This window comes from Mesorhizobium sp. dw_380 (genome assembly GCF_018588885.1).
Lineage (GTDB): Bacteria > Pseudomonadota > Alphaproteobacteria > Rhizobiales > Rhizobiaceae > Mesorhizobium.
In genome coordinates this window covers 56,670-170,203 of record NZ_JAFFIW010000010.1, presented here as the reverse complement: position 1 = coordinate 170,203, position 113,534 = coordinate 56,670, and the positions used below count along the sequence as shown (strand labels likewise).

General features: G+C 63.6%; 104 protein-coding genes, 1 tRNA gene and 2 pseudogenes (1 of these 107 only partly in view). 46 read left to right on the top strand and 61 right to left on the bottom strand.

The annotated features are described in order from the left end of the window. The 8 genes from JT360_RS13270 to JT360_RS13235 form a co-directional block, all read right to left on the bottom strand. Nucleotides 1–612, bottom strand: the 5' portion of a protein-coding gene (locus JT360_RS13270; protein ID WP_214472063.1) for an MFS transporter. 825 nt of this gene lie to the left of the window's left edge; only the first 612 of its 1,437 coding nucleotides appear in the window; it begins with the start codon at nucleotides 610–612; its stop codon lies off the left edge, out of view. A 203-nt stretch (nucleotides 613–815) separates the two neighbouring features. Further along, the gene (locus tag JT360_RS13265) at nucleotides 816–1,298 is read right to left on the bottom strand and encodes a DUF992 domain-containing protein (protein ID WP_214472062.1); all 483 of its coding nucleotides are present in this window, start codon (nucleotides 1,296–1,298) and stop codon (nucleotides 816–818) included. 94 nt (nucleotides 1,299–1,392) lie between these two features. Further along, nucleotides 1,393–1,866: a DUF992 domain-containing protein gene (locus JT360_RS13260; RefSeq protein WP_214472061.1), complete on the bottom strand. Its 474-nt coding sequence runs from the start codon at nucleotides 1,864–1,866 to the stop codon at nucleotides 1,393–1,395. Between the two features lie 207 nt (nucleotides 1,867–2,073). Further along, entirely contained in the window at nucleotides 2,074–2,916 is an 843-nt protein-coding gene (locus JT360_RS13255; RefSeq protein ID WP_214472060.1) for a tetratricopeptide repeat protein, read from the bottom strand. Between the two features lie 141 nt (nucleotides 2,917–3,057). Then, complete coding sequence (rpsU, locus tag JT360_RS13250) at nucleotides 3,058–3,324, bottom strand: 30S ribosomal protein S21 (RefSeq protein ID WP_010911429.1); 267 nt, start codon at nucleotides 3,322–3,324, stop codon at nucleotides 3,058–3,060. A 175-nt stretch (nucleotides 3,325–3,499) separates the two neighbouring features. After that, complete coding sequence (locus JT360_RS13245) at nucleotides 3,500–3,886, bottom strand: SET domain-containing protein (protein ID WP_214472059.1); 387 nt, start codon at nucleotides 3,884–3,886, stop codon at nucleotides 3,500–3,502. A gap of 129 nt (nucleotides 3,887–4,015) precedes the next feature. Then, entirely contained in the window at nucleotides 4,016–4,774 is a 759-nt protein-coding gene (locus tag JT360_RS13240) for an SDR family oxidoreductase (protein WP_214472090.1), read from the bottom strand. A gap of 109 nt (nucleotides 4,775–4,883) precedes the next feature. Beyond that, nucleotides 4,884–5,252, bottom strand: coding sequence for a DUF2568 domain-containing protein (locus tag JT360_RS13235; RefSeq protein WP_214472058.1), 369 nt, complete (start codon nucleotides 5,250–5,252; stop codon nucleotides 4,884–4,886). Between the two features lie 203 nt (nucleotides 5,253–5,455). Between JT360_RS13235 and JT360_RS13230 the strand changes: the two genes are divergently transcribed. The 8 genes and pseudogenes from JT360_RS13230 to JT360_RS34065 all read left to right on the top strand — a co-directional run bounded on the left by JT360_RS13230 (nucleotide 5,456) and on the right by JT360_RS34065 (nucleotide 13,246). Beyond that, nucleotides 5,456–6,709 carry a sarcosine oxidase subunit beta gene (locus JT360_RS13230; protein ID WP_023778582.1) on the top strand — a complete coding sequence of 418 codons (1,254 nt, stop codon included), beginning with the start codon at nucleotides 5,456–5,458 and terminating at the stop codon, nucleotides 6,707–6,709. Then, nucleotides 6,709–7,134: a hypothetical protein gene (locus JT360_RS13225; RefSeq protein ID WP_214472057.1), complete on the top strand. Its 426-nt coding sequence runs from the start codon at nucleotides 6,709–6,711 to the stop codon at nucleotides 7,132–7,134. The genes JT360_RS13230 and JT360_RS13225 overlap by 1 nt, the downstream gene beginning before the upstream one ends. Before the next feature lie 11 nt (nucleotides 7,135–7,145). Continuing rightward, on the top strand, nucleotides 7,146–7,457 hold the full coding sequence (locus JT360_RS13220; RefSeq protein WP_214472056.1) for a sarcosine oxidase subunit delta: 312 nt from the start codon (nucleotides 7,146–7,148) through the stop codon (nucleotides 7,455–7,457). Then, the gene (locus tag JT360_RS13215; protein ID WP_214472055.1) at nucleotides 7,454–10,447 is read left to right on the top strand and encodes a sarcosine oxidase subunit alpha; all 2,994 of its coding nucleotides are present in this window, start codon (nucleotides 7,454–7,456) and stop codon (nucleotides 10,445–10,447) included. Before JT360_RS13220 ends, JT360_RS13215 begins: the two co-directional genes overlap by 4 nt. Then, the gene (locus JT360_RS13210) at nucleotides 10,440–11,024 is read left to right on the top strand and encodes a sarcosine oxidase subunit gamma (RefSeq protein ID WP_214472054.1); all 585 of its coding nucleotides are present in this window, start codon (nucleotides 10,440–10,442) and stop codon (nucleotides 11,022–11,024) included. The genes JT360_RS13215 and JT360_RS13210 overlap by 8 nt, the downstream gene beginning before the upstream one ends. A 58-nt stretch (nucleotides 11,025–11,082) precedes the next feature. Then, nucleotides 11,083–11,319, top strand: coding sequence for a hypothetical protein (locus JT360_RS13205; protein WP_214472053.1), 237 nt, complete (start codon nucleotides 11,083–11,085; stop codon nucleotides 11,317–11,319). 77 nt (nucleotides 11,320–11,396) lie between these two features. Then, complete coding sequence (locus JT360_RS13200) at nucleotides 11,397–12,182, top strand: ThuA domain-containing protein (protein WP_214472052.1); 786 nt, start codon at nucleotides 11,397–11,399, stop codon at nucleotides 12,180–12,182. A 16-nt stretch (nucleotides 12,183–12,198) separates the two neighbouring features. Continuing rightward, nucleotides 12,199–13,246, top strand: a pseudogene (locus JT360_RS34065) (Gfo/Idh/MocA family protein). Nucleotides 13,247–13,290: 44 nt separating this feature from the next. Here JT360_RS34065 and JT360_RS13190 read toward each other — a convergent pair. From JT360_RS13190 to JT360_RS13170, 5 genes are all read right to left on the bottom strand, one after another. Then, complete coding sequence (locus tag JT360_RS13190; protein WP_214472051.1) at nucleotides 13,291–13,542, bottom strand: DUF680 domain-containing protein; 252 nt, start codon at nucleotides 13,540–13,542, stop codon at nucleotides 13,291–13,293. Between the two features lie 181 nt (nucleotides 13,543–13,723). Further along, on the bottom strand, nucleotides 13,724–14,368 hold the full coding sequence (locus JT360_RS13185; RefSeq protein ID WP_214472050.1) for a TetR/AcrR family transcriptional regulator: 645 nt from the start codon (nucleotides 14,366–14,368) through the stop codon (nucleotides 13,724–13,726). Between the two features lie 140 nt (nucleotides 14,369–14,508). Then, on the bottom strand, nucleotides 14,509–15,543 hold the full coding sequence (locus tag JT360_RS13180; protein WP_214472049.1) for a phosphotransferase family protein: 1,035 nt from the start codon (nucleotides 15,541–15,543) through the stop codon (nucleotides 14,509–14,511). Further along, a complete protein-coding gene (locus JT360_RS13175) occupies nucleotides 15,540–16,025 on the bottom strand; it encodes a MaoC family dehydratase (protein WP_250888778.1) in 486 nt (161 codons plus the stop codon). Before JT360_RS13175 ends, JT360_RS13180 begins: the two co-directional genes overlap by 4 nt. Nucleotides 16,026–16,064: 39 nt before the next feature. Then, nucleotides 16,065–16,880 carry an SDR family oxidoreductase gene (locus JT360_RS13170; protein WP_214472048.1) on the bottom strand — a complete coding sequence of 272 codons (816 nt, stop codon included), beginning with the start codon at nucleotides 16,878–16,880 and terminating at the stop codon, nucleotides 16,065–16,067. Between the two features lie 120 nt (nucleotides 16,881–17,000). Here JT360_RS13170 and JT360_RS13165 point away from each other — a divergent pair, with 120 nt between their 5' ends. The 6 genes from JT360_RS13165 to JT360_RS13140 all read left to right on the top strand — a co-directional run bounded on the left by JT360_RS13165 (nucleotide 17,001) and on the right by JT360_RS13140 (nucleotide 22,949). Next, nucleotides 17,001–18,242 carry an acyl-CoA dehydrogenase family protein gene (locus JT360_RS13165; protein ID WP_214472047.1) on the top strand — a complete coding sequence of 414 codons (1,242 nt, stop codon included), beginning with the start codon at nucleotides 17,001–17,003 and terminating at the stop codon, nucleotides 18,240–18,242. A 53-nt stretch (nucleotides 18,243–18,295) separates the two neighbouring features. Further along, nucleotides 18,296–19,333 (top strand): zinc-binding dehydrogenase, encoded by a 1,038-nt coding sequence (locus JT360_RS13160; RefSeq protein WP_214472046.1) that lies wholly within the window; start codon nucleotides 18,296–18,298, stop codon nucleotides 19,331–19,333. A 218-nt stretch (nucleotides 19,334–19,551) separates the two neighbouring features. Then, nucleotides 19,552–20,748 carry a glycosyltransferase family 87 protein gene (locus JT360_RS13155; RefSeq protein ID WP_214472045.1) on the top strand — a complete coding sequence of 399 codons (1,197 nt, stop codon included), beginning with the start codon at nucleotides 19,552–19,554 and terminating at the stop codon, nucleotides 20,746–20,748. Beyond that, nucleotides 20,741–21,727, top strand: a complete 987-nt coding sequence (locus JT360_RS13150; protein WP_214472044.1) for a glycosyltransferase family 2 protein — start codon at nucleotides 20,741–20,743, stop codon at nucleotides 21,725–21,727. The genes JT360_RS13155 and JT360_RS13150 overlap by 8 nt, the downstream gene beginning before the upstream one ends. Continuing rightward, a complete protein-coding gene (locus JT360_RS13145) occupies nucleotides 21,724–22,542 on the top strand; it encodes a ChbG/HpnK family deacetylase (RefSeq protein ID WP_214472043.1) in 819 nt (272 codons plus the stop codon). Before JT360_RS13150 ends, JT360_RS13145 begins: the two co-directional genes overlap by 4 nt. Then, nucleotides 22,539–22,949 carry a GtrA family protein gene (locus tag JT360_RS13140; protein ID WP_214472042.1) on the top strand — a complete coding sequence of 137 codons (411 nt, stop codon included), beginning with the start codon at nucleotides 22,539–22,541 and terminating at the stop codon, nucleotides 22,947–22,949. Before JT360_RS13145 ends, JT360_RS13140 begins: the two co-directional genes overlap by 4 nt. A 70-nt stretch (nucleotides 22,950–23,019) precedes the next feature. Here the strand turns inward: JT360_RS13140 and JT360_RS13135 are convergent, their stop codons facing one another. Continuing rightward, a complete protein-coding gene (locus JT360_RS13135; RefSeq protein ID WP_214472041.1) occupies nucleotides 23,020–23,847 on the bottom strand; it encodes a MurR/RpiR family transcriptional regulator in 828 nt (275 codons plus the stop codon). 136 nt (nucleotides 23,848–23,983) lie between these two features. Here JT360_RS13135 and JT360_RS13130 point away from each other — a divergent pair, with 136 nt between their 5' ends. The 12 genes from JT360_RS13130 to JT360_RS13075 all read left to right on the top strand — a co-directional run bounded on the left by JT360_RS13130 (nucleotide 23,984) and on the right by JT360_RS13075 (nucleotide 38,375). Further along, complete coding sequence (locus JT360_RS13130) at nucleotides 23,984–24,802, top strand: N-formylglutamate amidohydrolase (protein ID WP_214472040.1); 819 nt, start codon at nucleotides 23,984–23,986, stop codon at nucleotides 24,800–24,802. 21 nt (nucleotides 24,803–24,823) lie between these two features. Continuing rightward, nucleotides 24,824–26,365: an amino acid permease gene (locus JT360_RS13125; protein WP_214472039.1), complete on the top strand. Its 1,542-nt coding sequence runs from the start codon at nucleotides 24,824–24,826 to the stop codon at nucleotides 26,363–26,365. 97 nt (nucleotides 26,366–26,462) lie between these two features. Beyond that, complete coding sequence (locus JT360_RS13120; RefSeq protein ID WP_214472038.1) at nucleotides 26,463–27,833, top strand: glutamine synthetase family protein; 1,371 nt, start codon at nucleotides 26,463–26,465, stop codon at nucleotides 27,831–27,833. 183 nt (nucleotides 27,834–28,016) lie between these two features. Then, nucleotides 28,017–29,405, top strand: a complete 1,389-nt coding sequence (locus JT360_RS13115) for an aldehyde dehydrogenase family protein (protein ID WP_214472037.1) — start codon at nucleotides 28,017–28,019, stop codon at nucleotides 29,403–29,405. 18 nt (nucleotides 29,406–29,423) lie between these two features. Beyond that, entirely contained in the window at nucleotides 29,424–30,596 is a 1,173-nt protein-coding gene (locus tag JT360_RS13110) for an iron-containing alcohol dehydrogenase (protein ID WP_214472036.1), read from the top strand. A 242-nt stretch (nucleotides 30,597–30,838) separates the two neighbouring features. Continuing rightward, nucleotides 30,839–31,945: an ABC transporter substrate-binding protein gene (locus tag JT360_RS13105; protein WP_214472035.1), complete on the top strand. Its 1,107-nt coding sequence runs from the start codon at nucleotides 30,839–30,841 to the stop codon at nucleotides 31,943–31,945. Between the two features lie 66 nt (nucleotides 31,946–32,011). Then, on the top strand, nucleotides 32,012–32,926 hold the full coding sequence (locus JT360_RS13100; protein WP_214472034.1) for an ABC transporter permease: 915 nt from the start codon (nucleotides 32,012–32,014) through the stop codon (nucleotides 32,924–32,926). Further along, on the top strand, nucleotides 32,923–33,714 hold the full coding sequence (locus tag JT360_RS13095) for an ABC transporter permease (RefSeq protein WP_214472033.1): 792 nt from the start codon (nucleotides 32,923–32,925) through the stop codon (nucleotides 33,712–33,714). The genes JT360_RS13100 and JT360_RS13095 overlap by 4 nt, the downstream gene beginning before the upstream one ends. A gap of 30 nt (nucleotides 33,715–33,744) precedes the next feature. Next, a complete protein-coding gene (locus tag JT360_RS13090; protein ID WP_214472032.1) occupies nucleotides 33,745–34,809 on the top strand; it encodes an ABC transporter ATP-binding protein in 1,065 nt (354 codons plus the stop codon). A gap of 81 nt (nucleotides 34,810–34,890) precedes the next feature. Beyond that, nucleotides 34,891–36,441: a cation:proton antiporter gene (locus tag JT360_RS13085; RefSeq protein ID WP_214472031.1), complete on the top strand. Its 1,551-nt coding sequence runs from the start codon at nucleotides 34,891–34,893 to the stop codon at nucleotides 36,439–36,441. 172 nt (nucleotides 36,442–36,613) lie between these two features. Beyond that, nucleotides 36,614–37,522 carry an endonuclease/exonuclease/phosphatase family protein gene (locus JT360_RS13080; RefSeq protein WP_214472030.1) on the top strand — a complete coding sequence of 303 codons (909 nt, stop codon included), beginning with the start codon at nucleotides 36,614–36,616 and terminating at the stop codon, nucleotides 37,520–37,522. 7 nt (nucleotides 37,523–37,529) lie between these two features. Further along, on the top strand, nucleotides 37,530–38,375 hold the full coding sequence (locus JT360_RS13075; protein WP_214472029.1) for an EamA family transporter: 846 nt from the start codon (nucleotides 37,530–37,532) through the stop codon (nucleotides 38,373–38,375). A 4-nt stretch (nucleotides 38,376–38,379) separates the two neighbouring features. Here the strand turns inward: JT360_RS13075 and JT360_RS13070 are convergent, their stop codons facing one another. The 14 genes from JT360_RS13070 to JT360_RS13005 all read right to left on the bottom strand — a co-directional run bounded on the left by JT360_RS13070 (nucleotide 38,380) and on the right by JT360_RS13005 (nucleotide 54,574). Continuing rightward, a complete protein-coding gene (locus JT360_RS13070) occupies nucleotides 38,380–39,597 on the bottom strand; it encodes an MFS transporter (RefSeq protein ID WP_214472028.1) in 1,218 nt (405 codons plus the stop codon). Nucleotides 39,598–39,687: 90 nt separating this feature from the next. Next, nucleotides 39,688–40,005: a Dabb family protein gene (locus JT360_RS13065; RefSeq protein WP_214472027.1), complete on the bottom strand. Its 318-nt coding sequence runs from the start codon at nucleotides 40,003–40,005 to the stop codon at nucleotides 39,688–39,690. Between the two features lie 13 nt (nucleotides 40,006–40,018). After that, nucleotides 40,019–41,647, bottom strand: a complete 1,629-nt coding sequence (locus JT360_RS13060; protein ID WP_214472026.1) for a GMC family oxidoreductase — start codon at nucleotides 41,645–41,647, stop codon at nucleotides 40,019–40,021. 12 nt (nucleotides 41,648–41,659) lie between these two features. Beyond that, nucleotides 41,660–42,421 (bottom strand): 3-ketoacyl-ACP reductase, encoded by a 762-nt coding sequence (locus JT360_RS13055; protein ID WP_214472025.1) that lies wholly within the window; start codon nucleotides 42,419–42,421, stop codon nucleotides 41,660–41,662. 208 nt (nucleotides 42,422–42,629) lie between these two features. After that, nucleotides 42,630–44,132 (bottom strand): GMC oxidoreductase, encoded by a 1,503-nt coding sequence (locus JT360_RS13050; protein WP_214472024.1) that lies wholly within the window; start codon nucleotides 44,130–44,132, stop codon nucleotides 42,630–42,632. 5 nt (nucleotides 44,133–44,137) lie between these two features. Beyond that, nucleotides 44,138–45,253: an ABC transporter ATP-binding protein gene (locus JT360_RS13045; protein WP_214472023.1), complete on the bottom strand. Its 1,116-nt coding sequence runs from the start codon at nucleotides 45,251–45,253 to the stop codon at nucleotides 44,138–44,140. A gap of 4 nt (nucleotides 45,254–45,257) precedes the next feature. Further along, nucleotides 45,258–46,202 (bottom strand): carbohydrate ABC transporter permease, encoded by a 945-nt coding sequence (locus JT360_RS13040; protein ID WP_214472022.1) that lies wholly within the window; start codon nucleotides 46,200–46,202, stop codon nucleotides 45,258–45,260. Continuing rightward, entirely contained in the window at nucleotides 46,199–47,155 is a 957-nt protein-coding gene (locus tag JT360_RS13035; RefSeq protein WP_214472021.1) for a carbohydrate ABC transporter permease, read from the bottom strand. Before JT360_RS13035 ends, JT360_RS13040 begins: the two co-directional genes overlap by 4 nt. Before the next feature lie 148 nt (nucleotides 47,156–47,303). Then, complete coding sequence (locus tag JT360_RS13030) at nucleotides 47,304–48,557, bottom strand: ABC transporter substrate-binding protein (RefSeq protein ID WP_214472020.1); 1,254 nt, start codon at nucleotides 48,555–48,557, stop codon at nucleotides 47,304–47,306. Nucleotides 48,558–48,615: 58 nt separating this feature from the next. After that, entirely contained in the window at nucleotides 48,616–50,127 is a 1,512-nt protein-coding gene (locus tag JT360_RS13025; protein WP_214472019.1) for an aldehyde dehydrogenase family protein, read from the bottom strand. 14 nt (nucleotides 50,128–50,141) lie between these two features. After that, nucleotides 50,142–50,918, bottom strand: coding sequence for an enoyl-CoA hydratase/isomerase family protein (locus JT360_RS13020; RefSeq protein ID WP_214472018.1), 777 nt, complete (start codon nucleotides 50,916–50,918; stop codon nucleotides 50,142–50,144). Next, entirely contained in the window at nucleotides 50,911–52,512 is a 1,602-nt protein-coding gene (locus tag JT360_RS13015) for an acyl CoA:acetate/3-ketoacid CoA transferase (RefSeq protein WP_214472017.1), read from the bottom strand. Before JT360_RS13015 ends, JT360_RS13020 begins: the two co-directional genes overlap by 8 nt. Continuing rightward, the gene (locus tag JT360_RS13010; protein ID WP_214472016.1) at nucleotides 52,509–53,525 is read right to left on the bottom strand and encodes a Gfo/Idh/MocA family protein; all 1,017 of its coding nucleotides are present in this window, start codon (nucleotides 53,523–53,525) and stop codon (nucleotides 52,509–52,511) included. Before JT360_RS13010 ends, JT360_RS13015 begins: the two co-directional genes overlap by 4 nt. Next, nucleotides 53,522–54,574: a LacI family DNA-binding transcriptional regulator gene (locus tag JT360_RS13005; RefSeq protein ID WP_214472015.1), complete on the bottom strand. Its 1,053-nt coding sequence runs from the start codon at nucleotides 54,572–54,574 to the stop codon at nucleotides 53,522–53,524. Before JT360_RS13005 ends, JT360_RS13010 begins: the two co-directional genes overlap by 4 nt. A 238-nt stretch (nucleotides 54,575–54,812) precedes the next feature. On the opposite strand from JT360_RS13005, the gene JT360_RS13000 reads away from it, so the two are divergent. Together JT360_RS13000 and JT360_RS12995 are read left to right on the top strand one after the other, a co-directional pair. After that, the gene (locus tag JT360_RS13000) at nucleotides 54,813–55,967 is read left to right on the top strand and encodes a dihydrodipicolinate synthase family protein (RefSeq protein ID WP_214472014.1); all 1,155 of its coding nucleotides are present in this window, start codon (nucleotides 54,813–54,815) and stop codon (nucleotides 55,965–55,967) included. A gap of 197 nt (nucleotides 55,968–56,164) precedes the next feature. Beyond that, nucleotides 56,165–56,386, top strand: a complete 222-nt coding sequence (locus JT360_RS12995) for a hypothetical protein (RefSeq protein ID WP_214472013.1) — start codon at nucleotides 56,165–56,167, stop codon at nucleotides 56,384–56,386. A gap of 339 nt (nucleotides 56,387–56,725) precedes the next feature. Here JT360_RS12995 and JT360_RS12990 read toward each other — a convergent pair. Both JT360_RS12990 and cpdR read right to left on the bottom strand, forming a co-directional pair. Then, a tRNA-Val gene (locus JT360_RS12990) sits at nucleotides 56,726–56,800 on the bottom strand. A gap of 106 nt (nucleotides 56,801–56,906) precedes the next feature. Further along, on the bottom strand, nucleotides 56,907–57,269 hold the full coding sequence (gene cpdR, locus JT360_RS12985) for a cell cycle two-component system response regulator CpdR (protein WP_006199474.1): 363 nt from the start codon (nucleotides 57,267–57,269) through the stop codon (nucleotides 56,907–56,909). A 163-nt stretch (nucleotides 57,270–57,432) separates the two neighbouring features. Between cpdR and JT360_RS12980 the strand changes: the two genes are divergently transcribed. Beyond that, nucleotides 57,433–58,374 (top strand): N-formylglutamate amidohydrolase, encoded by a 942-nt coding sequence (locus JT360_RS12980; RefSeq protein WP_214472012.1) that lies wholly within the window; start codon nucleotides 57,433–57,435, stop codon nucleotides 58,372–58,374. A 313-nt stretch (nucleotides 58,375–58,687) separates the two neighbouring features. After that, nucleotides 58,688–59,461, top strand: a complete 774-nt coding sequence (gene hisN, locus JT360_RS12975) for a histidinol-phosphatase (RefSeq protein WP_214472011.1) — start codon at nucleotides 58,688–58,690, stop codon at nucleotides 59,459–59,461. Between the two features lie 10 nt (nucleotides 59,462–59,471). Here hisN and JT360_RS12970 read toward each other — a convergent pair whose 3' ends face one another. Together JT360_RS12970 and JT360_RS12965 are read right to left on the bottom strand one after the other, a co-directional pair. Next, a complete protein-coding gene (locus tag JT360_RS12970; protein ID WP_214472010.1) occupies nucleotides 59,472–59,930 on the bottom strand; it encodes a styrene oxide isomerase in 459 nt (152 codons plus the stop codon). 232 nt (nucleotides 59,931–60,162) lie between these two features. Then, the gene (locus tag JT360_RS12965; protein WP_214472009.1) at nucleotides 60,163–61,137 is read right to left on the bottom strand and encodes an alpha/beta fold hydrolase; all 975 of its coding nucleotides are present in this window, start codon (nucleotides 61,135–61,137) and stop codon (nucleotides 60,163–60,165) included. 482 nt (nucleotides 61,138–61,619) lie between these two features. Between JT360_RS12965 and JT360_RS12960 the strand changes: the two genes are divergently transcribed. Continuing rightward, nucleotides 61,620–62,087, top strand: a complete 468-nt coding sequence (locus tag JT360_RS12960) for an Hsp20 family protein (protein WP_214472008.1) — start codon at nucleotides 61,620–61,622, stop codon at nucleotides 62,085–62,087. A gap of 64 nt (nucleotides 62,088–62,151) precedes the next feature. On the opposite strand, the gene JT360_RS12955 is transcribed toward JT360_RS12960, so the two are convergent. Next, complete coding sequence (locus JT360_RS12955; protein WP_214472007.1) at nucleotides 62,152–63,204, bottom strand: threonine aldolase family protein; 1,053 nt, start codon at nucleotides 63,202–63,204, stop codon at nucleotides 62,152–62,154. Between the two features lie 475 nt (nucleotides 63,205–63,679). On the opposite strand from JT360_RS12955, the gene gltB reads away from it, so the two are divergent. Beyond that, nucleotides 63,680–68,416, top strand: coding sequence for a glutamate synthase large subunit (gltB, locus tag JT360_RS12950; protein WP_214472006.1), 4,737 nt, complete (start codon nucleotides 63,680–63,682; stop codon nucleotides 68,414–68,416). A 141-nt stretch (nucleotides 68,417–68,557) separates the two neighbouring features. Beyond that, on the top strand, nucleotides 68,558–70,012 hold the full coding sequence (locus tag JT360_RS12945) for a glutamate synthase subunit beta (protein WP_214472005.1): 1,455 nt from the start codon (nucleotides 68,558–68,560) through the stop codon (nucleotides 70,010–70,012). Here the strand turns inward: JT360_RS12945 and JT360_RS12940 are convergent. After that, entirely contained in the window at nucleotides 70,009–71,238 is a 1,230-nt protein-coding gene (locus JT360_RS12940; protein ID WP_214472004.1) for an SGNH/GDSL hydrolase family protein, read from the bottom strand. The two genes, JT360_RS12945 and JT360_RS12940, sit on opposite strands and share 4 nt — an antisense overlap. A gap of 124 nt (nucleotides 71,239–71,362) precedes the next feature. Then, on the bottom strand, nucleotides 71,363–72,586 hold the full coding sequence (locus tag JT360_RS12935; RefSeq protein ID WP_214472003.1) for a lytic murein transglycosylase: 1,224 nt from the start codon (nucleotides 72,584–72,586) through the stop codon (nucleotides 71,363–71,365). Between the two features lie 209 nt (nucleotides 72,587–72,795). Between JT360_RS12935 and galU the strand changes: the two genes are divergently transcribed. Continuing rightward, nucleotides 72,796–73,701 carry a UTP--glucose-1-phosphate uridylyltransferase GalU gene (gene galU, locus JT360_RS12930; RefSeq protein ID WP_250888777.1) on the top strand — a complete coding sequence of 302 codons (906 nt, stop codon included), beginning with the start codon at nucleotides 72,796–72,798 and terminating at the stop codon, nucleotides 73,699–73,701. Between the two features lie 162 nt (nucleotides 73,702–73,863). On the opposite strand, the gene JT360_RS12925 is transcribed toward galU, so the two are convergent. Continuing rightward, nucleotides 73,864–75,645 (bottom strand): outer membrane beta-barrel protein, encoded by a 1,782-nt coding sequence (locus JT360_RS12925; RefSeq protein ID WP_214472002.1) that lies wholly within the window; start codon nucleotides 75,643–75,645, stop codon nucleotides 73,864–73,866. 248 nt (nucleotides 75,646–75,893) lie between these two features. Between JT360_RS12925 and JT360_RS12920 the strand changes: the two genes are divergently transcribed. Next, nucleotides 75,894–76,895, top strand: a complete 1,002-nt coding sequence (locus tag JT360_RS12920) for a KpsF/GutQ family sugar-phosphate isomerase (RefSeq protein ID WP_214472001.1) — start codon at nucleotides 75,894–75,896, stop codon at nucleotides 76,893–76,895. 226 nt (nucleotides 76,896–77,121) lie between these two features. On the opposite strand, the gene JT360_RS12915 is transcribed toward JT360_RS12920, so the two are convergent. From JT360_RS12915 to JT360_RS12855, 13 genes and pseudogenes are all read right to left on the bottom strand, one after another. Continuing rightward, on the bottom strand, nucleotides 77,122–77,586 hold the full coding sequence (locus tag JT360_RS12915; protein WP_214472000.1) for an NfeD family protein: 465 nt from the start codon (nucleotides 77,584–77,586) through the stop codon (nucleotides 77,122–77,124). A gap of 76 nt (nucleotides 77,587–77,662) precedes the next feature. Next, nucleotides 77,663–78,613, bottom strand: a complete 951-nt coding sequence (locus JT360_RS12910) for an SPFH domain-containing protein (RefSeq protein WP_214471999.1) — start codon at nucleotides 78,611–78,613, stop codon at nucleotides 77,663–77,665. A gap of 88 nt (nucleotides 78,614–78,701) precedes the next feature. Further along, nucleotides 78,702–79,028, bottom strand: a pseudogene (locus JT360_RS12905) (FAD-dependent oxidoreductase); the annotation flags it as partial. A gap of 110 nt (nucleotides 79,029–79,138) precedes the next feature. After that, nucleotides 79,139–80,203: a ferrochelatase gene (gene hemH, locus JT360_RS12900; RefSeq protein ID WP_214471998.1), complete on the bottom strand. Its 1,065-nt coding sequence runs from the start codon at nucleotides 80,201–80,203 to the stop codon at nucleotides 79,139–79,141. A 134-nt stretch (nucleotides 80,204–80,337) separates the two neighbouring features. After that, complete coding sequence (locus JT360_RS12895) at nucleotides 80,338–82,404, bottom strand: bifunctional metallophosphatase/5'-nucleotidase (protein ID WP_214471997.1); 2,067 nt, start codon at nucleotides 82,402–82,404, stop codon at nucleotides 80,338–80,340. A gap of 210 nt (nucleotides 82,405–82,614) precedes the next feature. After that, a complete protein-coding gene (gene omp10, locus JT360_RS12890) occupies nucleotides 82,615–82,992 on the bottom strand; it encodes an outer membrane lipoprotein Omp10 (protein ID WP_214471996.1) in 378 nt (125 codons plus the stop codon). 184 nt (nucleotides 82,993–83,176) lie between these two features. After that, the gene (locus tag JT360_RS12885; protein WP_214471995.1) at nucleotides 83,177–84,622 is read right to left on the bottom strand and encodes a homospermidine synthase; all 1,446 of its coding nucleotides are present in this window, start codon (nucleotides 84,620–84,622) and stop codon (nucleotides 83,177–83,179) included. Between the two features lie 127 nt (nucleotides 84,623–84,749). Next, entirely contained in the window at nucleotides 84,750–85,688 is a 939-nt protein-coding gene (locus JT360_RS12880; protein WP_214471994.1) for a heme-dependent oxidative N-demethylase family protein, read from the bottom strand. Continuing rightward, the gene (locus JT360_RS12875) at nucleotides 85,685–85,972 is read right to left on the bottom strand and encodes a YciI family protein (RefSeq protein ID WP_214471993.1); all 288 of its coding nucleotides are present in this window, start codon (nucleotides 85,970–85,972) and stop codon (nucleotides 85,685–85,687) included. Before JT360_RS12875 ends, JT360_RS12880 begins: the two co-directional genes overlap by 4 nt. A gap of 22 nt (nucleotides 85,973–85,994) precedes the next feature. Then, complete coding sequence (locus JT360_RS12870) at nucleotides 85,995–86,657, bottom strand: aminotransferase class IV family protein (RefSeq protein ID WP_214471992.1); 663 nt, start codon at nucleotides 86,655–86,657, stop codon at nucleotides 85,995–85,997. Next, nucleotides 86,606–87,751 carry an aminodeoxychorismate synthase component I gene (locus JT360_RS12865; RefSeq protein WP_214471991.1) on the bottom strand — a complete coding sequence of 382 codons (1,146 nt, stop codon included), beginning with the start codon at nucleotides 87,749–87,751 and terminating at the stop codon, nucleotides 86,606–86,608. The genes JT360_RS12870 and JT360_RS12865 overlap by 52 nt, the downstream gene beginning before the upstream one ends. A 179-nt stretch (nucleotides 87,752–87,930) precedes the next feature. Continuing rightward, nucleotides 87,931–88,674 carry a helix-hairpin-helix domain-containing protein gene (locus JT360_RS12860; protein WP_214471990.1) on the bottom strand — a complete coding sequence of 248 codons (744 nt, stop codon included), beginning with the start codon at nucleotides 88,672–88,674 and terminating at the stop codon, nucleotides 87,931–87,933. Nucleotides 88,675–89,035: 361 nt separating this feature from the next. Next, nucleotides 89,036–90,874 (bottom strand): M3 family oligoendopeptidase, encoded by a 1,839-nt coding sequence (locus JT360_RS12855; protein WP_214471989.1) that lies wholly within the window; start codon nucleotides 90,872–90,874, stop codon nucleotides 89,036–89,038. A 174-nt stretch (nucleotides 90,875–91,048) separates the two neighbouring features. Here JT360_RS12855 and JT360_RS12850 point away from each other — a divergent pair, with 174 nt between their 5' ends. Beyond that, nucleotides 91,049–92,593, top strand: coding sequence for a sigma-54-dependent transcriptional regulator (locus JT360_RS12850; protein WP_214471988.1), 1,545 nt, complete (start codon nucleotides 91,049–91,051; stop codon nucleotides 92,591–92,593). A 456-nt stretch (nucleotides 92,594–93,049) separates the two neighbouring features. Beyond that, nucleotides 93,050–94,882: a peptidoglycan L,D-endopeptidase MepK gene (locus JT360_RS12845; RefSeq protein WP_352127272.1), complete on the top strand. Its 1,833-nt coding sequence runs from the start codon at nucleotides 93,050–93,052 to the stop codon at nucleotides 94,880–94,882. Nucleotides 94,883–95,065: 183 nt separating this feature from the next. Here the strand turns inward: JT360_RS12845 and JT360_RS12840 are convergent, their stop codons facing one another. Beyond that, nucleotides 95,066–95,704 carry a 2-dehydro-3-deoxy-phosphogluconate aldolase gene (locus JT360_RS12840; protein WP_214471986.1) on the bottom strand — a complete coding sequence of 213 codons (639 nt, stop codon included), beginning with the start codon at nucleotides 95,702–95,704 and terminating at the stop codon, nucleotides 95,066–95,068. A 210-nt stretch (nucleotides 95,705–95,914) separates the two neighbouring features. Here JT360_RS12840 and trhO point away from each other — a divergent pair, with 210 nt between their 5' ends. The 3 genes from trhO (at nucleotide 95,915) to JT360_RS12825 (ending at nucleotide 98,756) form a co-directional block, all read left to right on the top strand. Then, nucleotides 95,915–96,844, top strand: a complete 930-nt coding sequence (trhO, locus tag JT360_RS12835; protein ID WP_214471985.1) for an oxygen-dependent tRNA uridine(34) hydroxylase TrhO — start codon at nucleotides 95,915–95,917, stop codon at nucleotides 96,842–96,844. A gap of 117 nt (nucleotides 96,845–96,961) precedes the next feature. Continuing rightward, nucleotides 96,962–97,702, top strand: a complete 741-nt coding sequence (locus tag JT360_RS12830) for a tellurite resistance TerB family protein (protein WP_214471984.1) — start codon at nucleotides 96,962–96,964, stop codon at nucleotides 97,700–97,702. Nucleotides 97,703–98,003: 301 nt separating this feature from the next. Next, complete coding sequence (locus JT360_RS12825; protein WP_214471983.1) at nucleotides 98,004–98,756, top strand: SDR family oxidoreductase; 753 nt, start codon at nucleotides 98,004–98,006, stop codon at nucleotides 98,754–98,756. Here JT360_RS12825 and JT360_RS12820 read toward each other — a convergent pair whose 3' ends face one another. Together JT360_RS12820 and JT360_RS12815 are read right to left on the bottom strand one after the other, a co-directional pair. Then, the gene (locus JT360_RS12820) at nucleotides 98,757–99,131 is read right to left on the bottom strand and encodes a YciI family protein (protein WP_214471982.1); all 375 of its coding nucleotides are present in this window, start codon (nucleotides 99,129–99,131) and stop codon (nucleotides 98,757–98,759) included. Between the two features lie 121 nt (nucleotides 99,132–99,252). After that, nucleotides 99,253–100,437 (bottom strand): pyridoxal phosphate-dependent aminotransferase, encoded by a 1,185-nt coding sequence (locus tag JT360_RS12815; protein WP_214471981.1) that lies wholly within the window; start codon nucleotides 100,435–100,437, stop codon nucleotides 99,253–99,255. An 83-nt stretch (nucleotides 100,438–100,520) separates the two neighbouring features. Between JT360_RS12815 and JT360_RS12810 the strand changes: the two genes are divergently transcribed. The 4 genes from JT360_RS12810 (at nucleotide 100,521) to denD (ending at nucleotide 103,595) form a co-directional block, all read left to right on the top strand. After that, complete coding sequence (locus JT360_RS12810) at nucleotides 100,521–101,207, top strand: GNAT family N-acetyltransferase (protein WP_214471980.1); 687 nt, start codon at nucleotides 100,521–100,523, stop codon at nucleotides 101,205–101,207. Nucleotides 101,208–101,293: 86 nt separating this feature from the next. Then, entirely contained in the window at nucleotides 101,294–102,310 is a 1,017-nt protein-coding gene (locus JT360_RS12805; RefSeq protein ID WP_214471979.1) for a cation diffusion facilitator family transporter, read from the top strand. Nucleotides 102,311–102,392: 82 nt separating this feature from the next. After that, a complete protein-coding gene (locus JT360_RS12800) occupies nucleotides 102,393–102,605 on the top strand; it encodes a hypothetical protein (RefSeq protein ID WP_214472088.1) in 213 nt (70 codons plus the stop codon). A gap of 12 nt (nucleotides 102,606–102,617) precedes the next feature. After that, nucleotides 102,618–103,595, top strand: coding sequence for a D-erythronate dehydrogenase (gene denD / locus JT360_RS12795; protein WP_214471978.1), 978 nt, complete (start codon nucleotides 102,618–102,620; stop codon nucleotides 103,593–103,595). A 14-nt stretch (nucleotides 103,596–103,609) separates the two neighbouring features. Here denD and JT360_RS12790 read toward each other — a convergent pair whose 3' ends face one another. From JT360_RS12790 to JT360_RS12775, 4 genes are all read right to left on the bottom strand, one after another. Then, nucleotides 103,610–104,827: a nickel/cobalt transporter gene (locus tag JT360_RS12790; RefSeq protein WP_214471977.1), complete on the bottom strand. Its 1,218-nt coding sequence runs from the start codon at nucleotides 104,825–104,827 to the stop codon at nucleotides 103,610–103,612. After that, complete coding sequence (locus tag JT360_RS12785; RefSeq protein ID WP_214471976.1) at nucleotides 104,824–105,492, bottom strand: DUF1007 family protein; 669 nt, start codon at nucleotides 105,490–105,492, stop codon at nucleotides 104,824–104,826. Before JT360_RS12785 ends, JT360_RS12790 begins: the two co-directional genes overlap by 4 nt. Before the next feature lie 87 nt (nucleotides 105,493–105,579). Continuing rightward, the gene (locus tag JT360_RS12780) at nucleotides 105,580–106,479 is read right to left on the bottom strand and encodes a LysR family transcriptional regulator (protein WP_214471975.1); all 900 of its coding nucleotides are present in this window, start codon (nucleotides 106,477–106,479) and stop codon (nucleotides 105,580–105,582) included. A 3-nt stretch (nucleotides 106,480–106,482) separates the two neighbouring features. After that, nucleotides 106,483–107,679 (bottom strand): amidase, encoded by a 1,197-nt coding sequence (locus tag JT360_RS12775; protein ID WP_214471974.1) that lies wholly within the window; start codon nucleotides 107,677–107,679, stop codon nucleotides 106,483–106,485. Between the two features lie 540 nt (nucleotides 107,680–108,219). Between JT360_RS12775 and odc2 the strand changes: the two genes are divergently transcribed. Both odc2 and JT360_RS12765 read left to right on the top strand, forming a co-directional pair. Then, nucleotides 108,220–109,353, top strand: a complete 1,134-nt coding sequence (gene odc2, locus JT360_RS12770; RefSeq protein ID WP_214471973.1) for an ornithine/lysine decarboxylase — start codon at nucleotides 108,220–108,222, stop codon at nucleotides 109,351–109,353. 213 nt (nucleotides 109,354–109,566) lie between these two features. After that, nucleotides 109,567–110,241: a GNAT family N-acetyltransferase gene (locus tag JT360_RS12765; protein ID WP_214471972.1), complete on the top strand. Its 675-nt coding sequence runs from the start codon at nucleotides 109,567–109,569 to the stop codon at nucleotides 110,239–110,241. Here JT360_RS12765 and JT360_RS12760 read toward each other — a convergent pair. The 5 genes from JT360_RS12760 to JT360_RS12740 form a co-directional block, all read right to left on the bottom strand. Then, on the bottom strand, nucleotides 110,209–111,012 hold the full coding sequence (locus tag JT360_RS12760) for a hypothetical protein (protein WP_250888773.1): 804 nt from the start codon (nucleotides 111,010–111,012) through the stop codon (nucleotides 110,209–110,211). The genes JT360_RS12765 and JT360_RS12760 overlap by 33 nt on opposite strands. A 295-nt stretch (nucleotides 111,013–111,307) precedes the next feature. Continuing rightward, the gene (locus tag JT360_RS12755; RefSeq protein ID WP_250888772.1) at nucleotides 111,308–111,616 is read right to left on the bottom strand and encodes an SCP2 sterol-binding domain-containing protein; all 309 of its coding nucleotides are present in this window, start codon (nucleotides 111,614–111,616) and stop codon (nucleotides 111,308–111,310) included. 195 nt (nucleotides 111,617–111,811) lie between these two features. Then, a complete protein-coding gene (locus JT360_RS12750) occupies nucleotides 111,812–112,333 on the bottom strand; it encodes a hypothetical protein (RefSeq protein ID WP_214471970.1) in 522 nt (173 codons plus the stop codon). 130 nt (nucleotides 112,334–112,463) lie between these two features. Next, complete coding sequence (locus JT360_RS12745) at nucleotides 112,464–112,889, bottom strand: hypothetical protein (protein WP_214471969.1); 426 nt, start codon at nucleotides 112,887–112,889, stop codon at nucleotides 112,464–112,466. Nucleotides 112,890–112,902: 13 nt separating this feature from the next. After that, nucleotides 112,903–113,511 (bottom strand): rod-binding protein, encoded by a 609-nt coding sequence (locus tag JT360_RS12740; RefSeq protein ID WP_214471968.1) that lies wholly within the window; start codon nucleotides 113,509–113,511, stop codon nucleotides 112,903–112,905. Between the last annotated feature and the right edge of the window lie 23 nt (nucleotides 113,512–113,534).

Sequence of the window (113,534 nt, the reverse complement as noted above, 5' to 3'; positions counted from 1 at the left end):
ACTGGGACGCGTCGCTTCTGGGGTGTCGAGCACGACGAAGCTTGCCAATGCCATGGCGGTGCCGCCGAGGGTGAAGGCGCCAAAGGCCCAGCGCCATGACAAAAGCTCGGTCATGATCGCGCCGAGCAGCGGGCCGCTGAAGGCGGCGACGCCCCAGATCGCCGACATGATGCCGAAAAGCTGCGGCCAGATGGCGCGCGAAAACAGCCGCTCGACCGAGACGAAGGCGAGCGACACCAGCGCGCCGCCGCCCAGCCCTTCGATCAGGCGGCCGGCCAAGAACAATTGCATGGAAGGCGAGGTGGCGCAGATCAGCGCCCCTGCCGCGTAGAGCAGGGCCGCGACCACCATAGTGGTGCGCAGCGCCACATAGCTCACCAGCCGGCCGGCCGCAGCGCCGGCGACGATGGCGCCGAGTTCATAGATCGCCAGCGACCAGCCGACGAGCTGCACGCCGGCCAGCTCGCCGACCATGGCCGGCATCACGGTTGCCACCATCGTCTCATTGGTGGCGTGCAGCAGGATGCCGAGGCTGATGAAGCAGAAGCGCGCCAAGTCGCCGCTCGCCCACAAAGCGCGCCAGTCGACCCTGTTTGTGCTGATCCTTGCCATTTCCACCCCTGCCTTTGCATATCTCGGTGCCGGCTATGGCGCCAGAAGCCAGCACGGGCTTCCGGCGGGGCCATGCGCACCGGAATCGAGGCGCCGCTCCAGTGGGTCAGGCTTGTAGGACCTCAACCACGCTTGAGCTCAAGCGGTTTTTTGGAGCGCGTTCGCGCGGCGGTCTGCTGCGATTTGGCGGCCTACGCGGCGCGTCAGTTCTCGGTGCTGCGCAGCTGGAACTGGCTGACGCCGATGGCGAGATTGATGCCGGTCTGGGTCTGCAGGCTGAGGGGCTGGAGGGTGAAGGCTTGCGAGGAACCGCCGACCAGCAGGTTGGCGCCGGCGCCGACGGCCGCCGTCACTTCGGCGCTGGCGCCGAAATAATCGCCCGCCAGCGCACCGGGCGCGTAGATGTTCTTCAGCGGCGTCAGCACCAGCCATCGCATCACCGCCTGTTTTGTCGTGCCGATGTCGAGGCCGTATTTGTTGACGGCGCCAAAATAGGCTTCCGGCGCGAAGGTGCTGTCGGCCGGGATGAAGGTGCAGCTCAGATCCTTCGCCGACCCGAAGATGAAGCCGGTGCCGCCTGATATGGCGCATTCAAGCGCGCCGAGTTCAATGCCTTGATCCTGCGCCTGCGCCGCACCGGCAAGAACGGTTGCAATCACGGCAGCGGCAATGGCTGTCTTCGGCATGGCTATCCCCGTCAAAAATTTAGCGGCGCGGAACCATCCTATCCGGTTCCGCGCCGCTGGGTGAGGGGTCGTGGGAGCCCATGGCTCCATGCATTCACTTCAGCGAATGGATCAGCTCGAGCGAGGTCACGGCGACGGCGAGATTGAGGCCGGTCTGTGCCTGGACGCTGAGCGGCTCCAGCATGAAAGCGCTGTCGAAGCCGCCAACCAGCAGATTGGCGCCGCCGCCGGTCACGACGCTGGCTTCGGCGTTGACGCCATAATAGCTGCCGGCAAGGTCGCCCGCATCGCGCTCGCGGGTCGCGGCAAGAACCGCCCAGACCAGTTGGCCCTGATGCGTCTGGCCGAGGTCGACGCCGAGCTTGGAGATGACGCCGGTGTAGATCTCCGACGGTCCGTGATGGGAGGGACGGAACACGCAGGACACGCCCTTGTTGGACGTCACGATATAGGCGGTGCCGCCATCGATGGTGCAGTCGAGCGTGCCGAGCTGCAGCCTGCCGGCGCCGGCCGGGGCGGTTGCGAACACCGTGGTGGCGAGGGCGGCGCAGGCGAGTTTCTTGATCATGGGAGGGTCCTTTCGCAAATCGCTTCGAAGTAACGGCTGGGTGGCACGACCGTTCCGCCGAAACCTTGGCGCGAACAAGGCAAGGGTCAAAGGCTTGCTGCAGCGGTTAACACGTGGTTGCCTTGAAGGCGGCGATCTGCGGCGCCGCGTGTCTTTTTGGACACGCGAAATGACCCCGCAACGTTTATCCGGGGGGCTGAAGGGATCTCAGCTGACGCGGGCGAGGCCGTCCTTGGCCGGCTGATAGCCGGGGTTGAGGCGCACGGCTTCGCGGTAGGCTTTCGCCGCCTTCGCCTTGTCGCCGCGCCGCTCATAGATCAGCGCCTGGTTGGCCCAGGCCTCGGCGTTCTGGCCATCGAGCTTGATGGCCATGTTGAAATCGGAGAAGGCATTGTCCTCGTCGCCCGTCGCCAGATAGGAGAGGCCACGGCCGTTGTAGGGCTCGGCCGCATCCGGCGCCAGCGAGATGGCGGTCGAGAAATCCTCGATGGCGAATTTGTGCTGACCCTGGCTCTGATAGATCAGACCGCGGTTGTGGTAGGCGCGGGCATCCGTCGTGTCGAGCTGGATCGCCTTCTGGAAGTCGCTGAAGGCGTCCTGGGTGCGGCCAGCCTTCCGGTAGAGATTGCCGCGGCCGATATAGGCGGCATCATAATTGCCGTTGATCTGGATCGAGCGGTTGTAGTCCGCAAGAGCGGCTTCCTGGTTGCCGAGGAAGCGCTGGATCAGCGCGCGGTTGGAATAGGCCTGGTAGAAATTCGGGTTGAGCTGGATGGCCTGGTTGAAATCCTTGAGTGCCGCCTGGTACTGGCCGCCACGACCATAGGCCGAGCCGCGTACATTGTAGCCTTCCGGATCCTGGGGATTGCGCTGGATCACCGCCGATAACGAGGAGATGTTCTCACTCGACCCTTGCGCCTTGTCGATGTTGTTGAACTCGCCGGTCGGGCCTGATGTCTGGCAGCCGGCAAGCGCCAATCCGGAAAGCAGGGCCGCCGTCAGGGCGAAACCACGCAATGCGGTCCCGCGCTCCACGCTTGTTGCGTTCATGTCTGCCCTGTCCTCACTTACGCCGCGTCATTCAGGTCCGGATCCCCCCTCCGGGCCGGTCACATCAAAATAAAAAGGTGGCGGCGATTCCGCATCGCGCCACCCTGGTATCCTTCGAAAAGGACGAAATATTGGCGTTAATCAGCGCGGCGGACGCGCTGCCCCGGCAGCACCGCCGGCAGCCACTGGACGCGGCGTCATCGGCAGCAGGCCTTCGCGCTGGGCGCGCTTGCGTGCCAGCTTGCGGGCGCGGCGTACGGCTTCCGCCTTTTCGCGGGCGCGCTTCTCGGACGGCTTCTCGTAGTGACCGCGCATCTTCATTTCGCGGAAAATGCCTTCGCGCTGCATCTTCTTCTTGAGCGCGCGAAGCGCCTGATCAACGTTATTGTCGCGGACGAGTACCTGCACGGGCAATCCTGTCTTTCGGGTTTGATATCAAAAGGCAAGTAGCCATAGCCACTAGCCACCGCGGCGGTCGGCACCACGAATTGTGGCGGCTGATAGCAGAATCAGGCCTCGCTGTCCACAGTCGAAATGAAGGACAACGGCCAAATCGCCACGGGTTGCGTGGAGATAGGGCAAACTACGCCGTGGCCAGGTGCAGCCGCTCGAAATCCTCGAAGAACTCACCATAGTCGCAGGTGATCTCCTCGCCAACAGCGATGTCGCGGGTCGCGGTCGCGCCGCCGTACTGCGAGAAATCGGTGTTCGGCGTCGCCGAATGGTTCATGAAACGGCCATTGTCGACTTCATAGACCATGAAACCTGGCCGATCCGGACTCGGATAAGCGTAGCGATCGAGCAATTCCTTCAGCGGCGGCGATGCCGCCTCATATTTGTCCACCGGGATCAGCCGGTCGAAATCAGGATCGAGGCGCCAGATCCAGGCGCCCTTCCTGATCGGCTCGGCGGCGAACATGCCGACGCCCTCGATCGCGCTCGCGGCCACGTAGGTTCTGATCAGCATCATGGTTCCAGGACCTGTTTTGGCAAAAGACCCGTTTCGACAGGAAACGGAATCGCCAAATCGCGCCGAAAAAGCAAGACCGGCGGCCTGCGTCACTTGGACGAACACGCAAAGTTCGCCTGGAAAAAGCCTTCACGTCCGGTTGATCGACACGCCGCCATCGGCAAACAGCGCGGTCCCGGTGGTGAAGCTCGATGCGTCGGAGGCGAGGTAGAGCGCCGAGCGGGCAATCTCCTGCGGCTGTGCCATGCGCTTCAAGGCGTGGATGCCTTCGACGAAGGCGCGGGCTTGCGGCGTGGTCGTCGTCGCGCCGGGCGTGTCGGTGCCGCCGGGCAGCAGTGCATTGACGCGCAGGCCTTTCGGACCATATTCGGCGGCCAGCACCTGGGTCAGGCCGATCAGGCCTGCCTTGGCTGCGGCGTAGGCGGCCATGCCCGGCATACCGGCGGTGTAGCCGACAAAGCTGGAGGTGAAGATCAGCGAGCCGCCACCGCGCTCCAGCATGGCCGGTATCTGGTACTTCGCGCCGAGAAAGGCGCTGGTCAGGTTGGTATCCATCGTCTCGTGCCACGCCGCCGGCATCATGTCGGGCAGCGGCGCCATCAGGCCGACGGCGCCGGCATTGTTGAAGGCGATGTCGAGGCCGCCGAAGCTTTCGACCGCCAGATCGACAAGGGCTTTCGCATAGGCTTCGTCCCTGACGTCGCCGGCAAGGGCGACAGCCGTGCCATCGGCGTCCGCGATTTCGGCGACAAACGCATCAAGCTCGGCCTGGCGGCGGGCGGAGACGACGAGCTTCGCGCCTTCCTCGGCGAAGAGTTTTGCGGTGGCGCGGCCGATGCCGGAGCTGGCGCCGGTGACGATGGCGATCTTGTCGGCAAGTGCGAGCATCTTTTGCATCCTTGTTCTTCGTGCCGGTCCCGCCGGCAATCGGATGCTTGGTCGCAAATAGGGCAGGTCGGAGCCACCCGATACCTGCGAAGGCCCCTGTCGCTTCGAACTATTGCTTCAGCAGCCAGCTGAGGCGGTCGAGCGAAAAGGCGTAGCTGATGGCGATGAGCAGGGCGACGATGATGCCGGAGGTGGTGTAACCGGCGGCATGGAAACCAGCGGCACCGCCGAACAGAATGATCAGTTCGAGCACCAGCCGCACCGCACCCGGCACCGGTACCGGTGCGCGGCCTGACCGACTTGGATCGTCGAGCACGGCGAAAGTACCCCACAAGGCGGCCGCAATGAGCGGCAGGGCCAGGGCGAAGACCCAGCGCCACCATCCGCTGGAGAAGCTCCAGCCCGCCATGCCCAGGCCGAGCAAGGCCGCAAGCTCCAGCAGGAAACGCAACGTCAAGTTCCACCAGGCATTGCCCACGGTCGCCCTCCGGAGTTTCGCGACCGGCAATGTGACTGAAAGCCCTCGTGGCAGCCAGAGAGCATGCGTCTTTTTCGTCGCGGCGCAAAACGGCAAGCGCCGTCGCAAACAGCGCAAGGGTGGAAGCGCTGTTTCGCTAGTGATACACCTCGCGCGCCGGGGCCGAGTGAACGCCCCGCCGCCATTTGCGAGGCTAGAACGCGTTGAAAAAATATTCGGTATTCGCCATCGCCCGCGAGGCCATGCGCGGCCACAAGGGCTGGGAGGAACAGTGGTCCTCGCCCGAGCCGAAGAAGGAATACGACGTCATCATCGTCGGCGCCGGCGGCCATGGCCTGGCCACCGCCTATTATCTCGCCACCGTGCACGGCATCACCAATGTCGCGGTTCTGGAAAAAGGCTGGCTCGGCGGCGGCAATACCGGCCGCAACACCACCATCATCCGCTCCAACTATCTCTATGACGAGAGCGCCGGGATCTACGACCATGCGCTGAAGCTGTGGGACGGGCTCTCCCAGGAGCTCAACTACAACGTCATGTATTCGGCACGCGGCGTCATGATGCTGGCGCATAATGTGCACGATATCCAGGTGCTGAAGCGCCATGTCCATGCCAACCGGCTGAACGGCATCGACAATGAATGGCTGTCGCCGGAGCAGGCCAAGGAATTCTGCCCGCCGCTCAACATCTCCAGGGATGCGCGCTACCCGGTGGTCGGTGCCGCGCTGCAGCGGCGCGGCGGCACGGCGCGCCACGACGCAGTGGCATGGGGCTATGCGCGCGGCGCCTCGGCGCGCGGCGTTCACATCATACAGAATTGCGAGGTCACCGGCGTCAAGCGGGCCGCCAATGGCGCGGTCATGGGCGTCGACACGACGCGCGGCTTCATCGGCGCCAAGAAGGTCGGCGTCGTCGCCGCCGGCCATTCCTCGGTGATCATGAACATGGCCGGCGTGCGCATGCCGCTGGAGAGCTACCCGCTGCAGGCGCTGGTGTCGGAGCCGGTCAAGCCGGTGGTGCCTTGCGTGGTCATGTCGAACACGGTGCACGCCTATATCTCGCAGTCCGACAAGGGCGAGCTGGTGATCGGCGCCGGCACCGACCAGTATGTCTCCTATTCGCAGACCGGCGGCCTGCATATATTGCAGCATACGCTGGACGCCATCTGCGAGATGTTCCCGATCTTCACGCGCATGAAGATGCTGCGCTCGTGGGGCGGCATCGTCGACGTCACGCCGGACCGTTCGCCGATCCTGGCCAAGACGCCGGTGCCTGGCCTCTACGTCAATTGCGGCTGGGGCACGGGCGGCTTCAAGGCGACGCCCGGTTCGGGCCATGTCTTTGCCCACACCATCGCCAAGGACGATCCGCATCCGATCAACGCGCCCTTCACCATCGAGCGCTTCCGCACCGGCCGCCTCATCGATGAGGCGGCGGCGGCGGCGGTGGCACACTGATGACGATGGCTGAGATCGCTGTCGCAATGCCGCTGATGCTGGCGGGGGAACGGGGCATATTCCATTTGCCTACGCCGTACGAAGTACGCACGCAGCCGATCAGCCGTGCCGGAAACGAGGCCAACTGGCCGTTTTCGGTCGACGACGGCATACTGGCCTGTGTGTGGAGCGGTGGCCAGAAGGTGGTCATGTTCGTGGAGAACAGGCCTTCCGATCTCGACGAGGACGACACATTCGAGCCGCGTCGCGTCATCGTTACAACCGATCCGATGCAACTCACCATCGGCAACATGGCGTATCGCGACCTGTTTCGCCCGGCCGCAAGCGTGGAGGAGCGCATCCGGCTCGTCGCGCCTTTCGCAGCCATGGGCCAGAGGCTTTGCGACCAACCGGCCGGCGCCCGCGTCGGCCACGGCGAATTGTAGGAACGAAGACGATGCTTCTCATCCGCTGCCCCTATTGTGAGGAAGAGCGCCCGGAGCTCGAATTCCGCAACGCCGGCGAGGCGCATATCGCGCGCTCGGCAAACATGGCTGGCGAGAGCGACGACGATTTCGAGAAATTCTTCTTCATCCGCTCGAACCCCAAGGGCATCATCTATGAGCGCTGGCGGCACATGCATGGCTGCGCGCGCTTCTTCAACGCGGTGCGCGACACCGTCACCGACAAGTTCATCATGACCTACAAGGCCGGCGAACCGAAGCCTTCCAAGCTGCCGAAAAACTCCAACGAAGTGGTTGCCAAATGAGCAGCGCGTTCCGCATTCCGAGCGCCGGTCGTCTCAGCCAGGTCAGGACCGCGCGGTTCAGCTTCGACGGCCAGTCCTATACCGGCATCGAGGGCGATACGCTCGCCTCGGCGCTGCTTGCCAATGGCGTGCATCTGGTCGGCCGCTCGTTCAAGTACCATCGGCCGCGCGGCGTGCTCTCCGCCGGCGCGGAAGAGCCCAACGCGCTGGTGCAGATCGTGCGTGACGACGCGCGCAAGACGCCGAACGTGCGGGCGACCGTGCAGGAGCTCTATGACGGGCTCGCCGCCAACTCGCAGAACCGCTGGCCCTCGCTGTCCTTCGACGTGGGTGCTGTGAACGACCTGGCATCGCCGCTGTTTTCGGCCGGCTTCTACTACAAGACCTTCATGTGGCCCAAGGCGGCCTGGAAGAGCCTTTACGAGCCCAAGATCCGCGAAGCCGCCGGCCTTGGCGTTTCCCCGGACAAGCCCGATCCCGACCATTACTCGTCGCGCTACGCGCATTGCGACGTGCTGGTGCTGGGCGGCGGCGCGGCCGGCATCGCGGCGGCGTTGGCGGCGGCCGAGACCGGCGTGCGTGTCATCCTCGCCGACGAGCAGGCCGAGTTCGGCGGCAGCCTGCGTTTCGAGAGCGGTGCGAAAATCGACGGCCAGGGCGGCTTTGCCTGGGCGCAGGCAGCGATCGCCAAGCTGAGCGCCATGGACAATGTCCGGGTGCTCTCGCGCACCACGGCTTTCGGTTACTACGCGCAGAATTTCGTCGGCCTGGTGGAGCGTGTCAGCGATCATTTGAAGGCCCCCGGCCACGATTTGCCGCGGGAGCGGCTGTGGCAGGTGCGCGCCAAGTGCGTCGTGCTCGCCTCCGGCGCCATCGAACGGCACATGGTGTTCGCCAACAATGACCGGCCCGGCATCATGCTGGCGGGTGCTGCGCGCACCTTCCTCAATCACTATGGCGTGGCGGTCGGCAGGAATGTCGGCGTCTACACCGCCAACGATTCGGCTTACGCGGCGGCGATCGACCTGAAGAAGGCCGGCGTCAATGTGGCGGCGATCGTCGATCTGCGCGACAACCCGACCGGGCCGGTGATCGACGAGGCGAGGGCGCTCGGCATCGAGATCAATTTCGGCCGCGCCGTGATCCGCGCCGGCGGCAAGCTTCGGGTGTCGTCGATGACCGTGCAGCCGAAGAATGGCGGCGGCGAGCGCACCATTCCGGTCGATGCGATCCTGATGTCGGCTGGTTGGACGCCGTCGGTGCATCTGTTTTCGCAGTCGCGCGGCAAGGTTGCCTTCAACGACGAGACCAAGCGCTTCGTGCCGGGCACCTATGCGCAGGATTGCGTTTCGGTCGGTGCCTGCAACGGCACCGACGGCCTGTCGGCGACTGTGGACGAGGCCTATGCGGCTGGCGCCAAGGCGGCCAGGGATGCCGGCGGCAAAACCGCCAAGGGCACCAAGCCGAAGGTCGATGGCTCGGAGAACTGGTCGCGCGGCATGCTGGGCGCGGCGCCCGGCGCCGGGCCTGACACGACGGTGAAGGCCTTCGTCGATTTCCAGAACGACGTCACCGCCAAGGATATTCGCCAGGCGGTGCATGAAGGCATGCGCTCGATCGAGCACGTCAAGCGCTTCACCACCAACGGCATGGCGACGGACCAGGGCAAGACCTCCAACATGCACGGCCTGGCGATCGCGGCGGAAACGCTCGGCAAGCCGATCCCGGAGGTCGGGCTGACCACGTTCCGCGCGCCCTATACGCCGGTGACGTTCGGCGCGATCGTCAGCCATGCGCGCGGCCCTCTGTTCGACCCGACGCGAAAGACAGCGATCCATCCCTGGGCCGAAGCGCAAGGCGCTGTGTTCGAGGATGTCGGCCAGTGGAAGCGCGCCTGGTATTTCCCCAAGGCCGGCGAAGACATGCATGCGGCGGTCGACCGCGAATGTGTCGCGGTTCGTACCAATGCCGGACTGTTCGATGCCTCGACACTGGGCAAGATCGAGGTGGTCGGCCCCGATGCCGCCAAGTTCATGGAGCTGCTCTACACCAATCCGTGGGAGAAGCTGGAGCCCGGCCGCTGCCGCTATGGCATCATGCTGCGCGAGGACGGCTTCATCTATGATGACGGCGTTGTTGGACGACTTGCGCCCGACCGTTTCCATGTGACGACGACGACGGGCGGCGCGCCGCGCGTCATGAACCACATGGAGGACTATCTCCAGACCGAGTTCCCGCATCTCAATGTCTGGCTGACCTCGATCACCGAGCAATGGGCGGTCATCGCCGTACAGGGGCCGAAGTCTCGCGACATCATCGCGCCGCTGGTCGAGGGCATCGACATGTCGGATGAGGCGCTGCCGCATATGTCGGTGCGCGAGGGCAAGATCTGCGGCGTGCCGACCCGGCTGTTCCGCATGTCGTTCACCGGCGAGCGCGGCTTCGAGGTCAATGTTCCGGCCGATTACGGCCAGGCCGTCTGGGAGGCGCTTTGGGCCGAGGGCCAGAAGCACGGCGCCACCGCTTACGGCACCGAGGCGATGCACGTTCTGCGCGCCGAAAAGGGTTATATCATCGTCGGCCAGGACACCGACGGCACGGTGACGCCGAACGATGCCGGTCTCGACTGGGCGGTCGGCAAGAAGAAGGCCGACTTCGTCGGTATCAGGGGCCTGACACGGCCGGACCTGGTCGCCAAGGGCCGCAAGCAGCTGGTCGGGCTCAAGACCAAGGACCCAAAGGTGGTGCTGGAGGAAGGCGCGCAGATCGTCGAGGATCCCAAACAAGCGATCCCGATGAAGATGATCGGCCATGTCACCTCGAGCTATTGGTCACAGAATTGCGGCCGCTCGATCGCGCTGGCGCTGGTCGCCGGCGGCCGCGACCGGATGGGCGACACGCTCTACGTGCCGATGCCGAACGGAGTGATCGAAGTGGAGGTTACCGGCATGGTGTTCTTCGACGAGACGGGAGGGCGCCTCAATGGCTAAGGCTGCTGTGAAGAAAGCGGCTCCGGCCGCATCGCCTTCGGTCGAGCGTCGTCCGGCGCTGGCCGGCCGCAACGTGTCGGCAACGGGTGTCAAGGTCGAAGAGCTGCCGCCGGCCGAGCGCATGTCGCTGCGCGCGCCGGAGCCCTCGGTCGCTGCCTTGTCGAAGGCGCTTGGCCTGACCTTGCCGAAGAAGCCGAAGACGTCCGTGTCGAAGGCGGGCCGCACCGCTCTGTGGCTTGGCCCCGACGAATGGCTTGTCATAGACGAGGCCGGCAACGATCCGCTCGCCGATTGCGCAAAAGTTGCCGCGCTGCATTCGGCGGTTTGCATCTCGCACCGCAATATCGCGATATCAGTCATGGGTCCGGCGGCCGAAGCCGCGATCAATTCGGGCTGCCCGCAGGATCTGTCGCTCGACGCCTTCCCGGTGGGCGCTGCCTCACGCACCATTCTCGGCAAGGCCGAGATCGTGCTGCTGCGTACCGCCGCCGATGCCTTCCGGGTCGAATGCTGGCGTTCCTTCTCGGACTATGTCTTTACTTTCCTCTCCGAGGGCGCACGCGACGCGGCTGGCTGACCCGGAACGTTTGCCGCCCGCGTCCGTTGTGCGGCAATAGGTCGAGGGAGAACTGCCGATGCCGTCAAAGTCCGCGCCGAAGTCGCCGCAGCCCAAAGCCAAAACCGCGGCGGTCCGCTCGCTTGAACATGAGCGGCATCGCGAGGCCAACGCCGAAGAAGAACTCGAGGAGGGCCTCGAGGATACGTTCCCGGCCAGCGATCCGGTATCCATCACCAGTCCGGCGATCCCCGGAGCGCCCGCCAAGCCCGGCAAGGCCAAGACCGTGGCCAAGCGGAAAAGCCGCAAGCCCTGATTTCCCCAATTTTGGTCGAAAGGCATCTTCCCAAGCTCTCAGGAGATGCGATATTCAAAGCGCTTTGGAGAGGAAAAATGCCGACAAAAGCTGTTGTCTGGGGCGAGAACGTCCATGAGCAGACCAATGCCGCCGTGCGCGACCTCTATCCCCTGGGCATGCACGGCACGATTGCCGCGGCCCTCAACCAGGATAAGGGCATCGAAGCGACCACCGCCACCTTGCAGGAACCCGAACACGGGCTGAGCGAGAAGCGTCTCGCCGCCACCGACGTGCTTTTGTGGTGGGGCCACGCCGCCCATGGCGAGGTCAAGGACGAAATCGTCGAGCGCGTCCAGAAGCGGGTCTGGGAAGGCATGGGGCTGATCGTTCTCCATTCCGGCCACTATTCGAAGATCTTCAAGCGGCTGATGGGCACGCCCTGTTCGCTGAAATGGCGCGAGGCGGGCGAGCGCGAGCGGGTCTGGGCGATCAACCGCGGCCACCCGATCGCGCAAGGCATCGGCGAGTGCCTGGAGATCGGCGAGACCGAAATGTATGGCGAGCCGTTCGCGGTGCCGGAGCCGCTGGAGACGGTGTTCATCTCCTGGTATGAGGGTGGCGAGGTGTTCCGGTCGGGGCTGACCTACCAGCGCGGCGCCGGCAGGATCTTCTATTTCTCACCCGGCCACGAGACCTATCCGATCTATCACAATGAGGGCGTGCAGCAGGTGCTCCGCAATGCCGTGCACTGGGCGCACAATCCCGCACCTGCATGGTCCGGCATCACCAACGCGCCGAACGTACCGACGGACAAGGCCAAGGAGAAGATCGTCCAGAAGGGCCTGCGCCTGCATGCCGATGGCGATAAGGGGCTGAGCTGATCCGGACCCTGAACTGATGCATCGACTTCTCCTGCTCGGGCACCGGCGGCATTGCCGGGCATCACGTCCAAGAATTCGCCGGGATTCCCGGCTGCAGCATCGTCGCCTGCGTCGACCAGGTGCCGGGCCGCGCGGCGGCGTTCGCTACGGCCAACAGGATCGGTGATTTCTTCGAGAGCCTTGAGGCGGCGATCGCCTGGGGCCAGTTCGACGCCGCCATCAATGCGACGCCGGACGGCGTGCACAAGGCAACGACGCTGGCGCTGCTTGCCGCGGGCAAACACGTTTTCTGCGAAAAGCCGCTGGCGCCGAACCATGCCGATGCGCTCGACATGACGGAAGCGGCCGAAGCGGCTGGTGTCGTCAACATGGTCAACCTGACCTATCGAAACTCGCCGGCGATCCATGAGGCGAGGCGCATGGTTCAGGCCGGCGAGATCGGCGAATTGCGCCATGTCGAGGCGAGCTACCGCCAGAGCTGGCTGGTCAGCAAGTCCTGGGGCGACTGGCGGGTCGAGGACAAATGGCTGTGGCGCCTGTCAAGCCGGCACGGTTCGACCGGTGTTCTGGGTGATGTCGGCATTCATATACTCGACTTCGCCACCTATGGCGCCGCCCAGGACATCGTCAGCCTGCATGCCGATCTGGTGACATTTCCGAAGGCTGAGGGCGAGCGGATCGGCGACTATGTGCTCGACGCCAATGACAGCGTGGCGATGACGGCGCGGCTGACATCGGGTGCGCTCGCCACGATCGTGGCGAGCCGCTACACGACAGGTCACGCCAATGATTTGTCGCTGGCGCTGCACGGCACCAAGGGAGCCATCAAGGTCGAGACCGACGGCAAGGCATCGAGCCTGTCCGCCTGCCTTGGCGCGGATGTCGACCTGCAGCGCTGGCGAACGCTGGCCCCGCCTGAAGTCAAGCGCAACGCCCGGCGTTTTGCCGATGCGCTGGATACGGGGCAGAACGGCGATCCGTCGTTCCGGCGCGCTGCCGACATGCAGAAGCTGATCGACGCGGCCTTCGAGAGTTCAGCGGCCAAGATGCCAATTACCGTCTGACATACTGACCGGCCTGTGCCGGCCAGAAGCGTTTGGCGCAAATGTTAGAAAGCGCTCGGCACGATCCAGGGATTGATGCTGATGCCGAGGCGCGGGCCCTTGCCTTCAGCGGTGTTTTCCGAGGTGCCCTTCTTCTCGACCGAGCCGGTCGAAGCGCAATCGAGCTTCACATTGGTCTTGGTGTCGACGCAGGTCGCGGCCGGCACGTGCTTGACCGGCTGGGTCGCGCTGGCGGCGGCGAAGGCCGAGCCCGAAAGGGCCAGAATGGCGGCGAGGGTGAGGACGGTCTTTTTCATTGTCGGTCTCCGTTTTCGACGGGTAAGTTTCTTCGTACATGTACGTTATGCCGTACAAATACGCCCGCCGCTCGCGAAGTTCAAGGCAAATCGTACGTGTACGGAAATTTTTTGTTAACCAAGAAATTCGCTGCTGGTTTGGCCGGTGGCGAGGACTGCTGGAAACGAAAGGAGATGTCGTTCAGCAGTTGACCGGTGTCTCGGTCAGCGGAGGCACATCTTGCGCGCGGAGTGTCGCAAGTGTGAAATCGCACATCCGCTTCACGAAGGCCTGCGGGTCGCCGAAGGGATAGAACGGAAAGGTGATCAGAAGCGAAATCGTGCCATGGCCGACCGCCCACAGCATGGTGGCGATAGCGCGGGGATCGCCCTGCAACTCGCCTGCCGCGACGCAGGCCTCGACCCGGCTGATCAGCGCCTTCATCGCCGGGTTGGCTTCCTCCATGTCCTCATAGCTCCTGCCTTCCGGCAGCTTGGTCTTTTCGGTCATGAAGACCGTGCGGTACTCATTGGGATTGCCGAGCCCGAAGGCGGCATATTCGGTCATCACCGCCCGCAAGGCTTCGATCGGATCGTCGGACGGATGCTCCTCGATGCGGCGGGCAAGGGTTTCGAAGGCATCTTCGGCCAGCGCGAACAGGATGTCCTGCTTGTCGGCGAAATAGGAATAGACCGACATCGGCGCATAGCCGACCCGTTTTGCCAGCTTGCGGATGGTCAGGCCCTCATAGCCTTCCTCCTGGACGAGCTTGTGCGCGGCCTCGAGCAGCTCGGAGCGCAGTTCGGCCTTTTGTTTTTCGCGGCGTTTCTGGACGCTCAGCGGCAAGTCTGGTGCCTTTCGATGGTAACTGGGGTTGGTGGTGCGTGGTTAAATTATATACGCTGTACGGAAACGGACAAGGGCGCCTCAAGTTCCCAAACGGCAGGTATCAGATCGCGCCGACGCCGCCGTCTCTCCCCGTCACATCACATCTCTTTGTCGATCAGTTCGACTGCAAGCTGCGAAAGCAGCTTCACCGCCACGCCATAGGTTCTGGCCTTTTCGGGATTGGAGGCGTTGCCGCCCAGCGCGCGCTTGTAGACGCCTTGGCAGATGGCAGCCAGCCGGAAGAAGGAGAAGGCGAGGAAGAACGTCCAGTTGCCGATGCCGGTGAGCCCGCGCCGACGGCAATAGGCAGCGACATAGTCCTCTTCGGAGGGCAGGCCGAGCGCTGCGCGGTCGATACCGCCGAGGCCCCGGAAGCCCGAGGCATGCGGCAGGCGCCACTGCATGCACTGGTAGGCGATATCGGCGAAGGGGTGGCCTGATGTCGACAGTTCCCAGTCGAGCACCGCCAGCACCTCTGGCCGGTCCGGTGCGAAGATCAAATTGTCCAGCCGGTAATCGCCATGCACCAGCGAGACACTGATATTGTCGGCCGGCATATGCGTTTCCAGCCAGGCGATCAGCCGGTCCATGTCGGCAATGGTGCCGGTCTCCGAGGCGCGGTACTGGCTGGTCCAGCGCGCCAGCTGCCGCTCGAAATAATTGCCCGGCCGGCCGAAATCGCCGAGGCCCACGGCCTCGATATCGACGTCATGCAGGGCCGCAAGGGCATCGTTCATGGCATCGTAGATGGCGGCGCGCTCTTCATTGTCGCGCGCTTCCGGCAGCGCCGGATCCCAGAAGATGCGGCCGTCAACGAAAGCCATGACATAGAACATGCGGCCGATCGGTGAATCCTCGTCCGACAGATGCAGCATTTCGGGGACGGGCACAGCCGAGCCGGCAAGCGCCTTCATCACGCGGAATTCGCGGTCGACCTGATGCGCCGATTTCAGCAACTGCCCCGGCGGCTTGGCGCGCAGCACGTAACGGCCGCTGGCCGCCGTCAGGAGATAGGTCGGGTTGGACTGGCCGGACTTGAATTTTTCGATCGCGGCAAGCCCGGAAAAGCCTGGGATTTCCGCCTCGAGGTAGGGCGCGAGCGCTGTTTGGTCGAGCGCGTTCGGGTCGCTCATGCGGTCTCGGGCTGGCGTTCGATCAGGGTCAGCGTCAGCCAGCGGGCGGTGAGCGCCGGTTTCTTCGAGCCCTCGATCTCGATCGTCACGTCATGCGCGGTCTGCACCCAGCCCGACGGCCTGACCTTGACGTCGGCCAGCACGAAACGGGTGCGGATGCGCGCGCCGGTCTTTACCGGCGCCAGGAAGCGCAGCGAATCGAAGCCATGGTTGACCCCCATCTTGCCGTTTTCCAGCGGCGGCATGGTCTCGAAGGTCATCGCCGACAACAGCGACAGCGACAGGAAGCCATGCGCAATGGTGCCGCCGAACGGCGTCTCGCGCTTGGCCCGCTCAGGGTCGCAGTGGATGAACTGGTGGTCGTCGGTGGCGTCGGCGAACTGGTCGATCATGCGCTGCGTCACCACCCGCCACGGTGAGACGCCGACCTCCTTGCCGACATTGGCCAGAAGCACATCGAGACTGATTGGTTCCACGCTCATGTCCTCCAGTTCACCCCCGGCTTCTGCGGCCGGAAGATGTCATTCCTTGAACAAGGTCAAGCCGTGCTGCACCGACTGCCCGCCGTCGATCGGCAGGATGGCGCCGGTGACATAGCTGCCCGCACGGCTGCACAAATAGAGCGTTGCGCCGGCAATGTCATCCGCCGCACCGATACGGCCGATCGGAACATGGCTGCCGACATGTCTGGCCTGCTCCTCGGTGCCGGTGGCAAAGGCCGTCATGCGGCTTTGGAAGGGGCCGGGCGCGAAGGCGTTGACGGTAATGCGGCGGGCGGCGAATTCGAGCGCCAGGGTTCGCGTCAGATGATGAACCGCGGCCTTCGAGGCGGTGTAGGAATAGGCGTCGTCGGCCAGCGGCTGCGTGCCCATCACCGACCCCAGATTGATCACCCGGGCCGGATCGGCGTCGCTGGCGGCGGCTTCGAGCAGCGGCAGCAATTCGCGGGTCAGATGGAAGACCGCGGTGACATTGACGCCGAACACCTTGGCCCATGCCGAATAGGGGAAGCTTTCCAGCGGCGCGCCCCAGGAAACGCCGGCATTGTTGACCAGAATATCGAGTTTGCCGGTCCGCGCCTTGACCTCGGCGACGAGCGCGGCGATGCCGGCCTCGCTGGAGACGTCACCGGCGAAGCCTTCGGCCCGGCCGGAGGCGCCGAGCCCGTTCAATTCGCCGGCGACCTTGACGCAGTCCTCGCCCTTGCGCGAAGCGATCATGACGCTGGCGCCGGCCCTGACCAGCGCAGTGGCCACCATGCGGCCGATACCGGTGGCCGCACCCGTCACCAACGCAGTCTTGCCGGCCACCGAAAACAGCTCGTCGAGATAGCTCATCACAATCCTCCGCGCTCTGCCTCGGCATGCGGCAAACAGTTCGCGTTGACAAGGCTATCCGAAGTACGGTCATCCTTGCCACGGGTAAAGTGCCCGGCCTGCATGAAGGGTTTGCGACCGATGACGGAGATGAATCTCGGCATGACCGAGCGGCTGAGGCCGGTCCACGCGCGGGTCGCGGCCATGGTGCGCGACGAGATCATGCCGCTCGACAAGGAATTCCTCCGCGAGGTCGGCAAGGAGGGCGACCGCTGGGCCTATACGGCGCGCCAGAGCGAGATCCTCGAAGGGCTGAAGAAGACCGCACGGGAGCGCGGGCTGTGGAATTTCTGGCTGACCGGCTCGGAACGCGGCTATGGCCTGTCGACCGTCGAATACGCCTATCTGGCCGAGGAGATGGGCAAGGCGCATCTCGGCGCCGAAACCTTCAACTGCTCGGCTCCCGACACCGGCAATATGGAGGTGCTTGAGCGCTACGGCTCGGCCGACCACAAGAAAGCATGGCTCGAGCCGCTGCTCGACGGCAAGATCCGCTCGGCCTATCTGATGACCGAGCCTGATGTCGCCTCGTCCGACGCCACCAACATCTCGATGCGCTGCGAGCGCCAGGGCGACGACTATGTGCTCAACGGCGAGAAATGGTGGGCGTCGGGCGCCGGTGATCCGCGCTGCGCCATTTACATCGTCATGGTGCGGACCGGCGGCGATCAGGAACCGCAGCACCGCCGCCATTCCATGGTCCTGGTGCCAGCGGACACCAAGGGCGTGACCAAGGTTCGCGCCATGCAGGTTTATGGCGACGATGATGCGCCGCATGGCCACATGCATCTTCGCTTCGACAATGTGCGGGTACCGGCATCGAACCTGATCCTCGGCGAGGGCAGGGGCTTCGAGATCGCGCAGGGACGGCTTGGTCCCGGCCGCATCCATCACTGCATGCGTGCCATCGGCCAGGCCGAGATGGCGCTGGAGATGCTGTGCCAGCGTTCGGTGCGCCGCGAGGCCTTCGGCCAGCCCCTGGCAAAACTCGGCGCCAATTTCGACATCATCGCCGAATGCCGCATGGAGATCGAGATGGCCCGGCTGCTGTGCCTCAAGGCGGCGTGGATGATCGACCAGGGCGATGCGCGCGCCGCCGCTCCCTGGATCAGCCAGATCAAGGTCGTCGCGCCGCGCGTCGCGCTCAGGATCACCGACGAGGCGGTGCAGATGTTCGGCGCGCAAGGCATCAGCCAGGACACGCCGCTGGCGCGCTCGTGGACGCATCTGAGGACGTTGCGCCTCGCCGACGGGCCTGACGCCGTGCATCGCCGTCAAGTGGCGCGGACGGAGCTGAAGAAGTACACGCAGGAGAAGGTCTGAGCTGCCGCTCAGCGCGCCACGTGCGGTCTCTCCGGTAACAGGGAGCATCACCGATGACCATTCCCTCCGAAATGAAGGCACTGCTCTTGGTCGGCGACGGCTATACCAAGACGCCGAGCGGCAGCGCGCTCGAGGCGATGGAGCCCTATCTTCAGCCCGGCGGCATCGCGGTGCCGACGCCTGGACCGTCACAAGTGCTGATCAAGGTCAGTCTCGCTTCGATCAACCCATCCGACGTCGCCTTCATCAAGGGCCAGTACGCCCAGCCGCGTGCCAAGGGCCAGCCGGCCGGCTTCGAGGGCGTCGGCACGGTCGTCGCCAGCGGCGATGAGCCCTATCCCAAAAACCTGATCGGCAAGCGCGTCGCCTTCACCACCGGCGTCACCAACTGGGGCTCTTGGGCTGAATACGCGGTCGCCGAGGCGGCGGTCTGCATCCCGCTGCTCGGTACCGTGCGCGACGAGGACGGTGCCGCGATGATCGTCAATCCGCTCACCGCGATCGCCATGCTCGACATCGTCAAAACCGAGGGCGAAAGGGCATTCATCATGACCGCCGGCGCCAGCCAGCTCTCTAAGCTGATCATCGGCCTGGCCAAGGAGGCGGGGTTCAGGCCTGTTGTCACCGTGCGCCGCGATGAACAGATCGCACCGCTGAAAGAGCTTGGCGCGGCGCACGTCCTCAATGAAAAGGCGGCCGACTTCAAGACGGTGCTGCGTCAGGTGATGAAGGCCGAACAGCCGCGCATCTTCCTCGATGCGGTTACCGGGCCGCTGGCTTCGGCGATCTTCGATGTCATGCCGAAACGGGCGCGCTGGATCATCTATGGCCGGCTCGATCCCGAAGCCACAGTTATCCGACAACCCGGCCAGCTGATCTTCCAGCACAAGCATATCGAGGGCTTCTGGCTGAGCGAGTGGATGCGGCAATCCAGGGAACGCCGTGGCGCGGCGATCCTGGAAGCGCAGCAGCGATTTTCCGACGGGCGCTGGTCGACCGACGTGACGGCGATCGTGCCGCTCGCCGAGGCCATGGCGCGGGTGCCGGTGGAGCTGGCTAAGCCCAACGGAAAGGTTTTCATCCAGCCGTGATGCCGTTTGATGCTATGCCGGAAGCGCGAACAGGAGCCTTTCTGAATGCTTTTTCCAGCTCAGTCGTTGCGCTGTCTGCCCATCCGCGGCGACCCCGAAGTTGATGGCCGCGTCTTTCAACCCCCTATGCCACGCTGCTTTGTCCGTGATATGCCGCCGCCATCGAATGCCGGGACAGTGCTGGACTGGGCCTTTTCCGGGTGTTGAGGGGTATCTTGATGACGATGTCCAAACCGGTTTTCGACCGTTTGGGACTTGGCCTGTGGATCGGGGCGTTCCTGGTCGTTCTTGTCCTCGTCCTGTGGGCCCCCGACACGCGCACGGTGCTGCTCGCCTACCGATATGGCAGCCAGGAATTCCTGGCCGGCCGGCCGCTCTACAATATCCAGTCCGAGATGGGGTATCTCTACGCGCCGGCCTTTGCCGCGCTCTATATTCCGCTGTTCAAGCTAGGACCGCAGCTGGGCGGGCTGGTGTGGCATATCACCGGCTTCGCGGTGCTGACCTTCGCTGCCATGCGGCAGGTGCGCAAGCTCGGCGGTTCGGAATTGCCATGGCTGCTTTCCTTCGGGCTGTTTCTTGCCCTGCCGATGGCGCTGGGAGCGATCCGCAACGGCCAGGCGACGATCCTCTTGACCGGCGCCTGCTGGCTTCTCACTCTGTCGGCGCTCGAAGGGCGGCGCGCCGAAACCTTCTTCTGGGCTTCGGTTGCCGTCATTGCCAAGCCAACCGCGATCATCATGCTCTTGTTGGTGGGAGCCCTGCGCCTTCGCCTGATCCCGGTCCTGGTGCTGGCAGTGCTGTTCGTGATCGCCTTGCCTTATGCTTTCGCTCCCGCCGGCTATCTCAACGACCAGTATCGTGTTTTCGCCGGGATGCTGACCTCCATGGCTGTCGACAACACCAGCCATTTTGTTCCCACCGACTTCACCGCGCCCTTCATCAAAATGGGGCTGCCCATCCCGGAATTCGGCGCCACGATCATACGCATCGTCATGGCCCTGTTCACGCTTTCCATAGTCGTCTGGTTCGACCGCAAGCTCGAACGCGGAACAGCTGATCTCGCCATCTTCCTGACGGCGACGTTCTACATGTGCGTCTTCAACCCGCGTGTCGAGCCCAACACCTATGCCATGATCGCAGTGCCCGCCGGTCTCGCCGTCGCCTTGTTGTGGCGCGAGGAACGAGGCGGCGTTTTGGCCTCGGTGCTGTCCGTGACGCTGTTCCTGACCGGATTGACGGGCGTCGATCGCCACATCCATGATTTCTTCTACCCCTGGTTCCGGCCGATCGCGGTCACCGCGGTTGCCGGTTCCCTGATCTGGTGGTTTTGGGCCAAGGCGCGAGACAAGGTGACGCGAGACAAGGTGACGCGAGACAAGGTGATGAATGAAGGGCCTGTCGCAAATGGCTGAGTCACGGCCTGTTCTCGACATCGTGGCGCCGTTCTTCAACGAGGCGCAATCGGCATCGGCTTTTGCCGCGTTGCTCGACACACTCGAAGCTGCGGTGTCGCAGCGTTTCGGCATGGCCGTCCACAAGATCCTGGTTGATGACGGCAGCCGCGACGACAGCGCCGAGCGGTTTTCGCAGGCGCTGTCGGGTTCCTGGCAGATCGTGCGGCTCAGCCGCAATTTCGGCAAGGAGGTCGCGGTGCTCGCCGGGCTCGACCAGTCGCGCGGCAACATCGTGCTGATCATGGACGCCGATCTCCAGCATTCGATGGACACCAGCCTGAAGATGATCGCCGAGCTGGTGGAAAACCCTGACGTCGACGTCATCTACGCGCAGAACGACCGCCGCGAGGCCAGCTGGCGGCGCAGCCAGCTGGCGCGGCTTTTCTACAGCCTGATCAACAGCAGCCAGCGTTTCGACATTCCCGAGAACGCGGGTGATTTTCGCGTCATGCGTGGTGCCGTGGTGCGCGCCCTGACGAGCTTGCGTGACAAGCGGCGCTTCAACAAGGGCCTGTTCGCCTGGGCCGGATTCCGCCAGAAAGCCATAGCCTATTCGCCCGAGAACCGCGCCAGCGGCACGTCGAAGTGGAGCCGGCTCAACCTGATCGCCTTCTCGCTGGAAGGATTTACGTCGTTTTCCGTCATCCCGCTGCGCATCATCAGCCTGAGCGGTATGCTGGCGGCCCTGGCAGGCCTGCTTTACGGCGCCAAGGTGTTCTTCGAAGTGATGTTCTACGGCATCGCGGTGCCTGGCTACCCCAGCCTGATGGTTGCCGTCGTCCTGCTCGGCGGCCTCAACCTCACACTGCTCGGCCTGATCGGTGAATATGTCTGGGTCACGCTCTCGGAAAGCAAGGACCGGCCGGTCTATATTGTGCGTGACGTCTTGCGCGGCGAGGTCGCCACCGACACGCCACCGGGCGCATCCGGGACATGACGCGGCGCATCCGCCTGATCGCCGACGATTACGGCCTGGCGCCAGGGGTCTCCACCGGGATTCTCGACCTGCTCGATCGCGGACGCCTGACTGGCACCAGCTGCATGACCGGCTTCCCGGAATGGCCAGATGCTGCGGCGCGTATGAAGCCGCTGTGCGGCCGCGCGGCGGTCGGGCTGCACCTGACCCTCACAGATCAGCCAGCCATCACCGGCCAGTCAAGCCTGGCGCCGGAAGGCCGGCTGCCGCCACTCCGTTCCCTGGCATTGCCGGTGCTGCGCGGCGGCATTGACCACCGGGACGTCCATGCCGAGCTCGACGCGCAGTACGACCGCTTCATCGAGGGGCTGGACCGCCAGCCTGACTTCATCGACGGCCACCAGCACGTGCATTTCCTGCCTGTCGTGCGCAAATGGCTGCGGGCGCGTTTTTCCGAAGCCGCCGGCAGGCCGGCGTTGCGTGGTGCCCCGGCGCTGGGCAATGCCGCCGTAGCACCGAAAGTCGCCGCAATCGCTGCCGTGGCGGCCGGCTTCAACCGGTCGATGGGGCGCGCCAGCTTCACCATTTTCGAGCCGCTCGCCGGCATCTATGACTGGCGGCACCCCGAAAGGTTTGCCCCGGTTCTGCAGGCCGCCGTCGACGCGCTGCCGGAACGAGGCCTGTTCATGTGCCATCCTGGCCACGTCGACGAGACGCTGCGGGCGCGCGACCCGATGCAAGGCGTGCGCGAGGTAGAATTCGCGGTCCTGGCCTCGGATGCGTTCGCCGCGAGCCTGGCCCGCGCCAATGTCGAGATCATGGACGGCAGGGAATGAGCGGCGCGGAACAGCCCCGGCGTTCGACCGGCAGCAAGATCGTCCGCTTCGCCATTGTCGGGCTGGCGAACACGGCCATCGACCTTGCCGGCTTTTTCCTGCTGCTCAAGCTGCATGTCTCGCCGCTGCCGGCCAACATCATCTCATGGTCGATTGCCGTCATCTTTTCTTTCGTGGCGAATGGCTTCTGGTCGTTCGAGCGCAACCAGGCCATCCGGCTGCATGACGCCTTCCTTCGCTTTGTCTCGCTTGGGGCGCTGATTTCGCTCGGCGTCTCCAGCCTGTCGATCGTACTCTTCGCCGGCTTGGCCGGCGTGTGGCCGGCAAAGATCGGCGGCGTCATCGTGGCGGCAGTGCTGAATTTCCTCGCCGCCCGCTGGTCGATCGAAGGCCGGCTCTTGAGGTAGGTCCCGGTCCCGTCGAAGGCGAAATGGACCTGAGTGACTGAGCAATCATCACCACGGTCACCGCCACTGCCTAACGCAGGCTTTCCATCTCGCGGATGCGCCGGGCGCCGTCGGCCTCGAGTTGTCTGGTGACGGCGCCGATCAGCGTTTCGGCGACGACGAAAAGCGCGGCCGAAGAATCCCATGCCGACGGCACAGCGGTTCGCCCGGCAATGACATGGCGGGCAAAGCGGGCGATCGGCGACAGCCACTGGTCAGTGAAGAGCACGATCTGAACGCCACGCTGGTGCGCCTTCTCGGCGAAGCGGACGAGGCTGTCCTGATAGCGCCTGATGTCGAAGATCACCAGCACGTCGCGCTTGCCCATGTCGATCAGCCTGTCGCGCCACATGCTCTCCTGTCCTGCGAGGTGAAAGACATCGGACTGGACGACGGCGAGGTGGGCGGCCATGTAGCGCGCCAGCGGGTCGGTGAAGCGGCCGCCGATGAGGAATGTCTTGCCGCGCCGGTCGGCAAGCCGTGCGGCGATGTCTTCAAGCTGCTTGTCGGAGAGGTGGCGGAAGGTCTCGCGCATATTGTCGAGCGTCGCTTCCAGCATCGGCGACACCGTTCCGCCGCCGGGCGAGGGCGGGTTGAGGGACCGTATCGCTGGCGACTGCAGCTGCGCCGCCAGCTCGTCCTGCAGGCTCGACTGGAATTCCGGATAGTTCTGGAAGCCGAGCCGGGCAACGAAGCGCAGGATCGTCGGCGAGGAGACGCCGGCCGCGGCCGAGAATTCGGCGACGGTCTTCAGGCCGATCATCGGATAGCTCGCGATCAGCGTCTGCGCCGCGCGCCGTTCTCCGGCCGGCATCGTGCCAATGCGGTCGGCGATCAGTTCGGCAATGCTGGAAATCATCTTTTCCCCCACCCACTGGCTCGGCCTATGAGATCGCATTTGACAAAGCCGGACAAACTGTATGAAATCATCCACAGGGACGCAATGAGACAAAATACGTAACATACGATACAGCGCTCCCCGGGGACCGCAGACTATGGAGAAAGCACGGCCCGCCAGCCTTGCATCGTCTGATTCCGTGAGGGTGACGAACCCCGGCGGATCGAGCCCTTTCGTGCTGACCTGCGATCACGCGTCCAATTTCCTGCCAGCCGAATTCGGTACTCTCGGCCTCGCCGCCGAGGACCTGTCCCGCCACATCGCCTGGGATCCCGGCGCGCTGCCGGTTGCGTCGCGCATGGCACAAGCGCTCGATGCCACGCTGGTCGAAACCCGCATTTCGCGTCTCGTCATCGACTGCAACAGGCCACTCGACGCACCGGACCTTGTGCCGCCGGTCAGCGAAACCACAGCCATACCGGGCAATACCGGTCTGACGGACAAGCAGCGCGCCGAGCGGGTCGCCCTGTCATGGCAGCCGTTTCACAGAGCCATCGAGCATATTGTCGAAGACAGGCTGGCGCGCGGCAAGGACACGCGTCTGGTTTCGGTGCATTCCTTCACGCCGGTCTACAAGGGCCGCAATCGGCCCTGGCATATCGGCATCATCCATGACGAGGATCGCCGGCTGGCGGCGCCGCTGATATCGGCGCTCAAGCGGCTTGCCGGTGTCACTGTCGGCGTCAACGAACCTTATTCACCGGCCGACCGCGTCTATTTCACGCTGGAACGGCATGCGCGTTCGCGGGGGCTGCCCTGCGCGATGATCGAAATTCGCAACGATGAAATCTCCGGCGAGACCGGGCAGCGGAAATGGGCGGATCTGCTCACGGGCATTTTTTCGGATCTGGAACCAGAGGAGGCCAGCGGCTCCCGACAACGTGCAGTGGGAAAGTCAGTACAATCGGCCAGCTAAAACCATAGGGGAAATTCCGACATGACAACACCTGATCACACGGACAAGTCGGAGGACGTAAAAATCCTTCACAATATGGGCTACGCCCAGGAATTGGCTCGCCGCATGAGCGGCTTCTCAAACTTCGCCATTTCGTTCTCGATTATCTGCATTCTGGCCGGCGGCATCACGTCATTCCCGCTGGCCATGGCCACCGGTAGTGGTTTCGAGGCGACCATCGGTTGGGCCATCGGCGGTCTCTTCGCCCTTGTCGTCGCCGCTTCGCTCGGCCAGATCGGCTCGGCCTATCCCACCGCCGGCGGCCTCTACCACTGGTCCTCGATTCTGGGCGGGCGCGGCTGGGGTTGGGCAACGGCCTGGATCAACCTGCTCGGCCTGATCTTCGTCGTCGCTTCGGTGAATGTCGGCGTCTATCTGCTGTTCCAGGGGCTCGTTGCGGGTCCGATCCTCGGCTTGGATACATCGACCTGGGGCTTCTGGCAGCAGACGGCGGCGGTCGTCGTCATTACCGTCACCCAAGGTCTTTTCAATCACCTCGGCATCAAGACGACAACGAGATTGACCGACTTTTCCGGCTATCTCATCCTCGTTGTTGCGGTTGTCCTGACGCTCACCTTCCTGATCTGGGGCGCACATAACTTCGATCTTTCGCGGTTGACGACTTTCGTCAACACGACCGGCGATCTCGGTGGGGGCTACGTTCCGACCGCTCGCACGGCGCTCGTGGCCTTCCTGATCGGTCTTCTCTATCCGCTTTATACCATCACCGGCTTTGACGCCTCGGCGCATACCGCAGAGGAAACGCACAATGCCCGCGTCGCGGTGCCCAGGGGCATGATCCACTCGGTCCTGTGGTCTCTGGTCTTCGGTTTCGTCATGGCGGTCTCGTTCGTCCTCGCGAGCCCCGATCTCGTGGCGACCGCCAAGGACGGCGGCAATGCCTGGTTCAACTTGTTCAACAACTTGCCGGCGCCGACTTGGCTGAAGGACCTGCTCGGCATCTGCATTGTGCTGGCGAATTATCTGTGTGCGCTGGCTGGTCTCACCTCGACCTCGCGAATGATCTTTGCCTTTTCGCGCGACGGAGGTCTGCCGGGGTCATCCCTTTGGAAGCAGGTTTCGCCGACTTGGCGCACGCCCGTCCCGGCCATCTGGCTCGGCGTCGTGCTGTCGATTGCCGCCACGCTCTATTCGCCGGCTTTCGCTGCCCTCGCAGCCGGTTGCGCACTCTTCCTCTATGTCTCCTATGCAATGCCGATAGCGGCCGGACTTCTTGCCGAAGGAAAGAGCTGGACCGAATTCGGACCGTTCCGACTCGGCATCTGGTCAAAGCCGTTCGCCATCATCACCGTGCTTGGTGTTCTGGTGTTGATGTATGCCGGCATCCAACCGCCCTTCGACATCCTGATCAACTACGCCATCGGGCTGATCGTTCTGCTCGTTGTTTTGTGGTTTGCCATCGAAAACCGTCGCTTCCAGGGGCCGCCCATCGGTGAGGCGGCAATCGCCAAGCGCAGGGCGATCATCGCAGCCGCCGAAAAGGCGGTCGGTGAAGCGGTCTAAGCAAGCGATCACGGCCGTGGCGGGTTCGCTCGCCACGGCTTTTTGTTCCCGTTCAATGTGACAAGCCCGAAACGCCAAGCGCTGGAGTGCCAAAGGAATGGCCGGAAATTTCTCGTTCGATCAGTTGAAGAAGGCGGTCTCCAGCGGCGAGATCGACACGGTGCTGGCATGCATCGTCGACATGCAGGGCCGGCTGGCGGGAAAGCGTTTCCTGGCGCAGTACTTCGTCGATTCCGCGCATGACGAGACGCATGGCTGCAACTATCTCCTGGCCGCCGACATCGATATGGAACCGGTGCCGGGCTACAAGGCGGCAAGCTGGTCGAAGGGCTATGGCGATTTCGTCATGAAGCCGGACCTTGCCACGCTGCGGCGTATTCCGTGGCTGGAAAAGACCGCCCTGGTGATCTGCGACGTGCTCGACCACCACACCCATGACGACCTGCCGCATTCGCCGCGCGCCATCCTGAAGAAGCAGGTCAAGCGGCTGAGCGAGCGCGGCTATATCGGCTATTTCGCCTCCGAACTCGAATTCTATCTGTTCAATGAGACCTACGATTCCGCCCGCAAGAAGCATTGGCAGGGCCTCGACACCGCCTCGCCCTATATTGGCGACTATCAGATCGGCATCACCACCAAGGAAGAAGGCGTCATGCGCCGGCTTCGCAACGAGATGGAAGCGGCCGGCATCCCGATCGAGAATTCCAAGGGCGAGTGGGGTCCGGGCCAGGAAGAGATCAATGTGCGCTATGCCGAGGCGCTCGACATGGCCGATCGCCACGTCATCCTGAAGAACGGTGCCAAGGAGATCGCCGAGTCCGAGGGCAAGGCAATCTCGTTCATGTCGAAATACAATTACGGGCTCGCCGGCAACTCCAGCCACATTCACAATTCGCTTTGGAGCGCCGACGGCAAGACGCCCCTGTTTTTCGACAAAGAGGCCGACTGGACGCTGTCGACGCTCGGCCAGCAATGGGCGGCCGGGCAGTTGAAATATGCCAATGAGTTCACCTGGTTCCTGGCGCCCTACATCAACTCCTACAAGCGCTTCCAGGCTGGCACCTTCGCGCCGACCAAAATCATGTGGAGCGAGGACAACCGCACCGCCGGCTTCCGCCTGTGCGGCGAGGGCACCAAGGGCATCCGCATGGAGTGCCGCATCGGCGGCGCCGACCTGAACCCCTATCTCGCCTTCGCGGCGCTGATCGCCGCCGGCCTGGCCGGCATCGACGAGAAGCTCGAATTGCAGAAGCCTTTCGTCGGCGATGCCTATCAGGCCTCACGCCTGCCGGAGATCCCGAAGACGCTGCGCGATGCCACCGAGACACTGGCCAAGTCGGAGATGCTGAAGCAGGCGCTCGGCGAGGACGTGCTCGAACATTACGTCCACACCGCCAAATGGGAGCAGTTCGAATACGACCGCCGGATCACGGACTGGGAACTGCACAGGGGGTTCGAGCGGTATTAGATTGCCGCGGCGTTAGCGCCGCTCTTCACCCTTTCCCTCTCTCCGTGAAGAACGGGAAGAGGGGCGCCGATGCCGGAGCTTTGTCCTTCTCCCCGTCACCATACGGGGAGAAGGTGCCGGCAGGCGGATGAGGGGTAGCATCAAGCCCATGCGATTTTGTTGTAGAATGCGAGGACTTCCAAAATGACCGAAACGGTCAAACTCATTACCCCCGTCGATGGCTCGATCTATGCCGAGCGGCCTGTGGCAACGGATCAGGCGATCAATGCCGCAGTCGAGCGCGCCAAAGCGGCGCAGGAGAAGTGGGCGCAGGTGCCGATCGTCGAGCGCGGCAAGTACATGCTGGCGATGCTCGAAGCGCTGGTCGCGATGACCGACGACATCGTGCCGGAGATCGCCTGGCAGATGGGGCGGCCGGTTCGCTATGGCGGCGAGTTTGGCGGCGTCAAGGAACGCACCAACTACATGGTCGAGATCGCCGAGGCGGCGCTCAAATCCGTGCCGGCCTCCAATCCCAAGGACGGGTTCCGCCGCTATGTGAAGAAGGATCCGCTCGGCGTCGTCATGGTGATCGCGCCGTGGAACTATCCGTATCTCACGGCAGTCAACACCGTCGTGCCAGCGCTGATGGCCGGCAATGCCGTTATCCTGAAACATGCTGCGCAGACGCTGCTGGTCGGCGAACGTTTTCAACAGGCCTTCGACAAGGCCGGCCTGCCCAAGGGCGTGTTCCAGAATGTCGTGCTCAACCATGCCCAGACCGAGAAGCTGCTCGGCTCGGGCAAGATCGATCATGTCAATTTCACCGGCTCGGTCGGCGGCGGCCGTGCCATCGAAAAGGCGGCGGCGGGCACGTTCATGACGCTCGGCCTCGAGCTTGGCGGCAAGGATCCGGCCTATGTGCTGCCGGACGCCAAGATGGATCACGCGGTCGCCAATCTGGTCGACGGCGCGTTCTACAATTCGGGCCAGTGCTGCTGCGGCATCGAGCGCGTCTATGTGCACGAAAAGGTCTATGACGAGTTCGTCGAAGGCTTCATTGCCGAGACGAAGAACTATGTCGTCGGCAATCCGCTGGAACAGGCGACGACGATAGGGCCGATGGCGCAGGCGCGCTTCGCCGATCTGATCCGCGAGCAGAAGGCCGAAGCGCTGCGCAAAGGCGCCAAGGCGCACATCAACATGAAGGTAGCCAACGACAAGGCCGGTTCGCCCTATCTGGCGCCGGAGGTGCTGACGCAAGTCGATCACCAGATGAGCGTCATGCGCGAAGAGAGCTTTGGCCCGATCGTCGGCATCATGAAGGTGCGCAACGACGAAGAGGCGATCGCGCTGATGAACGACAGTCCCTACGGGCTGACAGCCTCGATCTGGACGCGCGATACCGAGCATGCGGTGGCGATCGGCAACCGCGTCGAGACCGGCACGGTGTTCATGAACCGCTGTGACTATCTCGATCCGGCACTGGTCTGGACCGGCGTCAAGGACACCGGCAAGGGCGCGGGCTTGTCAGCCATCGGCTACGACAATCTGACCAGGCCAAAATCCTTCCACCTGCGTGAAGCCATCTGATTTTTCGAAAGACAAAAAATGTCCAAGCTGATTTCCAAATGGAACTATCCCACCACCGTCCGCTTCGGCGCCGGGCGTATCAAGGAATTGCCCGAGGTGCTTGCTGCCACCGGCATCAAGCGGCCTTTGTTCGTCACTGATCCCGGCCTGGCGAAACTGCCAGTCGTCGCCTCGACCCTGAAAATCCTTGACGATGCCAAGGTGCCCTACGGCGTCTTTTCCGAGGTGAGGCCGAACCCGGTCGAGTCCAACCTCACCGCCGGCATCGCGGTGTTCAAGAAGGGCAAGCATGACGGCGTCATCGCCTTCGGCGGCGGCTCGGCGCTCGATCTCGGCAAGCTGATCGCCTTCCAGGCCGGCCAGGTCAGGCCGGTGTGGGATTTCGAGGATGTCGGCGACTGGTGGACGCGCGCCAATTCGGATGCGATCGCTCCCATCATCGCGGTGCCGACCACCGCCGGCACCGGCTCCGAAGTCGGCCGCGCCGGCGTCATCACCAATGAAGAGACACACACCAAGAAGGTCATCTTCCATCCGAAGCTGCTGCCGGCGATCGTGATTGCCGATCCGGAGCTGTCGGTCGGCATGCCGGGCTTCATCACCGCCGGCACCGGCATGGACGCACTTGCCCATTGCCTGGAAGCCTATTGCGCGCCCGGCTATCATCCGATGGCCGACGGCATCGCGGTCGAAGGCATCAGGCTGGTGTTAGAGAACCTGCCGAAGGCCTTCGCCAACGGCAAGGATATCGTCGCACGCGCCCATATGATGAGCGCCGCCGCCATGGGCGCCGCCGCCTTCCAGAAGGGGCTCGGCGCCATCCATTCGCTGTCGCACCCGATCGGCGCGCTCTACGACACCCATCACGGCATGACCAATGCGGTGTTCATGCCCTATGTGCTCGCCTTCAATCGCGGTTCCATCGAGGAGCGCATTGCCCGGCTCGCCGCTTACTGCGGCATCAAGGGCGGCTTCGACGGCTTCACCAAGGCAATAATCAAACTGCGCAAGGACTTGAAGGTGCCGCATGCGCTGCCTGGCCTGATCAAGGGGCTCGACATGGACAAGAAGCGCAAGGCGCTGATCGCGGACATGGCGGTGGTCGACCCGACGGCCGGCGGCAACCCGGTCAAGCTGACCAAGAAGGCGGCGCTGACATTGCTCGAAAACGCCATCGCGGGCACTGTCTGAGGCTTTTTCCGCAGCGAATGTGATCTGGAAAAGAGGTGCAAAAACAAGGGGAGGACATGAAGGGCAAGGCAGAAACTAATTAGCCGGAAAAAGAATCGCGAGGCGATTGCTACATCAGGTTAAAAAGAGTTTACTTTTTCGCACTGCGAGCAACCGGTTTCACAAAGCTTTCATCTGGCTGTCACATGAAAACGATACCGCATCGCAGGCGTCCAACGGCGTCAGTTCAACGGAGAGAACACATGTTGAAATTCACGGGGAAAGTGCTTTCCCTTTCGGCCGCGACCCTGATGGTGTCGTCGGCGATTTCGTCGGCGGCTTCGCTGGACGATCTCGTCAAGGCCGCCAAGGCGGAAGGCCAGCTCACCACCATCGCTTTGCCGCATGACTGGTGCGGCTACGGTGCCGTCATCGACGGCTTCAAGGCGAAGTATCCTGGGATCACCATCAACGAACTCAACCCCGATGCCGGCTCCGGCGACGAGGTCGAGGCGATCAAGGCCAACAAGGACAACAAGGGTCCGCAGGCGCCCGACGTCATCGACGTTGGCCTCTCCTTCGGTCCGTCCGCCAAGAAGGACGGTCTGATCCAGGCATACAAGGTGTCGACCTGGGATTCGATCCCGGACAGCGCCAAGGATGCGGAAGGGTTTTGGACCGGCGACTATTACGGCGTGCTTTCGTTCCAGGTAAACAAGGACCTGGTCAAGGAATCGCCGAAGGACTGGGCCGACCTGCTGAAGCCGGAATTCGCCAACTCGGTCGCCCTGGCCGGTGATCCGCGCGCGTCGAACCAGGCCATCCAGGCGGTATATGCCGCTGGCCTGTCGTCGGGTGCCGCCGCTGGCGAAGCCGCCGGCACCGCCGGCCTCGACTTCTTCAAGAAGCTCAACGCCGCCGGCAATTTCGTGCCGGTTATCGGCAAGGCGGCCACGCTCGCCCAGGGCCAGACGCCGATCCTCGTCACCTGGGACTACAACGCGCTCGCCGGACGTGACACGCTGAAGGGCAACCCGCCCGTCGACGTCGTCGTGCCGAAGACCGGTGTCGTCGCCGGCGTCTATGTGCAGGCCATCAGCGCCTATGCGCCGCACCCGAACGCAGCCAAGCTCTGGCTGGAATACCTCTATTCCGACGAAGGCCAGATCGCCTGGCTGAAGGGTTACTGCCACCCGATCCGCTTCAACGATCTTGCCAAGAACAACAAGATCCCGGCGGACGTGCTGGCCAAGCTGCCGCCGGCCGAGTCCTATGCGGCTGCGGCGTTCCCGACGCTCGACGAGCAGGGCAAGGCCAAGGAAGCCATCACCAAGAACTGGGACGCCGTTGTCGGCGCCAACGTCAAGTAAGACTTGAAATCCACCGGGCGGCTTCACGGCCGCCCGGTTCGTCCTCTCGAAGACGGTAGCCGGCGCATGACCGATCTCTCATTTTCCGATCACGCTGTTGCCGGCAAGACCGCGCCTCCCGCCGAGGCGCGCCGCCTCAGGCTGCCGACGCAATGGCTCGGCGTAGCGCCGTTCTTCATCTTCGCCATCATGTTCCTGATCTTGCCCACGCTCTATCTGATGCTGGGCGCATTCCAGAACGATGCCGGCGAATTCACACTGGAAAACATTGCCGCGCTGGCACAGCCGTCGATCGTCGCCGCCTACTGGATTTCGATCAAGGTCAGTCTCGCTTCATCGCTGATTGGCGCATTCGCGGGACTGGCGATTGCCATTGCCATCGTGCGCGGCGGCCTGCCGGACTGGATACGTTCGGCGACACTGACCTTTTCCGGTGTCGCCTCGAATTTTGCCGGCGTGCCGCTGGCCTTCGCCTTCCTTGCCACCCTCGGCCGGCTTGGCCTGGCGACGGTGATCCTGAACACCCTGTTCGGCCTCAACATCTATGCGCACGGCTTCAACATCCTGTCGTTCTGGGGCCTGACGCTGACCTATGTCTATTTCCAGATCCCGCTGATGGTGGTCATCATCGTGCCGGCCATCGACGGGCTGAAGAAGGAATGGGGCGAGGCCGCCGCGACGCTCGGCGCGACGATGTCGCAATATTGGCGCATGGTGGTCATTCCGGTGATCTGGCCGAGTTTCCTCGGCACTGTGATCCTGCTGTTCGCCAATGCCTTCGGCGCCATCGCCACCGCCTACGCGCTGACCGGCTCATCGCTCAACATCGTGCCGATCCTGCTTTATGCCCAGATCCGTGGCGACGTGCTGCACAACGCCCATCTCGGCTATGCCATCGCCTTCGGCATGATCGTCATTACTGGTCTTGCCAATGTCTTCTACATCTGGTTCCGCACCCGTTCCGAGAGGTGGCTGAAATGAAGGGCGGACGCTTCTGGGCCTGGGTCGTCTTTGCGCTCGGCGCGGCCTATTTCTTCATTCCGCTGATCGCGACGGTGGAGTTTTCCATGCGCATGCGGCGCGGCGCCTATTCCCTTGACGCCTACAAGGTCGTGCTGGGCGACGCGCGCTTCCAGGCGACGTTCGGCTATTCGGTGCTCGCGGCCATCTTCACCATCATTCTCGGTGTGCTCATCGTGGTGCCGGCTGCCTACTGGATCCGGCTTCGCCTGCCGCAGCTGCGGCCGGTCGTCGAGTTCATCACCTTGCTGCCGCTGGTCATCCCGGCCATCGTCATCGTCTTCGGCTACATCAGAATGTATGGCTCGAATTCGCCGCTGCCGTTCCTGGCGACCGACACGGGGACCAATGCGTTGCTGGTCATCGGCTACGCGACACTGGCGCTGCCCTACATGTACCGAGCGGTCGACACCGGGCTTCGCACCATCGACGTGCGCACGCTGACGGAAGCGGCGCAGATCCTGGGTGCCGGCTGGTCGACGATCATCACGCGGGTTATCCTGCCCAATGTGCTGATCGCGGTGTTGTCGGGCGCGTTCCTGACCTTCGCGATCGTCATTGGCGAGTTCACCATGGCGAGCCTGCTCAACCGGCCGGCCTTCGGCCCCTATCTGCAGAACATCGGCGCCAACCGCGCCTATGAGCCGGCGGCCCTTGCCATCATCGCCTTCGCCATCACCTGGGGGTGCATGTCGCTGATCCAGATCCTGTCCCGCTTCGCGCCGAAATCGGCGAACCGCCCCAATTGAGCGAAAAGTACTGATCGAAAGAGCAAGACCATGGCCGATCCGTTCCTCTCCATCCAGCACGTTCGAAAATCCTTCGGTGCCACGACAGTGGTGGAGGACTTCAACCTCGACGTCGAACGTGGCGAATTCGTCTCGTTCCTCGGCCCGTCCGGATGCGGCAAGACCACGGTGCTGCGCATGGTCGCCGGCTTCGAGGAGCCGAGCGCCGGCAAGATCGTCGTCGGTGGCAAGGACATTACCAGGCTCAAGCCCAACCAGCGCAATGTCGGGATGGTGTTCCAGGCCTATGCGCTGTTCCCCAACCTCACCGTGGCGCAGAACATCGGCTTCGGCCTGAAGGTCGCCGGCATGCCTAGGGCGGATATCGATGCCCGTGTCGCCGAGATGCTCGGCATCATCAAGCTGCCGCAGATGGCGGACCGCTATCCCTACCAGCTCTCGGGCGGCCAGCAGCAGCGCATCGCTCTGGCCCGCGCGATCGCGCCGAAGCCGAAGCTCCTGCTGCTGGACGAACCGCTGTCGGCGCTGGACGCGAAGGTGCGCGTGTCGCTGCGCGAGGAAATCCGCTCGATCCAGAAGAAGCTCGGCATCACCACCATCTTCGTCACGCATGACCAGGAAGAGGCGCTGTCGATCTCCGACCGCATCGCGGTCATGTACGGCGGCAAGGCCGAGCAGGTCGGCACGCCTTTCGAGATCTACAACCGGCCGGCGACAAAATTCGTCGCCAATTTCGTCGGCACGCTGAATGTGCTGGAAGGCACCGTCACCGACGCCGCCTCCGGTAAGGTGCAGGTCAACACGCAGGAGGTTTTGCTCAAGGGCAAGCTCAACGGCTCGAAATCCGGCGACACGCTGTCGCTGGCGTTGCGGCCCGAGGCGATCTCGCTTGGCCGTCAGCCCGGCCGCGACTCCAGCTTGACCGGGGAGATTTCCGAAGTGCATTTCCTCGGCTCGGTGATCCGGGTCCGCGTCGGCATCGGCGGCAACATGGTGTCGCTCGATACGTTCAACAATTCGGCCACACCGCCGCCGGCCGTCGGCGAGAAGGCCGAAATCTCGTTCTCGTCGGGCGATATGCTGGTGTTGCATTAGGCGCGTCGTACCCCATTTGATACTGCTCATTGCCGCGACTTTGGCACTGCCAATCATTTGGTTCGATCGCTACGATAGGGCATGGCTCTTTTCGAACTGACGCTTGTCTTGCTTTTGATTGCCGTTGCGCTGACGGCGCTGTCGCGGCGCGTACAGGTTCCCTACCCATCGCTGCTGGCACTGGCAGGCGTGGGCATCGCGTTCCTGCCCGGCATGCCGACCATCGAGATCGATCCGGAACTGGCGCTTGCCCTGTTCATCGCGCCGGTGCTGCTCGACGCCGCCTATGACACATCGCTGCGCGATTTGAATCGCTACCGGCTGCCGCTCGTCCTGCTGGCGCTTGGCGCCGTTATTTTCACCACGGCAGTGGTGGCGCTGGCCGGGTGGACAATGGCAGGCCTGCCGATTGCGGCGGCCATCGCCCTTGGTGCGATCGTGGCGCCGCCAGATGCCGTCGCGGCGAGTGCCGTGCTTGGCCAGTTCAAGGTGCCGCACCGCATCACCGCCATCCTGCAAGGCGAAAGCCTGCTCAACGACGCCACCGCCCTGTTGATCTATCGAATGGCGGTTTCGGCGGCGGCGGGCTCCATTCTGTTGAGCAGCGCCGTGCCGATGATCCTGCTGTCCACCCTCGGCAGCCTGGCGGCTGGTTATGTGCTTGGCCGATTGTCTCTGATGACACTCGGCCGCATCGAGGATCCGGCGAGCGGTACCGTCGTGCAATTCGCCGGCACGTTCGGGGTCTGGATCCTGGCTGACAGGATCGGATTGTCCGCCATCATCACCATCGTGGTCTATGCCATGACGATCGCCCGCACTGCTCCGCGCAACATGCCGGCCAGAAACCGTGTCAGCTCCTATTCGGTTTGGGAAACGGCGGTCTTCGTGCTCAATGTGCTGGCTTTCGTCTTGATGGGCCTGCAGGCGCGTATGATCGTCGGCCGGCTTGCCGGCCAAGGGCAGGTCGACGCGTTCGTGCTGGCCGGGATCGTCCTTGCCATCGTCATCGTTTCGCGCCTCGTCTGGGTGCTGGGCTGCGGCGCGATCATCAGGTGGATTGCCCGCTTCGGCGGCGCGGACCGCCAGCGGGATGCTCCATCGTTTCGCGGCGGCGTGCTCATCGGCTGGTGCGGCATGCGCGGTCTGGTGACGCTCGCGGCGGCATTCGCCTTGCCGGTCGAATTCCCCGCCCGCGATCCGATCGTGCTCGCCGCCTTCACGGTCGTGCTCGGCACGCTGGTACTGCAAGGCATGAGCCTGAAGCCGCTGCTGCGCCTTCTTCAACTCAACCCGGACGAAACGGTCGACCGCGAAGTCGCGCAGGCGCGCGTCGTGGTCATGCAGGCTGCACTGGACGTGCTGAGCGGCAAGACGTCGAGCGCGGCAGCCGCGGTGCGTGAACAATACGCCGCCCAGCGCAAGATCGCCAAAAATCCCGAGGATGCCCAGGCGGCCACCGAGTATGACAGGCTGCGTCTCTACGCGATCAAGAGCCAGCGCGATGCGCTGGAGGAATTGCGCCGTAACGGCACGATCGGCGATGAAGCCTATCACCGGCTGGAGGAAGAGATCGACTGGTCGGAACTGGCGGCGTCTCCGGCTGGCCGGTTCCAGCCGTTGACGACCTGAGTGTCGCGCCGTTTTCCGGCGCGCGGAGGATACCGGAACGGTTTGGAATCGGCGCAAGATCACGCGGCAGGGGCAGGGGAGGCTTCTGGCACAAGCCGCATCCATTCTCCTGCACATTGCAACCAATCCGCCGAACCGCTACTGCCATCACCGAAATTGAGCCGGATAAGCAATGAAGCTGGTCAGCTACAACATCCAGTACGGGTTCGGCAGCGACGGCCGCTACGATCTTTCGCGCGCGGCGCGGATCGTTGCCGGCGCCGACATCATTGCGCTGCAAGAGGTGGAGCGGCACTGGCAGCGCAGCAATTTCGACGACCAGCCGGAACTGCTTTCGCGCCTGCTGCCGGACTATTACTGGGTCTACGGCCCGGCCTTCGATGTGGATGCCAGCGAGCGGCGTGACGGCCGCCTGCTCAACCGGCGCCGGCAGTTCGGCACGATGGTTCTGTCGAAGCTGCCGATCGTCTGGTCGCGGCTGCACGCTTTGCCGATGCGCCGCACCTTGCGGCCGCTCAACACCCGCAACGCGGCACTTGAATGCATGATCCGCACGCCGGCCGGCCCAATGCGGCTGCTGTCGTTGCATCTCGCCCACATCGCGGCGGAAGAGCGGCTGGAGCAGATCGATTATCTGCTTGCCCAACATCGCCGCGCGCCATCCGAGGGCGGCCCCTGGAGCGGCGCCGATGACGAGCCTTCGCGCAACTGGACCAGTGGCGAAGCCGAGCCGGAAAATCCGCTGGCGGCGATCTGGATGGGCGATTTCAACATGGAGCCGGGCAGCGCCGAATACCGCCGCATCGTCGGCAGCATGCCCTATCATCGCGGCGCTGCCTATCTCGACGGCTTCGTCGATGCCGCCGCAGTGGCGATCGAACCGACTGATGACTTCCACACACATGAGAAGATCATCGACGGCAGGCTGGCAAAGCGACGGCTCGACCACTGCTTCGTCGGCGGCATGTTCGCCGGACGCGTGCGCTCGGTCGGCTCGGACATAGGCGAGATTGCATCGGACCATTTCCCGCTGCGGGTCGACATCGATCTCGAGACGCCCCTTGGCTTGGGAGGTCGATGAGCCTGACATGACGCTTTTCGTCTTCTTCGCGGTGCTGGCCGCGGCCGCCATGCACGCAATCTGGAACGCGCTGGTCAAGGTCCATCTCGACCGTTTTCTGTCGATCACCCTGATGACGCTTGGCATGGGCGCAGCCGCACTTGTGGTGCTGCCGTTCGTCGAAGTGCCAAAGGCGCAGGTGTGGCCCTACATCATCGCTTCCGTGATTTTCCACATGGGCTACCGGACCTTCCTGATCGGTGCATACAAGGCCGGCGATTTCGCCCAGACCTACCCACTGGCGCGCGGCACTGCACCCCTGTTGGCCGCGATTGGTGGCATGTTCGTCGTTGCCGAAGCCCCGGCGCCGTTAGCCATTCTAGGTATCCTTCTGTTATCGGCGGGAACGCTGGTGATGTCGTTTCGTGGCGGCGCGCATCTGGAAAGGCTGAACCTGCGCGCCGTCGGTTTTGCGCTCGGCACCTCGATCTTCATCGCCAGCTACACGCTGTCCGACGGCAGCGGCGCGCGGCTGGCGGCCACGGCGCAGAGCTATGCCGCCTGGCTGTTCATCTGCGATGCTTTTGGCGCGCTGGTGCTGTGCCTCATCTTCCGCGGGCCCAAGGCGCTTCCCGTTCTGGCGCGTGACTGGAAGGCTGGGCTGTTCACCGGCGTGCTCAGCGGTGCGGCCTACTGGATCGTGATGTGGGCGATGACCAAGGCGCCGATCGCCTCGGTGGCTTCGCTGCGCGAGACCTCGATCCTGTTCGCCATGATGATCTCGGTCTACGCGCTCGGCGAGAAGATGACCGGCTGGCGCGGTGCCGCCGCGCTCAGCATTGTTGCTGGTGTCATTGCGCTCCGGCTCGGCTGACTCCTCAACCCAACACGGTCATTACCTGACCGCGCCGTTCCGGACTGAAGCGGATGACGACGATGATGCAGACGGCCACCACGCCGGCAAAGAGCGCCAGCGCGTAGCCGTAGCTGCTACCGGGTGCCTCCGCGATCCCCGCCTGGTACGGACCGCCATAGGATGCGGCGAGATTGCCGGCCTGATAGATGAAGCCGGGCAAGGTGGCGCGCACCGCGCCGGGCGAAAGTTCATTCAGGTGGACAGGGATGACGCCCCACGCGCCCTGGACCGCCACCTGCATGACGAAGGCGCCGATGGCCAGCATGAACGGCGTCGAGCTGTAGGCCCACAACGGGATCGACGGCAGGGCGATCAGGCACGCAAGGGTGATGGCGTTGACGCGGCCGATCTTCTCGGACAATGCGCCGAATGCCAGGCCGCCGACGATGGCGCCGATATTGGCGACGATGGTGATCCAGCTCACCGTATGCGGATCGAAGCCGTGCTGCTTCTTCAGGAAAGTCGGGTAGAGGTCTTGCGTGCCATGGCTGAAGAAGTTGAAGAACATCATGAGCACGACGGCATAGAGCGCGACGCGCCAATGCTTCCGCAGCGTTTCCAGCATGCCGGACCTCGCGGTCTTCTGTGCGTCGACGAAGGCAGGCGATTCCGGCACGTGCGAGCGAATGAAAAGCACGATCAGCGCCGGCAGGAAGCTGAGCAGGAACATGGCGCGCCAGCCGATCGTGTAGCCGCCGATGGTCTGCTGATAGAGCAGGCCATAGACCACCGCCGCCAGGAGGTAGCCGGCCGGATAGCCGCACTGCAGGATACCCGAGACCATGCCGCGGGCGCTCGGCGGGATGGATTCCATGGCCAGCGAACTGCCGAGCCCCCACTCGCCGCCCATGGCGATGCCGAACAAAGCGCGCAGCGCCAGGAAGATACCGAGATTGGGCGAGAAGGCAGCGAGCGCCCCGATCACCGAATAGCTGACGATGTTGAGCATGAGGATGGGCTTGCGCCCATATTTGTCGGCGAGCATGCCGAAGAAGAACGCACCGATGAAGCGCGTCGCCAAGGTCAGGAACAGTGCCTTTGAAACTGCCGGGATGTCTGTCTGAAACTCACTCGCAATATCGGTGAGCAGGAACGTCAAAAGGAAGAAATCAAAAGCGTCGAGCGTCCAGCCCAGGAATGAGGCCAGGACGGTTTTCTTCTGTTCGGCAGTGAGTTTCAAGGCGTCCTCCTTTATACCCCCAAAGGAACGATATGTCGTCCGATTGGCAAAAGAGAACAGCGATCAGCCGGCTATCGAAAGACCCTGCGGTCACTTTTTCGTAAGATCGAGATCGAAGACCATCAATCCATCCGTGCCGCCCTCGAGCGCGGCAACCAGCCGGGCGCCGGCGCGCTGATGCGCTTCATGCACCAGATAGGCATCGCGCGCGGCGGCATCGCGGAAATCGATGGTGAAGCCATGGCTGAAGCCGCGCGCGAAAGGCTCCGGGCTGACATTGGCGCTGAATCGGACGGTGTCCATGCCGTCGATCACCTGTCGCAGCGCCTCGAGGCCGGCGTGGATTGCCGCGCGCTCGCCGTCGGGGACATCGCCGCGAAACCTGACGAAGACACAGTGCCTGATCATTTTCATGTTCCCTTCAAGCAGCCCGATTTCCGGAGAAGACAGCGGGCGGCAGCGGTTCGCGGCCGAGGATCAGGTCGGCGCCCTTTTCGCCAACCATGATGGTCGGCGCATTGGTGTTGGAGGAGGGCACGCGCGGCATGACCGAAGCGTCGCAGACGCGTAAGGCGTCGATGCCGCGCAGCCTCAGATCCGGCGTCACCACCGCCATGCCGTCATGGCCCATGCGGCAGGTGCCGACGGGGTGATGGTCGGTCTTGGAGGTGCGGCAGGCATAGTCGAACAACTCGTCGTCGGTGGCGAGCGAGGGGCCGGGCAGCACTTCGCGCAGCACGTAGGGAGCAAGCGCCTTCTGCCGCATGATCTCGCGCGCCAGCCGCAGCCCCTTGATCGACATGGCGCGGTCATAGGGATCGGACCAGTAGTTGGGATCGATCAGCGGGTGGTCGGCGGGATCGGCGCTCTTCAGCCGCACCGTGCCGCGCGAGCGCGGCCGCAGGAACGCCGAGTTCAAGGTGACGCCGGGATTGTTCAGCTTCTCGACGCCGGCCTCGATGCCGGATCCCAGGCCAAGATGGAACTGGATGTCGGGCGAAGCGGCGGTCGGGTCGGCGTACCAGAAGCCGCCGGTCTCGAACAGGCTGGAGGCCACGGGTCCCGTTTTCAGCAGCAGATATTGCAGGCCGGCCCACGCCGTGCGGTGCAGCTTGGCGTAATTGTCGTAGGTGTGGTCGCCGGTGCATTCGGCGATGACGAACAAATCGAGATGGTCCTGCATGTTGGAGCCGACGCCGGGCAGGTCGTGCACCGGCGTGACGCCGACCGATTTCAAATGATCGGCCGGGCCGATGCCCGACTGCATCAGCAGCTTCGGCGAGCCGATCGCGCCGGACGAGACGATCACCTCGCGCTCGGCGCGCAGGATTTTCTTCTCGCCGCCTGGTCTGTCGACGATTTCGACGCCGATGGCGCGGCCCTTCTCGACGACGACGCGGGTCACCAGTATGTCGGTCCGAACAGTGAGATTCTTGCGGGCGCGGATCGGCTTCAAATAGGCGACCGACGCCGAGGAGCGCCGCGCGTCTTTCTGGGTCAGCTGATAATAGCCGACGCCTTCCTGGCTGGCGCCGTTGAAGTCCGGGTTGAAGGGAATGCCCATCTCCTGGCCGGCACGGAAATAGGCCTCGCAGATCGGCAGCGGCGAAATCGGATTCGACACGCCGAGCGGGCCCTGGTCGCCGTGGAAGTCGTTTGCAAAACGCTGGTTGTTCTCGGCCCGCTTGAAATAGGGCAGCACGTCGCGATAGCCCCAGCCGGCGAGACCCTCTTCCTTCTCCCAGGCGTCGTAGTCGCGGGCATTGCCGCGCGTGTAAATCTGGGCGTTGATGGAGGAGCCGCCGCCGACCACCTTGGCCTGCGTGTACCAGAAGACGCGGTCCTTCATGTTTTTCTGCGGCACGGTCGACCAGCCCCAGGAGGCAATGCCTTTGGTCATCTTGGCGAAGCCGGCCGGCATGTGGATGTAGGGGTGCCAGTCCTTGCCGCCGGCTTCCAGCAGTAGCACCGAATTCGAAGAATCCTCGCTCAGCCGGTTGGCCAGAACGCAGCCGGCCGGGCCGGCGCCCACGATGATGTAGTCGGTCATGACACTGTCCACTTACAGCCGCGGCACGGAGAGCGCGCCGTCGACATTGATGATCGAGCCGGTCGAAAAGCCGAGCTTGCCGGCCGCAAGCGTCGCCACCACCACACCGATATCCGAGGCTTCGCCCCAGCGCTTTGCCGGCACCAGACCGCCGTCGATCAAGGCATCGTATTTGGCGGTCACGCCTGCCGTCATGTCGGTGCGGATGATGCCCGGCCGCAGCTCGAACACGCCGATGTTTTCGGGGGCGAGCCTGAGCGCCAGGTTCTTCACCCACATCGAAAGCCCAGCCTTCGAGATGCAGTAGTCCGGGCGTTCGGGTGAAGCCATTTCGGCGCTGACCGAGGTGATGGTGATGATCGACCTCGGGTGTTGGCCCGGCGTAGCCAGCATCGCCTTGGCGACGGCCTGGCTGAGGAACACCGTGCCGCGCAGATTGATGCCCATCGTGCGGTCGAAATTCTCCGGCTTCAGTTCCAGCAGATCGCCGCGTGTGACGGCGCCGACGCCGGCATTGTTGACGAGGCAGTCGATGCGGCCGAAGGCGCGGATCGCGGCATCGACGAGCGCTGTATGGCTGTCGAGGTCTGCGACGTCGCAGCGGTGGTAGGTAAACCTTGCGCCACGCGCCGAGATATCCTTTGCAAGTCCATCCGCCGGCTGTTCGGCCAGATCGGCGACGAGGATGTCGAAGCCGGCGTCGGCAAGCGCCTCGGCGCAGGCGAGGCCGATGCCGCGCGCGCCGCCGGTGACGATGGCTGCGGGGCGGGTCATTGGAGGCCAGCCTTGCGGATGTCGGCGCCGCCCCTCATCGCCCTGCCGGGCACTTCTCCCCGTATAGTGACGGGGAGAAGGACACCTTCATCACCTGCTTCGCTAATTGTTGACGCTGCAGAAGGAGCGGCGAGGCTGCGGCCAGCGGGCTTCTCCCCGTTTACGGGGAGAAGGTGCCGGCAGGCGGATGAGGGGCAGCGCTGACCCATCATGAGGCAAGCTCCGTCTTGCGGATGTGCTCAGCCACCCGCAGCGACTGTGCGGCGATTGACAGCGCGGGATTTACAGCGGCCGAATTGGGCAAAAAACTGCCATCGACAACAAACAGGTTCCGGTGGTCGAACGCGCGGCAGAAAGGGTCGAGCGGTGCGGTCGCCGGATCGTCGCCCATCTTGACCGTGCCGCATTGGTGCGAGGGGGTGCGCTTGTCGAAGGGGCGTGACAGGACGATGGGATAACCGCAGGCGCGGAAGTTTTCGCGCATGATCTTGGTCAGCCCGTCGAGCGACTGCATGTTGGAGCGCCGCCACTGCAAAACGATGTCCTTGCCGTCGACCATGATGCGGCTTTCCGGATCGGGCAGGTCCTCGCACATCAGGTACCAGTCGACGGCATGGCGGGCCATGAAGTCGAGTGCGAATTTGGGAGCCAGCTTGACGTTGGCCCTCAGCATGTTGCCGTCGATCTTGCCGAGTAGTTGGACATTGCCGAGCGGCTTGCCGCCCTTGCCGTCGGACAGATAGTAGTCGTTCAGCATCAGCGTCTTCTGGTAGACGGCATCGTTGCGGCGGCGCGGATCGATCGCCAACATGGCGCTCGAATTGTGGTTCATGAAATTGCGGCCGACCTGGTCTGAGCGGTTGGCAAGGCCTTTGCCGTCGGAAGACGGCGAGCGCAGCAGGATGATGGCGGAATTGACCGCACCGGCGGAGAGGATGACCAGCTTCGGCGACACTGACTTCGCCTCGCCATTCTGGCGGTAGCGGATGGCTGATATGGTTCTGCCGTCCGCCGAGGCTTCGAGATACTCGACATGGGCGCCGGTTTCGAGCTTGATGTTGGTGTCCATGAGCGCTGCTGTCAGCGGTCCCGTCTGTGCGTCGACCTTGCCTTCGCCGGTGTTCGGGAAGGCGTCCCAGCCGGTCTTGCCCTCTTTCAGCCAGGTGTCGATGTCGACGCCGAGCGGCAGCGAGGCCGGGTGCAGCCCGAGGCTCTTGAGTTGAACGCGGGCCCGGGCGATCGGCGCCTCGTCGGGCACCGGCTTATAGGCATAGGGGATCGAGTGGAACGGCTCGGTCGGATCCTCACCCAGCGCGCCCCGGACGCGAAACAGCTGCTCGGCTCTGGAATACCAGGGCTCGAACTCGTCATAGGAAAACGGCCAGGCCGGAGAGACGCCGCCAAAGTGCTCCATGGCGGAAAAGTCTTCCTTGCGGTAGCGGATCAGCACCGCGCCGTAGAATTTCGAATTGCCGCCGACATAATAGTAATTGCCGGGGTTGAAGGCCGCGCCGCCGGCCTCGCGCCACATCTCCTTCGGCCGGTAGTGGCCGTCGACGAAGATGGAGCGCGTGTCGCGGGCATGCGGCGTCGCCGGCAGGGGCTCTCCGCGCTCCAGCATCAGGATCGAGGCGCCGCTGCCGGCCAGACCGGAGGCGATCGTGGCGCCGCCGATGCCGGAGCCGATGATGACGATGTCCGGATTTGTCATGGCCGTCAGCGAATGCGGTTCTCGGTCGCCGGATCGAAGAACACCGCCTTGGTCAGGTTGAAGGCAAGCGGCGTGCTGGTGCCGGGCTGGATGTTGGCGTCGGCGCGCAGCCGCGCCACCACGCCCTTGCCGCCGAGATTGGTGACGGCGAAGGTGTCCGAGCCTGCCGGTTCGACGACCTCGATATGGCAGTCGGCGGTGGCGATATGCGACGCGTTGCGCTCCGCCCCTTCCGGATCGGTCAGCGCCTCCGGGCGGACGCCGAAGATAATCGGCTTGCCCTGGAATGCCGACAGTCCCGCCGGTGCGTTGGCCATCGGCAGCGAGATCGGCTCGCGCGCCTCGCGCTGCAGCACTACAGCCAGTCCGCTGCCATTGCCGCCAATGGTCGCCGGGATCAGGTTCATCGCCGGCGAGCCCATGAAGTCGGCGACGAAGATGTTGGCAGGGTTGTTGTAGATCTCGGCCGGCGTGCCGAACTGCTGCACTTCGCCGTCACGCATGACGGCGATCTTGGTGGCCAGCGTCATCGCCTCGATCTGGTCGTGGGTGACGTAGACGATTGTGGTGCCGGTGGTGGCGTGCAGGCGCTTGATCTCGATGCGCATGTCGACGCGCAGCTTGGCGTCGAGGTTGGACAGCGGCTCGTCGAACAGGAACAGTTTTGGGTCGCGCACCAGCGCCCGGCCCATGGCGACACGCTGGCGCTGCCCGCCCGAAAGCTGGCTCGGCTTGCGCTTCAGGAGGTGACCGATCTGCAGCACCTTGGCCACCTTGTCGATCGCCTTCTGACGTTCGTCCGCCGGAACGCCGCGCATTTCCATGCCGAAGGAGATGTTCCCCGCCACCGTCATGTTCGGGTAGAGCGCGTAGCTCTGGAACACCATGGCAATGTCGCGCTTGGAGGGATGCAGATCGTTGATGGCGCGGCCATCGACGCGGATTTCGCCCGAGGTGATCGTCTCCAGCCCGGCAATGGTGTTGAGCAAAGTGGATTTGCCGCAGCCGGAAGGACCGACCAGCACCAGGAAGCCGCCTTTCTCAAGCTCGACATCGATCCCCTTGAGGATTTCGACCTGGCCGAAACGCTTCCGCAGACCATCAATTTCCAGAAAAGCCATTGGATTATCCTTTGACGGCGCCGGCCATCAGACCGCGCACGAAGTAGCGGCCGGCAAGCACATAGACGAGAAGGGTGGGCAGCGCCGCGATCATCGCGGCCGCCATGTTGACGTTGTACTCGACGACGCCGGTCGAGGTGTTGACGACATTGTTGAGCGCCACCGTCATAGGCATCGAGTCGCCGGTGCCGGCGTAGGCGGAAGCGAACAGGAAGTCGTTCCAGATGTTGGTGAACTGGTAGATGACGGTGACGACGAAGATCGGCATCGAGTTCGGCAGCATGATGCGGCGGAAGATCTGGAAAAAGGAGGCGCCGTCGACCTGGGCAGCCTTCACCAGTTCGGTCGGGAACGCCTCGTAATAGTTGCGGAAGAACAAAGTGGTGAAGCCGATGCCGTAGACGACGTGGACGAACACCAGGTTGACCGTCGAATTGCCGAGTCCGAAGCTTGTTCCGATAGAGTTTTGCAGCGTCACGCCGAACCGGCCGACGCTGCCGAGGATCGTCGCCATCGGCAGCAGCACTGACTGGAACGGAATGAAGCAGGCGAACAGCATCAGCCCGAACACCAGCGTCGCGCCGCGAAAACGCCATTTGGTCAGCACGTAACCATTGAGGGCCCCGAGCATGGTCGAGATCAGCACGGCGGGAACCACCATCTTGATGGAGTTCCAGAAATAACCCTTGATGCCGGCGCAGGTGAGGCCGACGCAAGTCTCGCCCCAGGCCTTCAGCCATGGGTCGAAGGTCGGTGCTTTGGGCAGTGCCAGCATGTTGCCGTTCTGGATCTCGTCCATGGTCTTGAACGAGGTGACCAGCATGACGAACAGCGGCATCAGGTAGAACAGCGCGAACAGCGCCAAAAGTCCGTAGATGACGATGCGGTTGACGAGCTTGACGTTGACGCCGCCGGAGGCCTGGCGGGCGGGAGTGGCGACAGCGCTCATCGCGATTTCTCCCTGAGTTCGGAATAGAGATAGGGCACGATGATGGCGACGATGGTCATCAGCATGATCACGGCGCTGGCCGAGCCGACGGCCATTTCGTTGCGCTTGAAGGTGTACTCATACATGAAGTTGGACGGCAGCCAGGCCGAACCGCCAGGGCCGCCGCTGGTCAGCGCGACCACCAAGTCATAGGATTTGATGGCAAGGTGGGCGAGCACGATGAAGGCCGACAGGAAGATTGGCCGCAGCAGCGGAATGACGATGCGACGATAGAGCTGGAAAGTGGTGGCGCCGTCGATCTGCGCTGCCTTCATGATCTCGCCGTCGATGCCGCGCAGGCCGGCCAGGAACATCGCCATGATGAAGCCGGAAGCCTGCCAAACGCCGGCAATGACCACCGTGTAGATGACGAAATCCTTGTTCTTGATCCAGTCGAAATGGAAGCTCGTCCAGCCCCATTGATGCAAGGTCTGCTCGAGGCCGAGGCCGGGATCGAGGAACCATTTCCAGGCGACGCCGGTGACGATGAAGGATAGCGCCATGGGATAGAGGTAGATCGGACGCAGCATGCCTTCGCCGCGGATCTTCTGGTCTAGCAGGATGGCCAGGAACAGGCCGAGCGCCAGGCAGATCAGGATATAGAGAAAGCCGAAAATGCCCATATTGGTGATCGACGTGTACCAGCTCGACGGCGGGTCCGTGTCGAAGGTCCAGCCCCACAGCCGCTGATAGGCGCGCGAGCCGGTGATTACATAGGACGGGAAGGTCTTGGAATTGGTGAAGGACAGATAGATCGTCCACAGGATGAAGCCGTAGACGAAGACGATGGTGATGGCGAAGCTCGGCGCCAGCACGATCTTGGGCAAGGCGTCCTGCAGGCGCGAGCGCACAGAGGCGCGTGGCCGGGCCTGCTCCGGCGTCAGCTTGATCTGGGTTGTCGCTACTGTGCTCATCAGCTCCTCCCGTTTCGGGCCGTCCGTCTTCGACCGCTTCGCGGCAAGACGGCCCCGTGCTTACGGGTCCATGGTCGACGCAAGGCCGGCCAATTGCGAGATGGAACCTTCCCCGCCGAAGCGGGGAAGGTATCTTCATGCGTGGCGCTTACTTGGCGTCGTCGATCGCCTTGACCAGTTCGGTCACGGCCTCGTCCGAGGTCTTGATCTGACCATGGACGAATTTGGAGACGACGTCCTTGTAGGCATTGGCGACCGCCGGAGGCGCGCCGTAGCCCTGGGCCAGCGAGCCGAACAGCGTGCCGCCTTCGTTGGCCTTCTTCAGGTCGGCGATGCCCTTCTTGCCGCAAGCGTCGAAGTCGGTATCCGGAACGTCGGTACGGGCCGGAACCGAGCCCTTGACGACGTTGAAGGCCGACTGGAAGCTCTTCGACAGGGTGGCAGTGGCAAGGGCTACCTGGGCGGCCTTGCGGTCCTCCGGAACGTTGAACATGCCGAACATGTCGGAGTTGTAGATCACCGAGCCGTCGGTGCCCGGGAAGCGGTAGCAGAGGAAGTCCGTGCCCGGGGTCTTTTTGGCGGCGTGGAATTCACCCTTGGCCCAGTCGCCCATGACCTGCACCAGGGCATCGCCCTTGATGACCATGGCGGTGGCAAGGTTCCAGTCGCGGCCCGAGAAGTTCGGGTCGACATAGGTGACGAGCTTGGCCAGGTTGTCGAACGACTTCTTCATCGTGTCGGACTTGAGCGAAGCGTCGTCGAGGTCGTTGAAGGCCTTCTTGTAGAACTCAGGTCCGCCGGTCGACAGCACGACCGAGTCGAACATGGTGGCTTCCTGCCAGTTCTGACCGCCCAGTGCCAGCGGGATCACGCCCGCGGCCTTGGCCTTGTCGAGCAATGCCACGAAGTCGTCGAAGGTCTTCGGCTCGGTGCCCCCGATCTTGTCCATGACGGCCTTGTTGATCCACAGCCAGTTGACCGAGTGGACGTTGACCGGAGCCGCGACCCACTTGCCTTCATAGACCGAGAACTTCTGCAGTGCCGCCGGAACCGACTTGTCCCAGCCTTCCTTCTTCGCCGTCTCGGTCAGGTCGCCCATGACGCCGGCGGCCGCATAGTCGAGCACGGTGTAGCCGAGCATCTGCGAGGCGGTCGGATAGTTGCCGGCGGCGACCATCGCCTTCAGCGCGGTCATGGCGGCGTCGCCGCCACCGCCGGCCACCGGCACGTCCTTCCAGGCATAGCCTTCCTTGGCCAGATCGCCCTTGAGGACGTTGAGGGCAGCCGCTTCGCCGCCCGACGTCCACCAATGCAGCATCTGCACTTCCTTGACGTCGGCGGCGTGCGCCGAAAAAACAAAGCTCGTTGCGAGAGCCGTTCCGATAAGCAGTTTGCGCAACATGTACTTCCTCCCTTGTTGCATTTCACGACCGGTGGAAGCCCACCGGGTTCTTCCCAACTCAGCCGACCCACCACCCGGTGCGCTGGCCGCGATGAAACTGGATTGTTTTTTCCTCGGTATAATCCTCGACAGCGCGTTTGCCGAGTTCGCGTCCAAGGCCGGACTGCTTATAGCCTCCGAAAGGCAGCTCGGGATAACCTTCCATGAATGTGTTCACCCAAACCGTCCCCGAACGCACTCCACGCGCCACCGACATGCAGGTGTCGATGTTGGCGCTCCACACGCCTGCCGACAGACCATAGGGCGTGTTGTTGGCGATGTGCAACGCCTTTTCAATCGATTCAAAAGTCAGCACGGAGAGCACCGGGCCGAAGACTTCCTCACGCGCGATAGCCATGTCCTCGGTGACGCCGCGAATGATCGTGGGGTCGAGATATTGGCCGGCATTCGAGGCCAGCTGCCCGCCGCCACTGTAAAGGCTGCTGCCTTCGTTTGCCGCAGCCGCGACGTAACCGGCCACTTTGGCGAGGTGGTCCGAGGAAATCATCGCACCGATCCTGGTGCTGTCATCGAGGGGATCGCCGACAGTCACCCTGGCGGCGAGCGCCTTGACGGCGCTGAGAAAATCGTCGGCGATCGCCTCGTGCACGATCAGCCGGCTGCCGGCATTGCAGCATTCGCCGGCATTGAAGAAGCCGCCGAACACGGCCGCATCGGCGGCCGCTTCAAGGTCGGCATCGGGGAAGACGATCTGGCCGTTCTTGCCGCCGAGTTCCATCGAGACCTTTTTGAGCGAATTCGAGGCCGCCGCCATGGTCATCTTGCCGACGCGGGTAGAGCCGGTGAAGGATACCATCTCGACCAGGGGATGACTGACCATCGGCGCGCCGACATCGGCGCCAAGACCGGCGAGGATGTTGACGACGCCGGCAGGCAGGCCGGCCTCGATCAGGATATCGCCGAGCACGAAGGTCGAGGCCGATGTCATCTCGCTCGGCTTGACCACGGCCGTGCAGCCGGCCGCGAGGGCGAAAGGCAGCTTCTGGCTGACGATCAGGAACGGGAAATTCCATGGCGTGATGATCGAGACGACGCCGATCGGCTCACGCAGCACGACGCCCAGCATGGCGTCGCCCAGATTGGCGTAGCTCTCGCCATGCAGCGTGCGGGCGAGCGAAGCGGCATAGCGCCAGATATCGACCGCGCCGCCGATCTCGCCGCGGGCCTGGGCGATGGGCTTGCCGGATTCGAGCGCATCGAGCCGGGCGATGTCTTCAAGCCGCGCCTCGATCAGGTCAGCCGCCTTGAGCAGGATCGCGGCGCGCTCGGCCGCTTTCATGCGCGGCCAGGGGCCGGTCTCGAACGCCCGGTGCGCGGCCTGCACCGCGGCTTCCACTTCGGCCTCGCCGGCCTGCGCATAGCGCGAAACGGTGAAGCCGTGGCCCGGGCTGCTGCGCTCTAGCGTGCGGCCGTCGCGGGCGTCGACATGCTTGCCGTCGATCAGCAGCCGATAGGTTTTCGGCGCGGCGGATGCCTCGGCGGGCATGGCGATGTTGAGAGGCGCGTTCATCGGCTCACTTTTCTCTATGATCTTGAAAATGCCGGCTTCTGCTTGGTCTTGAAAGCGCTCACGCCAGCCTTGAGGTCGCCGGTGAGCGCGATGAAGCCGCTGGCCAGCGCTTCGGTCGCGGCCGCGCTTTCCTCGCCTTCGGCAACCGCGATCATCAGCTTGACGGCCTCTGTTGCCAACGGGCCGCGCTCCGCGATCTTCTCGGCCCAGCCTCTGGCTTCCGCCAGGCCGTTGCCGGTTTCAGCAACCCTGTCGACCACGCCCAGGGCCAGCGCATCGGGCGCGAGAAGCATCTCACCGCCCAGTGCCATGCGCCGTACGGTCTGCGCGCCGAAGCGGCGCACCGCGCGTTGCGTGCCGGACCAGCCGGGGACGACGCCGATCGAGGTTTCAGGAAAGCCGAGCTTGACGTGTGTTTCCGCGACCCGGAAATCGCAGGCGACCGCCAGCTCCAGCCCGCCGCCAAGCGCGTGGCCGGACAGCACCGCGATCGTCGGTTGCCGCAGCCGCGCCAGCCGGTCGAAGACACGGTGGCCGTAGCGCACCCATTGCACCTGGAAATCTGCGGCATTCATCGGGCCCCAGGCCTCGACGTCGCCGCCGGCGCAAAAGCCCTTGCCTTCGCCGCGGATCAGCACGACGCGCACGCCTTCGGCCGCCTCCGCTTCATCGAGCGCTGTTTCCAGCGCCTTCAGCATCGGGATGTCGAGCGCATTGAATTTTTCCGGGCGGCGCAAGGTGACGATGCCGATGGCGCCATCCTGGTCGAATGTGACGAGACGCTCAGCCATGGGCGCCTCCGAGCGAGGCGCCGCCATTGAGCGACAGTCCGATCGGCCGGTCCTGATAGAGCGCCGCCGGCGTCACCTTGAGGTCGTTGGCGATACCGAGCGGGATTTCGGCTTGCGCCAGCACATCGCGCTCGAGATCGATGCCCGGGGCCAGTTCCGTCACCATCAGGCCATCAGGCGTCAGCTTCATCACGCAGCGCTCGGTGACGTAGGTGATGTCCTGTCCTTGGGCGACTGCACGCTTGCCCGAGAAGGAGATGTGCTCGACCTCGTTGACGATTTTCCTGACCTTGCCCTCCTGGTCGATGCGGATGCCGCCATCGGCCAATGAGAGTTTGGCGCCGGCATTGAAGAAACCGGAGAAGACGATTTTCTTCGCCCGCGCAGTGATGTCGACAAAGCCGCCGGCACCGGCGGTGACATGCGGCCGCGCCGAGAGCTTCGAGACGTTGACCGAGCCATGGCGGTCGATCTGCAGGAAGGAGAGCAGCGAGGCATCGAACCCGCCGGCCTGGAAATAGATGAACTGATGCGGCGAGGGCATGATCGCCTCGGCGTTGGAGGCACAGCCGAACTTGAAATCGAGCAGCGGCACGCCGCCGACCGCGCCCTGTTCGATCACCCAGGTAACCTTGCCGTGCTGGCCTTCCTCCAGAAGGATGCGCGGCACGTTGGCGGAGATGCCGAAGCCGATGTTGACGGCCGTGCCCTCGCGCAGCTCCATGGCGACGCGGCGCGCGATCACCTTCTGCACGTTCATCGCGGCATTGCGGAAGCTCGACAACGGGCGGAAGATCTCGCCTGATATGGCCGGGTCGTAGGGCGTCAGCGTCGTCTGCAACTGGTCGGGCGCGACGACGATGTGGTCGACCAGCACACCGGGCACCCGCACATCATGCGGCTTCAGCGTACCGTTCTCGACGACGCGCTTGACCTGTGCGATGACGACACCGCCATTGTTGCGGGCGGCGAGCGCCTGTTCGAGGCCTCCGAGATAGGCGCCTTCATGTTCATAGGTGAGGTTGCCGCGCTCGTCAGCCGTGGTGGCGCGGATGATCGAGACGTCAGGCACGATGGAGCGGAAATAGAGCCATTCCTCGCCGTCGAACTGCTGCACCGAAACGATCGGCTCGCCGGCGGCCGCATTCATGGCGCAGCCCTGATGGCGCGGATCGGCGAAGGTATCGAGGCCGACCTTGGTCAACACGCCGGGCCGCTTGGCGGCGGCTTCGCGGTGCATGTCGAACAGGATGCCGGACGGCACGTTATAGGCGGCGACCGAATTGTCGCCGATCATCTTCCAGATCCGCGGCGGCTCGGCCGAGGAGGGGCCAGACGGATAGGAGCCGCACAGCGTGCGCTTCAACAGGCCCGGCTTGGCCAGGTGGTCAATGCCCTTGATGCCGTACATATCGCCGGCAGCGATCGGGTGCAGCGTGGTGATGTTCTTCGGATGGCCTTCGCTGTCGAAGCGTTCGCCGATGGCGGCGAGCACGGCATCCGGACAGCCAAGGCCGCTCGACGAGGACACGGATACTGTCATGCCATCCTTGATCAGATCGGCTGCCTGCGCCGCTGAAACGACCTTGCTCACTTCATGCTCCCGAGTTTCGGGTCGATCTTGACGGCCTTGCCGGAGCTGGCCGATTGCAATGCGGCCTCGGCCGAGGCGAGTGACCAGATGCCGTCCTCGCCGGTGGCGGCAGGATGGCCGTCGCCGTGGATCGCGCAATGGAACCGCCGCACGGACCTGAAGTAGAGATCCTCGTGGTCGAAGCTCAACTCCTCTTCGCCGCTTGCCGTGCGCAGAATGACGGACCCGACTGGTTTCTGCGTCATCACGTTGCGGGCGATCAGCGAACCTTCCGAGCCATGCACCTCGAAGCCGGTGTCGGCATACCTGGTGGTAAAGCCTTCATGCGACTGCGCGATGAGGCCCGACTTGAAGCGCCAGATGCACATGGCCCCATCCTCCAGTCCGCTGCCGGCCATGCCGGCCGACTGGGTGAAGGCGGAAACGTCAACTGGATCATCGCGAAGCACGAAGCGCAGCGTGTCGACATCGTGCACGGTGATGTCGAGCACCACGCCGCCGCCAGCTTCAGGCTTTCTGATGCGCCAGCCTTGCAGGTTTTCCGGCAGATAGACCGAGTGAAAAACGCGGGCGGCGATCGGCTTGCCGATGTGCCCGGTGGCGATCGCCTCGCGCATCGCCCGGTGCGCACCGGCATTGCGCAGGTGGTGATTGGTGCCGATCACGACGCCGGCAGCCCTGGCGGCGGCGACCATGGTGCGGGCATCGGCGCCGGTCAGCGCCAGCGGCTTTTCGCACAGCACATGCTTGCCCGCCTTGATGGCGGCAAGGGCCTGTTCGAGATGCAGCTCGTTGGTGGTCGAGATGTAGACGGCGTCGATATCCTCATCAAAGAGCTCGTCAAGCGTCGAGACCGCGAGCGGAATGTTGTTTTCCACGGCATAGGCCTGGCCCCGCTCCGGGTCGGAACTCATCACCGCCGCGATCTTGCCATCGGCCTGCACCCGGATGGCGTTGACCATGAATTGCTTGGCGATCGTGCTGGCGCCGATCAGTCCCCATTTGACGCTCATGCGGCGCCCCCCGAAGACCTGTTTCGGGTGCGGCGATCCGGACCGCAGCTTTCCCTGACCACGAGATTGACCGCGCCGATATGGTCCTCGGCACGTGTGGTGCGCGACTGGATCATCTTGATCATGACATGGGCGGCGCGTTCGCCGAGACCGGCACTGTCCACCGCGACGCTGGTCAGCGCCGGCATGTAGTGTTCGGCCTCCACCACATCGTCAAAGCCGACGACGGCGAAATCCGGTCCCGGCTCAAGTCCACGCTTGCGCAGCGCCAGCATGGCGCCAAAAGCGACAGCGTCGTTGAAGCACAGGGCCGCGGTCGGCGGTTCAGCCATTGCAAGCGCAGTTTCCAGGCAAGCAATGCCGCCCCGACGGCTTGTCTCACCCTCGATGACAAGCATGTCACGCGTATCTATCCCGAGCGTCTCGCAGGCCTCGCGAAAGCCGCCCAAGCGCTCATGATAGACCACGAGGTCGGACGAGCCGCCGAAGAAGACAAGCCTGCGATGTCCCTTGCCGATGAGGTGAGCCGTGGCGAGGTAGCCGCCGCGATGATTGTCGGGCGCGATCACCGGGATGCGGCTTTCAGGCAGCCGGCGCATGGCAAAGGCAATCGGCACGCCGGCTATTTCCAGCCGCCGGAAGGCGCCTGGCGTGGTGCCGCGGGCCGGTGAGACGATGAGGCCGGCGACACCTTGCTCCATCAACGATTTCAGCACTTCTTCCTGGCGCACGGGGTTTTCCGCCGTGTTGGCGATGAAGGGCACGATACCGGCAGACTGGAAGACACGCTCCATGCCGACCGCCAGTTCGGCGAAGAACGGATTGGTGAGGTCGTTGATGACCATGCCGATGACGTTGGAATGCGCCTTGCGCAGATTGGCGGCGCCACGGTTGTAGACATAGCCGACATCCTCGATCGCCTTGCGCACCTTGACCGCGGTTTCGGGCCGGATCAGCCCGCTGCCCTGGAGCACGAGCGATACCGTCGATTTGGACACGCCTGCCTCGCGGGCGATGTCGAAGATCGTCGCCTTGGCCCGGCTGGCCATCCAGATATCTCCTCCCGTTTTGATCAAAGTTTATTGGAACGTTCTAATCATTGCTCCAACCAGGAGTCAATCGGCAATTTTTTGATTCCAGAATATCGATAATTGGGAGGCTGCAAGTGCCGCCTACGAAGGGAAGTTGTGTTGCATTGCAGCAATCCCTGGCGCGGAGCCTCGAATCTTAAAGGTTCTTGATTTATTGGAACGTTCCATTTACTAGGCGTGGCAGAGGGAGAGACCGATGGGTATTGCCTTGCCTGGAGAGGGTGGCCGCAGCACAAGCTACGCGCTTGTCGGCCAGCCGGTGCAGCCGGTGATCGGCGCGCGATTTTCGCGCGTCGCCTATGCCGCGGCGCATGTGGTTGCCGATCCCCTCAAAATGACCGATCCGTGGTCGCGGCCCGTAGTCGACTGGGACAGGACGATGGCATTCCGCCATCATCTGTGGCGGCTCGGCTTCCGCATCGCCGAGGCGATGGACACCTCGCAGCGCGGCATGGGCTTCGACTGGACGAATGCGCAGGAATTGATCCGCCACTCGATCGCCGAGGCGCGGACCATCGAAGGCGCCGACCTTGCCTCCGGTGCGGGAACCGACCATCTGGCGCCGGCATCGGCCAGGACACTGCACGACGTGATTGCCGCTTATGAGGAGCAGTTCGCTTTCATCGAAGGCGAGGGCGGCAAGGCAATCATGATGGCCAGCCGTGCACTGGCTGCGGTAGCGAAGGGGCCAGACGACTACGCCGCCGTCTATGACCGCATTCTGGGCCAGGCCTCCGGCAAGGTCATCCTGCACTGGCTGGGTGACATGTTCGACCCGGCCTTGAGGGGCTATTGGGGCAGCGGCGATTTCGAAACCGCGCTCGACACGGTGGTTGCCATCATCGAACGCCACGCAAGCAAGGTCGAAGGCATAAAGATATCGCTGCTCGATGCCGGCAAGGAGGTCGCGCTCCGCAATCGGCTGCCGGATGGCGTGGTGATGTTCACCGGCGACGACTTCAATTATCCCGAGTTGATCGCCGGAGACGGCCGTGGGCATTCGCATGCGCTGCTCGGCATTTTCGACGCCATCGCGCCGGTCGCCAACGCCGCGCTGGCGAAGCTCGCCGAGGACGACCAGGCTGGCTACGACGCGCTGATGGCGCCGACGGTGCCGCTGTCGCGCAAGATCTTCGAGGCGCCGACGGAATACTACAAGGCCGGCATCGTCTTCATGGCCTGGCTGAACGGCCACCAGGACCATTTCGCGATGGTCGGCGGCATGCAGTCGGCGCGCGGCATCCGCCACTATGCCGACATCTTCCGCCTTGCCGATCAGGCAGGCCTGCTGGCCGATCCTGACCTAGCCGTATCCAGGATGAAGAGCCTGTGCGCCGTCGCGGGCGTCTGAGCCGAGCGGAATTGACCAGAAGTATCTCCCCGCATGGGGCGATTATGGTCTCGGCGCCCAGAGCCACTCCGTGGGCCGCCCGGACGTGGCGCGTATCGTTTTAATGCAATCCCCAATTGGTAGACTCGCGCAACGCACCGGCAGTTAATTCCTCCGCAGGCCAAAAGGAGGGAAAGGCCGCAGACCGGGAGGAAACGATGTCTGTGCAAAAAGAAGACTATCGAACCAACAAAGCCGACTATGTGATTGCTGCGACGTGTGGCCGAATGGCCGCAGGCGATGGCGAGCACGATGAGCTGCTGGCAAAAGAGACGTTCCTGCGGCTAAGAGATCGGCGATTCGCCAAATTGGCCGCAAACCCGGCGGAAAGCTCGCCAGGACCGAAGGCCAGACCGCGTGGTTACGGCCGCTCGTTCTAAAGCAATTCCAGGAAAAGTGTGAAGCGGTTTTCCGTCCGGGATTGCGTCAAAACAAAGAGTTAGAGCGGTTCGGCATTTCCGTGAAACGATGAACCGCTCTAGCGAATCGAACGCACGGAAAAGCCCCGCCGACCGGGAGTCAGGCGGGGCTTTACTGGACAGGCTTTTGGGAAGTCCAGCGATCCAAGAGGATCGGTTTCAATATGGCGCCCTCTTCGATGCAGCGCATCGGCCGAATAGATGAAGGCGTGATATCGCGTTAAGCGGCCGGCGCGTCCGATCTGTCGGTAAAACGCCCAGTTCTTATGCCAAACGGCTATCGGTATTTCTTTGAAAGGATGGTGGGCGTGACAGGGATTGAACCTGTGACCCCTGCAATGTCAATGCAGTGCTCTCCCGCTGAGCTACACGCCCATCCGAAGCCGCGCATACACCATTTTTGATCCAGCGCGTCAATAGCAGGAAATAGGAAAGAAGGTGCCGTCTCGCCGCAGCGGCGATACCTCTACGGAAAGGCGGCTCAGGCCGCCTGCAGCATCTTCTCGACCTCGTTGACGAGATCGCGCAGATGGAACGGCTTCGACAGCACCTTGGCGTCTTTCGGCGCCTTGGAATCCGGATTCAGCGCGACGGCGGCGAAACCGGTAATGAACATCACCTTGAGGTCGGGATCGATCTCGGTGGCGCGGCGTGCCAGCTCGATGCCGTCCATTTCGGGCATGACGATGTCGGTCAACAGCAGCGAGAATGGTTCCTCGCGCAGCCGCTCATAGGCGCTGGCGCCGTTGTCGAAATCGCTGACCTGGTAACCGGCGCGCTCCAGCGCCTTGACGAGGAACCGACGCATATCGTCGTCGTCTTCCGCCAGAAGAATGCGTGCCATGATATCCCGTCCGAATCGCCCGCCCGAGACTGCCGTCCGGGCAGCCCGTTAACCATCCTGTATATGAGGAGGTGAGGGTAAACATCAAGTGAACGAGGACGGGGATCACCCCATATTTGCCGGATGGCACCGCCGCTGAAATGCTGGACATGCGGCCAGCAAGGTGGCAGTTTCGCATGATGATGCATTGGTGTTTTCGGGTTCGTTCAAATTGAAGACGGCAGCCGAAGATTTTTCGGTCGTTCCACCCTTCGAAATCCGATCGGGCGCCGAACAGCGCGTTCCCTTCCTCTTCAACTCACCGCATAGCGGCCGCTACTATCCGGAACGCTTCCTTGCCATGGCGAAGCTGGATCGCAATGCCATCCGCCGCTCGGAGGATTGTTACGTCGACGAGCTGTTCGGCGGCGCCGTGGCGCTGGGCGCGCCGATGCTGGCGGCGAATTTCCCGCGCGCCTATCTCGACGTCAACCGGGAACCTTGGGAACTCGACCCGCGAATGTTCGCCGAGCCGGTGCCGTCCTTCTGCAACATCCGGTCCGCACGGGTGGCTGGCGGGCTCGGCACCGTGCCCAAGCTGGTCGGCGAGGGGCTCGAGATCTATTCCGGCCGTTTGCCGCTGGCCGAAGCCGTTGCCCGCATCGAGGCCGTCTACAAGCCTTACCACGAAACGCTGAAGCGGCTTTTGACCAGAACCCATGCCCGCTTCGGCTTTGCCGTGCTGATCGACTGCCACTCGATGCCGGCCAGCATCCGCGTCGGCGACAGCGGCCTGCGGCCGGACTTCATCATCGGCGACCGTTTCGGCATTTCGGCCACCGCGGCCCTGACCGAGACCGCGATCGGCCTGCTGACGGCGATGGGCTATGCCGTCGCCCACAACAAGCCCTATGCCGGCGGCTTCATCACCGAACATTACGGCCGCCCGGCGCGCCATCTGCATGCGCTGCAGATCGAGGTCAATCGCGGGCTCTATATGAATGAGCGGACATTCGAGAAAACCGCGGGCTTTGACGCACTGGCCGACGATCTGAGGCGATTTTCGGCCGATCTGATGGCGATGCCCGACCATCACTTCGTCGACCTGCCGCTGGCCGCGGAATAGATTCACGCCCGAGATTCACGACGTAAAAAAAGACCGCATCGTTTGCACGATACGGTCGAAGTCTAGGGAGGAAACGCCCAAGGAGGGCATGGACAGGAGAACCTGTCCGAGATTGAGGGTATTGTGCGGTGCACAAATGTCAAGCGACGTTCAGGCTTTTTTAATTCAGAGTGATGTGGAAACATCGTTTCGATGACGTTTGCGTGACATTCTGGCAACAGTGGGCGTGGCGGATAAATCGATAAACAGGCTTGTTTTGACGGGAAAGTGTCGGCAGAGCGCGGTCGGGCACTCTGCAATGCGGGAGAATCAATTGGACATCAGCATCGATTTCATGCGCCGCATCGCGCAAGCCGCAGCAGCGGAAACCTTGCCGCGCTTCCGTAGCCAGGGTGCTGTGGCCAACAAGGAAAAGGGCAGTTTCGATCCGGTCACCGAGGCCGATCGCGAGGCCGAGCGCGCCATCCGGGCGCTGATATCGGCCGAATATCCCGACCATGGCATTCTTGGCGAGGAGCATGGCAGCGAAAACATCTCCAGCAGGCATGTCTGGGTGATCGACCCGATCGACGGCACGCGCGCCTTCATCTCCGGCCTCCCGGTCTGGGGGACGCTGGTCGGGCTGACGGTCGACGGTGACGCGGTCGCCGGCATGATGGCGCAGCCCTTCACCGGCGAGCTGTTCTATGCCAACGCGTCGGGCTCGTATTACGAGGGGCCGGGCGGCCCGCGAAAACTGGCGACCCGCAAGACCAAGAAACTCGACGAGGCGACGCTGTTCACCACGACGCCGGCGCTGTTCAAGGGTGAGGCGCGCAATCGCTATGACGCGTTCGAGAAGCAAATCCAGCTCGCCCGCTACGGTGCCGATTGCTATGCCTTCGCCATGATCGCCTCGGGAAGCGTCGATATCGTCGCCGATCCCGGATTGAAGCCTTACGACATCGTGGCGCTGATCCCGATCATCGAGAAGGCCGGCGGTGTCGTCACCACCTTCGAGGGCGGGCCGGCCGAAAAGGGCGGAGATGTGCTGGCGGCGGCGACGCCGGAGCTGCACGCGGCGGCCATGGCTGCCCTGCGGGGTTGAGGTCCGAGTCCTAGCTGTCGATTGACGAAGGATTGCTGAGACGCAAGCCCCACAGTATGAGCGCGAAAGCAATGAGGCCGGTCGGCGCCGACGAATACCCTACGCCTTTGATCGCCTCCTCCTGAAAGTCGCTCCCGTGGAAGGCTCCGGCCGCCAGCGGCATTGTCTCGTTGCCGGCCCCCCAGACGCTGGCCATCACATAGGCGGCCAGAATGGCCAAAGCCGAATAGATCAGCGGCCAGAAGGCAGCCCGCGACATCACGGCGCCGAGATTGAGCCTGGACCATATGAGGCCCAGCGCCAGCAGCAGGACGCCCTGCAGGGCGCTCAGTGTGTGAACTGACAGTCCGAGTCGCGGTGCGGCGAGGTATGGGATGGCAAACCCTTCGAATGACGAAAACAGCAGAAGGGCGATGCCGAGTTGCAGCAGGCGATGGCCCTGGCGTGGCAGCGTGTTTGATGCGTTCATGGCTGCTCCTCCCGATCACTGTGGCCGGTAAGCTCTTGGGCAGCAATTAGTGCTCGTGGCCCGAATGGGAATAAGGCGTCGAACCGCGCTGATCAGGGCATCCGCTCACGCATTGTCGCCGAGCCTCCGTGCGGTCCCTGTGCTGACCGGTCGGTCCTTCCATGAAGGTGACTGGGTTGTGTGGGTCCGCTCATAGGCGATAACGTGGCCCGCAAACCGACAGGCAAAGCGGTCAAACGACGTCGTCGGAGCCCGGGATGAAGGCGTCGAAGGCGGCGAGGAGTTGTTCGCGGTAGAGATCGGCTTCCTGCAGGATTTCATGGCGCGAGCCGTCGATCATCAGCTGCGAGCCGAGCCGCAGATGTCTGGCGTAAGTTTCCACCGCCCTGGTCGAGACGACTTGGTCGGCGCCGGCGGCGATGATCAGGAGAGGCACCTGAATCCGGGCCATGAAATCGGGATCGCTGATCGCTTCCGACGCCTTCGCCGCTGCCTGCAGCCAGCGGATTGTCGGGCCGCCAAGCGCCAGTTGCGGATACTCTTCGTAGATGCGCGTGTTGCGCCGATAGCGCTGCGGGTCCGATGTCACCTTGTTGGCCTCGAAAGGCAATGTCTGTCTCGGCCGTGGACCCCAGGCGGCATAGAGCCGGCCAAGGCCAACCGCACAGAAAAACGAACAGACGCGGCGGACCGTGCTTATCGAGACCGGAAGATCGGGCAGCGTCAGGAACGGCGCGATCAGCACCATGCGCCGCACGCGGTTGACCAGGGATGGCGCGGCAAGCAGCGTGATCACCGCCCCGGCAGAATGGGCGAGGATGTAGTATGGTCCGCGGCAGTCGGGCAGCACGATTTCCTCGAAGAACTGCTCCAAGTCAGCCGTATAATCGCGAAACGACCTGACATAGCCGCGCTGGCGATCGCGGATCAGCCGGTCGGAATCACCTTGGCCGCGCCAGTCGAGCGTGGCGACGCCAAGGCCCCGGGCGGCAAGGTCGCGGATGGTCTCGAAATATTTCTCGATGCACTCGTTGCGGCCGGAGAGCAGCACCACGGTGCCCCTCATCGGACGCGCCACAGCCGCGAACAGACCATAGCGGATCTTCTTGCCGTCCCGCGTGATGAAGAAGCCGCCGGTGGCGTTCTCCGGCCGCGGATTGCCCTCAGTCTCGTGGAAAAGGGGGATGTCTTGGAGGATGTCCGTCATTCGGCGCTTTGTGCTCGGCGTCTTCACGTGCCAGCCTGTCGGGACCGGCCTCTCAAGGTGATAGACGTCAATACATCAAAAGCAAAGGAATTCCAGGTTACGGGAGACGCAGCACCAGGGAAGGCCGGAAGCGGCTTTGAGCGCGCTTCCGGCCTTCTGTCGATCCGGGAGGAAGGGACGTTAACACCCGGTTCGGCCTCGTTGCGGCCCCTCTGCAAATCCGGCGCCGCCAATCCGTGATCTTGAGAGGCACTTTAGCGGCAGCTGTCTGAACGCGCGCCGAAGCGCCGGTTCATCTGCCGTTCATCAAGGGCAGGCCGCCCTGCTTTTTTGCCGTCCGGCCAAATCTTGAAATGCCTTCGCGCGCTCCCCAAATGTGGTTTGCGGTCGCCAATATCGGGGCCGCTGGTCCAGCCGAAACGCCGCTCGTGGGTTTCGCACCGGCCATACGCAAACCATGTTGCTCAACAGGAGAACACCTCATGCGTCACGTTGATTTTTCCCCGCTCTATCGTTCGACCGTCGGCTTCGACCGTCTCTTCACCATGCTCGATTCGCTTGCGCAGCCCGATGGCGCGCAGACCTATCCGCCCTACAACATCGAGCGCACCGGCGAGGATTCCTACCGGATCTCGATGGCCGTTGCCGGCTTCTCGGACGAAGAAATCTCGATCGAAGCCCATCGCAATGTGCTGACTGTAAAAGGTGAGCGCAAGGATGAGGGTACTGGTGAAGGCTCCGAGCTGCTTTATCGCGGCATTGCCTCCAGGGCCTTCGAGCGCCGCTTCCAGCTTGCCGACCACGTTGAAGTCGTCGGTGCCTCGCTGAAGAACGGCCTGCTCTTCGTCGACCTCAAGCGCAACATCCCCGAGGAGCTCAAGCCGCGCAAGATCGCGATCACCTCGGCTCCGGCCAAGGCCAAGCAGATCGAGGCCAAGACCGCTGCGTAATATCTAGTCTCCTCCCGAGACGGAAGCGGCGCCGAAAGGCGCCGCTTTTTTTCTGGGATACCGTCTATCCAGCAATCAACTGGCCGAAGCGGTCGACTTCCTCGGTTGTGGTCGCAAAGCTGGTGACGAAGCGATAGAGCAACTCGTCCTCGCCGATATGGCCCTCAAAGCCGTGCGGCTTGTGCCAATCGTAAAAGGCGGCGCCCGCCGCCTGAAGCCTGTCGGCTTCGGCTTTCTTCATCACCGCGAACACCTCGTTGGCCTGCGGCAGCCATGCCAGCTTGGCCGTGCCCGAATCCTCGATTGCCGCCGCCAGGCGCGCGGCCATGGCGTTGGCATGGCGCGCCGTGTCGAGCCATAAGCCGTTCTTGAAATAGGCATCGAACTGCGCCGCGATAAAGCGCGATTTCGAGAATAGTTGGGCTGCGCGCTTGCGCAGGAAGGCCAATTCTTTCGCGCGGTCGAGGTCGAACAGAACGATCGCCTCGGCGCACCAGCAGCCATTCTTGGTGCCGCCGAAGGACAGGATGTCGACGCCGCGTTTCCAGGTCATTTCGGCCGGCGTCGTGTCCAGTGCGGCCAGCGCATTGGCAAAGCGGGCGCCGTCCATGTGCAGCGGCACGGAATGCTGCTTGGCAATGGCCGAGATCGCGGCAATGTCATCCAGGCCATAAATGGTGCCGACCTCCGTCGACTGGGTGATCGAAACAGCCATCGGCCGGCCCCAATGGACCACTTCGCCGGCAAAACGGCCGATTGCCCTTTCCAGATTGTGCGGATCGATCTTGCCCAACGCCCCGTCGATGGCATTGAGGCGCGAGCCGCCGGAAAAATACTCCGGCGCGCCGCATTCATCTACGATGACATGCGATTCGCGATGGGCGAAGGAAATGCCTCCGGGCTTGTTGTATGCAGTCAGCGACAGCGAGTTGGCGGCGGTGCCGGTCGCCACGAAGAACACCGCGACCTCGCGTTCGAAAATCTCGCTGAAGCGCCGATAGACCGCCTGGTCGAGCGCACCGTCGCCATAGGCCATGGAAAAACCGCCGGCATTGGCGGACAAGCCGGCGGCGATATTGGGATGGGCGCCTGCCCAATTGTCGGAAGCGAAGAACATGCATCTGCCTGTGTTGGGGAAATCAGTGCGGAGTTGACCGGTTTCGCTAGCCGACCGCAAGGGCCAGAGGCTGGAAAACCATTAAAGCCAAGCCAGACAGACGGGCAGGCCTCGGCGACTGAAGCTTACGTTTTTCATCGGCTTCACGTAATTTTCTGTCGCCGGCGGCCCAAGTTTTTTGTGAATCGGTCTTGTGCGCGTCGGGGAATTCTGCCATAAAAATTTAGGACAGTAGTGCTGTCTTATTTTGTCGCACAAAACTGGCCGGATTGGCGTAACATATTGGCCTCTCCGGCTGTTGCTGCGAGCGACAGGTGGACGGCCAGACTCTGGCCTGTACGATACCAGATGCGAGCCAAGCGGAAAGCCGCATGGTTCGGCAAGGATTTCGCAAGACGTGCCGCAAGGATCAGGGTGAGCCAAGCGCTTGCCGAGGCAAACCAGCGCCTGAAGGGCTGGAATGGAGGACAGGACAATGACGGATATGACGCTCTCTGCGACGAACGGCCAGGCCGCGCAGACGAAAGCGGCTGCCGTCAAAAACACGCCGCGATCCAATATTGGCCGAACCGATACCGGTTTTTCCGCTCGTGGCCTCTACGATCCGCGCAACGAACATGACGCCTGCGGGGTCGGCTTCATCGTCAACATGAAGGGCGTGAAGTCCCATCAGATCGTCGAGGACGGCCTTGCCGTGCTTGAAAACCTGACGCATCGCGGCGCCGTCGGCGCCGATCCGCTGGTTGGCGATGGCGCCGGCGTGCTGGTGCAGCTTCCGGACCAATTCTTCCGTGAGGAGATGGCTGCCCAGGGCATCGAGCTGCCGCCGTCGGGCCAGTATGGTGTTGGACACTGGTTCATGCCGCAGGACGCCACCCTTCGCGCCCATGTCGAGGATGTTATCGCCGAGTCCGCGCAGTCCGAGGGGCTGCCGCTGCTGGGATTTCGCGACGTGCCCGTGGACAATTCATCGCTGTCGAAGGCGCCCGACATTGTCGCGTCCGAGCCTTTCCATCGCCAGGTCTTCATCGGCCGCACGGCCGACATTCCCGATGACGAGGAATACGAGGCGAGGCTCTATCTGCTGCGCAAGGTCATCTCGGGCCGTATCTACGCCGAGAACGACAACAAGGACATCGGCGCCTATTGTGTGTCGCTGTCGGCGCGCACCATCGTCTACAAGGGCATGTTCCTGGCCTATCAGGTCGGCGCCTACTACAAGGACCTCAAGGATCCGCGTTTTGAGACCGCGCTGATCCTCGTCCACCAGCGCTTCTCGACCAACACCTTCCCGTCGTGGAAGTTGGCGCATCCCTACCGCATGGTCGCGCACAATGGCGAGATCAACACCGTGCGCGGCAACAACAACTGGATGGCGGCCAGGCAGGCTTCAGTCGATTCCGAACTGTTCGGCAACAACATCTCGAAGCTCTGGCCGATCTCCTATGACGGCCAGTCCGACACCGCCTGTTTCGACAATGCGCTCGAGTTCCTGTTCCAGGGCGGCTATAGCCTCAGCCACGCCATGATGATGCTGATCCCGGAAGCCTGGGCCGGCAACAAGCTCATGGATGCCGATCGCAAGGCTTTCTACGAATACCATGCAGCTCTGATGGAGCCGTGGGACGGGCCGGCGGCGGTCGCCTTCACCGATGGCCGCCAGATCGGCGCTACGCTCGACCGCAACGGATTGCGCCCGGCACGCTACATCGTCACCGACGACGACCGCGTCATCATGGCTTCCGAGGCCGGCGTGCTGCCGGTGCCGGAGGAGAAGATCGTCCAGAAGTGGCGGCTGCAGCCCGGCCGCATGCTTCTGATCGATCTTGCCAAGGGCCGCATCGTCCCCGACGAGGAGATCAAGTCGGAGATCGCCACCAAGCATCCCTACAAGACCTGGCTCGCCAACACGCAGCTCATCCTGGAAGATCTGAAGCCGGTCGAGCCACGCGCGCTGCGCAAGGATGTCAGCCTGCTCGATCGCCAGCAGGCGTTCGGCTACACCCAGGAAGACACCAAGCTGCTGATGTCGCCGATGGCGACCACCGGCCAGGAAGCGGTCGGTTCGATGGGCACCGACACGCCGATTTCGGCCATGTCGGACAAGTCGAAGCTGCTCTACACTTATTTCAAGCAGAACTTCGCCCAGGTCACCAATCCGCCGATCGATCCGATCCGCGAGGAGCTGGTGATGAGCCTGGTGTCCTTCATCGGGCCGCGGCCGAACATCTTCGACCTGGTCGGCAATTCGCGCCGCAAGCGGCTCGAGGTGCGCCAGCCGATCCTGACCAATGGCGACCTGGAAAAGATCCGTTCCATCGGCCACACCGAGGACCGTTTCGACACCAAGACGATCGACATCACCTATGGCTCCAACGAGGGCGCCGCGGGCATGCAGGGCGCCATCGACCGCCTATGCGAGCGGGCCGAGGCGGCAGTCGCCGGCGGCTACAACATCATCATCCTGTCCGACCGCCAGCTCGGCCCGGACCGCATCGCCATTCCGGCGCTGCTGGCAACGGCCGCGGTGCATCACCACCTGATCCGCAAGGGGCTGCGCACCTCGGTTGGCCTCGTCGTGGAATCCGGCGAGCCGCGCGAAGTGCACCATTTCTGCTGCCTTGCCGGCTACGGCGCGGAAGCGATCAATCCCTATCTCGCCTTCGACACGCTGCTCGACATGCACAAGCGCGGCGAGCTGCCTGAGGAGGTGGATGCCTACGAAGTCGTGTCGCGCTACATCAAGTCGATCGGCAAGGGCATCCTCAAGGTGATGTCCAAGATGGGCATCTCGACCTACCAGTCCTATTGCGGCGCGCAGATCTTCGACGCCATCGGGCTGAAGACCGATTTCGTGCAGCAATATTTCACCGGCACCGCGACGCTGATCGAAGGCGTCGGGCTGGATGAGGTCGCAGGCGAAACGGTCAGCCGCCACACGGATGGTTTCGGCAGCGATCCGGTGCTGCGCAACAGCCTGGATGTCGGTGGCGAATATCTCTTCCGCATGCGCGGCGAGGCGCATATGTGGTCGCCCGATGCGGTCGCCACCTTGCAGCACGCCGTGCGCCAGGGCTCGTGGGAGACGTTCAAGGACTATTCGGCGCAGATCGACAGCGAGACGGCCCGCGCGCAGACCATCCGCGGCTTGTTCAAGATCAAGCTGGCGGACGAGACCGGCCGCAAGAAGGTCGCGCTCGACGACGTGATGCCGGCGGCCGAGATCGTCAAGCGCTTCTCGACCGGGGCGATGTCGTTCGGCTCGATCTCCAGGGAAGCGCACACCACGCTGGCCCGCGCCATGAACCAGATCGGCGGCAAGTCGAACACAGGCGAGGGCGGGGAAGAGGCCGACCGCTACCTGCCGCTGCCCGGTGGCGGCAAGAACCCGGAACGTTCGGCGATCAAGCAGGTCGCCTCGGGCCGGTTCGGGGTGACGGCTGAGTATCTCGTCAATTCCGACGTCATGCAGATCAAAGTCGCGCAGGGCGCCAAGCCCGGCGAGGGCGGCCAGCTGCCCGGCCACAAGGTCGACGCCACCATCGCCAAGGTTCGGCATTCGACGCCCGGCGTCGGCCTGATCTCGCCGCCGCCGCATCACGACATCTATTCGATCGAGGATCTGGCGCAGCTGATCTACGATTTGAAGAACGTCAACCCGGCCGCCGACGTGTCGGTCAAGCTGGTTTCGGAAGTCGGTGTCGGCACGGTCGCGGCAGGTGTTGCCAAGGCGCGCGCCGACCACATCACCATCTCGGGCTATGATGGCGGCACCGGTGCCTCGCCGCTCACCTCGCTCAAGCATGCCGGCAGCCCGTGGGAAATGGGCCTCGCCGAGACGCACCAGACGCTGGTGCTGAACGGCTTGCGTTCGCGCGTGGCGCTGCAGGTCGATGGTGGCTTGCGCACCGGCCGCGACGTCATCATCGGCGCGCTGCTCGGCGCCGACGAGTTCGGCTTCTCGACTGCGCCGCTGATCGCGGCCGGCTGCATCATGATGCGCAAGTGCCATCTCAACACCTGCCCCGTCGGCGTCGCGACGCAGGATCCGGTGTTGCGCAAGCGCTTCAAGGGCACGCCCGAGCATGTCATCAACTTCTTCTTCTATGTGGCGGAAGAGGTGAGGGCACTGCTTGCCGAAATGGGATTCACCCATATCGACCAGATCATCGGCGACGCCGACCTTCTGGAAAAGCGCGACGTGATCCAGCACTGGAAGGCGCGCGGTCTCGACTTCTCGAAGATGTTCTACAAGCCCGATGCGCCGCATGAAGCGGTGCACTGGACCGAACGGCAGAAGCATCCGATCGACGATGTGCTCGACCGCAAGCTGATCGAACTGGCCAAGCCAGCGCTCGAGGCCAAGCAGGCGGTCAAGATCGAGGTCGACATCCGCAATGTCGACCGTTCGACGGGCGCCATGCTGTCAGGCGAAGTGGCCAAGCGCTTCAAGCACAAGGGCCTGCGCGAGGACACGATCTCGGTGAAGCTCACCGGAACCGCCGGCCAGTCCTTTGGTGCCTTCCTGGCGCGCGGCATCTCGTTCGAACTCGTCGGCGCCGCCAACGACTATGTCGGCAAGGGCCTGTCGGGCGGACGCATCGTCATCCGGCCGCCTGAAGAGGCCAGGATCGTCGCGGCCGAGTCCATCATCGTCGGCAACACGGTGCTCTACGGCGCGACCGAGGGCGAGGCCTACTTCGCCGGCGTCGCCGGCGAGCGTTTCGCGGTGCGCAATTCGGGTGTTGCCGCCGTCGTCGAAGGCGTCGGCGACCATGGCTGCGAGTACATGACCGGCGGCGTCGTCGTCGTCATCGGCAAGACCGGCCGCAACTTCGCCGCCGGGATGTCGGGCGGTGTCGCCTATGTGCTGGACGAGGCCGGCGATTTCGCCGAGCGCTGCAACATGGCGATGGTCGAGCTGGAGCCGGTGCCGGAAGAAGACGATTTGATGGAAAGGCTGCTGCACCATGGCGGCGACCTCGACCACAAGGGCCGCGTCGACGTGTCCGGCGACATGACCAGCCACGACGAGGAACGGCTCTACCAGCTGATCTCGAACCACGTCCACTATACGGGCTCGGTGCGCGGCCGCGAGATCCTCGACGACTGGACGACATTCCGGCCGAAATTCCGCAAGATCATGCCGGTCGAATACCGCCGCGCTCTGATCGAGATGGAACGCATGCGCATGGGCGTCGCGGCCGAATAGAGTTGTGAGAACTGCCGGGGAGCCCAGGCTTCCCGGCCCCTTCATCGACAGTTTGACCTCGGGCGCAAGGTTGCCATGGCTGCCTCAAGAGGTTAACGGGTGCGGCGAAAACCGCACCATCTGGACAGCAGGAACTGGACTATGGGCAAGGTAACAGGCTTTCTCGAGATCGACCGGCAGGTGCACAAGTACCAGCCGGCCTCCGACCGCATCCGGCATTTCCGCGAGTTCACGCTGCCGATGTCGGACAAGGAGGTCGAGAAACAGGCCGCTCGCTGCATGGATTGCGGCATTCCGTTCTGCCACGGGCCGACGGGCTGCCCGATCCACAACCAGATCCCCGACTGGAACGACCTCGTCTACAACAGGGACTGGGACAACGCGATCCGCAACCTGCATTCGACCAACAATTTCCCGGAGTTCACCGGCCGCATCTGCCCGGCACCTTGCGAGGAAGCCTGCACGCTGAATCTCGAGGACATCCCCGTCGCCATCAAGACGGTCGAGCAGGCGATCGCCGACAAGGCCTATGAGACCGGCCACATCAGGCCCTATCCGCCGGAGAAGAAGACCGGCAAGCGCGTCGCCATCATCGGCTCCGGCCCGGCCGGCATGGCTGCCGCCCAGCAACTCGGCCGCGCCGGCCACGACGTCCATGTCTATGAACGCGAGAGCCGTCCGGGCGGGCTGATGCGCTACGGCATTCCCGACTTCAAGATCGAGAAGCACTATATCGACCGTCGCATCGAGCAGATGCAGGGCGAGGGCGTGACCTTCCATTGCGGCGTCAATGTCGGCGTCGACAAGCCGGTGATCGAGCTGCTCGCCGAGCATGATGCCGTGCTCTATTGCGGCGGGTCGGAAACGCCGCGAGCGGCCAACATTCCCGGCGACGATCTCGGCGGCGTGCATGACGCCATGCCCTATCTGGTGCAGCAGAACCGCCGCGTCGGCGGCGAGCCGATCCAGTCGGTGGCATGGCCATCGCACCCGATCATCGCCGGCGGCCAGCATGTTGTCGTGGTCGGCGGCGGCGATACAGCGTCGGACTGCGTCGGCACCGCTTTCCGCCAGGGCGCGGTGCGCGTCACCCAGCTCGACATCCGCCCGCAGCCGCCGGAAAAGGAAGACAAGCTCGCCGTGTGGCCCTATTGGGCGACCAAGATGCGCACCTCATCCTCGCAGGCCGAGGGCGCCGAGCGCGAATTCCAGGTGGCGACGCTCGAATTCATCGGCGAAGAAGGCCAGCTTACCGGCGTCAAATGCTGCGAGGTCGACGACAAGCGCAAGCCGATCGCCGGCACTGAATTCGTCATCCGCGCCGACCTCGCCTTCATTGCCATCGGCTTTGCCGGACCGGCGGCGGGCGGCGTGGCGGCTGAGCTGGAAGGTGAGATGAAGATCACCACCGACAGCCGCCGCTCCAGGAATGTCGAGGCCAATGACCGCGACTACAGGACCAGCGTCGACCGGCTCTATGCGGCGGGCGATGTGCGCCGTGGCCAGTCGCTGGTGGTCTGGGCGATCCGCGAAGGCCGCCAGGCAGCGCGCTCGATCGACGAGGCGCTGATGGGATCGACGGTATTGCCCCGCTAAGGGTTGATCGCGGTCGTGGTGTCCGTCGCGGCCGCTGCCGCTGCGGGTGTCTTTGGCGGCCAGGAGAAATCGTCGGCTCGTCCGGGCGAAGCCTCCGGCGCCTTGCCTTCGATCACCAGTTTTTCCCCGGGAAGAGCCGGATTGGCTTTCGCCGGCGGGGCGGCGCCGAGCAACTCTGTGCCGCCGTCGAGCGCCGGATCACTGAGCAGCATGGGTGCGGTGCGGTCGATCACAATCGGCGCGGCAGCTGGCGCCGGTGCCTCGACAGGCGCACCCGCCGGCGCGGCGGCCGGGGCCAAGCTGCCGGGCGCGGCCAGACCCAGTATCTTCATCAGCGGCTTTTCGGTGTAGAAGGCTAGCTTGCGCTTGCCGGCCTTCGACACGTTGATGCCGTCATCGGCGCGCAGTCGCACCGGCTGGCCGTTCATGTCGGGGCCGCTGGTGATGAAGGCGCCGTTCTCGTCGACGAACCCATCCCAGACGTCGACGAATTCGCCGCCATGGCTTTCGGCGGCCTTGTGATAGATGTCGTTGAAGGCCAGCATGTCGGAGGTCATCTTCGGCACCCGGAAGGCCGGCATGCCGACCCACAGGAACGGCACCTTGGCGGCGGCGATGGCCTTGCCGAATGCGTCGGTGCGCTGCTCATATTCCTTGGTCCAGTTCTCGGACCGGGGCTGCTCGCGCACATCGCCCACCTTCATCTGCTGGCGGTCGTTGGACCCCAGCATGACGACCACCGCGGCAGGCTTCTCGGTCTCGATCAGCGATTTGATTTGTTCGGGCCAGTTGTAGAAATCGTCACGCACGAAGCCGGACGAACCATTGGCGCGAACGACGATCCTCACGGCTGGATTGTCGGCAAAGGCGGTGTCCAGCCCTTCGGCGAGACCGGACGCCATGAAATCCCCGACAACCAGGACTATGCGGGCGTCCGGCGCCTTCTCCGCTATCGGCATTTGTGGCTCGACCGGTGCACGCGGAACCCGGGGTTTGCGCGGCTTCGGTTTTGCCCTCTCGATGTCGAGCGGCGGCTCAAACCGCTCGCTGCGGCGCGGAAACAGAAGGTCGCGCAACGACCAGCCACGATCCTGCTGCTGCTCCTCCTCCTGCGCCATGGCCGGCGCATGGAAAGCACCGGCCGCGCCGATCGCCAAAAGGACGATCGCCAGAAAAAGGATCGGCGTGCGACGAACAAGGATCGCGATGCGCGCGGCCGAAACCAATCACTCCTCCATCCCCTTGCGCCTGGTCCCGCAAACCGGAGCCGGTTTTGGGGCTGGGTGCAAGTTCAAAGTGCCATGGCGCGTGGTGCGTGCGCGAAAAACGCGCGTGGCGCCGTGGTCGACTCTATTTCTGCCTGAGCCATTTGAGCACTTCCATGCTCGGATAGCCGTCCTGGGTCAAGCCGACCTTTGCCTGATAGGCCATGATGGCCGACTTGGAGCCGTCACCGATCTTGCCGTCGGCCTTGCCGTCGTAAAGCCCGTGCTGCGAAAGCCGCTTCTGCAACTCCTGCCTTTCCTCGAAGGTGAGCTTGGTGAAGGGCCGATTCCAGTCCTGGACGAGGCCGCTGCCACCGGCGATCTCGTCGGCGAGAAGGCCGACAGCCAGGGCATATTTGTCGGCGTTGTTGTAAGCCTTGATGACCGAGAAGTTCCTGATCATCAGGAAGGCCGGCCCGCCACGGCCATCCGGCACCTTCAGCGTCGCCTTGTCGGCGGGGCTCTTGAACGGCTTGCCGCTGGCCCTGACCACCCCGAGCGCCTGCCACTGCGCCAGCGTCTTCGATCCACCCGGCAGTTTGCCGGCCGGGATCGCCACTTCGTAGCCCCAGGTCTTGCCGGCCTGCCAGCCGTTCTTCTTCAACAGATTGGCTGATGTCGCCAGCGCATCGGGGATGGAATTCCAGATGTCGCGCTTGCCGTTGCCATCCATGTCGACGGCATAGTGCTGGTAGCTGGTGGGGATGAACTGGGTCTGGCCCATGGCGCCGGCCCAGGAGCCCATCAGGTGGCTTTCGTCGATGTCGCCGGTCTGCAGGATCTTCAGGGCCGCGACCAGCTGGGTGCGGGCGTATTTCGACCGCTTCGGATCGCCATAGGCGAGTGTCGCCAGCGAACGCACGACGTTGCGCATGATGTCGTCACGCTTGAGGATCTCGCCATAGTTCGATTCCATCGACCAGATGGCGAGCAGGATGTAGCGGTCGACGCCGAATCTCGCCTCGATCCTGTCCAGCCACGGCTTCCATTTCTTCGCCATCTGCTGCCCGACGGCGACCGACTGGTCGTGGACGCGGTTGTCGAAATAATCCCAGGCGGGCGCGGTGAATTCGGGCTGCGTGCGTGCCTTGTCCAGCACCACGGGATCCGGCTCATTGATGCCCCTGAAAGCCTGGTCGTAGACGGACCCGGAAACGCCGCCCGCCACGGCGGTGGCACGGAAGCTTGCGACCCATTGCCGGAAACCGGCATCGGCGAAGGCCGGCCCGGCAGGCACCAGCAAAGCGAGCGAGAGGCCGGCTGCCGTCATGACGCTGGTGAAACGTTTTGCGGCATTGCGAACGGACATGTTTTCCTCCTTCTCTGTCTCAGGAAAGACCATTCATCGCCGAACCGGGTTAGGAATTGGTTTACCATAGGTGGCGCCTGGAACGAAAAGACGCTTCGAAGCTTTACTGGTGGAAGTTTCCCTCGCTCGCCCAGTAATCTTCAATTCCGGCGTGAAAATGTCGCCGGATGGGGATTGCGGAGCCCGCCATCAAACGGATAATTGACAGCATGAAGAGAGTTCGCAAGGCAGTTTTCCCGGTCGCCGGTCTCGGCACGCGGTTTCTTCCCGCCACCAAGGCCATTCCCAAGGAAATGCTGACCGTGGTCGACCGGCCCGTCATCCAATATGTGGTGGACGAAGCGCGCGAGGCCGGCATCGAGCATTTCATCTTCGTGACCGGCCGCAACAAGGCCGTCATCGAGGACCATTTCGACGTCCAGTTCGAGCTCTATGACACGCTCGCGCAACGCGGCAAGGATGACCAGCTTGCCCGGCTGCAGCGGCTGCAGCCGGCGCCTGGACAAACCAGCTTCACCCGCCAGCAGGTGCCGATGGGGCTCGGCCATGCCGTCTGGTGCGCACGCGAACTGGTCGGCGACGAGCCGTTCGCGCTGCTGTTGCCTGACATGATCATGCAGTCGGAAAAGAGCTGCATGCAGGCGATGGTCGAACTCTACGCGGAAACCGGCAACAACATCATTGCCGTGCAGGAATGCGACCCGGCGGAGGCCCACAAATACGGCATCGTCGGCCGCGGCGAGGATGCGCATCACGGCTTCCGCATCACCGAGATGGTGGAGAAGCCGAAGACCGGCACCGCGCCCTCCAATCTCTATATCAACGGCCGCTACATCCTGCAGCCCGAGATCTTCAAGATTCTGGAAGGCCAGGAAAAGGGCGCCGGCAACGAGATCCAGCTCACCGACGCGATGCTGAAGCTGGAGAAGCAGCAGGCCTTCTATGGCTACCACTATCGGGGCCGCACCTTCGACTGCGGTTCGCCGGAAGGCTTCGTCGAGGCCAATGTCGCCTTCGCGCTGTGGCGCAGCGACATGAACGGGAGCATGGCCGGCGTCATCCGCACACTGCTGGATGAAATGAAGCCATCAGAGCGCCGCGGGGCGGCGTTTTAGGATATGCCGATATTCAGGTGATGCCGGCCTGCGAATGTCGGCTTCCTGCGCTTCCGGTGCTCACGTACTTTAAGTACGCTCCGCTCCGGTTCTCGGAACCCACCACTCTCGGCGCGGCCTGACCTGAATCTCAACATATCCTTGGCGTTGGTTCGCACGCGCTCAGCGCTGCACCTTCACGCCGAGGTAGATGCTGTTGGCGGTGTAGTCTCGGCCGGGCAGGTTGCTGGTCAGCTTTTCGGTCTTGACCCGGGTGGTGAGGCCGGCATAGCGGTTCAGCCACCAGGTCAGCCCGGCCTCGGCGCTCAATATCCTGTCATGGCCGTCAATGCCGACATAATCGCGCCAATCCAGGCCCAGAGCCGCGTTGCCGGTAAGGTTGGCGCGGATCTGCCGTTCGCCCGTCAGGCGGCCGGAGTAGAGGATATCGCCACTTTCACCCGCTGTGGTCGTGGTCTCGACGGTGGTCTTGCCGGTCAGGCCGATCGTGGTTCCGCGCTCCGGCGACCATTTGAGGTCGGCGTTGACGGTCGCGCCCGAAATGGGCTCCAGGCTGTTGTCGTCGATCGCTTCCCGCAGCCACCCGGCCGAGAATTCACCCGACAGCTTCTCGCCCATGTCGAGTTGCAGGCCAGCGCGAGCGCCGAGCCGCGTCGAGGAGCGCTCGAAGCCTTCATTGTCGATGCGCTGGTCGTAAGTCCGGCGGCCGACCTCGATTTCGGTGAACGGGGTGAGCGCCGGGGAGATTTCGTAGCCGGTGCGCAAGGTCGCCGTGTAGAGCGTGTTGTCTTGGTCCTTCTGCGACAGCGAGGTGCCGTCCGAAAGCTTGGCGTCGCCATAGAAATCATGCGAGACCGCGCCGGTCAGCGTGTATTGCATCTTGCCGACGGCCTTTTCGATGCCGAGGCTGCCGTCGATCGTCTGCCGCAGCGGCTGGGTGCTGACGCCGGCAATGGCATTGGGTGACGAGGCCGTCTCCGGCACCGCTTCGTAGCCGAGCTTGGCGATGGCGCGCAGTTCGTTGTCGAGGTCGACATTGAGCTGGCCTTCGATGCGGCCTTGCGCATCGTGAACCCGGTAGCCCGACACGGTCTCGCGGAACAGGCCATAGCCGTCGATGCTGGCGGAGTTTTCGCGCCAGTCGGAAATGGCGGAAAAGCGCAACGCCGTCTCGGACAGCAGCGCCGATGTACCGGCACTGCTCGAATCGCCGTTTGTCGTGGCGGTCAGGCCCTGTTCGATCGTCGGCCGAATGACGAAGGAGCCCCATTTGACGCCGGTGGCGGCGAACGGATCGTCCTCGGCTTTCTTGTTCTGGCCTTCGATGGCGGCGGTGCGCTCGGCGCCGAGGTCGAGTTTCTGCTTGTCGGCGCTGTCGATGGTGAGGGCACGGCGGTTGGCTGCTTCCTGATCCGTCGCGGCACTATCGCTGTCATCGGCCGCGGCCGCCTTGGTGCCCGTGGTCGCGGCGGTCGCCTTTTTCTTCTTCGCCTTGTCGGCTGCCTTCGCGTCGGGCTTGGTCTTGTCCTGATCCGTCGCTTTCTGCCCGGCAGCCGATGGCCGACGGCGAGGCTTGGGCGGCGGATTGTCGGTGGACGTATCGTCTGTCGCCTGCGGTGGATCGAAAACGCTGCCGGTGGCGGCATTCGTATCGCTGTCGTCAGGGATGGCGCCGGCGCTGGCCGGCAAATAGGTGCGCGGCGGCGTATCGTCCTGCGCGGCGTTGGTGGGTGCCTGCTGGCCTTGGGCGGCGAGGGCAAGCTGCTTTGCCTTGCGCTGCTGGTCGGACAGGATCGCCGATTCGGAAACCTCGCCGCGCAGCTCCGTTTCCTGGGCATGAAGCAGTCCCGGGCGCAGCAACGCAAGCATGCTGGTCGCCAGCAGCAAGGCGCAGGCCGCCTTGCCCTGTCGTCCTCTTGATTTTTCTGGCTGGGCCCCGGACATCGCCACCACTGCTTGCGCGGCGCACGCGCGCCATACTTACCGAACCGTAAATGGGGATGGTTAACGGAGGGTTGAGGCGGCGGCCGTCACGGGCCTCAAGCGCCGATTTCGAAACGGAATCATACGGCCTGCGTTAAGCTTCTTGTTTTGATGCTTGTCGTGCACCAATCCTTGGCACCGGTTTGGCCGACAGGCGTGGGGCCATTTCTGTTGGACAGGCGGGCGGCAAAGCGCTAATCGCATCATCCATGCATGCGAAATCCCTGGATAAGAAGCCGTTGGACGGGCAAGCCTCGATCGCTTCGGCGCTGAGAACGGTGGCAACCGAGCAGGCCGGGATCGCCGCCCTTGCCGAAGCGCTCGAGGACGGACTGGCCGCGCCGTTCGCGCAGGCCGTCGAGATGATCTCGAACATCAAGGGCCGGCTGATCGTCACCGGCATCGGCAAAAGCGGCCATATCGGCTCGAAGATCGCGGCGACGCTGGCCTCGACCGGCACGCCGGCCTTCTTCGTCCATCCCGTCGAGGCCAACCATGGCGATCTCGGCATGATCGCCCGTGACGATGCCATCATCGCCATCTCATGGTCCGGCGAGAGCAAGGAGATGCTGGGCATCGTCGCCTATTCCAGGCGCTTCTCCATTCCGCTCATCGCCGTCACCTCCGGCGAGACATCGGCGCTGGCGCGCGCGGCCGACGTCGTGCTGCTTTTGCCTCGCAGCCCCGAGGCCTGTCCGCACGGCCTGGCGCCGACGACGTCGACCTTACTGCAACTGGTCATTGGCGACGCGCTGGCGATCGCGCTGCTCGAGGCGCGCGGTTTCACGCCGGACCATTTCCGCACCTTCCATCCCGGCGGCCAGCTCGGCGCCAACCTGACCATGGTCTCCGAGATCATGCGGGTCGGCGATCAGATTCCATTGGCTTCGCTCGGCACCAAGATGCCGGAAGCGGTCATGACGCTGTCGCAGAAGAAGGTCGGCTGCGTCCTGATCGTCGACGCGAACGGCGAGCTGGCCGGGATCATCACCGACGGTGATGTGGCGCGCAACCTGCACCGTAACCTGGCCGAGGTCATCGTCGACGAGGTGATGACCCGCACGCCCAAGACAGTCGACCCGCAGACGCTCGCCGGCACGGCGATCGCGCTGCTCAACGAGCACAATGTCGGCGCGCTGGTGGTGACCAGGAACAACATGCCGCTGGGCGTGGTGCATTTCCACGACCTGCTTCGCATCGGCGCCGCCTAGGTGTGCTGATATTCAGGTGGGGCCGGCCTGCAAATGGCGGCTTCCTGCGCTTCCGGCCTTCGCCGGCCGAAGCACCCATGAGTGGTCGTGCCGGGTAAGGCTACGGCCGGCGTAGGCCGGTGCTCACGTACAAAAGTACGCTCCGCTCCGGTTCTCGGAAGCCACCATTTTCGACGCGGCCTGACCTGAATCTCAACACACCTACCCAAATGGGGTGCTGTGAACGTCAGACCCGCTCCACCGTCAATTCCAGATCGGTATCCGCTGCTCCGGTGACACGCACCTGCGTGCCCGCCGGCAGGTCCGGGCCGGAGACGCGCCATAGCGTGTCGCCGAGCTTGATGCGGCCACGGCCGTCCCGGATCGGCTCGGCAAGCGTGGCCATCCTGCCGATCATCTGCGCGCCGCGCCGGTTGAGCAGCGGCTGGTCCGTCGGGTCATGGCGCCCGCCGACCAGTTTCTTGCCGACATAGGCCGAGACCAGCGACAGCGCGAGGAATGCGAGGACCTGAACCTGCCAGGTCCAGATCGCGGCATCCCAGATCAGCAGCGACACGGCGCCGATGATGAGCGCCGCGATGCCGATCCACAGCATGAAGATGCCTGGTGCGACGACTTCCATGACCAGCAGGGCGAAGCCCAACACTATCCAGTTCCAAGGGCCAAGTTCAGAAACGATGCGGTCGAACATGGGAGTGCTTCTTTCAGCTTGAGCATGATCTTTCCGAAAACCGGTTCCCACTTTTCGGGATCATGCTCCTATGATCTCAATTTTCGCTCTGGCGCACGACGGGCGGGCGCGCGGACTGCCTTTGCGCGCCGGTCGTGCCTTCGCTGCGGAAGACTTCCTTGGCGATCTCGCCGATGCCGCCGAGCGAGCCGATCAGAGACGATGCCTCGAAGGGCATCAGCACGATCTTGCTGTTGGTGGCGGTGCCGATCCTGCCCAGCGCCTCGGTGTATTTTTGGGCGACGAAGTAGTTCAGCGCCTGCACGTCGCCCTTGGAAATCGCTTCCGACACCACCTGCGTGGCTCGGGCTTCCGCCTCGGCCGAGCGCTCGCGCGCCTCGGCGTCGCGGAAGGCGGCTTCCTTGCGGCCCTCGGCTTCGAGGATCTGCGACTGCTTGAGGCCTTCGGCGGCGAGGATCTGCGCCCGCTTGTTGCGCTCGGCGGTCATCTGCCGGCCCATCGATTCGATGAGGTTGGCCGGCGGGTTGATGTCCTTGATCTCGACGCGGGTGATCTTGATGCCCCACGGATGCGCTGCTTCGTCGACGACGCGCAGCAGGCGCTCGTTGATGGCGTCGCGGTTGGACAACAGCTCGTCGAGGTCCATGGAACCCATGACGGTACGGATGTTGGTCATCGTCAGGTTGAGGATGGCGTTCTGCAGGCCCGAGACCTGATAAGCTGCCTGGGCCGCGCTGAGGATCTGGAAAAAGGCGATGCCGTCGACACCGACGATGGCATTGTCGCGGGTGATGATCTCCTGGCTCGGAACGTCGAGCACTTGCTCCATCATGTTCATCTTGGCGCCGACGCGGTCGACGAACGGGAAAATGAAATTGAGGCCTGGGCTCAGTGTCTTGGTGTAACGGCCGAAGCGCTCTACCGTATAATTGTAGCCTTGCGGAATGGTCCTGATGCCTTTGATGAGAAGCACCAGTACCAGAAGGGCAAGTGCACCAATCGCAATATCGAAACCACTGAAATCCATTTGGCTCTCCCTCAGAGGCAGGCCGCGAGAGCCACTCCCGCGCAGCCGGCTTCACCAAAGACTTAATTCTGTTTCAATAGCGTTACAATCAGGTGATGAGGGATTGTTTGTAGCTTTGCACCCAGTGGTTGAAGGCAAATGGCTCCGCATCCGTATCATCAAGCCCGCCGATCGAGGCCGAGACGATCTCGGAAGCGATCTGCGAGAAGATAATGCCGTTGCCGCCGTAACCCATTACGGCATGGATGCGCGGGTGTCCCGGAATGGCGCCGATATGGGGCAGGCCAGTGGTCGTGGTGCCGAAGGAACCGGTCCAGGCAAATTCAGGCCTGACGTCGAGATGTGGAAATAGCCGGCTAAGTTTTGTGGCGATGCGCGCGCTCTTGTCGGCGATCAACGCGTCGCGCAGTGTCTCGCGAAGTCCTCGTCCGGCGAGCCGCTCCAACTCTGTTTGACGCAATTCCCCTGGGAAAGCGCTACGCGCTTTTCCCGGGAAAACCGTTTCACACTTTTCCTGGAATTGCTTTAGACCCAGCCGGACAGTTCGCGCCGCACCATGGCCTCGATCACCGCCATGCCCTCGGCACTGTCGTTGAGGCAAGGAATATGGGCGAAATCCTTGCCGCCGGCATGATGGAAGGTCTCGGCCGCCTCGCGGCCGATCTCGTCCAGCGTCTCGATGCAGTCGACGGAAAAACCGGGATTGACGATGGCGATCGACCGCACGCCCTCCTTGGCCAGCTCCTCGACCGTCTTGTCGGTATAGGGCTGCAGCCATTCCTGCGCGCCGAAGCGCGACTGGAAGGTGGTGATCAGCTTCTTCTCGCTCCAGCCTAGCTTCTCGCGCAGCAGCCGTGTCGTCTCCAGGCAATGCGCCTGGTAGGGGTCGCCCCTGTCGGAATATGGTCTCGGGATGCCATGGTAGGAGGTGATGACCACCTCCGGCTCGAAATCGAGCGTCGCCAGGTGCCGTTTGATCGAGTGGGCCAGCGCTTCGATGTAGACCGGTTCGGCATAGTATGGCGGCACGCTGCGGATGGCCGGTGCCGCCCGCATCTTCATCAACGCGCGAAACAGCTGGTCATTGGCGGTGGCCGTGGTGGTCGCGGAATATTGCGGATAGAGCGGGAAGCTCAGGATACGGTCGCAGCCCTGCGCGACCAGACGTTCGGCGACGCTCGCCGTCGAGGGGTTGCCGTAGCGCATAGCCCAGTCGACGACGACACCGGGCAGATCGCGTAGTGCCTCGGCCAGCTTTTCGCCTTGAGCGCGGGTGTAGGTGCGCAGCGGCGACTCGTTCTTCTCCCGGTTCCAGATCCGGGCATAATTGGCCCCCGATCTCTTCGGCCGCGTGGTGAGCACGAGCCCATAAAGGATCGGATACCAAATCGCCCTGTTGAGTTCGATGACGCGTGGATCGGACAGGAATTCCCTGAGGTAACGCCACATCGGCTTGAAATCGGTGCCGTCAGGGGTGCCGAGATTGACGAGCATGACGCCGACCTTGCCGGCCTTGCCCGGCGGATGGCCGGCGGGCAATGGGCCGACAGCCGTCGCGGCTTTGGGATCGACAGGGGTGGAAAGCGTCATAAGGTTCTCCGGAAGACGCGAACCTAACCATCTTGTGCGCGCTTTCAATGCAGCGTCTGGCCGCACCTTACCTCAAAAGGGAAACACCCGCACGGTTTGCCGGGCGGGTGTTCCTGCGCGCGATAGCGAGGCCCTTACTTCGGCGGGATGGTCAATGTCGCGCCAAGCGGCAATCGGTGAGGCTCAAAGCCCTTGTTGGCGCCCGAAATGACCTTCCACTTGGTCGCGTCGCCATAAGCCTTCTTGGCCAGATCCCAGTAGGTGTCGCCGGTAACGATGACATGGCTGCCCGTGGCTGGTACCGCTTCAGCTGGCTTTGCCGGTTCGGCAGGCTTCGCGGGTTCTGCCTGCGCAGGTGTCGCCGGTGCAGGAGCAACTTCAGCCGGTTTTGCAGGCTCGGCTGGTGCAGGAGCAGCGGGAGCCGGCGGGGCTGGAGGCGCTGCCTCTGTCGATACGGCAGGCGGTGTGTTGGCGATATTGCCCGAGTTGGCGGGCAGTTCGGGCATTGCCGGGGCCGCGTCCGCGGGCTTTGCGGCGTCAGCCGGTTCGGCAGGCTTGGCCGGCTCGGCGGCGGGAGCCGCCGCTGTTGTCGCGGCGATCTCGGTGATGCGGCCGTCGAGCTTGGGCGTGTAGGGTCGGTGGGCGCCGAGATAATCGGCCACGACCTGTTCGAGGCCGGGGCCGTAGTCGTAGGCGTTCCTGGCCTTTTCGGCGAAGATCTTGTAGCCGTCGCCGCCCTGGCGGACATAATTGTTGGTGGCGACCAGATAGTCCTTGTCGGGCTTGATCGGCGTCCAGGCGCCGTTCTCCATGACCTCGACGGATTTGACGCGGCCGGCATTGGGTGCGACCGACTTGTCGAAGGAATACTTGAGGCCGGCCACCTGCGGGAAGCGGCCGGCGCCGTCCTCGATCTGGCTGAGGCCGTTTTCCAGCCCGGCGACCAGGTCCTTGCCGGAAATCTGGAAGGTTGCCAGCGTGTTCTGGAACGGCAACACGGTCAGCACCTCGCCCATGGTGACGGTGCCCTTGTCGATCGAGGCGCGCAGGCCGCCGCCATTGGAGATGACGATCTCGACGCCCTGTCCCTTGACGCGGTCGAGTATGGCGTCGGAGACGAGGTTGCCCATCGCGCATTCATGGGTGCGGCAGCTCTCGCGGCTGCCGTCGATGACATCGGTGGTCTCGGCCACCTCCTTGTTCTTCAAGGCCTCGATCGGCGCGCCGAGTTCCTTGATGCGGGCGAGCACGGCCGGATCCGGCTTGATCGACTTGTCGAGATAGATCGGATCGCCGTTGGCCGACTTGACGACGCCATTGTCGTCGAACACGACCTTGAACTCGCCGAGATATTTCGAATAGGACGCCGCCTGCACGACCGGCACCTTGTAGCCGCCGGGGTTGTCGACCATCGTCGGGTAGGGGCCTGCCGCCTTCGGATCGGTGTTGGACAAAAGCGTATGGCTGTGGCCGCCGACGACCACATCGATGCCCGGGATCTTGGCGATTATATCGCGCTCCCGGTTGTAGCCGATATGGGTCACCGCGATGATCTTGTTGACGCCTTGCGCCTTCAGCTTCTCGACCTCGGCGGTAATCGACTTGACGTCGTCCTCGATTGCGACGTTGGGGCCGGGGGAGGCGAGTTCGGGTGTGTCATTGGTGACGGCACCGATGATGCCGATCTTCTGGCCGCCGACTTCGACGACGATCGACGGCTTGACGCGATCGCCGAGCTTGGACTGCGCGTTGGCCTTCACATTGGCGCCGAGCACCGGGAACTTGATCATGTCGAGAAACGGTGCCAAGGCCGTCTCGCCGTCGTCGAATTCATGGTTGCCGAGCGCCATCGCGTCGAACTTCATGTCGTTGAGGAACTCGCCTTCGACCTTGCCCTTATAGGTGGTGTAGAACAGCGAGCCCTGGAAATTGTCGCCGGCGCTGAGCAAGAGCACGTTCTGGCCTTCGAGCTTCTTGCGCTCCTGGGCGATCGCGGTGATCAGCCGGCCGGCGCCGCCGATGCATTCACCCTTGGTCTCCTCATCGGCCGAGCAGGTCGATTCATATTTGTTGTTGCCTTCGATGCGGCTGTGCCAGTCGTTGATGTGCAGGATGTTCAATGTGTAGTCGGCAAAGGATGCGCCGGCCGACAGGCCAAGCGTCGATGCGGAAAGGGCGGCAATGGCGGCAAGCTTCTTCATCTTCGTCTCCCGGTAGGCCGATCAGAGGCGTTTAACGCTCTTGCTTGACTGGGTATAACAGCCAGCGTTTCGACCATGTTCCCATCGCATTCCGGCTGGCGCAAGCGGAAATGCCGAGCGGATTCGCAAGCGCAAAACCTGGGGTATTTGCCGGCGTAAAAAAACGGCGGCCAGTTGGCCGCCGTCTCGATAAGTCCAATGTTGGCCGGTTCAGGCGCGCCGCGTCAGCACGAAGTTCTGGCCGGACGAACTGGTGCAGTTCAGCTGGCTGGTGGACACCATCAGGCAGTTGAAGCTGACCGGCGTCTGGCGGATCAGCGACGTGCCGTTGATCTCGACAGATGTGGCGCCGGTCATGGTGTAGCTACCATCGGCGAGCTTCTGGCCGGTATCGGTCGCGACGGTCGTGAACTTGCCGCCGGTGAAGGTCGACAGGCCCGTGCCCTTGGCATCGATCCAGGAGCCCTCGACGCCTTTCGGCGCGGCTGCCATGGGCGGCTGGTCCGGGCCGCTCGTGGCACAGGCAGCGAGCATCGAGGCAACGGCACCCGCCATGCCCATCGAAAGAACTTTGCGCGCAATAATCATATGAAATCCCTCTCCAAACGCCTCGGCCCAAAAATCGGATTCGATTTCTGGAAGGCACGAAGCGAACGTCCAAACTGCTGGAGCGGCTGCGCGTCCGACGGGACGCGCGCTGCTCCAGGCCGCATCTCTTCAATCGCCCGATTTCCGGGCGATTGCAAGGCAATGGCGCATGGTGCGCAGGGTGCTATCGGACGAGGATGTTGCGGAATTGCCACGGGTCGCTGCGGTCGAGGTCTTCCGGGAAGAGGCCCGGACGTCTGTCGAGCGGCGTCCAGTCGGTGTAATGTCCCTTGACCGGTCCGAGATAGGGCGACTGCACGTCCAGGCAGCGCTTGTAATCCATCTCGTCGGCTTCGACGATGCCGGCCTCCGGATTTTCCAGGGCCCAGACCATGCCGGCCAGGACCGCCGATGTGACCTGCATGCCGGTGGCGTTCTGATAGGGCGCCAGTTTGCGCGCTTCGGCCAGCGACAGCTGCGAGCCATACCAGTAGGCATTCTTGTCGTGGCCGTAGAGCAGGACGCCGAGCTCGTCGACGCCGTCGACAAGTTCGTTCTCGTCAAGCACGTGATGCACCGGCTGAGGCTTGCCGGCGGCGCCGAACATCTCGTCCAGTGACAGCATCGCGTCGTTGCAGGGATGGTAGGCGTAGTGGCAGGTCGGACGGTACTGGACCTTGCCCTTCTTGGAGCGAACGGTGAAGAAATCGGCGATCGAGATCGACTCGTTGTGCGTCACCAGCAGACCGTATTGCTCGCCCGGCGTTGGGCACCAGGAGCGCACGCGCGTGTTGGCGCCTGGCTGCTCCAGATAGATCGCGGCCTTGGAACCGTGCTTGTGCTTCTTGCCGTTCTTCGGCATCCACTTCTCATGCGTGCCCCAGCCGAGTTCGGCCGGCTGCAATCCCTCCGAGATGAAGCCCTCGACCGACCAGGTGTTCCAGAACACATCCATCGGCTTCGGCTTCTTGGTGCGCTGGGTGTCGCGCTCGGCGATGTGGATGCCCTTGACGCCGGCCTTCTTCATCAGCTTGGCCCAGCCCTCGCGGTCTTCCTGCGCGGGCTCCGAGAACTCCATACCAAGATCGGTGGCGAGATTGACCAGCGCCTGCTTGACGAACCACGAGACCATCCCGGGATTGGCACCGCAGGTAGAGACCGCGGTCGCGCCGCCGGGCTTGTCGTGCTTTTCCTTGATGAGCGCCTCGCGCAGCGCGTAGTTGGAGCGGCTGGCATTGTCGGCCTTGGTGTCGAAATAGAAGCCGAGCCACGGCTCGACGACGGTGTCGATGTAGAGCACGCCGAGCTTGCGGCAGAGCCGCATCAGGTCCACCGAGCCGGTATCGACCGACAGGTTGACGCAGAAACCCTGGCCGCCGCCATTGGTCAGAAGCGGGGTCAGCAGCTTCTTGTAGTTCTTCTCGGTCACGGCGTCCTGCATGAAGGTGATGCCACGCTCGTCGAGCAGCTTGCGGTCGGTGTCGCGCGGATCAAGCACCGTCATGCGCGACTTGTCGAATTTGAAATGGCGTTCGATGAGCGGCAGCGTGCCCCGTCCGATCGAGCCGAAGCCGATCATCACCACAGGGCCGGTGATCTCACCGTAAACGGGCCAGTTTTCATTCGCCATTTTATCGAGCACTCCTCAAAACCCAGCAAACCGGGAAAACACATGCAAAACCGGGCATCTCTGCCCGGCGGCCATGCGCTACATCACAGATCATTGTCATAAACCAGCGAAAAGAGCCAACCTGTGACTAGCCGTCCTTGGCCATGTGGTTAAGGAAGGCGACCAGCCGATCGCGGTCCGACGTCAGGCCCTTGTAATCGAGTTGAGCGAGGTCGAGCGCCTGGAGTTGGGAGGCGAAGGACAGCGCGAGCGTCGCCCTGTCAGGATGCCGCGCCAGCACGGCGAGCGGGTCGAGGTGGATGCGGATGGTGAACAGGATATCGAGCGAAGAAGGCAGCTTGCGCAGCGTCTGCCGCTCAACCCGGATGAAGGCATGAGCGTCGATGTCTCCGTCCGGAAACCGCGACGGGCGGCTGGTGGCGCGGTCGGTGCGCTGGAGGTCGGAGAGCGGATGGTAGAGCGCATCGCCTGACTGGATCGACCAGTTGTAGCGTTCGACCGCCTGCCCCTGCAGGCCGTCGAACATGCGGTTGATGAGTTCGGCTGGCCGGGTTCCGGGACCAAAACCCGGTACCGGGGCGTGGATCTGCTGCAGCGGCTTGCCGAATTTTTCGAGCAGCGACCAGGACGAGGGAAAGCACAGCGAACCCGCGGCAAGCCGCCAGCCGCTGGCGTCGCGGCGCATCAGGATCAAATCCTCCTGGACGAGCAGCGAGGCCGCGACGAGTGGGGCGTCGCCGGGACCGGCAGGGACGGTGGGATGGCTCGCGGCGCCCACGACCTCGATGCCCGTATCGGTGCGGCGATGAGTGCCCGGAAATCGCTCCGGCAAATATGCGCCGAGCAATTCCAGCACTTCCCGCTGCGCGTCGCGCGTACCGTCCTCCTCGACGAAAACCCGCTCGGAAATTTCGGCATAGAGCCGGCGCTTTTCGTTGAGGTAGCGCACAAGATGGCCGTCGACCTCGATCCAGTTCGCGGGATCGAGCGGCTTCAGCCCGATGCTGAAGAGCGTCGAGGAACCATCATAGGGCGTGTGGGTGGGCAGCGCCTCGGCCAAGCTCATGCTTCCCTGAACGGATCCAGGCCGGGGGCGGTCATCCTGGCCAGGAATTCGGTGACGTCGTAGTCGGCCGCACCCGCCTTGGCGAAGGGGTCCGCCGCCAGCCTGGCGTCGAGGACCTCGCGCGAGCCATGCGCGATGATGATGCCGCCGGTCCTCGGCTTCTTGGGTCCGGAGGCAATGAAGAGGCCTTCCGCATAGCAGGCTTTCAGCCATTCGACATGTGCCGCCTGCAATTGGTCGATCTCGGTCAAGGGCACCTTGTAGTTCAGCGAAACGACGAACATGGCATTCCTTCGGTTGGGGCTCTCAGGCAAGTCTGGCGGGGATCAGCCCGCGCAGCGAATTGCCGACGAACAAGTTCTTGGCAGATTTCAACTCATCGAAGCTGTAGATCGCTTCAGCCGCTCGGCCTTCGTCCAGAAGCTCGGCGCGCAATACGCCAGGCAGCAGGCCGCAGTCGAGCCGGGGCGTCGCCAGCACGCCGTCGCCGAAATCGGCGAAGACATTGGTGATCGTGCCTTCGCAGATCTCGCCGCGCTCATTGGCCAGGATCACTTCGTCGGCTTGGGTGACGAGATATTCGGAGCGGGCATGCGTGTAGAGCTGCCGCAGGCTGGTCTTGTGGCGCAGCAGCATATTGCTGGAATCGAGCCTTGTCCGTGCCAGCCGCAGCACCCAGACCTTGTCGGCGGCGAGCGATTCATAGGGTTGCGCGGAGGCGCTCGCCTCGCCTCGGCGCGACAAAGCGAGCCGCGTGCGCATGGCGACGGGGGAGCCGCCGACCGCACTGCTCAGCGCCTCACCGATCTTGCGGGGATCATGGCTGAAGCCCAATTCCGCCGCCGACGCATAAAGGCGCGCAAGGTGGCGATCGAAGCGGAGGAAACCTTTCTCCGGCTCCCAGCGCATGGTCTCGATCAGCTCGAAATCGGCGGCGTCCCCGTCGCGAAGCGGGCTTTGAGCAGACACTCCTGATACTCCTCTTGCGCCGTCGAATCGAAGACGATGCCGCCACCGATATTGTAGACGGCCTCGCCACTGGCAAAGAGCGATATGGTACGGATCGCCACGGAAAAGCGCATGGTGCCGCCGGGTGCGATCCAGCCGATGGCGCCGCAATAGACGTCGCGCGGCGTGCCCTCCAGATCGTGCAGGATCTCCATGGCGCGGATCTTCGGCGCTCCGGTGATCGAGCCGCAGGGAAACAAAGCCGCGAAGACCTGGCGAATGGTGAGGCCCGGCAGCAGCTTCGCCCTGACGTCGCTCACCATCTGGTGAACGGTTGGATAGCTCTCGATGCGGAACAGCGCCGGCACCTCCAGCGTGCCGACCTCGCTGATCAGCGAGATGTCGTTGCGCAAGAGGTCGACGATCATCCGGTTCTCGGCCTGGTTCTTCTCGTCGTTGCGCAGGAAATTCTTTTGCCGCCTGTCCTCGTCCTTGGTCGCGCCGCGTGGTGCGGTGCCCTTCATCGGATGGGTCTCGATCATGCCTTCGGCATCGATCTCGAAGAACAATTCGGGCGAGCGCGACAGCACGATCGGATCACCGAGCGCGACCAGCGCGCCATATTTCACCGGCTGGCGTTCGGTCAGCGCATCGAAGGCGGCAAGCGGATCGCCGGACCATTGTGCCTGCACCGGGAAGGTCAAATTGCCCTGGTAGCAATCGCCCTGCCTGATGTGCTGATGCAGCCGTGAGAAACGCTTTTCATAATCCTCGAACGACCAGGCTGCTCTTGCATCGAAGATCGGACCGTTGGTCGCCGCTGCGTTGCGCGGCGGCACCGCTTCTTCGACCGGAGCATCGAAAACGCCGAGGCAGACCAGCGGAGCGCGGCGTTTGCCCGGCAGCAAGGGAACGAGCTTCGGCTCGAGCAGATAGCCCGCCTCGTAGGAGAAATAGCCAGCCAGCCACTTGCCGGCATCGTGCGCGGCCTGCGCTGCGTCCAATGCCGCCGGAAAGTCCTTTGCCGCATGCGCCACGATGATATTGGCCGGCCGGTCGAAAACGAGCTGGCGCGCGCTTTCGTCGTTGCGGAAAATGGCGGCGGGCAGGGACATGGGACTCTGGTGCTGCGGTCAATGAAGCCGTTGACCGCTCTATATGGGGGGCCGTTCGCGCGCAATCGAGGGAACGGCACGCTGCCACTCAAAGCCGACCTCCGGTGGCCTCGTCCGCTAAAACAAACCGGCGGCGCCATGGCGCCGCCGATTGCATAATCGCTGTCTCTATTGATCGCTCAAGTGTTGCTGGCTGTCCCCGCTGTCGGAAACTGCTTGGCGAACTCCTTCTCGTTGCCGGCGGCGAGCAGCTTCGCCTGCTCGATCCAACGCTCACGTGCGATGCGGCCGTCGAAATTCATCACGTCCTCGATCCGCTTGATGTCGGCGGCGGTCCAGGCGGCGATCTGGGCGAAGCTGGTGACGCCTTGCGCCTTGAGCAGTTTCTCGTTGACCGGGCCGATGCCGATCAGCCGGCGCAGATTGTCGGGCTTGCCGGATGCGGCGTTGGCCGCCGCCGGCGAGGCCTTCTTTGCCGCTGCGGCCTTGGGAGCGGCTGCGCTCTTGGTTGCCGAGCCAGTGGCCGCGGATTTGCTCGCCGCAGGCTTGGCTGGAGCCTTGGCCGCCGCGGGCTTTGCCGGGGCCGGTTTGGCCGGTGCAGACTTGGCCGCGGGAGCGGACTTGGCCGCGGCCGGCGTCGACTTCAGGGCGGCCGACGGTTGACCGGCAGCCTTTGCCGCGCCGGCTCCGGTGGAAGCCTGCGCATCGCGCAGCTGGCGCTCGAGATCGGAGCGGGTCTTGCCGCATGCATTCAGTTCGCCGGTCAGGCGGTCGCTGTCGGCACGCAGCCGGTCGCGCTCGCTGCGGGTGCGGTCGAGGTCGCCGCGCAGGCTATCGAGCTCACCACGCAGGCGACCCCAGAGGAACCAGCCAACCAACACGCCTACCAGGAACGCCAGGATCACATATAGAAAAGTGCCCATTGTCTCTCTCCAGTCAGATCCGTCTGCCGTGGGTCACGACCTTCGGCGATGGACCACTCGATAATGGCTCCGCGGGTTCGCAGAACAGCCGGCTTCGATTCGAGCGGTCGGCAATCGGCTTTGCTTGCCCATGGCCAACGGCCGTTGTCGCGTTCGCCTGAGCGTCACGATCGGCTGAGACTTTTCCCTCGCCGATCCGCATGCGCTCCGGCTGAGCTTGGAGCGAAGGCTACCATAGAGCTTACGGAAAGCTATCGGAAAACATTCGTGGAGAGTTCTTCAAGAACAAATATTTAGCGCAAGAATAGCACCGTGCGAACATGCATTCCGGCTAAACTGTTCTTCGCAGGCGAGAGGCGTTTCAGCCGTCGAGGGATTCCAGTTCGTCGATCAGGCCGCCGATCACTCCCAGCCCGATCTGCCAGAAGGCCGGGTCGGTGGCGTCGAGGCCGAAGGGCGCCAGAAGCTGCGAATGATGCTTGGTGCCGCCGGCGCGCAGCATCTCGAAATACTTGTCCTGAAAGCCGCGCTCGGCATTCTGGTAGACCGCGTAGAGCGAGTTCACCAGGCAGTCGCCGAAAGCATAGGCGTAGACGTAGAAGGGCGAGTGGACGAAGTGCGGGATGTAGGTCCAGAACACCTCGTAACCCTCGCGCAACTTGATCGCGGGGCCGAGGCTTTCTGCCTGTACTTCCAGCCAGAACTGGCCGAGCCTGTCGGACGTCAGTTCGCCGTTGCGGCGCTCGGCATGCACCTTGCGCTCGAACTCATAGAAGGCGATCTGGCGCACCACCGTGTTGATCATGTCCTCGACCTTCTGGGCGAGCATGGCCTTGCGTTCGCGCCGATCGGTGGTCCGCTCCAGCAGCGATCGGAAGGTCAGCATCTCGCCGAAGACGGAGGCTGTCTCGGCCAATGTCAGCGGCGTCGAGGCCATCAGCGCGCCCTGGCCGGCGGCCAGCACCTGATGCACGCCATGGCCGAGCTCATGCGCCAGCGTCATCACATCGCGCGGCTTGCCCATGTAGTTGAGCAGAACATAGGGATGCGCAGACGGCACGGTCGGATGGGCAAAGGCGCCCGGCGACTTGCCCGGGCGCACCGGCGCGTCGATCCAGTTGCGGTCGAAGAAGGTGCGCGCAATCTCGGCCATCTCCGGCGAGAAGCGCTGATAGGCCGACAGGACGGTGTTCCTGGCTTCGTCCCAGCCGATCACCGCCTGCGGCGTCTCCGGCAGCGGCGCATTGCGGTCCCAGTGGTTCATCACCTCCATGCCGAGCCAACGCGCCTTCATCTTGTAGTAGCGATGCGACAGGCGCGGATAGGCTTCGCGCACCGCGGTGGCGAGCGCATCGACCACGCCGCGCTCGACCCGATTGGCGAGATGGCGGGAATCGGCAATGTCCTCGAAGCCGCGCCAGCGGTCGGATATTTCCTTGTCCTTGGCCAGCGTGTTGGTGATCAGGGTGAAGGTGCGCAAATTCTTGCGGAAGGTCGCGGCCAGTGCCTCGGAGGCGCGGCGGCGCACCTCGCCATCGGCATCCTGCAGGCGGTTGAGCGCCGGTTCCAGCGTCAATTCCTCGCCATCGATGTCGAAGCGAAGGTCGGTCATCGTCTCGTCGAACAGGCGGTTCCAGGCGCCACGCCCGGTGATCGACTTCTCGTGGAAAAGCTGCTCGACACGATCCTCGAGCTGGTAGGGCTTGTCCATTCTGAGGTCGAGCACCCACGGCCGGTAGTGCCCGAAAGCGGGATCGGCGGCCAAGGCAACCTCGATCGCGGCATCGTCGATCAGGTTCAGTTCGAGCGCGAAGAACAGAAGATGCGCGCTGGCGTCGGTCATCTTCTCCTGGATGTCGCCATAGAGCTTGGCGCGCTGCGGATCGGCGGTGTTGCCGGCATAGATCAGGCCGGCATAGGAGACGATGCGGCCGATCAGTTCCTCCAGCGCTTCATAGGCGACGAGCGCCTCGCCCAGCCTGCCGGCGTTGCCGCGCCCAGCCTCGGCGGCGAGCGTTCCCTTCCAGCGGGTCTCGAAAGCGATCGCGTCGGCGGTGGCCTTGGCGATGTCACGCTTCAGTTCCGGCGCGTCCATGCCGGCATAGAGGTCGGCAAGGTTCCATTCCGGCAGATCGCCAAGCTCGGCCGCGCCCTGACCGGACGCTGGTGCCGCAAGCCGCCGACCAAACATCATGCGCATCGACAATACCTTCCGTGAATCAAGTGGCCAGAATCAAGTGGCTGGAATCAAGGGGGAATGGAGAAGCCGGTCAAATCCTAAGGAATTCGTTCACCGGGTTTTTTGAAACCTTATTTAGAACCGTGTGCCAAGATGATCCATGGGGATTTCGGGCGCGGGCAAATCAAGACAGTCATGACAGGTTCCATACTCATAGTCGATGACGATCCCGTGCAGCGCCGGCTGCTCGAGGCCGCGGTGACGCGGTTCGGCCACACGGCAATCGTCGCCGAGGGCGGTGCAGCCGGCCTCGAAGTGCTCGACGGGCCTGGCGCCCGCGACGTCTCGGTCGTGATCCTCGACCTGGTCATGCCCGGCCTCGACGGCATTGGCGTGCTGAAGGCGATGCGCGAACGCGACATCACCGTTCCCGTCATCGTGCAGACCGCCCAGGGCGGCATCGAAACCGTGGTTTCGGCAATGCGCCACGGCGCCTTCGATTTCGTCGTCAAACCGGCTTCACCCGACAGGCTGCAGGCCTCGATCGCCAACGCGCTCAAGGTCGAGGCGGTCGAGGGCGAGGTCAAGCGCACGTCGCGCAAGCGCGGCGGACTGCTGACCTTCAAGGACATGATCACCCACAGTCCGGCCATGGACAGGGTGATACGTCTCGGCCAGAAAGCGGCGGCCTCCAACATCCCGATCCTGATCGAAGGCGAATCCGGCGTCGGCAAGGAGCTGGTGGCACGCGCCATCCAGGGCAGCGGCGATCGTCGCTCGAAACCCTTCGTCACCGTCAATTGCGGCGCCATTCCCGACAATCTGGTCGAATCGATCCTGTTCGGCCATGAGAAGGGCTCGTTCACCGGCGCCACCGACAAGCACACCGGCAAGTTCGTCGAAGCGCATTCGGGCACGCTGTTCCTCGACGAAATCGGCGACCTGCCGCTCGACGTGCAGGTCAAGCTGTTGCGGGCCGTGCAGGACGGCGAGGTCGATCCGGTCGGCGGCCGTTCCACCGTCAGGGTCGACATCAGGCTGATTTCGGCGACGCACCGCAACCTCCTGCAGCAGGTCAAGGACGGCAAGTTCCGCGAGGATCTGTTCTATCGGCTGAACGTCTACCCGATCTTCGTGCCGCCGCTGCGCGACCGCCGCGACGACATTCCCCATCTGGTCACGCATTTCATGGAGAAGGTGGCGCCCGCCGACCCGCGCCATCGCCTGCAGGGCATTTCGGCGGCAGCGCTTGCCGTGCTGCAGGCCTATGACTGGCCCGGCAACATAAGGCAGCTGGAAAACGCCGTCTTCCGCGCCTCGGTGCTGTGTGACGGCGATGTGCTTGACGTCGATGATTTTCCGCAGATCCGGGCGCAGGTCGAAGGCACCGTCAATCTCGAAACGGATGGCGACCACGAAACCGATGGTCCTGCGTCACCGCCGCTGGAGCCGCGTGATGAGGATGTCGTGCCCGGCGAGGCTGCTTCGGCAAGCGTGCACGACCAGCCTGCCGGGACGCAACCTCGCTTCGGCACGCTGCGGGCGCTCGACGAACGCGGCAATGTGCGGGCGCTGGCCGACGTCGAATTCGAAATGATCAAGCTCGCCATCGACCACTACAACGGCCAGATGAGTGAAGTCGCGCGCCGCCTCGGCATCGGCCGCTCGACGCTTTACCGCAAGCTCAAGGAATACGGCATCGACCCGGAGACCGGGCGCGTCGACCGCCTCGCTTCCTAGCGCGGATTCCATCTGTTCGTTCGCGCGTGACCTTGTCGGAAAACCACGATTACGCCCCCGCGCAAGGCCGGGACCAGCCTGCAATGGCAGAACGGAGCCGTATCGGGCTTTTGGCGGCAATGCGGCAGTCCTGTGAACAGGCTTGTTCACGCATTAAGGCTAACGGTAACAGATCGTGTTTCGGGTAAAGCCGGAAATGTGATCTAAACCAGCGGTTTACCAAGAAATCTTGTGAACAATTTTTGACGGGATATCGCCATGGTCTTACCGCATTTCGGCTTCAATAAGCGATGATTAACCATTAGGATCAATATTCGGATGTGAAAACGACACGTCCGTTTGGGCAAATCCGGGGACAAACGGCAGCCTGCAAGGCCTTTTGATTTGAACAGAATCGAACGACTCACAAACGGGCGTCATGATCATTTGAGCGTCTGGCCGAGATGGCTGGCGGCGGTGATTGTCGCATTTGGTTTTGTTGCCGCGGCCGCCACGGGCGCCCAGGCCGAAGTTCGTACGCTGAAGCTCTATCATCTCCACACCCACGAGAAGGCCGAGATCGTCTACAAACGCAACGGCCGTTACGTTCCCGAGGGCCTGAGGAAGATCAACATCATCCTGCGCGATTGGCGCCGCAACGAGCCGACCAAGATGGATCCGCGCCTGCTGGATCTGGTCTGGGAGGCATATCGGGAAAGCGGCGCCACCGATTATATACAGGTCGTCTGCGGCTACCGTTCGCCGGCGACCAACTCGATGCTGCGCAGCCGCAGCCGGGGTGTCGCCGAGAAGAGCCAGCATATGCTGGGCAAGGCGATGGATTTCTACATTCCCGGCGTGCCGCTGAAGAAGCTGCGCAACATCGGCCTCAAAATGCAGGGCGGTGGCGTCGGCTACTATCCGACCTCCGGTTCGCCGTTCGTCCATATGGATGTCGGCAATGTGCGCCACTGGCCCGGCATCAGCCGCCAGGAACTGGTCGGCCTGTTCCCCAACGGCAAGACGCTGCATGTGCCGAGCGACGGCCGGCCGCTGCCCGGCTATGAACAGGCGCTCGCCTCCTACAAGGCGCGCAAGGGCTCCGGCACACCCAACATCGAACTGGCCAGCGCCGGCGGCAGCGGCAAGAAATCCGGCGGGTTCCTCTCTGCCCTCTTCGGTGGTGGCGGCGACGACGAGGCCGACGACAGCGCCGATGTCGAGACCGCTTCGGCTGCCCCGGCGCCCAAGGCTGGAAACCTGAAGCCGGGCGCGACCGCCAAGAGCAGCAACCTGCCGGGCATCGCTATCGTCGCGCCCGAGAAAGCGCAGCGCGCCGAAATTCCGCAGGTCGCCGACGAGCAGGCCCCGGAACCGCAGAAGGACACGCCGGAGACGATTATCGCGGCGCTGCCCGCCAAGGAGATTCCGCTGCCCGATTTCGCACCGCGGCCGAAGGCCGATGTCGGCGCGCAGCCTGAGAATGTACCGTTCACCATGGCGGACGCAACGGCGACCACCGAACAGGCCGTGGCGACCGCCCAGGCGCCGGCGAACATGCCTTTCGGCAAGGCTGATCCATCCGCGGTAGCGGCGGCCGCGGCGGCCGATCCGGCGCAGGTTGCGGTCAATAACATTCCCTTGCCGACTTGGCGTCCCGAACACACGCTGCCGGCGGATCTGGCGTCGCCGCCCAGCAAGGATGTGCTGATGGCGCTGGCGGATACTGCCGAACGCGGCAGCACCGCCACGGATGCGTTCTCGGCACTGCCAACGGCTCGGCCAGAGCCGGCCAAGCCGGACGCCGTCAAGGCCGTTCTCGAAGAGGCCAACGCCCAAATCGGCAATACCAACGCCCAAGTCGGCAATGCGGTCGAATATCAGCTTGCGTCGCTGGCCGAAGAACCGCGCTCGGCGTTCAACGATCCTTCGGGCGTCGATGCCGCATCGCCGCGCCTGGCTGTTGCCGCCCGCCCGGCCGGTTCCGATCCGGCCGCCGCCATCGGCGCCGGCGTGAAGACAACCCGCAAGGAAGCCAGGGCCACCGCCCGCGACCAGAAGCCCGGCCCCAGGGCCATGGTGGTCGCCGCGGCACCTCAGGCCGCCCGCTGGGCGCTGACCAGCGGCGAGCACGTCGCCACCGTTTCGAGCGCGACGACGGCGCCGGGCTACGCCTACAATATCGTGCATACACCGCCGAGCGAGGTCTATACGGCCGGTTTCCAGCCGAGCAACGAAGTGGGTGACGTCAATCGCTTCACCGGCAATGCCGTCAAATTCATGTCGGTCGCCCGCTTCCAGACCAAGTAGCGAACGGACCAGAATTGGAAGCCGCGCCGGGAGACCCGCGCGGCTTCTTTTTGTCCAAAAAGCGCGATGCACGCGATGCCCCGATCCTGCAGGGTCACGCGCGGCTGAACTTACTCATGAAGCTGGAACGACTTGGCAATTTTCCGCAAGTCGGCCGGGTTTTCCACGCCGTCCGAAGGCGCGTTATTTCGCGAGCTTGCTTGCCGCGCGGGCGAGGGCCTCGATCTCGTCCCACTTGCCCGCCTTGACCATGTCGTCGGGCGCAACCCAGGATCCACCGACACAGATGACGTTTGGCAGGCTGAGGTAGTCGGCGGCGTTCTTGCCGGTGATGCCGCCGGTGGGGCAGAATTTCACGTCGGCGAGCGGCGAGGCGAAGGCCTTCAGCGACGCAATGCCGCCGGACTGCTCGGCCGGGAAGAATTTAAGGAAGCGCAGGCCTGCCTCGCGCGCGGCCATGATCTCGCCGGGTGTGATGGCACCGGGCAGCAGCGGAACCTCGCTATCGGCGGCGGCTGCCAGAAGCTCCCGTGTGATGCCTGGGCTGACGATGAAACGCGAGCCTGCGCTCGCCGCCTCGTCGAATTGCCTGCTGTCCAGAATGGTGCCGGCGCCGACAATGGCTTCCTCGACCTCGGCCGCAACCCGGCGGATCGCTTCCAGCGCATCGGCGGTCCTTAGCGTGATCTCGATTGCCGGCAGGCCGCCACGCGCCAGGGCGCGGGCCAGCGGCACCGCATCAGCAACGTTGGCGATCTTCAACACCGGGATGACCGGCTGGCCATTGAGGAGCGACAGGAGTTTTTCGGTTTTGCTGGGCATCTGTCTCTCCATATCTAGCCACGTCAGCGGCCATTTCAACCGATTAGCAGACGGGCGTTTGCCTGTCCACGAAACCGGTCGCGTCGCGATGTCACGCATCATTGGACAGCTTACTGGCTCTTCCCCGACAGGCCATGACAAGAGGCCGAAGCAGGCCGCCAAACCGTTTCGCCTTGAATCGGCTTTTACGAGCGTCTAGTTGCTCTTGCAATGTCACCGTCCGCTCCATCCCAGCCCGTCCACGTCGCCGCGCTTTACCGGTTTGCCCGGCTCGACGCCTTCGAGACGCTGCGCACGCCGCTCGCGGCTTTCTGCTGCGGACGCGGCATCAAGGGCACGCTGCTCCTGGCGCATGAAGGCATCAACGGCACCGTCGCCGGCAGCGAAGCAGCGATCGCCGAACTCATCGACCATATCGAGGCCATCGACGGACTGTCGGGCCTCGAGGTCAAGTGCAGCGTGGCCACGGAAATGCCGTTCCACCGCATGAAGGTGCGGCTAAAGCGCGAGATCGTCACCATGGGGGTCGAAGACATCGACCCGGCGACGAGCGCCGGCACCTATGTCGCACCGGCCGACTGGAACGCGCTGATTTCCGCACCCGGCACGATCGTCATCGACACGCGCAATGCCTATGAGGTTTCGATCGGCACCTTCAAGGGCGCGGTCGATCCGGCGACCTCGAGCTTTCGCGAATTCCCGGCCTGGGTGGAAGCACACCGGGCGGAGCTCGAAGGCCGCAAGGTGGCGATGTTCTGCACCGGCGGCATCCGCTGCGAGAAGGCGACGGCTTACGTCAAGTCGCTCGGCTTCGAGGACGTGTTCCACCTCAAGGGCGGTATTCTCAAATATCTCGAGGAGGTTCCGGCCGAACAGAGCCTGTGGCAAGGCGAGTGCTTCGTCTTTGACGAGCGGGTTTCGGTATCGCACGGCCTCGCCGAGGGCGACGCGGAGCTCTGCCGCGCCTGCCGTCATCCGCTGACGGCAAGCGAGCTGGCGTCGCCGAAATTTGCCGCCGGCGTCTCTTGCCCGCACTGTTTCGATGTCCGCACCGACGAGGACCGTCAGCGCTATGCAGAGCGCCAGCGGCAGGTCGAGCTTGCGCAGGCGCAGGGCAGGGCTCCGCATATCGGATCCTGACCAAGTACCGCAGTCGCGGCCAGGCGGCTGCCTGTCATTGCAATGCCAGGCTTTGGGACCTACGTCTTCGGCGTTCGAAACCTGCCCGTTCGGCTGGGCAAATGCTGGAGGCACTGAATGTTCGATCCCAAGAAGCTTCTCGACGATCTGCTCGGCTCGCAAATCCCCGGCACCAGCGGCACTGTCCGCGACAAGGCGGGTCAGGCCGTGCAGATGGCCAAGGACAACCCGCTGGCCGCGGGAGCCCTGGCGGCGGTGCTGCTTGGAACAGGTGCCGGCCGGCAAGTGACGGGTGCCGCCGTGAAGCTCGGCGGACTGGCCGCGATCGGCGGCCTCGCCTACAAGGCCTATCAGAACTACAAGGCCGGCAATGCGCCAGAGCAAGCGCCTGCCGCCGGCGAACCGGAATTGCTGCCGCCACCCAAGGACACCGCCTTTCACCCGTCGCAGGCGCCGCAGGGCGAGGATGAGTTCACGCTGACCCTGGTGCGCGCGATGATCTCGGCGGCCAAGGCCGACGGCCATGTCGACGATGAGGAGCGCAAGAAGATCGCCGGCAAGCTCAGCCTTGCGGGGATCGGCCCCGATGCCGAGAAATTCCTGATGGCGGAGCTGGAAAGCCCGCTCGACCTCGATGCGCTGGTCGCTGGTGCCCAAACCGACGCGCAGAAGCTCGAACTCTACACGGCATCGCGCCTCACCATCGATCCCGATACGCGCGCCGAGCGCGGCTATCTCGACCTGCTTGCTGGCCGGCTTGGCCTGCCGGACGCGCTGGTCGACCATGTCGAGGCGACGGTTTCGGCGGCCAAGGTGCCGGTCGCCAAGGCGGGCACCGCGCCCAATCCACGCTGGTAGGTCAAAACGGCACGGGCCCCTTTCCCGCGGTTAACCCCTCGTTAACCCAGGAAGCGCATGATTCTATACAGTCGGACCGGCTTTTCCTCCTCCCAAGCCCGGTTCAGATCAGGGCGGTCGCCAATGACCGCCCTTTTTGTCGGCCGTTGCCGGCATTCTCTGAAAGCCGGATTCCATTTTTCGAGGGCACGCCCCGGCGGCTGCGCTTGCCATCGCTGCCGTCATTTGCGATGCCTTCTCTTCTTGAGCCAGACCCTGAAGATCAAGCGGGCGCGCACGGCGCCGCCGGAGGATATCTGCCATGACCGAGAAAACCGCCATCGTCACCGGCGCCGGCACGGGCATCGGCAAGAGCGTTGCCACGGCGCTGCTCAAGACCGGCTGGAATACGGTGTTCTGCGGGCGCCGCAAGCCGGTGCTGGATGCCGCGATCGCCGAGGCCGGCCGGACCGAGGCCAAGGCATTGGCGGTCGCCTGCGACATCAGCAAGGCGGGTGAGGTCGACGATCTGTTCGAGACGGTGGCGGAAGCTTTTGGCCGTGTCGACCTGCTCTTCAACAATGCCGGCATGGGCTACAAATCGACGCCGATCGACGAGATCCCGGTCGAGGTGTGGAACGATATCGTCGGCGTCAATCTCACCGGCTCGTTCCTGTGCGCCCGCGCTGCCTTCGGCGCCATGCGCAAGCAACGGCCGATGGGCGGCCGCATCATCAACAACGGCTCGGTGTCGGCCTACGCGCCGCGCCCGGGCTCGGTGCCCTATACCGCGACCAAGCATGCCATTACCGGGCTGACCAAGACGCTGGCGCTCGACGGTCGTCCCTATGACATCGCCTGCGGCCAGATCGACATCGGCAACGCGCTGACCGACATGGCGCAGCCGATGACCGTCGGCGTGCCGCAGGCCAATGGCTCGATCGCCGCCGAAGCCGTGATGGACGTCCAGCGCGTCGCCGATGCCGTCGTCCACATGGCCAGCCTGCCGCTCGACGCCAACGTGCTGTTCATGACCGTCATGGCAACGAAGATGCCGTTCGTCGGACGCGGCTGATCATTTCCCCTGCAACGGCACGCCGGGGCGATAGAGCGCGATCGGACGGATCTCGTAGACAGCGGTCGGATTGACGCGGCGAAGGTCGCGGGCGATCGCGATCGCATCGTCGCGCGCGGCGCAGTCGACGACATAGAGACCGAGCAGCTGTTCCTTGGTCTCAGCAAATGGCCCGTCGATGACAGTTCCATCGCCGGGGCCGCGCAAAGTGCAGGCCGATTGGGTCTCGCCAAGCCGTGCCGAGGGGCCGAGGCTGCCGTCGGCATAAAGCCGCTCATTGATCTTGAGCAGTTCGGCCATCAGCGCCGCATCTTCCTGCGGCGTCAGCGCCTTGATCGCGCCTTCCACGTGATAGGCAAGGATTGCATAGAACATCCAGGGCACCCCACTTCGATCCTGATCCGACGACCGTAGCCGTTCTCGACCTGCAGGCACAGTCTTGGCCCTGCGCCTCCCGACGGATCATGACACCCGCCGTGGCAGGCCGCCCGCCACCTTACCTGGCCAGGAACGCGCCGATCCTGTCCAGCGCACGCAAGATGTTTTCCTCGGAGTTGGCGTAGGAAAGCCTGACATAGCCTTCGCCGAGAATGCCGAAATCGGGGCCGCCGATCAGCGCCACGCCGGCCTCGTCGAGCAACGCGGAGGCGAGCTTCTTTGCCTTCCAGCCGGTCTTCGAGACATTGGGAAAGGCATAGAACGCGCCCTTGGGCGTGATGCAGGATATGTTGGGCAAAGCGTTCAGGCCTTCGACGACGATCTTCCTGCGGCGGTCGAAGGCGCGCATCATCTTGTCGACGTCGTCCTGCGGGCCGTCTATGGCCGCGATGCCGGCAAACTGGCTCGGCGCGTTGACGCAGGACCAGCAGTTCACCGCCAGCTTGCGCACCTTGTCGTAGAGATGGGCGCCCTTGTCGCCGTTCGGCCAGATCGACCAGCCCATGCGCCAGCCGGTCATTGCCCAGGTCTTGGACCAGCCGTTGAGCACGATCAGCCGGTCGCGGATCTCAGGGAAACCGAGCAGCGAGCAATGCGTCTCGCCGTCATAGGTCATCACGTCGTAGATCTCGTCGGAGAGGATGGCGATATCAGGGTGCTTCTCCAGCCCCTTGACCAGCTTCTCGATCTCGGCGCGCGGTGTCACGCCACCGGTCGGGTTGGCCGGCGAGTTGAGGATCAGAAGTCTGGTCTTCGAGGTGATCAGGGCCAGCGTCTCCTCGGCGGAGAAGGCAAAGCCGTTCTCCTCGCGCATCGGCACCGGAATGGGTGCCGCACCGGTAAACTCGATCATCGAGCGGTAGATGGGAAAGCCGGGGTCCGGATAGAGGATCTCGGCGCCGGGCTCGCCGAACATCAGGATGGCGGCGAACATGGTCGGCTTGCCGCCGGGCAGGATCATCACGCCCTCGGGCGACACTTCGACGCCGGTGGTGGTCAGCGTGCGCCGCACCACCGCCTCGCGCGTCGCCAAAAGGCCGTTGGCCGGCGTGTAGCCGTGGTGGCCGTCGCGCAGCGCCTTGATCGCGGCCTCGACGATATGCTGCGGCGTCTTGAAGTCGGGTTGGCCGATGCCGAGATTGACGATGTCGCGGCCCTGTTGAGCCAGTGCGGTCGCCCTCGCGAGCACTGCGAAGGCATTTTCCTCGCCGAGACGGTCGAAGGCCGAAATCGTGTGGAGCATTTTTCCCGTCCGTGTGGTTCTTACTGTGGGGTCGCGTTTTTGTGAGCCTTGGCCCGCAAAAGTCAAACGGATTGGAGTCTTTGGTGTCGGAAAATCTCAGGGATTGGCAGCCGCGTCCGCGACCCGAACGCAAGGCGATCGACGGCCGCTATGTCCGGCTTGAACCGCTGAGCGCCGCAAAGCACGGTGATGGCCTGTACGAAGCGTCTTCCGTGTCCGACGTCGACGGCCGCTTCGCCTGGCTGCCTGACTATCCGCCAGAAAGCCGCGCCGCCTTCCAGCCCTGGTTGGACAAGGTCGAGGCGAGCGAGGATCCGCTGTTCTTTGCCGTCATCGACAAGGCCAGCGGCAAGGTCGCCGGGCGCCAGACGCTGATGCGCATCGATCCGGCTTACGGCGTCATCGAGATCGGCAACATCTATTGGGGGCCGCTCATCGCGCGCAAGCCGGCGGCGACCGAAGCGCAGTTCCTGTTCATGAAATACATCTTCGACGAACTCGGCTATCGCCGCTACGAATGGAAGTGCAACAACCGCAACGAGCCGTCGAAGCGGGCGGCGGAGCGGTTCGGTTTCAAATTCGAGGGCATTTTCCGCCAGCATCTCATCGTCAAGGGTGAAAACCGCGACACCGCGTGGTATTCGGTCATCGACAAGGAATGGCCAGCGTTGCGCAAGGCTTATGAAGCCTGGCTCGATCCGGCCAATTTCGACGGCGACGGCCAACAGAAGCGACGGCTCGAGGATTGTCGCGCGGAATTCGGCGCCTGAAGCGCGTCGCGCTTCAAGCCTTTTTGGTTGCATGTCGTCATCCCAAAACCGGGCCACTTTTGGGCGACATGCAAGGGAGTTCACCATTGGCGCATATCCACGATCACAGCGGACACGATCACAGCGGACACGATCACCCTGGACACGATCATGGGGCCGGCCATGTGCATGGCTCGACCGACAAGAAGCGCGTGCTGATCGCGGCCTGCCTGACTGCGGGTTTCATGGTGGCGGAAACGCTTGGCGGTCTCTTCACCGGCTCGCTGGCACTGCTGGCCGATGCCGGCCACATGCTGGCCGACGCCATCGCGCTCGGTCTTGCCTGGTATGCCTTCCACCTTGCCGACCGGCCGGCGACCGTCCGTCTCACCTATGGCTTCGGCCGGGTCAAGACATTGGTGGCCTACACCAATGGCATCGCCATCTTCGTCATCGCGCTGTGGATCGTCTATGAAGCATGGGAGCGGCTGCAGAGGCCGGCGCCGGTGCTCGGCGGCCCGATGCTGGTCGTGGCGATCCTCGGCCTGCTGGTCAATATCGGCTCCTTCCTGGCGCTGCATGGCGGCGACCGCGAGAGCCTCAATATGCGCGGCGCCATCCTGCATGTGCTTGGCGACCTGCTCGGTTCGGCCGCCGCGATCGTTGCCGCATTGGTGATCCTGGCGACCGGCTGGACGCCGATCGATCCGATCCTGTCGGTCCTGGTTTCGCTGCTGATCCTGTCCACGGCCTGGTCGCTGATGCGCGCCGCGGCCCACGTGCTGCTCGAAGGCGTGCCGCCGAGCCTCGACCGCGACCTGATCGCGCGCGACATCCAGAGTGCAGTCAAGGGCGTGCGCGAGGTGCACCATATGCATATCTGGTCGATCGACGGGGCAAGCAGCATGGCGACGCTGCATGCCTGCCTCGACGAGGGTGTCGATGCCTATCAGGCGGTCAGCACGATCAAGAAGCGGCTTGCCAGCGAGCACGGCATCAGCCATGCCACCGTGGAACCGGAATTCGGCCAATGCGCCGATGACAACCACGATCGCGAGCACGATCATGAGCACGAGCATAGGCATGAACACGATGCGGCTCTGCATCACGGCCACCATCACTAGGCCGGGTCGATGACCGGCCCAGCCTCAGGAGTTCCGCTGCCTTGAAAGCCAGCTTTACATGTGCCCGCTGCCCTGGTGCGGCGTGATGGACCGTGACACCAGGAATGCGGCTATTGCGGCGCTGTCGATCATGCTTCTGTTCGGCATTGCCGCCTTCTACCTGCCGACCGTGATGCTGGCACTCGGCAGTCTTTCGACGGTGCTCGCCGGTATCTTCGGCACCATGTTCGTGCTGGCGTTCTTCTTGGTGTTCTGGCTGCGGGCGCGCAGCCAGCGTAAAAATCAGGGCAAGTAAGGGAATTTCGACATGCGCATTCTGATCACCGGCGCCGCAGGCATGGTCGGCCGCAAGCTTATCGCCCGGCTGGCCAAGGACGGCACACTGCGCGGCAAAAAAATCACCGCGCTCGATTTGCACGACATCGTGCCGCCACAGGCGCCGGCGATGGATGGCGTCAGCGTCGCGCTGCACACGGGGGACCTCGCCGAGGCCGGCGCCACTGAGAGCCTGGTCGCGTCGCGCCCCGATGTCGTCTTCCATCTCGCCGGCATCGTGTCGGGCGAGGCGGAAGCGAATTTCGATCTTGGCTACAGGGTCAATCTCGACGGAACACGCGCGCTGTTCGATGCCATCCGGCTGGCGAGCTTTGCGCCGCGCCTGGTCTTCACCTCGTCGATCGCGGTGTTCGGCGCGCCGTTCCCGGATGTCATTCCCGACGACTTCCATCCGACGCCGCTGACCTCCTACGGCACGCAGAAGCAGATGAGCGAGGCGCTGCTGGCCGACTACACGAGGCGCGGTTTCTTCGACGGCATCGGCATCCGGCTGCCGACCATCTGCGTGCGGCCCGGCAAGCCGAACAAGGCGGCCTCCGGCTTCTTCTCGGGCATCATCCGCGAGCCGCTGAGCGGCCATGAGGCGATCTTGCCGGTGCCGCGCTCCGTCGTGCACACCCATGCCAGCCCGCGCTCGGCCGTCAATTTCCTGATCCATGCGGCCGGGATCGACGGCGCCGCCGTCGGGCCGCGCCGCAACCTGACGATGCCCGGCGTCGCCGTCACCGTCGGCGAGCAGATCGAGGCGCTGGAGCGCATTGCCGGGGCCAAGGCGGTGAGCCTGATCCGCGAGGAGCCGGACGAGACGATCTGGGCGATCGTCAAGGGCTGGCCGACCCGGTTCGAGGCGAAGCGGTCACGGGAGCTCGGCTTCAGCGCCGAGAAGAGTTTTGATGAGATCATCCGCGCCCATATCGAGGATGAACTCGGCGGCAAGATTCCCGATTAGGAGTTTGCCGCGATCTAAACGCTGCCCGTCAGGCTCGCCGACAGCAGCAAAAGTCCGAACAGGAACACGAAGGCGGCGCCGCCGATCTCGACGATCGAGTGGATACGGTTGCCCATGCGGCCGTCACCGGCGAAGTACACCGCCCAGTTCTTGGCGGTTACGGCAAGCGTCGCCAGCGCCGAGACTGTGATCGCGGTTCCAATCGACATTGCCAGCACCGACAGCAGGCCGCCGAGCCAGAGCCCGTTGAGAAGCGCGAAGCTGAGCACGATCAGCGCGCCGGAGCAGGGGCGGATGCCGACCGCCGCCACCGCCGTCCACGCGGTGCGCCAGTCGAAGCGGTCGCCCGACAGCAGTGCCGGATCGGGCGCATGCGAGTGGCCGCAGGTTTCGCAGACCTCGCCCGCCGCATGGTCGTGATGCGCATGACTGTGTGCGCCATGGTCATGATGATGGTCATGGTCACGTGCGCCGTGGTCGTGGTGGTGGTCGTGCGAATGGTCATGCACGTGGTCGTGGTCGTCATGCACCTGCAGCGCGTGCGAATGGGCATGCGCCGAATGGCTGTGCGCGGCATGCGAATGGCCGGCGTGCGAATGACCCGCATGACCACCACGCGAATACCCGGCGTGGGCCGCCGACAGGCTGTAGGCGGGGCCTTTGCCGAACAGGCGCAGGACGGAAGGGCCGACCTTGCGCCATAGCAGCCAGGCGCCGAAGAGAGTGACGAAGACAAAGCTCATGATCTCCATGAACCAGGCCGCGTCGGTCATCGAGACGGCTGTGCCGCGCAGCACGAAATAGGCGACCGCCATCACCGCGACCGCGGTCAGGCCCTGCAGCAGGGCAGAGACGAAGGACAACAGGATGCCGCGCCGCAGCGCCACTTCATTGGCCACCATGTAGGACGAGATCACCGCCTTGCCGTGGCCGGGGCCGGCGGCGTGGAAAATGCCGTAGGCGAAGGACAGGCCGATGAGCACCCAGAGCTTGCTGTTGTCCTGGCGCATCGCCTTCATGGCTGTCGCCAGCGCGCGGTAGAATTCCTGCTGCCTGAGATTGATCCACATCAAGATGTGGGCGAACGGACCGGTGGTCGGAGCCATGCCGTCATTGACGCCAATGCCGAGCGAACTCTGGGCGTGCGCGGCGTTGGCGAAATGCATCGCGGCAAAGGTGAGGGCCAACAGGCCGAATGCCAAACGCGGGGATGGTTTCGTCACCGGCTTCATCCTTCTGGCTGACAGGTCAGTTCGAGCTTGGTGGCAAAGATCTTGCTCATGTCGGTGCCTGTCGGATCGTTGAAGAAGGCATCCGTCAGGGTCTTCTGGTTTTCCTTGATCGCTTCGTCCGGGTCCGGACGAACCACCTTGCTGGTGCAGTTCGACGGCAGGCCTTCAACGGTGATGTTGGAATCCTCGGTGAAGTCGATCGCCGTGTAGAACGTCGGGTCGTAGACACCGATGTCGATCTTGCCGGTCAGCTTGATCGGCGTCTTCGGTTCGGATTCGAACAGGATGATCAGCTGGTCGTTTTCGAAATTGGCCATCAGATGCGGCGGCGGCGTCATCGGCACGTCCTTGCCGTTTTGCGTGACGAGCTGGAAATAGTTGAACTCGGCCAGCGAGGCGTGAACGGTGTCGGCAACCTCCTTCAGCTCCTTGTCGTCAAGCTTCAGGTCGGAGTTCTTGTCGAACTCCATCATCACCGTACTCGAAAACAGGTCGTCGAAGCGCCAGAGATGACGCAGCGCTTTCACGGTTTGGTGATCCGGGCCGAGGATCACGTCGAGGCGTGCCTCGGCGAAAACATGCGGGTGCACATAAGCCGGTCCCGTCGCGGCAAAGGTCGCCGCCAAGGCCGAAGCCAGCATGATTGCGTGCCGTTTCAGGTGCATTACCGGTCGCGATTCCCTTGGCTTCGGAGAGATGTCGAGAGTTACCAGAAAGGGGGCAGAATTGGGACCGTGAGACGGTTAAACCTGCTATGCGATCTCGCGCGTCCTGAACCACTGCACCAGAAAGTCGACGAAAACGCGTACTTTGGCCGGCAGATAGCGGCGGTGCGGGTAGACGGCGAAGATGCCGCCGCCAGAGAGGATGCGGTCGTCGAGCGCTGTCACCAACTGACCGCTCTTGAGGTCGGGCGCGGCGATGAAATCCGGCAGGATGCAAAATCCGAGGCCCGATATAGCGGCGGCGCGCGCCGCCATCGGGCTGTTGACCTCGATCGGGCCCGACACCGCGACGCTCAGCTGATCGTTGTTGTCGCCCTTGAACGGCCAGTTGTTCAGACCGCGGCCATTGGTGTCGACGATGCAGGGCATGTGACCGAGGTCCTGCGGCCGCGTCGGCATGCCATGCCTGGCGATCAGTTCGGGCGAGGCGCAGAGCTTGACCGAGAACGGCGCCAGCCGTCTGGCGATCAGCGACGAATTCTCCAGGCGGGAGATGCGCACCGCGAGATCGAAGCCTTCCTCCACCAGATCGACGAAGCGATCGTCGAGCTGGATGTCGAGCACGATGTCGGGGTGCTGCTTGGCGAAATCGATCAGCGATTGGCCGATCGGCGCGTCGGCGAAGGTGCGCGGCGCCGACAGTTTGATCCTGCCGCGCACGTCGCCGGAGGATTCGCGCACGGCGTCGGCCAGGCTGTCGACCTCGCGCACGATCTCGGAGGCGCGCCGATAGTAGGTGTGGCCGGCCTCGGTCATCGAGAACTGGCGCGTGGTGCGGTTGAGGAGCAGCGCGCCGAGCTCGTCCTCCAGCTCGCGCACATATTTCGACAGCAGCGCCTTGGAACGGCCGATCTTGCGCGCCGCCGCCGAAAAGCCCTCGGCCTCGACGACGTCGATAAAGGCGCGCATGCGGGTCAGTGTGTCCATGGTTCAGGCCTTCTGTGCTGCGTCGAGAAGTTTTCGGCCGAGCCGTATCAGGGCAATGTCGCTGCCGGAAGGGCCTAGCAGCGACAGGCCGAACGGAGCGCCGGCGACCGAACCGATGGGCAAGGTGATTTGCGGGAAGCCCGACAGGCCGGCCAGGCACAGGAGATGCAGCGCCCGCTCGCGATAGGCCTGGAACTGCTCCGGCGTGCTGTCGACATAGGGTGCCGGGCCCGGCACCGTCGGCATGACAAGGAAGCCGTCCCTGCCGAGCAGGGCGCTCAGTTCGCCGCGAAAGGTCAGCCGGCGCACTTTCTCGGCCTGCGCCGTCCGGTCGTCGACGGCGCGGCCAAAGCCGAAACGCTCCTCGACGCCGGGTCCAAGGCCGCGCTCGCCGCTGGTGATCCAGTCGCCATGCTCGCCCCAGGCCTCCCTGGCCTGGAGCCGGCGAAAGCACCAATAGAGTTCATCCGGAGACGAACTGAAGTGCATCGCCGGCGTCGCCGGCGCGCCGAAAACCTTGGCAGCCAATGCCTTCATCCCGGCATATTCGGCGAGCGCGGGGCGGGCGACCATCTCGTCCAGCCAGTCGAGCGACAACGGGCGGTCCAGCGTGTGCTGGTGCGGATCGCGCCCCAGCAGCAGCTTGCCGACGGTTTCGTAGGTCTCGATATCGTCGGCGAACCAGCCGAACGTGTCGAAGCTCGGCGCCAGCTTCATGGTGCCGTCGAGCGAAATGCGGCCATGTGTGGTGCGTAAGCCGATCAGGCCGCAAAAACTCGCCGGCGCGCGGATCGAGCCGCCGGTATCGGAGCCGGTCGCGATGTCGGCCAGCCTGCCCGCCACCGCCGATGCCGACCCCGACGAGGAGCCGCCGGTGACGCGGTCGGGGGCCGCAGGGTTCACCGGAAACGGAAAATGCGCGTTCTGACCGAACAGCGCGAAGGCCAGTTCGTCGGTCTGGGTCTTGCCGGCGAAGCGCGCGCCGGCATCGAGGATCATCTGCACGGCGGGCGCCGTACGCGAGGCGGCATTGCTGCCGGCGAATTTCTGCAAATTGCCGCAGCCGGTGCGGTAGCCGGCGACGTCATAGATATCCTTGACGGCCAGCCGCAGGCCGGCGAGCGGGCCGAGTTCGGCATGGGCCACCGGCATCTGGCGAAGATCGAGAAAGGCGTTGAAAGGGCCGTGCGTGCCTGGCATCGTTCGATATCCGGATACGGTTGCATCAACATTGTTCGATGCCAGAAATTTTACAACCTTGGATACGATTTTTATTGATTGTGAAATCCTTCCCTCTTATATCGCGCTTGCCCAAAGTCGCACGTGCCTGTGGGTGTCCGCCGATCCTCGAATGGTGAGGGAAATCGGTAAGGTAACTGGAGCTAACCCCTCCAGTCGGTTTAGCGGCCAACCGCCAGACCGAGGACACCTTGAAGCAACGACGGTGCGGGCCTTTCTGGTTCTCTGCCGGTTGTCCAAAGACCGGGGTTACTGAAGAGGCACACCTTCATTGCCGGCAGTGCGGAACGGGGTTCTCCCGATCCAAGCCAAGGCAGACAAAGCGGACCGAAGCCGGGCAAGGCCAAGGTCCATCGCCGCGAGACGGCGTTTCATGGTTCCGGGGTCTCCACCGGCTGGTTCCATGGAATTTACGTCCCGCCTTTGTCCACCGCGTGTTCGCGAGGCCGACAGCCCGCGTCCGCACCCTTGTGCGCGCCGAAAGGCGTGATGGAGAAACCGATGGCTACGCAGCGCATCCTCGACTTCCTCGCCACCCGACGTCCCACCGGTCCTTGCCTCGTCGTCGACCTCGATGTCGTGCGCGACAATTTCCGCGCCTTCGAGAAGGCGTTGCCCGATTCCAGGATCTACTATGCGGTGAAAGCAAATCCGGCGCCGGAAATCCTGCGCCTCCTTGCCGCGATGGGCTCGTCCTTCGACACCGCTTCCGTTGCCGAAGTCGAGATGGCGATGGACGCCGGTGCGCCGGCGGACCGCATCTCCTTCGGCAACACCATCAAGAAGGAGCGTGACGTCGCACGCGCCTACCAGCTCGGCATCCGGCTGTTCGCCGTCGACTGCGTCGAAGAGGTCGAGAAGATCGCCCGCGCCGCTCCGGGCGCACGCGTGTTCTGCCGCGTTTTGACCGATGGCGAAGGCGCCGAATGGCCGCTGTCGCGCAAGTTCGGCTGCGTGCCGGCAATGGCCGTCGACGTGCTGCGCCATGCCAAGGGGCTTGGCCTCGACGCCTATGGCGTGTCATTCCATGTCGGCTCGCAGCAGACCGACCTGACCGCCTGGGACCGTGCGCTGGCCGATGCAAAGACGGTGTTCGCGACGCTGGCTGAAGAAGGCATCGTGCTCAAGATGGTCAATATGGGCGGCGGCTTCCCGACCCGTTACCTGAAGGATGTGCCCGTGGCGCAGGCCTATGGTCAGGCGATCTTCTCGGCACTGCGCAAGCATTTCGGCAACGCGATCCCCGAGACCATCATCGAGCCCGGCCGCGGCATGGTCGGCAATGCCGGTGTCATCAAGTCGGAAGTCGTGCTGATCTCGAAGAAGGCCGACAACGACAATGTACGCTGGGTGTTCCTCGACATCGGCAAGTTCGGCGGTCTGGCCGAGACGATGGACGAGGCGATCCGCTACCCGATCGTCACCCGCCATGACGGCACCGAGACCGCGCCTTGCGTGCTCGCCGGCCCGACCTGCGATTCGGCCGACGTGATGTACGAGAAGACGCCCTATCCGCTGCCTCTGTCGCTGACCATCGGCGACGAGGTGCTGATCGAAGGCACCGGCGCCTACACGACCACCTACTCGGCGGTCGCGTTCAACGGCTTCGAGCCTCTCCGATCCTACGTGATCTGACGGTTCTTTCTTGGCGCATTTTCGGACGGCGAACCGGATACCACTTCGCCTGAAAATGCGTTGAGAACCGATCAGATCATCCCAGGTGGGCGTCTGTCGTCCACCGGGCTCGCCTGTGGAACAGATCTCCGCTCGCCAGGGATTGCGGAAATGGACATTGCAAATTTCATCGTTGACGGCGCTGCGCGCGGAATCTCCCCACTTGAGGGGGAGATGGCCACGAAGTGGCCAGAGGGCGTCCTCTCGGATGCCTCGACCTCCTTTGGGCAAAGTGGCGTCGGCGCGTCACGCGCTATAACCCCCTCTGTCGCCTTCGGCGACATCTCCCCCTCGAGGGCGGAGAGTACCCGCGCGGTTGCCATCGTTGCTGAAACCGCGGCCGATATCGCCGCGCGTGAAGCGCTGCTGGACGACGCCATGGGGCCGAAGCGCAAGACCAAATCGTCGGAGAAGCTGCGGCGTGGCCGCCGGCCCTCGGAAGGCCTGGCCTTCGTCGCGCGCGACGCGTCGGGCAACGTCGTCGGCACGGTGCGGCTGTGGGATGTCAGGCTGGGCGAGGGCGGTGCGGCCGCATTGCTGCTTGGCCCGCTCGCCGTCGACCCGTCGCTCAAGGATGCCGGCATCGGCTCGGCGTTGATGCGCCACGCCATCGCCGAGGCGGCGCGTCTGGGCCACGCGGCGATCCTGCTGGTCGGCGATGCGCCCTACTACGGACGTTTCGGCTTCTCGGCCGCCAGGACCGGTTCACTCGCCATGCCAGGCCCCTACGAGCGGCACCGCTTGCTGGCGCTGGAGCTGGTGGACGGCGCGCTTGACGGCGTGCAAGGCACGCTGAGGGCTTCAGGCCACAGGCTTTCAGTTCCAGCCGAAGCGCGACGCGCTGGCTGAAACCAGCACGGCATACTCGGTTGCGACGACATCCAGGCCGGTCACCGTCGGTGAACCGGCACCTCCCAGGCGAGCCGCGTACTCCTCGCCTTTGGGCGCCTTGTCCCAGTCGTTGCCGATGAAGCGGGCCGTTGCGGTCCCGGAGTCCGATACTTGCGGAGCCGGCGGCCCAAACGAGGCTGCCGTCCGCTTGAGACCATCCAGAAACCTCGCATTGTCGAGGCCGCTGTAGGGTTTACCGTTGCCGTCCACGACATTGAGAAATATCTGCTCGTCGCCAAAGGCGGTGTAACCGCCGCCCAGGCCTTTTTCCACCGCATCCGCTTTTTCGAAGAAACGCTGTGCCACAGTGGCATCGAGCGTATCCTCGGGGAAGCGAACGGTAACGAAGCCCGTGCTCCCGCTGCTGTCGTCCAGTCGAGAGACAAGCACGCTGTGCTGGTGGAAAATGTAGCCGAAGGCAGCGGCCAAACGATCGGCGGTCACGTCGTCAAGCGTGGCCTCGGTCTGCAGCGAGGCGTTGGTCTTGAGGAGGTAGCCACCCGGTGTGACTTCCGTCTCCAGCACCACCGGATCGACGCTTATGCTGGCGGCGATCTTGGGCACGATTTTCTCAAGCACCTCCTTCGAAAAGGCAGCCCGTTCAGCGTAACCGGCCGTCTTCAGTTTTGGCAGATTGAAGCCCACCGAAGGTGTGGCCTCATAGGAAATCAGAACACGTTCGTCGGCCGCTGCCGCCCCTGTCATCGAAACCAGGGCAGCGATCAGCATCGCGCGCGCCACTGATCGAACACTATGGATATTCATTATCGGACCTCGTTGTCTTGCCGCCATTGGGGCCGAGGCCACACTAAATGGATGGTTTCACAATCAAAGGTACGAGCAGCTTGCCGTTCCCCACCGCGTGAAGGTTTCATGCCAAGATTGCTGAAGCCTGTGGAACGAATGTGCCGTCTTCAAGACGGTGCCCCTACAAGGTCCGAAGCGCGTCCAAATGGACCACGTGGCGCGCTTCAGCGTTGTTTATGCATGTCCATCCAAGCCGCCATAGGCTTGCGACATGCCGTCAGCCGATCAACTGGCTGAGCGCCATGGCGACCGTCATGTCGCCTTCGACTTTGATCTTGCCGGTCATGAACGCCATGGTCGGGTTCAGGTCGCCTGATATTAGCGAATCGAGGTCGTCGAGCGACAGCTTGATGGTGCAGTCGGCGGGGGCGTCGGTGGTCGAGACATCAGCGCCGTCGATGACGATGACGCCGTCGCTGCCGGTGTCGAACTTCACGGAACGATCGAACCCGCTGCTGGCCACGCGCGACTTGATCTTCTCGGCAATCTCCTGAACGCTCACGCTGTTCTCCTTGTCCTGTTGCATCTGCTTGTCTGGTTGCATCTGTAGCGCAACGGCGCTTCGGTCTGGCCGAGTCAATGCGGCATCTCCGGCGATCATGGTCGCTGCCGCATATAGCTTTGGGTTGACGTTTACGTCAATGCGAATTGCAGGGACTGGTTCCTATCGCCGCACCGGGCGAATTGTCGGGAGCCGGGCGCCCTGGTCAGCACCGGCGGCTCAATGCGCGCTGACCGGCTTGGTCGTCTCGGGCGCCGTGGTGCCGGAATCCTGGCGGCGACGCAGCCAGTTGTCGCGGATCTCGTCCTTGCTCAGGAAATTGACCTGGTCGATCAGAACCTCATGCACAAGGGGTGCGCCGACGCGGGTGTTGACGGTGTCGCGGATCGCGGCGCGAAAGGCATCGAGGTCGATCGTCGCCTTCTTGGTGAAGTCGATCTGGGGATTGGAATAGAGGTAGGTGTAGACCTGGTCGGTGATCAGCGCCTCGGCCGGTATCGACAGTTTCTTTATCTGCTCCGGTTCGACCGTGTAGACGAGCTTGGTCAGGAAGTAACCGTTGATCCTGGAATCGCGGATCAGCGGCACCGAAATGACTTCGGTCTTGACGTAATCCAGCCCGCCCAGCATGGGCTTGGGTTTCTCGCCGACGCCGCGTTCGCCGGCCGCCTGGAACGAATAGAACACCGCGCCGAGCGTGGCGGCGCAGACCCAGACCGCGATGGCGATGGCCTTGATCATTCGGAAGCCGAGTCCGACAACATCATGCTCTAGAGCCTGTTCCATCCCGATTTAATCGGGATGGGGCTCTATCTCTTTGTTTGAGCATGATCTTTTCCAAAAACCGGCATCCACTTTTCGGGATCATGCTCTAGCCCTTCACCCGGCCGAACTCGCCGGCGGAGTAGGTGCCGTCGGTTTCGGCGCGCTGGATGGCGCTGCGCAGCAGGCTGGCGACTTCGTTGACGGCGCTCAGATGCGCCAGGATCGCCGCCTCGTTCTTCGCCAGTTTCTGACGCAGCCGGGTCAGGCCCTCGCGGTGCTGTTCGAGGAACTCGGCTTCGCTGCCGCCCTTCATGGCGCGGGTCAGTTCGTAGAGATAGCGGCTCTTGCGCGCGTTCGACGCCTTGAGATCATAGCCGGTATCGCTGCGGATGCCGGCGGTCTCTTCCTCGACCACTTCCTCGATGCGGCCGATGATGGCGGCAAGGTTTCCGGGCCGTGCGAACGGTATCGGCGATTCCGACGCGGTCGTGCGCGCTGGCAGGTTGGCGGTGAATTCGGAAGAATCGGCCATGGTGTTTCCCAGTCTAGATCTTGATGTCTGTTTTTATGGTTGGCTCGTCGCCGGTCATCGACCTGGCGGCCTTGCGCTGCAATTCCTGAACGAGCGAGGTGGACAGGCGGGTTTGCTGATCGATCTCGGTCTTTTCCGGTCCATTTGAAACCGGTCCGATAGGCACCTTGCGCTTGCCGTCCATATAGTGGTCGGCGAGCAGCGACTTGGCGATGCCGATGCCGCCGCGATCGGCCATGACGTCGGCGACGCGCTCGGCGAGCTGCGACTTCCACATGTCGCCGGCAAGACCCGTGCCGTAGACGCCCTCGGTGTCCTTGGGCAGCATGTTCTGGATGAAGGTCTGCAAGACCATCGCCTCGAACTTCTTGAATTTCTTGGCCGGATCGGTTCCGGCCGCATGCTCGGCGGTGGCGCGCGACAGGATCGAACCGGGGTCTATGGACGCGGCGGTGTCGACCGAGAACGTGCCCGCAGCACCGCCCGCACGCTTCGTCAGCGCGGCACGGGCAGCCTCGATGTCCGCCGGCTCCGCGGCTCGGGCGACATCCATAACGATGTCGCTGGGTGGAGAAATCGCCAAGAAAGTCCGCCTTTTACCGGGTTTCCTCAGCCAGACCATGCCTCAACAAGCTTGTGGCAGGC

Excerpts from the sequence above, each read along its gene's own strand:
- JT360_RS12895 (WP_214471997.1), bottom strand. The coding sequence starts at position 82,404 with ATGAAGAAGCTTGCCGCCATTGCCGCCCTTTCCGCATCGACGCTTGGC.
- JT360_RS13225 (WP_214472057.1), top strand. The coding sequence starts at position 6,709 with ATGACGATGGCTGAGATCGCTGTCGCAATGCCGCTGATGCTGGCGGGG.
- JT360_RS12885 (WP_214471995.1), bottom strand. The coding sequence starts at position 84,622 with ATGGCGAATGAAAACTGGCCCGTTTACGGTGAGATCACCGGCCCTGTG.
- JT360_RS13170 (WP_214472048.1), bottom strand. The coding sequence starts at position 16,880 with ATGAGCTATCTCGACGAGCTGTTTTCGGTGGCCGGCAAGACTGCGTTG.
- JT360_RS12790 (WP_214471977.1), bottom strand. The coding sequence starts at position 104,827 with ATGAAGCCGGTGACGAAACCATCCCCGCGTTTGGCATTCGGCCTGTTG.
- JT360_RS13175 (WP_250888778.1), bottom strand. The coding sequence starts at position 16,025 with ATGAGCGTGGAACCAATCAGTCTCGATGTGCTTCTGGCCAATGTCGGC.
- JT360_RS13145 (WP_214472043.1), top strand. The coding sequence starts at position 21,724 with ATGACGCGGCGCATCCGCCTGATCGCCGACGATTACGGCCTGGCGCCA.
- JT360_RS13020 (WP_214472018.1), bottom strand. The coding sequence starts at position 50,918 with ATGGCTGAGCGTCTCGTCACATTCGACCAGGATGGCGCCATCGGCATC.
- JT360_RS12765 (WP_214471972.1), top strand. The coding sequence starts at position 109,567 with ATGGCCACGAAGTGGCCAGAGGGCGTCCTCTCGGATGCCTCGACCTCC.
- JT360_RS13200 (WP_214472052.1), top strand. The coding sequence starts at position 11,397 with ATGCCGACAAAAGCTGTTGTCTGGGGCGAGAACGTCCATGAGCAGACC.
- JT360_RS12780 (WP_214471975.1), bottom strand. The coding sequence starts at position 106,479 with ATGGACACACTGACCCGCATGCGCGCCTTTATCGACGTCGTCGAGGCC.
- JT360_RS12995 (WP_214472013.1), top strand. The coding sequence starts at position 56,165 with ATGTCTGTGCAAAAAGAAGACTATCGAACCAACAAAGCCGACTATGTG.
- JT360_RS13065 (WP_214472027.1), bottom strand. The coding sequence starts at position 40,005 with ATGATCAGGCACTGTGTCTTCGTCAGGTTTCGCGGCGATGTCCCCGAC.
- JT360_RS13220 (WP_214472056.1), top strand. The coding sequence starts at position 7,146 with ATGCTTCTCATCCGCTGCCCCTATTGTGAGGAAGAGCGCCCGGAGCTC.
- JT360_RS13180 (WP_214472049.1), bottom strand. The coding sequence starts at position 15,543 with ATGAGCGACCCGAACGCGCTCGACCAAACAGCGCTCGCGCCCTACCTC.
- JT360_RS13045 (WP_214472023.1), bottom strand. The coding sequence starts at position 45,253 with ATGGCTTTTCTGGAAATTGATGGTCTGCGGAAGCGTTTCGGCCAGGTC.
- JT360_RS13035 (WP_214472021.1), bottom strand. The coding sequence starts at position 47,155 with ATGAGCACAGTAGCGACAACCCAGATCAAGCTGACGCCGGAGCAGGCC.
- odc2 (WP_214471973.1), top strand. The coding sequence starts at position 108,220 with ATGGCTACGCAGCGCATCCTCGACTTCCTCGCCACCCGACGTCCCACC.
- JT360_RS13100 (WP_214472034.1), top strand. The coding sequence starts at position 32,012 with ATGACCGATCTCTCATTTTCCGATCACGCTGTTGCCGGCAAGACCGCG.
- JT360_RS13155 (WP_214472045.1), top strand. The coding sequence starts at position 19,552 with ATGACGATGTCCAAACCGGTTTTCGACCGTTTGGGACTTGGCCTGTGG.
- JT360_RS12745 (WP_214471969.1), bottom strand. The coding sequence starts at position 112,889 with ATGGCCGATTCTTCCGAATTCACCGCCAACCTGCCAGCGCGCACGACC.
- JT360_RS12785 (WP_214471976.1), bottom strand. The coding sequence starts at position 105,492 with ATGCACCTGAAACGGCACGCAATCATGCTGGCTTCGGCCTTGGCGGCG.
- JT360_RS12880 (WP_214471994.1), bottom strand. The coding sequence starts at position 85,688 with ATGAGCTTGGCCGAGGCGCTGCCCACCCACACGCCCTATGATGGTTCC.
- JT360_RS12850 (WP_214471988.1), top strand. The coding sequence starts at position 91,049 with ATGACAGGTTCCATACTCATAGTCGATGACGATCCCGTGCAGCGCCGG.
- JT360_RS12825 (WP_214471983.1), top strand. The coding sequence starts at position 98,004 with ATGACCGAGAAAACCGCCATCGTCACCGGCGCCGGCACGGGCATCGGC.
- JT360_RS13085 (WP_214472031.1), top strand. The coding sequence starts at position 34,891 with ATGGCTCTTTTCGAACTGACGCTTGTCTTGCTTTTGATTGCCGTTGCG.
- JT360_RS13210 (WP_214472054.1), top strand. The coding sequence starts at position 10,440 with ATGGCTAAGGCTGCTGTGAAGAAAGCGGCTCCGGCCGCATCGCCTTCG.
- JT360_RS12855 (WP_214471989.1), bottom strand. The coding sequence starts at position 90,874 with ATGCGCATGATGTTTGGTCGGCGGCTTGCGGCACCAGCGTCCGGTCAG.
- JT360_RS12860 (WP_214471990.1), bottom strand. The coding sequence starts at position 88,674 with ATGGGCACTTTTCTATATGTGATCCTGGCGTTCCTGGTAGGCGTGTTG.
- JT360_RS12775 (WP_214471974.1), bottom strand. The coding sequence starts at position 107,679 with ATGCCAGGCACGCACGGCCCTTTCAACGCCTTTCTCGATCTTCGCCAG.
- JT360_RS13110 (WP_214472036.1), top strand. The coding sequence starts at position 29,424 with ATGTCCAAGCTGATTTCCAAATGGAACTATCCCACCACCGTCCGCTTC.
- JT360_RS12945 (WP_214472005.1), top strand. The coding sequence starts at position 68,558 with ATGGGCAAGGTAACAGGCTTTCTCGAGATCGACCGGCAGGTGCACAAG.
- JT360_RS13240 (WP_214472090.1), bottom strand. The coding sequence starts at position 4,774 with ATGCTCGCACTTGCCGACAAGATCGCCATCGTCACCGGCGCCAGCTCC.
- JT360_RS13055 (WP_214472025.1), bottom strand. The coding sequence starts at position 42,421 with ATGACCCGCCCCGCAGCCATCGTCACCGGCGGCGCGCGCGGCATCGGC.
- JT360_RS12920 (WP_214472001.1), top strand. The coding sequence starts at position 75,894 with ATGCATGCGAAATCCCTGGATAAGAAGCCGTTGGACGGGCAAGCCTCG.
- JT360_RS12875 (WP_214471993.1), bottom strand. The coding sequence starts at position 85,972 with ATGTTCGTCGTTTCGCTGAACTACAAGGTGCCCTTGACCGAGATCGAC.
- JT360_RS13010 (WP_214472016.1), bottom strand. The coding sequence starts at position 53,525 with ATGAGCGTCAAATGGGGACTGATCGGCGCCAGCACGATCGCCAAGCAA.
- trhO (WP_214471985.1), top strand. The coding sequence starts at position 95,915 with ATGTCACCGTCCGCTCCATCCCAGCCCGTCCACGTCGCCGCGCTTTAC.
- JT360_RS13165 (WP_214472047.1), top strand. The coding sequence starts at position 17,001 with ATGACGGAGATGAATCTCGGCATGACCGAGCGGCTGAGGCCGGTCCAC.
- JT360_RS13040 (WP_214472022.1), bottom strand. The coding sequence starts at position 46,202 with ATGAGCGCTGTCGCCACTCCCGCCCGCCAGGCCTCCGGCGGCGTCAAC.
- JT360_RS12750 (WP_214471970.1), bottom strand. The coding sequence starts at position 112,333 with ATGATCAAGGCCATCGCCATCGCGGTCTGGGTCTGCGCCGCCACGCTC.
- JT360_RS12755 (WP_250888772.1), bottom strand. The coding sequence starts at position 111,616 with ATGCAACAGGACAAGGAGAACAGCGTGAGCGTTCAGGAGATTGCCGAG.
- JT360_RS12910 (WP_214471999.1), bottom strand. The coding sequence starts at position 78,613 with ATGGATTTCAGTGGTTTCGATATTGCGATTGGTGCACTTGCCCTTCTG.
- JT360_RS12820 (WP_214471982.1), bottom strand. The coding sequence starts at position 99,131 with ATGTTCTATGCAATCCTTGCCTATCACGTGGAAGGCGCGATCAAGGCG.
- JT360_RS12915 (WP_214472000.1), bottom strand. The coding sequence starts at position 77,586 with ATGTTCGACCGCATCGTTTCTGAACTTGGCCCTTGGAACTGGATAGTG.
- JT360_RS13215 (WP_214472055.1), top strand. The coding sequence starts at position 7,454 with ATGAGCAGCGCGTTCCGCATTCCGAGCGCCGGTCGTCTCAGCCAGGTC.
- JT360_RS13080 (WP_214472030.1), top strand. The coding sequence starts at position 36,614 with ATGAAGCTGGTCAGCTACAACATCCAGTACGGGTTCGGCAGCGACGGC.
- JT360_RS13050 (WP_214472024.1), bottom strand. The coding sequence starts at position 44,132 with ATGACAAATCCGGACATCGTCATCATCGGCTCCGGCATCGGCGGCGCC.
- JT360_RS13120 (WP_214472038.1), top strand. The coding sequence starts at position 26,463 with ATGGCCGGAAATTTCTCGTTCGATCAGTTGAAGAAGGCGGTCTCCAGC.
- JT360_RS13105 (WP_214472035.1), top strand. The coding sequence starts at position 30,839 with ATGTTGAAATTCACGGGGAAAGTGCTTTCCCTTTCGGCCGCGACCCTG.
- denD (WP_214471978.1), top strand. The coding sequence starts at position 102,618 with ATGCGCATTCTGATCACCGGCGCCGCAGGCATGGTCGGCCGCAAGCTT.
- JT360_RS13075 (WP_214472029.1), top strand. The coding sequence starts at position 37,530 with ATGACGCTTTTCGTCTTCTTCGCGGTGCTGGCCGCGGCCGCCATGCAC.
- JT360_RS12760 (WP_250888773.1), bottom strand. The coding sequence starts at position 111,012 with ATGCTGATCGCTGCCCTGGTTTCGATGACAGGGGCGGCAGCGGCCGAC.
- JT360_RS12960 (WP_214472008.1), top strand. The coding sequence starts at position 61,620 with ATGCGTCACGTTGATTTTTCCCCGCTCTATCGTTCGACCGTCGGCTTC.
- JT360_RS12830 (WP_214471984.1), top strand. The coding sequence starts at position 96,962 with ATGTTCGATCCCAAGAAGCTTCTCGACGATCTGCTCGGCTCGCAAATC.
- JT360_RS12815 (WP_214471981.1), bottom strand. The coding sequence starts at position 100,437 with ATGCTCCACACGATTTCGGCCTTCGACCGTCTCGGCGAGGAAAATGCC.
- JT360_RS13205 (WP_214472053.1), top strand. The coding sequence starts at position 11,083 with ATGCCGTCAAAGTCCGCGCCGAAGTCGCCGCAGCCCAAAGCCAAAACC.
- JT360_RS13140 (WP_214472042.1), top strand. The coding sequence starts at position 22,539 with ATGAGCGGCGCGGAACAGCCCCGGCGTTCGACCGGCAGCAAGATCGTC.
- cpdR (WP_006199474.1), bottom strand. The coding sequence starts at position 57,269 with ATGGCACGCATTCTTCTGGCGGAAGACGACGACGATATGCGTCGGTTC.
- JT360_RS13255 (WP_214472060.1), bottom strand. The coding sequence starts at position 2,916 with ATGAACGCAACAAGCGTGGAGCGCGGGACCGCATTGCGTGGTTTCGCC.
- JT360_RS12955 (WP_214472007.1), bottom strand. The coding sequence starts at position 63,204 with ATGTTCTTCGCTTCCGACAATTGGGCAGGCGCCCATCCCAATATCGCC.
- hemH (WP_214471998.1), bottom strand. The coding sequence starts at position 80,203 with ATGACGCTTTCCACCCCTGTCGATCCCAAAGCCGCGACGGCTGTCGGC.
- JT360_RS13000 (WP_214472014.1), top strand. The coding sequence starts at position 54,813 with ATGGGTATTGCCTTGCCTGGAGAGGGTGGCCGCAGCACAAGCTACGCG.
- omp10 (WP_214471996.1), bottom strand. The coding sequence starts at position 82,992 with ATGATTATTGCGCGCAAAGTTCTTTCGATGGGCATGGCGGGTGCCGTT.
- JT360_RS12740 (WP_214471968.1), bottom strand. The coding sequence starts at position 113,511 with ATGGTCTGGCTGAGGAAACCCGGTAAAAGGCGGACTTTCTTGGCGATT.
- JT360_RS12965 (WP_214472009.1), bottom strand. The coding sequence starts at position 61,137 with ATGACGGACATCCTCCAAGACATCCCCCTTTTCCACGAGACTGAGGGC.
- JT360_RS13090 (WP_214472032.1), top strand. The coding sequence starts at position 33,745 with ATGGCCGATCCGTTCCTCTCCATCCAGCACGTTCGAAAATCCTTCGGT.
- JT360_RS13265 (WP_214472062.1), bottom strand. The coding sequence starts at position 1,298 with ATGCCGAAGACAGCCATTGCCGCTGCCGTGATTGCAACCGTTCTTGCC.
- JT360_RS12925 (WP_214472002.1), bottom strand. The coding sequence starts at position 75,645 with ATGTCCGGGGCCCAGCCAGAAAAATCAAGAGGACGACAGGGCAAGGCG.
- JT360_RS13135 (WP_214472041.1), bottom strand. The coding sequence starts at position 23,847 with ATGATTTCCAGCATTGCCGAACTGATCGCCGACCGCATTGGCACGATG.
- JT360_RS13030 (WP_214472020.1), bottom strand. The coding sequence starts at position 48,557 with ATGTTGCGCAAACTGCTTATCGGAACGGCTCTCGCAACGAGCTTTGTT.
- JT360_RS12840 (WP_214471986.1), bottom strand. The coding sequence starts at position 95,704 with ATGCCCAGCAAAACCGAAAAACTCCTGTCGCTCCTCAATGGCCAGCCG.
- JT360_RS13005 (WP_214472015.1), bottom strand. The coding sequence starts at position 54,574 with ATGGCCAGCCGGGCCAAGGCGACGATCTTCGACATCGCCCGCGAGGCA.
- JT360_RS13130 (WP_214472040.1), top strand. The coding sequence starts at position 23,984 with ATGGAGAAAGCACGGCCCGCCAGCCTTGCATCGTCTGATTCCGTGAGG.
- JT360_RS13260 (WP_214472061.1), bottom strand. The coding sequence starts at position 1,866 with ATGATCAAGAAACTCGCCTGCGCCGCCCTCGCCACCACGGTGTTCGCA.
- JT360_RS12970 (WP_214472010.1), bottom strand. The coding sequence starts at position 59,930 with ATGAACGCATCAAACACGCTGCCACGCCAGGGCCATCGCCTGCTGCAA.
- JT360_RS13115 (WP_214472037.1), top strand. The coding sequence starts at position 28,017 with ATGACCGAAACGGTCAAACTCATTACCCCCGTCGATGGCTCGATCTAT.
- JT360_RS13025 (WP_214472019.1), bottom strand. The coding sequence starts at position 50,127 with ATGAACGCGCCTCTCAACATCGCCATGCCCGCCGAGGCATCCGCCGCG.
- JT360_RS13245 (WP_214472059.1), bottom strand. The coding sequence starts at position 3,886 with ATGATGCTGATCAGAACCTACGTGGCCGCGAGCGCGATCGAGGGCGTC.
- JT360_RS13190 (WP_214472051.1), bottom strand. The coding sequence starts at position 13,542 with ATGAAAAAGACCGTCCTCACCCTCGCCGCCATTCTGGCCCTTTCGGGC.
- JT360_RS13150 (WP_214472044.1), top strand. The coding sequence starts at position 20,741 with ATGGCTGAGTCACGGCCTGTTCTCGACATCGTGGCGCCGTTCTTCAAC.
- JT360_RS13060 (WP_214472026.1), bottom strand. The coding sequence starts at position 41,647 with ATGACCGACTACATCATCGTGGGCGCCGGCCCGGCCGGCTGCGTTCTG.
- galU (WP_250888777.1), top strand. The coding sequence starts at position 72,796 with ATGAAGAGAGTTCGCAAGGCAGTTTTCCCGGTCGCCGGTCTCGGCACG.
- JT360_RS13125 (WP_214472039.1), top strand. The coding sequence starts at position 24,824 with ATGACAACACCTGATCACACGGACAAGTCGGAGGACGTAAAAATCCTT.
- JT360_RS12935 (WP_214472003.1), bottom strand. The coding sequence starts at position 72,586 with ATGTCCGTTCGCAATGCCGCAAAACGTTTCACCAGCGTCATGACGGCA.
- JT360_RS13095 (WP_214472033.1), top strand. The coding sequence starts at position 32,923 with ATGAAGGGCGGACGCTTCTGGGCCTGGGTCGTCTTTGCGCTCGGCGCG.
- JT360_RS12865 (WP_214471991.1), bottom strand. The coding sequence starts at position 87,751 with ATGTCCCTGCCCGCCGCCATTTTCCGCAACGACGAAAGCGCGCGCCAG.
- gltB (WP_214472006.1), top strand. The coding sequence starts at position 63,680 with ATGACGGATATGACGCTCTCTGCGACGAACGGCCAGGCCGCGCAGACG.
- JT360_RS13160 (WP_214472046.1), top strand. The coding sequence starts at position 18,296 with ATGACCATTCCCTCCGAAATGAAGGCACTGCTCTTGGTCGGCGACGGC.